A 106,483-nucleotide genomic window follows, 5' to 3' on the forward strand; every position below is an offset into this window, starting at 1 on the left:
CAGCGGACTCCACGCCGGTGCGACATCCGCGCAGCGGGCCACATAGGCGGTAGCCAAATCCCTGGTCAGCGGAGCGAAAGACCAGCCATCGGCGGCGATGTGATGCACGACGAACAGCAGCACGTGCAGCTGCTGACGGGACCCGCCGTCTTCGAGTCGCAGTAGCCGCACACGCAGCGGAACTTCGGTAGTGACATCGAATCCCGTCTGGGCGGCGGTCGCGATGAGTTCGGGTAACTCCGCCGCCGACACCGGACGAGCGACGAGTTCGACCAACCTGGTCCGGGCGGGCAGCACCACCTGCGTCGCGGCCCCATCGTGTTCGGGATAGATGGTGCGCAGTGTCTCGTGCTTGGCGATCACGTCCGCGATCGCACGTTCCAGCGCGGGCACATTCAGCACACCGGTGAGGCGCAGCGCGAACGGAATGTTGTATCCACCACTCGCGGAGTCGAATCGGTTCAGGAACCACATGCGCTGCTGGGCGATCGATAGCGGAATCGGCTCGTTGCGATCCTGAGCCGTCAATGGCGGCAGGGGCGGTGGTGCGGCCTCGACATCGACAGGCTGCTCGACCGTGATCCGACGCGCCAACTCGCGCACGGTCGGGGCGTCGAAGATGGTGCGCACGGGCACGTCCGCGCCGGTCGCCTTGGTGAGCCGGGCCGCGAGTTGGGTGGCGATGAGCGAATTGCCGCCGAGGGCGAAGAAGTCGTCATCCGCACCGACCCGGTCAACGCCGAGCAGCGCGGTGAACGTCTCGGCGACAAGGGATTCCGTGAGATCGCTCGGTGCGCGGTATTCGGTGGCGGCAAAAATTGGTGCGGGCAATGCCTTTCGGTCCAGCTTGCCGGAGGTTGTCACCGGAAAGTCGTCGAGCACCAGATAGGCCGACGGAACCAGATAGGCGGGCAGCCGGCGCGCGAGTTCGGCTCGAACGCGGTCGGTATCGAGTTCACCGTCCGCGACCAGGTAGGCGACCAGTTGGTCGCCGTGGTCGTGTTGAACCAGAACGACGGCCTGCACGATTGCGGCAATCGACAGCAATGCCGACTCGATCTCGCCGAGCTCGATGCGCAGGCCGCGAATCTTCACCTGGAAGTCGGCGCGGCCGAGGAATTCCAGCACACCACGGCCATCCGCCGTCGCTCGCCAGACGACCAGATCGCCGGTGCGATACATCCGATCACCGGCCGGACCGAATGGATCGGCCACGAAGCGCTCACCGGTCAGATCGGCCCGACCGAGGTAGCCGCGGGCCAACTGCGCCCCGGCCAGATACAGCTCGCCCGGCACACCGACCGGAACCTGGCGCAATCGCGCATCGAGCACATACGCACGGGTATTCCAGATCGGCCCGCCCAAGGGCAACGGACCGCCATCGGCATCGGTCACCTCGTATGCGCTGACCTCGACCGCCGTTTCGGTGGGCCCGTACAGGTTGTGCACGCGTGCGCCGGTAATCGCCCGCGCTCGCTGCGCGATCGGCGCGGGCAATGCCTCGCCCGAGCAGAACAGGTGCCGCAGTGTGGGCACATCGAGATCGTCAGCGACGAAGGCAGCGAGCATGGACGGCACGAAGTGTGCGGCCGTTATCGATTCGCGCCGAATCAGATCCGCCAGGTACACCGGATCCTGATGACCATCCGGACGAGCGAGCACGAGCCGGGCACCGACTTGCAGCGGCCAGAAGAGCTCCGGTACTGAAACGTCGAAGGTCACCGGCGTCTTCTGTAGTAGCGTGTCGCTGCTGTCGAGCGCGACATGCGCCGATTGCATCCACAACAGCCGATTCACAATGCCGCGGTGGCTCATCGCGACGCCCTTGGGCCGACCGGTGGAGCCAGAAGTGAAGATGACGTAGGCGGTATTGGCGGCCCGCAGCGGCGCGCGCCGATCCGCATCGGTGACCGGTACGCCCGCGTACCCGGATAGGTCGAGTCGATCGATACGAACCTGCGCAACAGCGATATTCAGATCCAGACCAGCGGTCAGCACGCAGAGCGGAGCAGCGGTTTCGAGGATATGGCCGATGCGTTCGGCCGGATGATCCGGATCCAGCGGGACATAGCCACCGCCCGCCGCGGTGATGGCATACATGCCGACCACCAGATCGATGGAGCGGCGCATGCCCAGTGCGACAAGAGAATCCGGGCCAACACCCTGTGCGATGAGCCAACGTGCCAGCCGGTTCACCCGTCCGGCGAGTTCGGCATAGGACAGCGTTGTGCCCTCGAAGGTGAGCGCGGACGCGTGCGGGCTCCGAGCGACCTGCTCAGCGAATAATGAAGCGAGCGTGTGTGTTTCGTCGATGACGCGCGCCGTGCCGTTCCAGCGGTCCACGATCGACCGTTCGTCGGCGGCCAGCAACTCGATATCGCCGATCCGGGTCTGCGGCGTACCCGCCACGGTGGCGAGCACCCGCCGAAAGCGGGTGACGAAGGCGGCGACGGTCGGCGCGTCGAACAGATCGGTGGCGTAGCGCAGGCTGCCGGTGAGCCCGTGATCGCCGGTGCGTTCGTTCACCACCAGGTGCAGATCGAATTTCGCGGTGGGATCAGGTGATTCGATCGGTTCCACGGTCAGCCACGGCACCTCGAGCGCCCGACTGCCCGCGACAATGCGTGGCGCCGTACCGAAGCTGAACAGCACCTGGAACAGCGGATGCGCGCCGGTGCTCCGGTCTACGGCCATGGCATCGACCAGCTGCTCGAACGGCAGATCGGCATTGGCGAAGGCCGCGAGATCGCCGTCACGCACGCCCGCGAGCAGTTCGGCGAAAGTGGCCGAAGCATCGACCGGGGTGCGCAACACCACGGTGTTGACGAACATGCCGATGAGCGCGTCGAGTCGGCGCTCGCCGCGACCGCCGACGGGCGAGCCGATCACCACGTCATCGGTGCCACTCAGTCTGGCCATTGTCGCCGCGAAGGCCGCATGCACCACCATGAACAGCGTTGCGCCGCTGCGATGTGCGAGTACGCGCAGGGCGGCGGCCAATTCGGGCTCGACCTCGAAATCCACCGCGGCACCGCGATTGGAGGGCTGTGCGGGGCGGGGCCGGTCGGTCGGTAGTGCGAGTTGGGTCGGCATGCCGTCGAGGGCGGCGCGCCAGAATCGCAACTGCTGATAGGCCAGATCGCCCGGCCGGTCCGCGGCGCCGAGCAGTTCGCGATGCCAGAGGCTGTAGTCCGCGTACTGCACCGCAAGCTCATGCCAATCCGGTCTGCGGCTGGTCAATCGGGCCAGGTAAGCGTGCACCAGATCGGTGATCAGCGGTGTCATCGAGAGTGCGTCGGCCGCGATGTGGTGGACAACGAAGACCAGCACGTACTCGTCACCGGTGATGCCGCGCCGGTCGTCGACCCGGTTGACGCTCAATAACGCTACGCGCGACGGCAGTTCGGCCGTCACATCAAATCCGGCGGTCGTGATCGCGGCAATGGCGGCGGTCAGATCCGCAGGTTCGACAGGTGCCGGATTGAGGGTCAGGCCGATATCGGTCGCTGCCAGAATCGACTGGTATGGACCGGATTCACCGTCCGGGTAGATGGTGCGCAGGGATTCGTGCCTGGACAGCACATCGAGCACCGCACGCTCCAGCGCGGTGACATCGAGTCGGCCGGTGAGCCGGAGCACGACCGGGAGGTTGTACGCACTGGCGGCGCCGTCCTGGGTTTCGATCCGGTTGAGAAACCACAGTCGCTGCTGGGCTGGCGAGAGCGGGATGCGGTCCGGACGCTCGCGGCGCACCAGCGGACGTGCCGTCGCACCTGCCCTGCCGAGTTCGTCGACGGCGGCGGCGAATCCCTCGACCGTCGAGGCGTCGAACAGGGCGCGCACCGGGATGCGCGTGTCGATAACCTCCCCCGCCCGCGCGGTGACCTGGGTGGCGTCGAGCGAACTGCCGCCGAGCGCGAAGAAGTCGTCGTCGAGGCCGACTCGTTCCACCCGCAATACCTCGGCGAATACCGCGGCGACCAGACGTTGTGCCGCATTGGTCGGTGCCCGGAAACTCCGCTGCCGCAGCACCGGCCGTGGCAGTGCCTTGCGGTCCAGTTTGCCGCTGGTGTTGCGCGGGAATTCGGACAGCTCGACCAGCGCGGTCGGCACCATATATCCGGGAAGGCGCCGGGCCACCCCCACCTTGACCGCATCCAGATCCAAAGCACTGCCCGGCGTGCGAATCACGTACCCCGCCAGATAGTCGCCGCTATCACCCGCGATCAGCCGTACCGCGGCCTGACTCACCTCCGGGACCGCCAACAGTGCCGTCTCGATCTCGGCGAGCTCGATGCGCTGACCGCGGAACTTCACCTGGAAGTCCATCCGGCCGAGGTAGACGAGCTCCCCATCGGCACTCCAGCGCACCAGATCCCCGGTGCGGTACATGCGCGTACCCGCCGCGCCGAAGGGGTTGGCCACGAAGCGATCCGCGGTCAGATCGACTCGACCGTGATAGCCGCGAGCCAGCTGGTCACCGGCCAAATACAATTCGCCGGGCACCCCGACCGGCACCGGATGCAGTCGCGCATCCAGCACGTACACCTGGGAATTCCACTGTGGCTCGCCGATCGACACCAGCTCGTCGGCGACCGTGACCTCGCGGTAGGTAATGGATACCGCCGCCTCGGTCGGGCCGTACAGATTGTGCAGCGCGGCATCGCTCACCGCGTCGAAGGCCGCGATGGTCTCCGGCGCCAAGGCCTCGCCGATGACGAAAACATCGCGCAGCGAATCGAGTTCGTTCGCCTCGGCATGGGCGGTGAGAACCGCGAGCATCGATGGCACGAAGTCGGTCAGGGTGACGCCGTGGCGGGCAATGGTTTCCGCGAGGTAACGCGGATCGCGGTGGCCATCGGGCGCGGCGAGCAGTAGGGTCGCGCCCGCGCGCAGCGGCAGGAAATAGCCCCATAGCGAAACGTCGAAGGTGGTCGCGGTCTTCTGCATATAGACATCGCCGACGCGCGGCCGATATTCGGCATGCATCCAGGCGAGTTGGTTGGCGATGGCGCGGTGCTCGACCGATACGCCCTTCGGTCGGCCCGTCGAGCCGGAGGTGAAGATTACGTAGGCGGGGTGCTCGGGCCGCAACAGCGCACGACGCTCGCGGTCGGCGATCTTGGCCGCCGAGTATTCCGACAAGTCCAGTTCATCGATATGGTGCAGGCGCACGCTCGGAGGCACGGTCGCGGGCAGGGTGAAACCGGAGCCGCGCATGGTCAGTACCGAATGCGGCCGGGCAGTGTCGAGGATGTGCCAGATGCGCTCGGCCGGATGCTCGGGATCCACCGGCACATAGGCGCCACCAGCCCGCAGCACCGCGTACATCGCGACAACCAACTCGGCAGAGCGCGGCATCGCGAGCACTACCAGCGATTCCGGGCCCACGCCGGTGCCGATCAGTAGGCGCGCCAGGCGATTGGCCCGCTCGGACAGTTCGGCGTAGGTGAATTCGGTGGTATCGGACACCAGGGCAACGGCATTCGGCGTGCGGTGAACCTGGCTGTCGAAGCCTTCGTGCAGAAAGCGATCGGCGACCTTGTGCCCGCTGGCATTCCAGCTGGCGGTGACGTAATCGAGTTCCCCCGCATCGAGCAGTTCGATATCGCCGACCGCGCGATCCGGCTCGGCGGCGACGGTGCGCAGCAGCCGGAGGAATTTGCGGCCGAATTCACGCACGGTCGTGGCATCGAACAAGTCGGTGGCATAGGTGAATTCGGCGCGGTAGCCGGATTCGTCGGCACCTGTATCGGAAAGTGTCAGCTGCAGATCGAATTTGGCGAAGCCGGGATCGAAATCGATCAGCTCCGCGTCCAGGCCGGGCATCGTCAATGCGATCGGCCCGATGTTCTGCATGAACAGCGCGACCTGGAACAGCGGATGCCTGCCTTGGGAACGAGCCGGATTCACCACCTCGACCAGGCGCTCGAACGGAATATCGCTGTGCGCGAAGGCATGCAGATCGCGCTGACGCGCATGGGCGACGAGATCGGCGAAGCTCAGCTCACCGCGGACCTCGGTACGCAGCACGAGGGTGTTGACGAACATGCCGATGAGGTTGTCCAGTGCGCGATCGCCGCGGCCCGCGACCGGGGTGCCGATGGCAATATCGCAGGTGCCGGACAGCCGCGCGAGCAGGACGGCGAGTGCGGCATGGACCACCATGAAGGGCGTGGCCCGGTTGCGGGCGGCAAGCTGGTCGATCGCACGGCGTAGCTCCGCATCGATAGCGAACTGATGGGTCGCCCCGCGATAGGACGCGACGGCGGGGCGCGGCCGATCGGTGGGCAGATCCAGCTGTGCGGGCAGGTCGGCCAGTTCGGTGGCCCAGAATCCGAGCTGGCGCGCGGCAACCGAGTCCGGATCGGCCTCGTCGCCGAGTACCTGTCCCTGCCACAGCGCGTAGTCCGTGTACTGTACGGGCAGCGGCGCCCAGTCCGGCCGGCGTCCGGCGCGGCGGGCCGCATACGCGGTGACCAGATCGCGCATCAGCGGCCCCATCGAGACACCGTCAGCGGCAATGTGATGCACGACGAGGACCACGGTATGGTCCTCGGGTCCGCTGCGCAGCAACCGAACCCGGACCGGGATCTCCTCGGTGACATCGAATCCCTGTACCGCGCTGGCCAATACGGCGGCGGCGAGTTCGGTCTCGGGAATATCGCTCGGCGACAGGTCGAAGGCGGCGTGTACCGGTCGCACCACTTGTGCCGGACCATCGGCGGTCTGCGGGTACACGGTGCGCAGGATCTCGTGCCTGGCGACGAGATCAGTGATCGCCGCGGACAGCGCGGTGACTTCGAGTGCACCGCGTAGCCGCAGCGCGACCGGAATGTTGTCCACGGCGGCGGTATCGAAGACATAGGTGGATTCGATGTGCGTGCCGAATCGGTTGAGAAACCACATGCGCCGCTGCGCCGGGGACAGCGGAATGTGCTGCGGTCGTGTGGCTGCCGTGAGGGCCGGTCGTGCGACTCCGGTCCGTGCCAGCCCGGCCAGCGCCGCTACCGTCGGGCGGTCGAAAAAATCGCGGACATCGACAGCAATGCCGAGTGCGGCCCCGATTCGGGCAATGGCGCGGGTGGCCATGAGCGAATTGCCGCCGAGTGCGAAGAAATCGTCGTCCGCGCCGACCCGGTCCAGCTCCAGCAGTTCGCCGAAGATCTCGGCGACGGCCGCCTCGGCCTCGGTCGATGGTGCCCGGTATGCGGCCGCGTCCGATCCGAATACCGGTTCCGGCAGTGCGCGCCGATCCAGCTTGCCATTGGCATTGATCGGCATTTCGTCGAGAACCTGCACCAGCGACGGCACCATGTAGTCCGGTAGGTCCCGGCGGGTGGATTCCAGCACCGCAGCTGGATCGAGAGTGACGCCACGGTCGGCCACCACATAACCGACCAGATGATCGCCGCCCGCATGCCGATGCAGCAGCACCGCGGCTTGCGCGACCTGCGCATTGCGTAGCAACGCCGCCTCGACCTCGCCGAGTTCGATGCGCAGCCCACGCAGTTTCACCTGGAAGTCGATGCGGCCCAGATATTCCAATTCGTCCGGGCCGCCGTCGCCCGCGGCACGCCAGCGGACCAGGTCGCCGGTGCGGTACATCCGGTCACCCCGCGCACCTTCGGGATTGGCCACGAAGCGGTCGGCCGTCAGTCCGGGACGAGCCACATACCCGCGGGCCAGTTGCGCCCCCGCGAGATACAGCTCACCGACGACGCCACTTGCCACCGGCCGCAGATTGTCATCCAGCACCAGCAATTCGGTGTCGTCCGCGGGTGCACCGATGGGCACGGTCGTGCTATCAGCGGCGGTGACTTCGTGCGCGGTGACATCGACGGCGGCCTCGGTGGGGCCATACAGATTATGCAGTGTCGCACCACTGATATCGCGGAAGGCAGCCGCGGTGGCAGCCGGTAGCGCCTCACCGGAGGCGAAGACCAGCCGCAAGGTTCGTGCCGCGCTGTCGATCTGCGGTTCGGCCACGAATACCGCGAGCATCGAAGGCACGAAATGTGCGATGGTAACCCGACGTTCGGCGATCGTGCGCGCCAGATATGCCGGATCACGATGACCATCCGGTGCCGCGATCACCAGCCGCGCGCCGACCTGCAATGGCCAGAAGAACTCCCACACCGAGACGTCGAAGGTGAACGGCGTCTTCTGTAGCACCACATCGTCGCCGCGTAGTCGATACAGCCGTTGTCGCCACCGCAGGTTGGTCACGATCGAACGGTGCGATACCGCAACGCCTTTCGGGCGTCCGGTCGAGCCGGAGGTGAAGATCACATAGGCGGTATTGTCTGCCGAGAGCCGCGGGCCGTCATGATCCAGCGACGTCATCGCCTCGGCGGTGTCGAATTCATCGATCCGCAGAACCCGGATATCCGGCCCGAGTTCGGGCTGGTCGTGGGTCGTCGTGAGTACCAGGACCGGTGCGGCGACCTCGAGCACGTACCCGATGCGTTCGGCCGGATGCTCGGGATCGATCGGCACATACGCACCACCAGCCTTCAGAATCGCGTACATGCCGACCAGCAGGTCGAATGAGCGTCGCACGGCAAGCCCCACCAGACTGTCCGCGCCGACGCCCAGGTCGATCAACCGCCGCGCGAGGGCGTTCACGCGTCCGTCGAACTCCGCGTAGGTCAGCGTCGCACCCGCGAATTCCAAGGCCACCGCGTCCGGGGTCCGGCGCACCTGCGCGTCGAATTCGCTGACCAGGGTCTCGATCGGCGCGAATACCGACGGCAGCACATGGGCCGCCGTCATCAGGGCGTCATCGAGCAATTGCTCGAGCACGGCGCCGAGTGCGCCGTCTCCCGACTCGAGCAGGGCAGGAAGTTGACCGGAAACCACCACCGATACCAATGCGTCGGCACCGAGACCGCCACCCATGGCCTCGTCCAACACCGTGATCTCGGTGGCCAACGCACCGTAGGTGATCGTGATCCCGTCGTGCCGCAGGGCGACCCGCTCCGGATCCAATTCGGCGACCTTATCGATCAGGATGGGTAAGTCATCGAGTCCATATGCCCGGCGCAGCGCCGAGTGATCGTAGGCGGCACGGCGATTGCCGAGTTTGCTGAATGCGACCGATTCTGCCTTGGACATCAGCGGATTCCTTCCGAATCGAGTGCCAACCCCGAGTTGGCGAGCACGGCCCGCGCCTCGGTGTGCAGGGTCCGCAGCACCGCGGCGAGACCACTGCCGCCGAGGGCGGCCAGGAGGCCGGGCACCAGCCCGGCGAGGGCGATATTGACCAGCGCTTCCGGTTTCGCGGTCGCGCCCATGGCCTTGGCGACCGTCGCGAGCTTGGCGGCCAGCTCGCCGTAGGTCACCGTATGCATGTCATGGGTAAAAGCCACTGCACCGGAATCGATTTCGGCGGCTGCCGCGATCAGCGCGAGCAGACTGTCCGGCTGTTCGACTCCGGTACGTGACCGTTCGTCGGTACCGCGAATGTCGATGGCGCGGATGGCGATGGCCGGGTCGGCCGCGACGACCTCGAATATTCGAAGTAGCCGCTCGGCGAACAGCCGGACCGTCGCGGCATCGAAAATGTCGGTCGCGTAACCGAATCGCATATCCAATCCGGCCGGCGCACCGGCCGCGTCGAACAACTCGATGCCGGTGAGCTGCACATCGTATTTGGCCTCCGCCAGCGCGAGATCGAGCACCTCGACCTCGAGGCCGGGCAGTGCGACGTGGCCGGACGGCATGTTCTGGAAGGTGAACAACACCTGGAACAACGGCGTATACGCACTGGACCTGGTACCCACGGCGTCGACCACCCGGTCGAACGGCACATCGGCATGCGACAGTGCCGCGATATCGCGATCCCTGGCCTGCCGAAGCAGATCCGCGAAGCCGGTGCGTGCGTCGACCTCGGTGCGCAACACAACGGTATTGACGAACATGCCGATCAGATCGTCGAGCGCACGTTCGCCACGCCCCGCCACCGGTGCACCGATCGCGATATCCGCGGTGCCGGAGAGCTTGGCGAGCAGGACCGCGAACGCACTGTGGATCAGGGTGAACAGCGTCGTACCGTGCGCACGGGCGACGGTCTCCAGCCGTCCGGCGAGCTGCGCGTCGACCTCGAAATCGACCGTGGCACCGCGCATATCCCGACGCGCCGGCCGCGGTCGATCGGTCGGCAACGGAAGTACCTCGGGCAGGCTTGCCAATTCCGTTGTCCAATAACGGAGTTGCCGAGACAGCAGACTGTCCGGATCGCGGTCGGAACCGAGCACCGCGCGCTGCCACACGCTGTAATCGGCGTAGTGGATCGGCAATGGATCCCAGTCGGGCGCAGTGCCCGCGATCCGGCTGAGGTAGGCACGCATGAGATCCCGCGTCATCGGTGCGATCGAATAGCCGTCGGCGCTGATGTGGTGCAGCACCACCACCAGCACGTGCTCGTCGACATCGGTGCGAAACAATGCCGCGCGGACCGGTGGTGCGGCGGTGATATCGAAACCGGTGGCAACGAATTCGGCGATGCGCGCGTCGATATCGCCCGGTGCCACGTGGATCGGTGCCAGATCGACTGCGATATCGGCAACTTCCAGCACTTGCTGCACCGGTTCGGGCTCGGCATCCGGGTACCGGGTGCGCAGGGTCTCGTGGCGTTCGATCACATCCAGGATCGCCGCGCGAAGTGCGGCTGTATCCAGTGCGCCGATCAGGCGCAACGCTGCGGGAATGTGGTAGGCCGAAGAGTCGGGGGCGAGCCGATTGACCACCCACATCCGCTGCTGTGCCAGCGATAGCGGGGCGGGTGCGGTGCCGGATCGCCGGGTGAGCGCGGGCCGGGCATCGGCGTCGCCGAGGTCGGCCAGTCGCGCGGCGAGCAGCCCGGCAGTCGGTGCATCGAATACCGCGGCCACCGGCACCCGCACGCCGAGCGCCGAACCCAACTGCGCCGCCAACCGGGTCGCCAGCAGTGAATTGCCGCCGACCGCAAAGAAGTCGGTATCCAGCCCGACCTGCTCCGCTCCGGTTACCGCGACGAAGGCGGCCGCGACCAGGCGCTCGAGCTCGCTGATCGGTGCGCGGAAAGCGGCGGCGGCGAATGTCGGCTCCGGCAATGCGGCCCGATCGACCTTGCCATTGGCATTGAGCGGCAATGACTCCAGCACGACGATCGCGGCGGGCACCATATAGATGGGCAGCTCGGTGGCCACCGCCGCACGCAATGCACCGGCCAGTTCACCAGGTGCCGTCGATTCCGGCACCGCGACGTAGGCGATGAGCCGAGCTCCGGCGGGCTCGTCGTTGCGCGCCACCGCGACCACGGCGCGCACCTCCGGCAGCCGCAGCAGCGCGGCCTCCACCTCACCGAGCTCGATCCGGAAGCCGCCGATCTTGACCTGGAAGTCGGCCCGCTCCAGGTACTCCAGCGTGCCGTCCGAACGCCAGCGGACGATATCGCCGGTCCGGTACATCGTGGTTTCCCCGCGGCTGGCGAAGGGATCCGCCACAAAGCGCTCGGCCGTAAGCGACGGCCTACCTTGATAGCCACGCGCCAATTGCGCACCGGCCAAATACAACTCGCCGGGCACACCCACCGGAACCGGTTGCAGTCGTACGTCGAGCACGTAGACCCGACTGTTCCAGGCGGGCGCGCCGATCGGCACGATATGGGTCGGGTCGGCATCGACTGCGAAAGCCGTGATCGACACCGCCGCCTCGGTCGGGCCGTACAGGTTGAACAGTCGCGCGCCGGAATGTCCGGCCCGACGACGGAATTCGATCGCGGTGGCGGGCGGCAGCGCCTCACCGATGGCGAGCACCTGCCGCAGCACATCCGGTAGCGGGGCATCCGATGCCGCGAGCAGCATGCCGACCAGCGACGGGACGGCGTGCAGTGTCGTCACCGCATGTCGTTCGATCAGCGTCCACAGCCGGTCCGGATCGCGTTCGGTGCCGGGCTCGGTCACCACCAAGCGACCGCCCGTCGTCAGGACCGACCAGAACTCCCATATGGATAGGTCGAAGGTCGCCGGAGTCTTGAGCAACGCACTCGTGTGCGGTCCGAGTGCGAATCGGTCACGCAGCCAGGACAACTGGTTGACGACCGCCGCGTGCGACATAGTGACGCCTTTGGGCAGTCCGGTCGAGCCGGATGTGAAGATCACATATGCCGGGTGCTCCGGCCACAACGGTCGCACCCGTTCGCCATCGGCAATCGGAGTCGCCGCATAGTTGGCCAACTCGAGCCGATCTACTTCCATTGTGGGAAGCGCTGTTTCGATGGGCAAACCGTCGTGTGAGGTGGTGAGCACACACACCGGCCCGGCAGTCTCGATGACGTACGCGATCCGGTCGGCCGGATGATCCGGATCGATGGGCACATACGCGCCACCGGCCCGCACCACCGCGTACATGGCGACAACCAACTCGACCGAACGCCGCATGGCGAGCACAACGGTCGTTTCCGGGCCGACCCCGTCCGCAATCAGCTTGCGCGCCAGCCTGTTGACCGCCGCGTCGAATTCGGCATAGGTGAGCACTGATTCCGTGCTCGCATCGATCAATGCGACCCGCTCCGACGTCAGTGCGGCCTGAGAATCGATGAGATCCGCCAACGTCGCAGCGGCCACCGGATGCGCGGTCCGGTTCCACTGCTCGAGCAACCGCGCACGCTCTGCCGCGCCCAGCAAATCCAGCCGACCCACAGCCGTATCCGACTGGACAACAATCGATTCGAGCACTCGCAACAGCTGATCAGCCATCCGCTGCGCACTGGCGGACTCGAACAGGTCGGTCGCGTACCCGAGCGCGAGATCGATACCCTCGGGCGCACCATCCGCACCGTAGTGATCGACAGCGAACAGATGCAGATCGAATTGGGCTACCCCACTGTCGAATTCGATCTTGCTCACCTCGAGCCCGGGTAGCTTCAGTTCGCCGCGCTCGTGATTCTGGAACGAAAGCCCGACCTGGAACAGCGGATGCCGCGCCGTGGATCGTTCCGGATTCAGCACCTCCACCAGGCGCTCGAACGGCACATCCGCATGCGAGAAGGCGGCGATATCGGCAGCCCTGACCCGCTCGAGCAGTGCATCGAAGTTGGCACCGCCATCGACTCGAGTCCGTAATACCAGGGTATTGACGAACATGCCGATCACATCGTCGAGTTCGGCATCGCCGCGTCCCGCAATCGGGGTGCCGACTGCGATATCCGAACTGCCGGACAGCCGAGCGAGCAATGCCGCGAACGCGGCATGGACCACCATGAACAGTGTTGCACCGCTGCGTCTTCCGAGCATGACAAGCGCGCTGTGCAAGCGCGCGTCGATCGCGAACTCCACCTTCGCGCCGCGCAGACTCTGGCGCACCGGTCGCGGGTGATCGGTGGGCAGGGCCAGCTGATCGACCAAGCCGTCCAATGTCCGGGTCCAGTACGCGATCTGCTGCGCCGACAGCGATTCGGGCTCATCCTCGCCGCCGAGCAGCTCGCGCTGCCACAGTGCGTAATCGGCGTACTGCATGGCGGGGGGCGTCCAGCCGGGCGCGCTGTCATCCAGGCGCGCGCGGTAGGCAAGCATCAGATCGCGGACAAATGGCGCGAGCGAGGATCCGTCCGCGGCAATGTGATGCAACACCGCCGCCAATACGTACTCCGCGCGCCCCGCGATCCGGAACAGCCGCATCCGCACCGGGATATCGACGGTCACGTCGAACGTGGTGGCGGCCAGCTCCCGAATCCGTTCCGGCAGTCCGACTTCGGGGATATCGATCGGATACAACGACGGAATCGCCTGCGCGACCTGCGCAATCAGCTGGGTCGCCGTACCGTCCACCTCCGGATACCGGGTCCGCAGCGACTCGTGTCGGCCGATCAGATCCGCGACCGCGGCTTGTAGCGCCGCGATATCCAATGCGCCGGTGAGCCGCAGCGCCACCGGAATGTTGTAGGCGATGGACTGCTGGTCGAACCGATTGAGAAACCACATCCGCTGCTGGGCCGGGGAGAGCGGAATCCGGTCCGGACGTGCGCCGGCCACCAGCGGGGGCCTGGTCGCGGTGTAGTCGCTCGCGGTGACCGCGGCGGCGAGGTCGGCGACCCGCGGCGATTCGAACAGCGCGCGCACGCCGACGGTGCACCCGAGCGCGGCACCGATGCGGGCCGCGGCCTTCGCGGCCAGCAGGGAGGAACCACCGAGGGCGAAGAAGTCGTCATCCGCACCGACATCGGCCAGCCCGAGTACATCGGCGAAGGCTCCGGCGACAATCTCCTCGACGAACGTGCCGGGCTTGCGGTATGCGGTGCCCTCGAACACCGGAGCGGGCAGCGCCGCCCGATCGAGTTTCCCGTTGACGGTCAAGGGAATTCGATCCACCACCAGGATCGCGGCGGGCACCATGTGCTCGGGCAACCGGCGCGCGAGTTGCTGTCGCAACTCCGCGGTGTCGATCACGTCGGAACCGACCACATAGGCGACAATGCGGAGCTCATCCACCAGATCGCTGCGCACGACCACCGCCACCTCGCGCACCGCCGCGCTCGCCGCCAGCAGCGCCGCCTCGATCTCGCCCAGCTCGATGCGGAACCCGCGCAGGTTCACCTGTTGATCGGCCCGGCCCAGGTACTCCAACTCGCCGTCGGCCGTCCATCGTGCGAGGTCACCGGACCGGTAGGCCAGGGCACCCGCCTCGGCGTACGGATCGGCCACGAACCGGCTGGCGGTGAGCGCGGGCCGCCCGAGATAGCCACGCGCCAACTGACCACCGGAGACATAGATTTCGCCGGGTACACCGACCGGCACCGGCCGCAGGCGCGCATCGAGGACCCGTACGACCAATCCGGGTACGGCGCCACCGATCACACTCGCCGAGCCGATGTCCGCCTCGATCGGCCGATAGGACACATGCACGGTGGTCTCGGTGATGCCGTACATATTCACCAGTCGCGGCGACCGCGGGTGCCGGGCGAACCAGCCGCCGAGTCGCTGCGGTTCCAGCGCCTCGCCACCGAAGATCACATAACGCAAGGCGAGTTCGTCGGGCGGCTCGGCGGCGATCAGTTGATAGAAGGCCGACGGGGTCTGGTTCAGCACCGTCACCCGCTCCGCCGCGAGCAGTTCCGCGAACTGCTGCGGTGAGCGTGAGGTGTAGTAGTCGACCACCACGAGTGTGCCGCCGTGCAGCAGCGCACCCCAGAGCTCCCAGACCGAAAAGTCGAATGCGTAGGAGTGGAACAGCGTCCAGACATCGGCGGGACCGAAATCGAAGCGACACTGGGTGTTGTCCAGCAGTCGCAAAACATTGCGGTGCGGGATGACCACACCCTTCGGTTGCCCGGTGGATCCGGAGGTGTAGATAACGTAAGCCGTATGCGCCGGATTCAGCGGCGCGCGGCGCTGCGCCCCGGTGATGGCGGAGGAATCGATCGAACCCCGATTCGCGGCGGCGATATCGAGCACCGGCCCACCGAACCAACCGGGTGTCAATTCGGTTGCGGTGCTGGTGATCGCGCAGATCGGGCGTGCATCGTCGAGCACATATTCGATCCGATCCGCCGGATAGTTCGGATCGATCGGCAGATAGCCACCCCCCGCCTTGATCACCGCGACCAATGCGACGACCAGTTCCACCGACCGCGGCAGCGCCACCGCCACCAGCGCTTCCGGTCCGACCCCAGCCGCGATCAGCCGCCGGGCCAGACGGTTCGACCAGGCGTCGAGTTCGGCGTAGGTCAACGATCGGGTGCCCGCACGGACCGCGACGGCCGTCGGATCGAGTGCGGCGGCCAGCGCGAATCGCTCGGTCAGCGTGGCCGTCTCGGTAACGTAAGTCCCCGTCGGAGTGGACCATTCGTGCAGCGCCCGATACTGTTCCTCGGCGCTGAGCAATTGGATATCCCCGACCACCACCGTGGCATCGGCCGCAATGGCGGCCAGCACCTGAGTGAGGCGGCGACCCAGCACCGCGATCGTGCCCGCATCGAAAAGGTCGGTCGCATAGGTGATCTCGATATCCATGCCATCCGCACGACCATCGGCGTCATCGGATTCGGCCACCGTGAACTGGAGATCGAATTTGGCCGCCGCCGCATCGAATTCGACCGGACGCAGCACGAGATCGGCGAGTTCGAGCGACGGCAATGTGAAGTTCTGGAAGGTCAACGCCACCTGGAACAGCGGGTTCCGGTTCTGGGCGCGCGTCGGCGCGATGACCTCGACCAGCCGCTCGAACGGCACATCCGCATGCGAAAGCGCGTCGATATCCTGTGCGCGCACAGTATCCAGCACGGTCTCGAAGCGCGCCCTGGTATCGATGTGGGTACGCAATACCAGCGTGTTGACGAACATCCCGACGAGCCCGTCCAACGCGGCATCACCGCGACCCGCGACGGGTGTACCGATCGCGATGTCCTCGCTGACCGACAGCCGGGACAAGAGGACCGCGAGCGCCGCATGCATCGTGCTGAACAGCGTCGTCTCCCGCTTGCGGGCCAGTTCGCGCAGTTCACTGTGCAGATCGGAGTCGATGCGGAGCCGGTGGGTGGCACCGCGATACGACGAGACGGCGGGGCGCGGCCGGTCGGTGGGCAGTTCCAGTTGTTCGGGCAGACCCGTCAACGCACGCCGCCAGAAGGCAAGCTGCCGGTGTGCCCGCGACGCCGGATCCGCGTCGTCACCCAGTATTTCGGCCTGCCATAGCGTGTAGTCGACATACTGTGCGGGCAATGCCGCCCATGTGGGCTCGGTGCCATCTCGACGTGCGGCGTAGGCGGTCATGAGATCGAGCGCGAGCGGTCCGAGCGAGAATCCATCGGCCGAAATATGGTGCAGCACCATGGCAAGCACCGCATCACCAGCGCTGACCGCAAACAGACGGGCTCGCAGTGGTAGCTCGGTGGTCAGATCGAACGGTGTCGCCACGAAGGCGCGAAGGTGCGCCCCGAGTTCGGCTTCCGTGATCAGCTCTGGCTGCAACGCCGGAACAGCCTGCGCCGCAGCGATAATCATTTGCTCCGCACCATCGGGACCGTCGGGATAGACCGTCCGCAACGTCTCGTGCCGCGCGATCACATCCGCCAGCGCGGCAGTCAACGCTTCCATATCGAGATCACCGGTGAGCCGCAACGCGACGGGAATGTTGTCGACGGCACCCGCCGGATCGTCGGCCAGGAACCGGTTGAGAAACCACATGCGCCGCTGCGCCGACGACAGCGGAATCCGCGCTGGTCGCGGGCGCGCGGTCAACGCGATATAGCCGCGGTCCTCATGTACCTCGGTCGCGGCCGCCAATGCCGCAACCGTCGATGCTTCGAACAGCATCCGCACCGGCAGCCGCATATCCAGCGCCGCCCCCAACCGCGCGACGACCTGGGTGGCGTTCAGCGAATTTCCACCGAGGGCGAAGAAGTCATCGTCGAGGCCGACCAGCTCGACATCCAGTACCTCCGCGAAGGTTCGGGCAACGATTTCCTGGGTCGCCGTGACGGGCGCACGGAAAACAGCCGCCTCGAATACCGGGGCTGGCAGGGCCCCGCGATCCAACTTGCCGGAAGCATTGAGCGGAAATTCATCGAGTACGACGAACGCCGACGGCACCATATATGCCGGCAGTTGCCCGCGCAGAGCGGATTCCACGGCATCGGTATCGACCCGCGCTCCGGCCTCCCCGACGAGGTATGCGACCAGTTGCCGCCCATCCCGCAGCACAACCACCGCCTGCGCGATGGTAGCCACGGCGGTGAGCGCGGATTCGATCTCACCGAGTTCGATCCGCAAACCACGCAGCTTGACCTGGAAATCCGTGCGTCCCAGATACTCGAGCACCCCATCCGAACGCCAGGCCGCGAGATCCCCGGTCCGATACATCCGTGCACCATCGCCGAACGGATTCGCGACGAACCGATCACTCGTCAGATCCGGTCGTCCGAAATATCCGAGCGCCAATTGCGCACCGGCCAAATACAATTCGCCCGCGACCCGGGCCGGCACCGGACGCAACCGAGCATCGAGGACATAAACCTGGGTGTTGAATACCGGCGCACCGATCGGCACGGTATCCACATCGGCCGCGGTGACCTCATGGCTGGTGACATCCACCGCCGCCTCGGTCGGGCCATACAGATTGTGCACCGCCGCACCGGTCAGCTCACGCAGCCGATGCGCGGGCTTGGGCGCCAATGCTTCCCCCGATGCGAATACCAGCCGCAGCGAATCACAGTCGGCCGCTGCGGGTTCCGCGACGAACACCACCAACATCGACGGCACGAAATGCGCGACACTGACTCGCTCGCGCCGAATGACCCACGCCAGATACGCCGGATCACGATGCCCATCCGGCTTCGCGACCACCAAACGCGCCCCGACCTGCAAGGGCCAGAAGAACTCCCACACCGACACATCGAAGGTGGCTGGTGTCTTCTGCAGCACGACATCATCGACGGTCAGCGGGTAGGTGTCCTGCATCCACACCAGACGATTGACGATCGCCGCATGCGAAACCGCGACGCCCTTCGGCCGCCCCGTCGAGCCGGAGGTGAATATCACGTACGCGGCATGGCCCGACACCAGGGAGCCGAGCCGATCATCGTCGGTTACCGGCGCATCCGAGTAGTCGGAGGTGTCGAACAGATCCACATCGAGCACCGTCCACGCGCGCGAACGTTCCTCGGCGCCGAGATCCAGCCCATCACCCGTGCGGGTCAGCACACACACCGGACGCGCCGACCGCAGCGTCTCGGTGATTCGCTCGGCCGGATGCTCCGGATCCACCGGAACGTAGGCACCACCCGCGGTGAGCACCGCGTATATGGCCACGACCAGATCCAGCGATCGCCGCATGCCGATGGCCACCGCGGTATCCGGACGAACACCGATCGACACCAGCGGTCGCGCGAGCCGATTCACCCGACCCGCGAATTCCGCATACGTGAGCGACTCATCCTCGAAGGTGACCGCAATGGCATCCGGCGTCCGCGCGACCTGCGCCTCGAACAGCGATACCAGCGTCGCGTCGGAATCCACTGGATGCGTTGTCGCATTCCAGCTGTCGAGGATCAGCGCCCGCTCGCGGGCATCGAGCACATCGATATCGCCGATCAGCACGTGCGGATCCGCGATCGCATCGAGCACGCGACACAGCTGAATCGCGAACGCCGCAACTGTTCGCGCATCGAACAGGTCGGTGGCGTACTCGAAAGTCGCGGCCATCCCCGCCGGAGCACCGGCCGCGTCGATGGTCTCGGTCAGCGTCAGTTGCAGATCGAATTTCGCCGTCCGCGTATCGATATCGAGCACCGAGGCCGCGACCCCGGCCAGCTCCAGGCTGGTCTGGGCGGTGTTCTGAAAGTCGAGCATGACCTGGAACAGCGGATGCCGTGCCGCGGAACGCTCTGGATTGAGTACCTCGACCAGCCGCTCGAACGGCACATCGGCGTGTGCGAGGGCGCGCAGATCACCGTCGCGGACCGCGGTGATCAAGTCAGCGAAGGCAAGTTCCGGTCGCACATCGGTGCGCAGCACCAGGGTGTTGACGAACATGCCGACCAGCCCGTCCAGCGCGGCGGCACCGCGACCCGCGACCGCGGTTCCGATCGCAATATCGCGCTGCCCGGCCAGTTTCGCCAGCAGCGTGGCGAAGGCCGCATGCAGCACCATGAACAGGGAGGCGTTCGCGTCCTCCGCCACATCCCGCAGCCGCCGATGGATCGCGGCATCGATGGTGAAGGCGTGGCGCGCACCACGACCCGACGCGACCGCGGGACGCGGCCGATCCCCCGGCAGGGCCAGCACATCGGGCAGATCGGCCAATTCAGTTGACCAATAACGGATCTGCTCGGCGAGCAGGGAATCAGGATCGTCCTCGGCACCGAGCATTTCCCGCTGCCACAGTGTGTAATCGGCGTACTGCACCGGCAGCGCCACCCAGTTCGGCTCCGCGCCCGCGCGACGCGCGGCGTAGGCGGCCATCAGATCCCGAGTGAGGGGTGCGATGGACCAACCGTCCGCGCTGATGTGATGGATGGCGACAACCAGCACATGCTCGGTCGCGGTGCGCAGCAAGGTGAGTCGAACCGGCGCCGCCCGATCGATCGCGAAAGGCATTGCCGCCACCGCTCGAACCCGGTCGATCAAATCCACCGCATCGACCGGCTCCGGCACCAGCGAAACCGCATTGCGATCCACCGGCAGCACTTCCTGCTGCGCAATGCCGTCGACCGCTGGATATCTGGTGCGCAGCGCCTCATGTCTGGCGATGACATCGCCGACCGCATCGGTCAGCGCGCCGAGATCGAGCGTGCCGACCAGTCGCACCGCGGCCGTCAGATTATTCGCGACCGAGGCGGTATCGAACTGATTCAGGAACCACATCCGCTGCTGTGCATAGGACAGCGGCACCACCTCGGGCCGGGCCTGCGCGACCACCGCCCGTCGGCCGCGCGCGGTCCCCGAATCGGGCAGATGTGCGGCCAAAGCGGCCACCGTCGAATGCTCGAACAACAGCCGCACCGGAATATCGGCAGCGACCACCGCCCCGATCCGCGCGGCAATCTGCGTGGCGACCAGGGAGTTTCCGCCCAGCGCGAAGAAGTCGTCGTCCAATCCGACTCGGTCGAGACCGAGCACCGCCGCGAATACCTCGGCAACCGCATGCTCGGCCGCCGTGCCGGGCGCCCGAAACGTCGTCGCGGCCAGCACCGGATCGGGCAATGCCTTGCGATCCAACTTGCCCGAACTGGTCAGCGGCATTTCCGCAAGTCCGGCATAGGCCGTCGGCACCATGTACGAAGGCAGCACAGCGCGCAGCCGCTGTCCGAGCACCTCGGCCAGCTTCGCCTCTGGAATAGCGGCGACCACATAGGCGACCAGCAGCTCACCCGCGGCATGCGCGAACACCCGAACAGCGGCCGCACGCACATCGTCGGCGGCGACGAGCGCCGCCTCGATCTCACCGAGCTCGATCCGCTGCCCCCGCAGCTTCACCTGAAAGTCACTGCGTCCCAGGAACTCCAGATCCCCGGCACGATTGCGCCGAACCAGATCACCCGTCCGATACATCCGGGCTCCAGCCGGGCCATACGGATTTGCCACGAACCGCTCGGCGGTCAACTCCGCTCGACCGTGGTACCCGCGCGCCAGCTGAACACCGGACAGGTACAGTTCGCCGACGACCAGATCCGGCACCGGCCACAACCGGGCGTCGAGCACCAACACCTGACTCGAATGCACCGGCCGACCGATCGGCACCGCCCCGGGCAGGGCAGTATCGACCGCGGCATAGGTCGCGTGCACGGTGAATTCCGTTGGGCCGTATAGATTGTGCAGCTCGGCCCGGCACACCGCGGCGAAGCGGGCCGCGGCTTCACCGGTCATCGCCTCACCCGCCACGAAAACCACACGCAACGACGCGATCTGGGCGATTCCACTGGCATCGGCGAACATCGTCAGCATCGATGGCACGAACGAGGTCATCGTCACCCGCTGCGCCGCAATGGTCGCGGCCAGATACGCCGTGTCCCGATGCCCGTCATGCTCGGCGACGACCATGCGCCCACCGCGCGCCAATGGCGCGAACAACTCCCACACCGACACATCGAAGGTCGCCGGAGTCTTGAACAGCACCACATCGTCGGCCCCGATGCCGTATTCGTCGGCAATCCAGTCGATCTGATTGACCACCGAGGCATGCTGTACCGCAACACCTTTCGGCTTGCCGGTGGATCCGGAGGTGAAAATGACGTACGCCGTATTGGTCGCCCGCAAGGGACGCACTCGGTCCATATCCCGCACGGGTGCATCCGAATAGCCCGAGCAATCCGAGGCATCGACCACCAGGACCGACTCCGAAGATCCAGTCGCCCACCCGTCATCGGCCCGAGTCAGCACACACACCGGCCGAGCCGCGGCAAGAACGTGCGCACGCCGCGCCGCCGGTTGATCCGGATCCACCGGCACATACCCGCCACCCGCGGTCAGTACGGCATAGGCGGCGACAACGAACTGCACCGAACGCCGCATACTCAGCACGACCAGCGCCTCGGGCCCGACCCCGGCGGCAATCAGCCGACGAGCAAGCCGATTCACCTGCCCCGAGAACTCGGCATACGTCAGCGCACCGTCCCCGTCGACCAGTGCGACCGCCTCGGGCGTCCGCCGCGCCTGTGTCTCGAATGCGGCCAGCAGCGTGGCGGCACTGCTCGACGACTCGGCGATTCCGCAGTGGATCGCGCGCTGCCGACCAGCCACGTCCAGCAGCGGCAGATCCCCCACCACCAGCTCGGCATCGATCACGATCGCGCGCAGCAACCGAACCAACCACTGCGCATAATCCGCGATGGTGGCTTCGTCGAATAGATCGGTGGCGTAGGTGAATTCCGCCCGGATCCCCGCCGGTGCCGGACCTTCCCCGAGTCCGGCACCGGCGAAGCCTTCGGTGACCGTGAGCTGGAGATCGAATTTGGTCACTCCGGTCTCCAGCGTACTGGTGCAGACCGACAAATCGGGGAGTTCGAAGGCGATGTCGGAAGCATTGTCGAAAGCGAGCAATACCTGGAACAGCGGATGCCGCGCTTGCGAGCGCGGCGGGTTGATGGCATCGACCAGCTGCTCGAATGGCAATTCGGCATGGCCGAAGGCCGCGAGATCGGTCTCCCGAACCCGAGCCAGCAGCGCGGAGAAGGGAGCGGCGGCATCGACGACGGTCCGCAGCACCAAGGTGTTGACGAACATGCCGACGAGGTCGTCCAGCGCCCGTTCACCACGTCCGGCCACCGGCGTGCCGATCACGATGTCGTCACCGCCGGACAGCCGCGAAAGCAGCACAGCCAGCGTGGCATGCAGCACCATGAAGTTCGAAACACCCTGGGCACGCGCAAGTTTCACGACTTCGGCATGCACGTCACCCGGAATTTCGAACCCGAAGACCGCACCCCGCCCGGATGCGACGGCGGGCCGGAACCGATCGGCGGGCAGTTCGATCAGATCGGGTGCACCGGCGAGCGTGGCCGTCCAGAACTCCAACTGCCGGGCCGCTGGCGCATCCGAATCCGCCACGGAGCCGAGCAGTTCATGCTGCCAGAGACTGTAATCCGCATACTGCACCGGCAGCGGCAGCCATTCCGGCGCATTGCCAGCATGCCGGGATCGATACGCGGACATGACATCTCGTGCCAAAACCCGCAGCGACAGGCCATCGGCGGCAATGTGATGCAGCACCAGCGCTAGCGCGCAGTCGTCGTCGTCGAGCAGAAAAACCCGTGCGCGCATGGGTATTTCACGTTCCAGATCGAATCCGAGCGCAGCGAACCGGGCCAGCTCGTCATCCAGGTCATCCGCGCCGATCGACTCCGGCTCGCCCACTACGGCAACGTCGTTCGCGGACAATACGACCTGCTGGGCCGCCACCCCCTCCGATACCGCGGGGAAGATCGTGCGCAGCACCTCGTGCCGATCGACCAGATCGGCCAAGGCCAGCCGCAACGCGGAAATATCGACCGCACCGCGCATCCGCACCACGAACGGCATGTTGTAACCGGCGCTCGCGGTCTCGAACCGGTTGAGGAACCAGATCCGCTGCTGCGCCGGAGATAGCGGAACCAGCGGCGGCCGGTGTCGCGCCCGCAGCCGCGCGAGCACCGGTCCGCCACTGGATCCACCCGCCCGCTCGATGAGTTCGGCGAGTGCGGACACCGTGGTAGCGGTGAACAATTCGCGAACCCCGAGCCGACAGCCCAGTTCGGCGCCCAACCGCGCCGCGACCTGGGTGGCTACCAAACTATTGCCGCCGAGCGCGAAGAAATCATCGTCGCGCCCGATCCGATCGTGTCCGAGCACCGCACCGAACACCCGCGCGACCACGGCCTGCACCGGCGTCACGACCTCGGCGTATTCGGTCGAGATTCGCTCGGGCGCGGGCAGCGCGGCCCGATCCAATTTGCCGGAGGCATTGACCGGCAGTGCGTCCAGCACTACGAACGCGGCAGGCACCATGTATGCGGGCAACGCGCGCAATGCCGCGGTGCGCAGATGGGCGACAGACACCGTGCCGGGCTCGGATTCGACCACATAGGCGACCAGCTGCTCGCCCACTCCGGCGTCATCGCGCACCACGACCACCGCGCGCACCACCGAATCGATGGCCCCGAGTACGGCTTCGATCTCGCCGAGCTCGATCCGCAGCCCGCGCAGCTTCACCTGAAAGTCGGTGCGGCCCAGGTACTCCAGTTCACCGCGGGTGGTCCAGCGGACCAGATCACCGGTGCGGTACATCCTGATGGCCGACCCGAACGGGTCCGCGACGAACCGATCGGCGGTGAGCCCGGGGCGGCCGAGATAGCCACGGGCGAGCTGTACCCCCGACAGATACAGCTCGCCCGCAGCTCCGACCGGTGCCGGCCGCAACCGCGAATCGAGCACGTAGAGCCGGGTATTGAAGACCGGCGCGCCGATCGGCACCGAGAGGGTATCGGTATCGGTCACTTCATGGAAGGTGACGTCGACCGCCGCCTCCGTGGGACCGTACAGGTTGTGCAGCCGTACACCGGTCAGCACCCGCAGTCGCTGTGCCAGCGCGGCGGGCAGCGCCTCACCGGACGCGAAGACGGTGCGCAGCGTCGTGCGTCCGGTGAACTCCTGCTGTACCAAAAATACTTCCAGCATCGACGGCACGAAATGCGCTGTTGTGACTCCATATTCATCGATCGTGGCACGGAGATAGTCCGGATCACGGTGGCCGTCGTGCTCGGCGAGCACCAACTGCGCCCCGATCTGCAAGGGCCAGAAGAACTCCCACACCGACACATCGAAGGTGGCCGGCGTCTTCTGTAGTACGACATCATCGGCCGACAACCGATACTGCTGCTGCATCCACACGAGCCGATTCACGATCGCCTCGTGGGTGACGACGACCCCCTTCGGCAGCCCGGTCGACCCCGAGGTGAAGATGACATACGCGGCCTGCCCTGGCCGCAGTGCGGCGGTGCGTTCCCGATCCCAGACCGGACCATCCGCATAGTCGGCGAGATCCAGCCCACCGAGCCGAATCACCGGCACCCCGACCAGCTCGGTGGCATCCGTTGTCAGTACACATGCCGGTTGCGCGGTGGCCAGAATGTGCGCGGTGCGCTCGGCCGGATGATCGGGATCCAGCGGCACATACGCCGCACCCGCGGCAAGGACCGCGTATATCGCGACAACCAGCTCCGGCGACCGACGGATATCAACCGCGATCAGCGTCTCGGGTCCGACGCCGAATCCGATCAGATGCCGTGCCAACCTATTGCTGCGCGCCGCGAGTTCCCGATATGTCAGATCCGGCACACCCGCGAACCGCACCGCAACCGCATCCGGCGTCCGCGCGACCTGCGCCTCGAACAGCGAAACCAGCGTCGGGGCACCGGCAACCACCGCGGGCACATCGAAGTCGGTCGCATTCCACATCCGGGTGCTGACCTCGAGCTCCAATTCGGTCGCTACCGCCACCGCGGCCAGCGGCGTATCGACCTCGGTGGCCACCAACCGCTCCAGATACCGCACGAACCGCCGGTGATGGCGCGCAATGTCGTCGGCGGCATAGAGATTCGGATTCACCTCGAAATCGATGTGCACGCTGTCGCGCTCGCCGTAATAGACATTGAGGCTCAGATCCTCCACCGGCCCGGTGGACAACACGTGGTACCGGCCGACCGCATCGCCCAGCGTCAGCTCGCTGCCGAACAGCATGATGTTGGCCAGCGGACCGAACAGCGCACGGCGCGCGGGCCGCCCGTCGTGCTCGGCATCGCGGCGGATGTCTTCGTGCCGATACCGCTGGTGCCGCAGCGCACCCGCCACCTCGACACGCATCGCCCGCAGCAGCTCACCCCAGGTGCCGTCGACCGGAAGCCGCAGCGGCACGATATTCGACAGCATGCCCGCCGACCGCCGCATCAGCGCGGTGGTGCGCGCCGTCACCGGCAGGCTCAGCACCGCCTCGTCCCGATCGGTGAGCCGCCCGAGATATCCGGCGAAGGCGGCGAGCAGTACCACCGCGAGCGTCGAATCCTGGTTCGCCGCAAGCGTATTCATCCGATCGACGAGCACGTCCGGCAATACCCGGCCGACGACCAGATTGGTCGCCGAGCGCGGCGCCGTCCGCCCTTCCAGGCTGGTCGCGCCATCGAGCCCGGTCACCCGCTCGGCCCAGTGCGCCCGGTCGGTCTCGAAGCGCGAGCTGTCCCGGTAGGCGAGTTCACCATCGACCAGTTCGGTCAGCGCACCTGGCTGGACCGCCGGCGGCTCGGTGCCGAGCACCCTGGCGGTATACAACTGCGCCGCCCGCTGTGTATTGGTCAGCGCGCCGTACCCGTCGAGCACGATGTGATGCGCCCGCAAATACCAGAAGGTCCGCTGGTCCGCGACACGCAGCACGGCACCGGCGAACAGCCGATCGGCCAGCATATCGACCGGCGCGCTCGCATCCGCGCGCATCCATTCGTGCGCCGCGGCCACCGGGTCGGCGTGTTCGCGCAGGTCGATTGCCTGGATATCGACGGAATTCGCCGGATCGACGCGCTGGTGCGGCACACCGCCGGATTCGCCGAGCCGCACCAGCACCGATCCGTATTCCCGCGCCGCGATGACCGTTACCTCTCGCAGGATCGCGGTATCCAGCACGCCGGGCACGTCGACGTATTGGGCCACATTGATCGGCACATCGGGATCGAGCAGTTGCGCGTACCAGACCCCCAGCTGTGCCGGTGCGAGTGGAAACGACTGGTCCCGCGGTGCGTCCGATAAGCAGTCACTCGCCAAGGGCGCGGCCCCGTCCGGTCGGGCCCCATCCAACTCCGTACCGTGCACCAGAGCCTCCTTGTTCGGCGTAAAACAGCAGACCGAACGCTTTCAGGCAGCACGAATAAGCCTCTGCGGCAATGTTGTTCAGCGTTGCCACATGGCTTCGACGCCACCACAAGATGATTCGGCGAATGCGCGGGGCATGACGACACCCACGCGGGATCGGAACAGATTGCGCCCGCTCGCGCCTAGCTCTTGATCGCTCCTCCAACTTCGCTGCCGCGGTGCGGGCGCCGCGGCGGTGTCAGCTACATCACACGGATGTGATCCGCATTGCGAACAGTAGGCGCTTCGTTGATAAAAAGGAACTTTTTGATCTAAAAAAGTTGGTCAGCCGTCCAGTGCGCTCAGCTGAGCCGACGCGGCGGGGCAAAGCTGTGTCCGCGATCACAATTCGATCGCTGGTGTGAGACACAACTCTTTCAGATGTGCACACTATGAGCGCGAACGTTGCATCCGCGTTGCATCGGCGCCGAGCCGCCGATCGAGCACCCGAATCTTGGCCTCGATCTGCGCATACAGCGGCGAATCGCGATCTACCGTCGCCCGGTACGCGCCCCAGGCCGCGGCATCGTCGCGCCCCTCCGCGCATGCAGTCCACCGACGCAGCACCGCGGCATCACCGGAACCGAGTACCGCGGCGCGCAGCCGAACCCGAAGTTCATCGCGGATATCGATAACTCCCGGCGCGGTCGAGCGCGGCAGCACCGGACCCACGTACAGCCGTAATGCAGTATCGACATCACCGGAGTCGAGCGCGGCCCGTAGTGCCTCGATATCGGTTGCGATATGGACCCGCAACCGATATGGGCGCGAACCGAATATGTTCGGGCCGACCACCGCGCGCAACCGCGACATTGCGGCGCGGATGGTGCCGTTATCCAGATCCGTGTCGTCGAGCAGTAATGCCAGATGATCCGCGCCGAGCCCCTCCGGATGTTCGGCGAGCAGCAGCAGAATCTCGGCGTGCCGCTGCGACAACGGAACTCGATCGCCCGCGACGGTCAGCAGCGGCTGTCCGAGTCCGAGCACATCCAAACCCAAGCGCGCCGCCGCGAATTCACCGGTCGAACTCACCGCCCCGCGCTGCCCCGCACGCATCGCGGTCAGCAAGAGATCCATTTCGGCCGCGGTAGAGGTGGCCTTCACCAAGGCCAGAATCTCCGGCTTGGCCACCCGCACACCCCCGGCGATCATCAGCACCCCGACCAGCCTGCCGTCGGGATCATGTACCGGCGCAGCCGCACCGGTGATCTGATGCATCCGGTGCAGAAAGTGTTCGGGCCCATGGATCCACGCGGCCCGCCCGGTGCGCACCACCAGGCCGACGGCATTCGTGCCGATGCGGCGTTCGCTCAGATCATCGCCCGCGCGCAGCCCGATTTCGGCGGCGGCACCGACCTGATCGGGATTGCCGTGCACCCAGAGCACCCGGCCGAACTGATCGGCCACCGCGACGATCAAACCCGTTCTGGCCGTGTCCTGTACGAGCAATTTGTCGATCAGCGGCATCAATGCGGCAATCGGATGCGCGTCGCGGTAGCGCTGCAGATCCGCACCGCGCAGACCGCGTCCATCGAGCGGATCAATCGGGTCGACGCCGCCGCGCACACTGCGCAACCAGGATTCGAGCACGACGGGACGCAGCAGACCGGCAAGCTGTGTTAGCTGCTCACCACCCGCGCTAAGGTACCCGTGTGCTTGTGCGGCATAGGCTTCCAATGCGCCGAGTTGCGTGCCGGGTTCGACGCCGTGCCGTGGGTGCCGCCCACCTGCAAGATTGCTGACCATTAGCCTTTCTTTCCGCCCCGAACTGTACCGGCGCGCATAACTCGGGCAAGGTCGGTTGCCTTCGTTTGTCCGCCAGGTCACACCATGTTCAGACCTCGTACAAATGTGAACTACCCATCTTTCAAACCTCTAGGCGAGGTATTCCGCGACGCGCTCGGCAATCAGTACCGTCGTCGCGTGCGGACCGCGACTCAGCGGCACCGGAACAACGGAAAGATCCACCACGGACAAACCGGTTGTACCGTGCACTTCGCACCGCGCATCGACCACCGCGCGCGCATCGTCCGCACCGCCCATCCGGCAGGTACCCGACAAATGTTGCGAAGTAGCCGGATTCGCGAACAGCCACGCATCATCCGGTATCGAATCCGGCGTGCGCACCATCGGAATCGCGTGCAATATCTCGCGCGCCGAGGTAACCGCCTCCCGTAACCGAATCCGATCGGCGGCCTCCGACAAGTACCGGTAATCGATGTGCGGCGGCACGGTCGGATCGGCGGCGCGGAGCCGGAGCACGCCTTGGGAATGCGGGCGCATGAGCGCCACGCCCAAACGTTGCGTATACGGGGTAAACGTTACGGCGTACGGACGGATTTCCACGTCGTCGAGTTCCAGCACGTATTTCAGCGGGACGCCCTCGGCAGTCGGGTACGGCGGATCGATGCGGTAGTCGATGCCGATCTCGGGGTGATCGCTGACCCACGCGCCGACGGGCGCGGGATGCACTACCGGAATATCCAGCGCCCGAAGCTGTTCCGGATCGCCGATGCCCGAACGCAACAGCAGCGCCGCGGATTCGATTGCGCCCGCGCACAATACGATGCGATTCGCGTCCAGTGCACCCGGCTTGCCCTCGTGCACGTAGTCCACCCCGATGGCGCGCGTGCCGTGGAAACGGATGCGGGTCACCAGCATCGCACCGGTCACCATAAGATTCGGTCGCGCGAGCGCGGGCGCGAGATATGCCGATCCGGTATCCACGCGCCTGCCGTGCTCGATATTGCACGGCACCGGCCCGAACCCGTCTGCCGGACCGACACCGGGCAGTGCGTTCAGGTCGGGTATCAGCGGAAAACCGAGCGCCGCACAGGCCGAGGCGAATTCTGAGCTCAGTGGCCCGGGAGCAGCGGCACGGCGCACCGGTATCGGCCCGGTAGTGCCATGTCCCGGCTGGTCGCCGAAATCATGGTCGTGCTCGAGTCGACGATAGGCGGGCAGGACCGCATCGAAAGACCATCCATCGAGTTCCTTGCTCCATGCGGCGAAATCCGTAGCCGTCGCCCGCACAAAGTAGCCACCGTTGATCGCACTGGATCCACCGATCACCTTGCCGCGCACGATATTCCCGGTGATCGCACCCGACAGTGTGACGGGATACCGCCACACCCAGGGTGATTCGGGTCCGATCGGCATCCGAGCCGCATCGAGCAGTGCCGCCGGGTCGGTCGACACCGGCCCCGCCTCCAACAGCCGCACATGATGCTCCGGATCTGCGCTCAGCCGGGCCGCCAGCACACAACCGGCCGTACCACCACCGATGATCAACGTGTCGATCATCTACATCAGCTCATCGGGTGATATAGCCATTACACGTTCGATTCAACTCCGGGGCGTGCTCGGCTTGAGCGCTTCCAGGCTGCGCGCGCGGAATGCGCCCAACCACAAGCCCGTTCCGTAGGCGATATCGTCCATCCGCTTGTAGGCCACATAGCGGAACGGGTCGAGCCCGCCCGCGTCGCGATGGGTGAACCAGTCGGCCAAGCCGTCCGCGACCGCCATGGTGACCGCGATGCGCCGGATCCGCCGGGACAGAATCATCGCCAACATGGTGACCGGCCAATAGTGCCGGCACATGGCCGAGGCCAGTCGCCAGATACCCGCGAAGTAGCCGCGCGCCAGATAGATCGCCGCGATCCGAGTCGAGTTGTCCAGTCCGGTGAAGACCCGGCGTAGTCGGGCCAGCGCGGTCACCATGGTGATGAGTCCGCCGAGCAGTCCCCACTTCGTCAGCGTGGCGAACAGTATGGTCGCGACCACCGTCCAGAACGGCACCGACAGCGGCGTCACCATGCCCGCATGCCGCTCGCCCAGCGGCGCGGCCCCGGTGCCGTAGAACAGCTTGCGACCGAACCACGCGCGGAACGAGATTCGATGATCGTGCGCGACATGCGCCGCGGGCTCATAGCGCAGCCGCCAGCCCGCCTGCTCCAGCCGCCAGCACAGATCGACATCCTCGGCCACCTGCATCGACTCGTCGAACCCGTCCTGCGCGAGCAGCGCCCTGCGGCGCACAAGCAGGGCCGCGCTCGGCACATACGAGACCAGCCCGCGCGACTGCACGGCCGACTCGCGTCGGCCGAGATCGAGCGAGGAGCGGGTGTGTTCATAGCGCGCGAGCGCGTTCGACTCCGGATCCAGCGCGACGATCCGCGGCGCGACCAGCGCGACCTCCGGATCGCTGAAGTGCCCGAGCATCACCTCGAGCCAGCCGCTGCGCGGAACCACATCGGAGTCCAGGAAGGCGACGAAGTCGGTTGTCGCGGCCCGCAATCCGGCATTGCGCGCGGCCGCAGGGCCCTGTGGCCGGTCGTGGCGCAGCACGGTCACCCGGCAGCGGGTGCCGCGGTTGGGTGGGATCTGGACGGGCTGATCCGAGCCGTCGTCGACGACGATCACGTTGTGTCCGCGCAATGCCGCGAGCAATCGAGCCAGGCCGTCGGCATTGTTGTGTAGTGGCACGATCACGGTCACGTCGTCGAGGGACGGCAGCAACCGGGGGCGCGGATTACCGACACCAGAGTCGAGCAGCCGTCTGGCAACAACGGCGGACTTCGGACCGGTGACCTCGAGGTACCCGTCGCCGATCATCTCGGCGGCCTCCGGGGCAAGTCGCAGCAACCGGGCGGGTGAACCGCCGATCAGGATGCGTCCCCCGGAGTATGCGCGTACCCGTGGATCGATCCGCACCCCGAATCCGTCGGGCAGGCGATCGTGGCGCATTCCTGGCATGTTAGGCGGAGATTCGCGCATTGGCACCATCAGTCCGGAAAAAAGGACGGAATTCCGCACGAATCCGCCCGTGTGGCGCAAGAACTCCCACCGAATCGGGTCTGCGGCAGGTCTCGGACGACTCGCCGGAGACAGCTGGCAACATGAGGGCAATCATCGAATTGCCGCTCGATAGCCATCGTCGATCAGCGAGATAGCGCATGGCTGGCTACCGGCCGGCATCAGTTCAGCGGGCTCTCGTCGCAAGCCCGCCCAGGGCGGCGCTGCGGCGACAGTCGGTCCGCCGCGGGCCGAGATACCGACAGTGTCAGCGGAATCGGGCCTGACTTACGCGATCCGGTCCGGCTCGGCGCGACCCGCCGGGAGTGGTCCACCGATGAGCGCGGGATCATCCGCCCGGCATCGGCCAGCGCCGCCTCGCCGTAGCCCTGGACGCATTCCGGATCCGGTCCGTCGGCAGGCAGGCCGGTGAAGAACTTCGCCGCCATGCAGCCGCCGCGGCAGGAGTCGTAGTGGGCACATCCGGAGCACGCACCACCGCCGCTGGGCTCGCGCAGGTCGGCGAAGAGCTCCGACTCCTGCCACACGGTCTGGAACCCACCGTCCGCTACCACATTTCCGGCGAGGAACTTGTCATGGATGGCGAACGGGCAGGCATAGACATCGCCAACCGGATCCACCAGGCAGACCACCCGGCCCGCACCGCACATATTCAATCCGGGCAGCGCCTGACCGAAGGCGGACAGATGGAAGAACGAATCGCCGGTGAGTACGCCCTCGCCATTGCGCACCAGCCAGTCGTAAAGCACCCGTTGCTGTTCCGGCAGCGGATGCAGTTCGTCCCATACATCGGCGCCGCGCCCCGACGGCCGCAAGCGGGTCAAACGCAGTGTGGCGCCGTACTTGTCGGCGATCGCCTTGAACTCGTCGAGCTGGGCGATATTGTGCCGGGTCGCGACGACGGAGAGTTTCGCGTCCGTGAATCCCGCGGCCGCCAGATTCTCCAGCGCTCGGATCGCCATCGCATAGGAGCCCGGCCCGCGCACCGCATCGTTGACCTCAGCGTCCGCGCCGTCCAACGAAATCTGTACATCCACATAGTCACTGGCAGCCAATCGTGCGGCGACCTCCGGCGTGATGCGAACTCCGTTGGTGGAGAACTTCACTCCGACATGGTGCGCGGTCGCGTAGTCGACGAGCTCCCAGAAGTCCGGGCGCACAGTGGGTTCCCCGCCGCCGATATTCACGTAGAAGATCTGCATGCGCTCGAACTCGTCGATCAGCGCCTTGCACTGCTCGGTGCTCAGCTCGCGCGGATCGCGGCGACCCGAGGAGGACAAACAGTGCACACAGGACAGGTTGCAGGCGTAGGTCAACTCCCACGTCAGACAGATCGGTGCGGCCAAACCGGTTTCGAACTTATCGATCAGTCGCCCACCGGTGGCGGTGGACGGCTGCCCGGCGAGCGGCAGCGGCAGCGGCAGCGGCGCGACAGCGGGTGTCGCAGCGCTGCCCGGCGCGGCCTGCCTGATCATGTCGGAGTCGGCCAGCTGATCCAATGCCCGGACATATTGTCCGGTGCGGTCATCGGTGACGCCCGCCGCATGCAGCGCCGCACGCGCCGAGACGTGCGCGGGCAGCGATCGCACGATCTCGAGTATCCGCGGACTCTTCAGAAACGAGAGCTTGCGGGTACCGAAGTGGTAGAGCAGCGCGCCGAAGGACTCCGGCCGCAGCGCAACCCGCGGATGCAGCTCCCATCGGGTATCGAGATCGAGCATGGTCGCCGCGCCCGTCAGTAGACGCCGCACATACCGTCGATGGAGACCTCTTCGATGAGGGTCTCCTCGACCAGCGGCGCTTCCTCGATCGATCGGGACTCGGCCGCGCCGATCCGTCCGGTGTTGTCGGTATCGGTATGTCCGATGGATCCGTACTCCGGCATGCCTACCTCCGCGATATAACCAGGTTCCACAGCCACTGGTGTAGCCGCCATCACACAATAACGTCACGAGCTGACAAAATGGAACAGCGAATCTACGCGTCCGCCCGTGCGCCCGCACGGACGCACACCGACCGAGTCGGGGCCGCGCGCTCTAGACTGCGGGTGGCAAGCAGCTGAACAGGACGTGACGGGCGATTCAACCCGTAGTGGTAGAGGTGGCATGGGAGTCGGACAATTGCAGACGCACGGGGGCGGAAAAACTCCGAACTCATGGCCCGGAGGCGACAGCATGCGTAACCACGGAAGCCCTGGGAGCATCGCGAATCGAACCCCGCGGTACGAGCTCGAGGGCCGGAGGCGACAGCATGCGTAACCACGGCGGGCCCGGGAGCACCGCGAATCGAACACTCTCGGAGTCCGAGATCGTCGAGGCCGCGTTGCGGGTGGTCCGCGAGGACGGCGTGGAGAAGTTGTCGATGCGACGGCTGTCCCGTGAGCTCGGCGTTTCCCCGATGGCGCCGTACTACTACGTCGCGGATAAGCGCGAGCTGCTCGATCTCGTCGCCACCGCGGCACTGACCGGAGTTCGCAAGCCACCGGCCGATTCCGGACCGTGGCAGCACCGATTACGGGATCTGATCGACCAGATCGATGAGAAACTGCGCAAGCATCCCGGACTCGGCGATGTACTGATCGAACAGATGCTGGGAAAGCAGCTCGACCTGATCGCCGCGATCATGGAGATCCTGTTCGAGGCCGGCTTCAACGACCGCAATGTGCTCGCCGGATACGCGACGATCCACACCTACCTGTTCGGCCGCCGCCGGGTAAACCCCAGGGAACCGCAGCCGCTGGCGGATATCGCACTGCCCGAGTCAGTGGCACGGGCCACCGAATACATGCCCGACCTGCGCGGAAAGTACGGCTACGACTTCGCCATGGAGGTGCTGATCGCGGGCTTGGAAGCCCAGCTTGTCCGTCAGCCCGATCCCGACGTACGATGAAACTGAAACACGTTCTAGTTTTGGTTCGGTTCGAGAGGACACCATGGCCACCGTCGAGGTCCCACACGGTTCGCGTTCGGTCGTGCTGCGGGTAGCCGCGGTTATCGCCGAGACGTCGGACACCTGTTCGCTGGTCTTCGACGTCCCGGACGAGCTGCGCGAACGCTTCCGCTATCAGCCCGGCCAGTTCCTCACCCTGCGCATCCCCAGTGAGCTGACCGGCTCGGTGGCCCGATGCTATTCGCTGGCCAGCTCGCCGTTCACCGACGACAAGCCCAAGGTGACGGTCAAGCGCACCGTCGGCGGCTATGGGTCGAACTGGGTGTGCGACAACATCAAAGTGGGCGACGCGGTCGAAGTGCTGCCGCCCTCAGGCGTTTTCACGCCGAAGGATCTCGACGACGATCTGCTGCTCTTCGGCGCGGGCAGCGGCATCACGCCGGTGATGTCCATTCTGAAGTCGGCGCTGGCACGTGGCTCCGGCCGAATCGTATTGGTGTACGCCAATCGCGATCCCGAGTCGGTGATCTTCGCGGGCGAGCTGCGCGAATTGGCCGAGAAGCATCCGCAGCGGCTCACCGTGATCCACTGGCTCGAGTACCTGCAGGGGCTGCCGACGGTCGACGGTTTGGCCGCCCTGGTTGCGCCGTACACGAGTTACCACGCCTTCATGTGCGGACCCAAGCCGTTCATGGACCGGGTGCACGACGCACTCGCCCAACTTGAGGTGCCGCGCTCACGCACCCATGCCGAGGTGTTCAATTCCCTTGCGGGAGATCCGTTCGCGGATCAGGCGGCGGTCGAGGTGACCGATGAGGAGGCCGCCGATGCGGCCACCGTCGAGGTCGAACTCGACGGCGAGGTGCACGAGCTGAAGTGGCCGCGCAAGCAGACCTTGGTCGACATCATGCTGTCGAAGGGCCTCGATGTGCCGTACTCCTGCCAAGAGGGCGAATGCGGATCCTGTGCGTGCACAGTGCTCGAGGGCAAGGTCGAAATGGACAATGCCGAAATCCTCGACCCCGAGGACATCGAGAACGGCTATATCCTCGGCTGCCAGGCACATCCGGTCACCGATCACCTGCGCATCCAATTCTGAGCCCCTGTGGGGCGCCCCCTACCGGCTTCGCCCCTTGGACCTGCGCCTCGGGCGGGCGCAACCCGTTACAGCTGACGGTAGTGCTGGCGTAAGGCGGGATCGAGGCGCTCGGTCGCGTAACTCAGTGCGGTGCGGCCCATGTCCGCCGCATGCTTGTCGAGGAAGCCGGTGAGCAGTTGCTCGTCGACGCGCTTGCCGGCCTCACGCAGCATCCAGCCGAGCGCCTTCTGGATCAGATCACGGCGATCGGCGAGGAGTCGTTCGCCGAGTTCGAAGGTGGTCGAGGCATCGCCCGCCTTGATGAACGCCAAGGTCGTCAGCAGTGCCACCCGCCGCTCCCAGAGCGAGTCCGCCTGTGCGAGCTCGAAGACCAGATCGCGAGGTCGGTCGAGTAGCCAAGGGCCGATGATGTTTTCGGCGGAGACGTCGACCAGATCCCAGTTGTTCACCCGGCCGCGGCGCACCGCGGCGAGGTAGAGTTCGACCATCGCCGCCTGCGCATCGATATCGAGCGTGCGCGGTTTGGTCGCCTTGGCGAATCTGGCATTGAGGATGATCAGCGCGGCAAACCGGTCCTCGTGCACGGCACTGTCCAATAGTGCGTCGATCTGGTCGAGCGGAAGTGCCGCAAAGCGTTTCGCGATCGATCGCATGACGGGCACGCGCACACCGAGGAAGACATCGCCCGCGCCGTACTCACCGGGCCCGGTCTTGAAGAACCGCTGCAGGTGGATGGCACCGGCCGGATCGGCGACCTCGGCCAGCGCCACATGGACCTCGCCGGCTGTCGGTACGGCTTCAGCCATCAGGAAACCTCCGATCGTCGAGCAGACCAAGGTCGTTCAACACCGTCGAGCAACGGGTCGACCGTCGCGAATCGCCGGTCCTACCCCTGCGCTCCCAGAATCCGCCCCGACTCGAAAGCCGCCGCGCTGGTGGGCAATTCACCCGGCCGACCGCTGTTGCGCACCCACACTTCCCCGGTGCCGGTGGTCGGCCTGCCGAGCGCCTCCATGCGCCGAATCGTCTGCGCCGCAACGGCTTGCGCGCTGTCGAACAGTCGCACACCGTCCGGCAGCGCGGCCACAATGGCATCGATGACCAGCGGATAGTGGGTGCAGCCGAGCACCACACCCTCCACATCATCCGGCGTCTGGTCGGCCGCGCGCGCGATCGAATCATGGGCCGCGACCAGATCACCGCGATCGATCGAATCCGCCAAACCATGGCAGGCGATGCCGACCACCTTCGCATCACCGCCGAAGCGAGTGATCAGATCCGCCTGGTATCGGCTGGCCGTGGTCGCCGCGGTGGCCCACACCGCGACCGATTTGCATACCGCCGCGGCGGGTTTGATCGCGGGGACCGTGCCGATCACCGGAATGCCCGGCCCGACCTCGGCGCGTACCTCGTCCAAGGCGGTGACGCTGGCCGTATTGCACGGCAGCACGAGGACTTCCGCCCCGAGCCGAACCGAACTACGCGCCGCGTCGACCACCCGGTCGGTCACCCACTGTTCGGGCTTGGGCCCCCACGGCGCGCCATCCGGGTCCAACTGGAGTAGCAGGTCGACGTCGGGCCGCAGCTTGCGCAGCCAGGCGGCCGTGGGCAGCAACCCCAGCCCGGAATCGATGAGCGCGACGATCACCCGACCACCGTATTACAACCGATAACCACACCCTATTCGGCCGCCGAGCTGGATGTTCGGCGCGACCTGGGGGTAATCGCTACGGCTGGCTGGCCGCGAGCAGGTCCGCGATCGGCGCACCCGCGGCGATCTTCGCGCGGACCTTCATCACCTGACCGGTCATTCCGGCGCCGACCACCCCGGTCAGATTGCCGTGCTGGGAGTAGTAGGCGAGGAATTTGCGGCCGTCGTCGGAGACGATGTGGATTTCGTCGTCAGCATTCGGGGTGCCGAGCGCCTGGATCTTCACGTCGTACTGATCGCTCCAGAAGTACGGCACCCGGGTCGCGGTCGGCGGCTCGGCGCCGAGCAGCGCGCATGCCAGCAGTCGCGCCTGCTCACCGGCATTGGTCCAGTGCTCGACGCGCTTGCGCTGCCCGGTCTGGTGCAGCCAGGCGGCCACATCACCAACTGCCCACACCCCCTCGACCGAGGTGCGCCCCACCTCGTCCGCGAGTACGCCGCCTCCGGCCGAGGGCTCGGCGAGTGCGATATCGGAATCGGCGAGCCATTCGGTCACCGGCCGGGAACCGACACCGATGACCACCAGATCGGCGGCCACCTCGTTGCCGTCGGAAAGCCGGGCCCCGCATACATGATCGTTATCGGAGAGGAAGGTGTCCAGGCCGGTTTCGCAGCGCAGATCGACGCCCTCGTCCCGATGCATGCGAGCGACCAGCGCGCCGATCTCGGCACCGAGCACCGAGGCCAGCGGCGTCGGCTGCGGTTCGATGAGCACGACCTCGACTCCGCTGGCACGGAAGCTCGCCGCGAGTTCACAGCCGATGAACCCGGCACCGACCACCAGGGCCGTCCCCGCGCCGGACAATTCATCGCGCAGCGCGGCGGCGTCGACGTAGTCGCGCAGTACATGCACGCCGCGCAGATCGGGCAGCCCGGGCAGGCGGCGCGGGCGCAGACCCGTCGCGATGATCAACTGGTCGTAGTCGAGCATGCCGCCGTCGGCCAGGCGCACTCGGCGCGCGGCGGTGTCGACACCGACCGCCTCGGTATTCAGCCGCAGGTCGATCTGCTTCTCGTCGAAGAATTCGGCGGGACGCAGAGTGGTGTCGTCGGTTTCGCCGCGGACGAACTGCTTCGACAGCGGCGGGCGATCGTAGGGCAGCCGCGACTCCGCACCGACGAGGATCAACTCACCCTCGTATCCAGCGCGGCGCAACTCCTCCGCCGTGCGCAAACCGGCCAGACCAGCTCCGATGATCACAATCGGCCCGTTCATTCCGCCACCTCGCTGACGCTCGGCTCCGGCACGACCGGACCACCCGACTGTGTCTTCAGTTCGCTCACTCACGCGCCTCCACCTCGCTGGCGCTCCGCTCCGGCATGACCAGGCCACCCGGCTGTGTCCATGGTTCGCTCGCTGCGCTCGCTCACGCGACCTTCCCTTCGGTAGTGCCTGGCACCCGCCGGGTCGAGTTGATATTCGTCACCGAAGTGACACGAAGCTAACCCTAACGTTTGCTTGGTTGCAGATCGCCGTGAGGACCATCACTTCGCGTTACCCGCACCTATCGGTGCGCAATCGTATCCATATCTATATTGATCGGGCGGTCAATCAGAGTTAGATCTGAGACAGGAGAGAGTTCAGAGCCCGAGGAGGCAAGCCATGTTCACCGAAAGTCGCACACAGGATCTCTTGGCCGTTCTGCTGGGCATCTTCACCGCGCTGTCACCCCTGTGGGTGAACACGAACACCAACGGCACGTGGTCGCTGATCGTCTTGGGCGTGCTCATTGCCCTTACCGGCCTGACACAGATGTACCGGGCGACCCTAGCGGCCGCCGACTTTGCCATGGGACTGTTCGGCGCTTTGCTGTTCGTCTCGCCATGGGCGATGAGCTACGCCGGCTACCATGGCGCATCCTGGACCGCATGGATAGTGGGCGTGGTGACGGTAATGGTCGCAGTAGCGGCGCTGCCGACGGTGTCGAGTCGGTTGCACGACATGGCACTGCCGCACTGATGCACATGCCGAAATCCGAGCGAGCCGGGCGTCGTCGCCGCGCGGAAGTCGACGGCGACGCCCGACAGCTCATTCTCGATGCCGCGGAACGACTCTTTGCGGCGCAGGGATTCGATGCGACCGCGACAGCGGCCATCGCCGAGGGCGCCGGTGTCCCCAAGGGGCTGGTCTTCTACTACTTCCCCACCAAGGATTCGATCCTGTCCGCCCTGATGGCCGAGCGGGTACCCGCCCAACCCATCGCCGATATCGGCACTGTGGTCACACCCGGCGATCCAGCGGCCAGTCTGATCAATCTCGATGCCGCGCTCAACTTGCGCGATCACGATTCGTCGGTGCTGCGCGTGATCATGTGGCGCGAGGCCGATACCCATCCCGACGTCCGCCACCAGTTGCGCCGTCTGCGCGATCAACTGCTCGACATCACCGCCCGAGTGCTGCAGGCCAGCGCGCCCGCTCCGGTCCAGCCCGGCACGCTGCGCGCGTGCGCCGCGGCCTGGGTTTCGGCGATGTTCGCCATTGCCAGCAGCGATCGACTGCATGCGCTCGACGGGCTGCCGCTGCCGACCGCGGACGAAATCTGCAATGTCGCCCAAGTCGTCGCGGCGGGTATGACACAGCTCGGCTGAGCACCGAAATCTGAAAGACTCGCCTTCTCCATGCGGGGCCACAGCGCGTGATACAAGTTCCAGTTGTGGAGATCAATCGAATCCTTCGAGATCTCACCGGTCTCGCGACGCGCGCAGTGATTGCCGGTTTCCTGGTCGGCGCTTCGACGACTGTCCTGTGCGATACCACGGCCCAGGCCGCGCCGATCTATCCCGACCCGGATCCGGACCCCTTCTACGCGGCACCACCTGATCTGGCGGATAAGAAACCAGGTGAGGTGCTCGCGACGCGGCAGCAGCCGCCGATATTGATCTTTCCCGAAACCACCGTCACGCTGATCAAATTCCGTTCCACAAATTCCACCGGCCGACCGATCGCGGCGACCATCACAGTGCTGACACCGCGCTCACATCAACCCGATGGGCCGGTGCTGTCCTATCAACACATCATCAATGGCCTCGGTGCGCAGTGCGCGGTCTCCCGCGTGCTCTACACCTCCGATCCGAATCTGCAGGTCCGCGAGGCGGTGGTGCTCAATGCCCTGCTGCTGAGCGGGTGGAGCATCGCGCTGCCCGACCACCTCGGACCGACCTTCGCCTACGGTGCGGCCCGGCTCGGCGGCCAGATCACCCTGGACGGCATCCGCGCCGTGCGCCGGGTTCCCGAACTCGCCGCCGCAGACAGCCGAATCGCGATGGCCGGATATTCCGGCGGCGGTATGGCCACCGCATTCGCCGCCGCGATGGCGCCGACATACGCACCGGAACTCGAGATCGCGGGCGCGGCGATCGGTGGCGTACCGATGAATTTGGTGAAAATGCTGGAGGGGGTGAATTTCAATCCGCATCCGGCATTCGGACTGCTGATGGCCGCCGCTATCGGAATGGAGCGGGAATATCCGGACCGCTTTCCGATCAGCGATTATCTGAACCCGAGCGGGGTGGCCGCACGCAAAGCCATCGCCAACGGTTGCACCAATGAAATCCTCGTCACCGGCGCGGGACACAGCGTCCGGGATTACGCGAGCAGTATGTCCCTCGCCGGTAATGGCAATGCCAGAGCGGTGGTCGAGGAGAACAGTCTGGAGCTTTACGACGGAATCCCGAAAATTCCGATATTCGAATGGCATTCGCCCACTGATCCGCTCGTCCCGACCGACTCGATCCGCAATGTCGACCGCCGATACTGCGCGGCCGGAGTGCCATTGCAGGCCGAACTCACCTACGCCCCCGAACATTTGAGCGCCGCCATCCTCGGCAGCCCCGCGGTGCTCTACTGGCTCGCCGCCCGCTTCCGCGGCGAACCGGCACCGAGCAACTGCTAGTCGGCGAATCCCCTGGAACGCCAAGCGGCGCCGCCCCTTTCAGAGCGACGCCGTTCGACAGCGATTCAGTGCATCACTTGATGATCTTCGTAACGCGACCGGCGCCGACGGTGCGGCCACCCTCGCGGATCGCGAAGCGCAGACCCTCGTCCATGGCGACCGGCTGGATCAGCTTGACGAGCATCTCGGTGTTGTCACCGGGCATGACCATCTCGGTGCCCTCGGGCAGGGTCACAACGCCCGTCACGTCCGTGGTACGGAAGTAGAACTGCGGACGGTAGTTGTTGAAGAACGGGGTGTGGCGGCCACCCTCGTCCTTGGACAGGATGTAGGCCTGACCCTCGAACTCGGTGTGCGGGGTGGTGGTGCCCGGCTTCACGACGACCTGGCCACGCTCGACATCTTCGCGCTTGATACCACGAACCAGCAGACCGACGTTGTCACCGGCCTGGCCCTGGTCGAGCAGCTTGCGGAACATCTCGATACCGGTGACGGTGGTCTTGGTGCTCTTCTCGCGGATGCCGACGATCTCGACTTCCTCGTTCACGTTGATCACACCGCGCTCGACACGACCGGTGACGACGGTGCCACGACCGGTGATCGTGAAGACGTCCTCGACCGGCATCAGGAACGGCTTGTCGGTCTCACGAACCGGGTCCGGGATGGACTCGTCGACCGCGGCCATGAGCTCCAGCACCGACTCGGTCCATTTCGGGTCGCCCTCGAGCGCCTTCAGACCGGAAACGCGCACGACCGGCGCTTCCTCGTCGAACTCCTGCGAGGCCAGCAGTTCGCGGACCTCCATCTCGACGAGCTCGAGGATCTCGTCGTCGTCGACCATATCGGACTTGTTCAGCGCGACCAGGATGTAGGGTACGCCGACCTGGCGGGCGAGCAGCACGTGCTCACGGGTCTGCGGCATCGGGCCGTCGGTCGCGGCGACCACGAGGATGGCACCGTCCATCTGCGCCGCACCGGTGATCATGTTCTTGATGTAGTCGGCGTGACCCGGCGCGTCGACGTGCGCGTAGTGGCGCTTCTCCGTCTGGTACTCGACGTGGGAGATGTTGATCGTGATACCACGAGCCTTCTCCTCCGGCGCCTTATCGATCTGATCGAACGCGAAGGCCGCGTTCAGATCCGGGTACTTGTCAGCCAGCACCTTGGTGATCGCTGCGGTCAGCGTGGTCTTGCCGTGGTCGACGTGACCGATGGTGCCGATGTTGACGTGCGGCTTCGTCCGCTCGAACTTCGCCTTCGCCACTTGGTGTCCTCCTGGACTTGTTGGTGCGTGCAGTTGCAGCAGTGCGGTTTACATATTTGGGGGTCGTGCATGACTCCCGGCTGATAGGGGCAAGTCTTGCACCTGCCCCGATCGGACTTATTCGCCGGTCGCCTTGGCGATGATCTCCTTCGACACGTTGGCCGGAACCTCCGCGTACGAGTCGAACACCATGGAGTAGTTCGCCCGGCCCTGGGTCTTCGACCGCAGATCGCCGATGTAACCGAACATCTCCGAGAGCGGAACCAGCGCCTTGACGACACGGGCACCACTGCGTTCCTCCATGGCCTGGATCTGGCCACGGCGGGAATTCAGGTCGCCGATCACATCGCCCATGTAATCCTCGGGCGTGATGACCTCGACCGCCATCAGCGGTTCGAGGATCACCGGACCGGCCTTACGGGCCGCTTCCTTCAGGGCCTGCGAGCCGGCGATCTTGAAGGCCATTTCCGACGAGTCGACATCGTGGTACGCGCCGTCGAGCAGCGTGACCTTCAGGTTCACCAGCGGGTAGCCCGCGAGCACACCGTACTGCATGGCATCCTGCGCGCCCGCGTCCACCGAAGGGATGTATTCGCGGGGCACGCGGCCACCGGTGACCTTGTTCTCGAACTCGTAGGTCGCACCGTCCTCGCCGACGAACGGGTCGAGAGCGATGATGACCTTCGCGAACTGGCCGGAGCCACCCGTCTGCTTCTTGTGGGTGAACTCGAGCTTCTCGACCGACTTGGTGATCGTCTCGCGGTAGGCAACCTGCGGCTTGCCGACGTTCGCCTCGACCTTGAACTCGCGCCGCATGCGGTCGACGAGGATGTCCAGGTGCAGCTCGCCCATGCCGCCGATGACGGTCTGGCCGGTCTCCTGATCCAGCTTCACCGAGAAGGTCGGGTCCTCCTCGGCGAGCTTCTGGATCGCGGTGCCCAGCTTCTCCTGGTCGGACTTGGTCTTGGGCTCGATCGAGACCTCGATGACCGGGTCCGGGAAGGTCATGGACTCGAGCACGATCTGGTTGTTCGGATCGCACAGAGTGTCGCCGGTGGTGGTGTCCTTGAGGCCGATCACCGCGTAGATGTGACCCGCACTCACCTGAGGAACCGGGTTCTCCTTGTTGGAGTGCATCTGGAACAGCTTGCCCAGGCGCTCCTTCTTGCCCTTGGTCGCGTTGATGACCTGGGCGCCGGAGTCGACCTTGCCCGAGTAGACGCGAATGTAGGTCAGCTTGCCGAAGAACGGGTGCACGGCGATCTTGAACGCCAGCGCGGCGAACGGCTCGTCGGCACTCGGCTTGCGAGTGATGACCTCGTCTTCCTTGCCGGGGATGTGGCCCTGCACGGACTCGACATCCAGCGGCGAGGGCAGGTAGTCCACGACGGCGTCGAGCATGGGCTGCACGCCCTTGTTCTTGAACGCCGAACCACACAGCACGGGGTACAGCTCCGAGGTCACCGTCAGCTTGCGGATGGCGCCCTTGATCTCGTCGATCGTGAGCTCCTCGCCACCGAAGAACTTCTCCAGCAGCGACTCGTCCGACTCGGCGACGGTCTCGAGCAGCTCCTGGCGATACTGCGCGGCCTTCTCCGCGAGATCCGCCGGGATTTCCTGGACCTCGTACTTCTCACCGAGCTTGGTCTCGCCGGTCCACACCTTCGCGTTCATCTCGACCAGGTCGACGATGCCCTCGAAGGTGTCTTCCGCGCCGATCGGCAGCTGGATGACCAGCGGCTTCGCGCCGAGGCGGTCCTTGATGGTCTGCACGGTGAAGTAGAAGTCCGCACCGAGCTTGTCCATCTTGTTGACGAAGCAGATACGCGGCACGTCGTACTTATCGGCCTGACGCCACACCTGCTCGGACTGCGGCTCGACACCTTCCTTGCCGTCGAAAACCGCGACGGCACCGTCGAGCACGCGCAGCGAACGCTCCACCTCGACGGTGAAGTCCACGTGGCCCGGGGTATCGATGATGTTGATCTGGTTCTGGTTCCAGAAACACGTCACAGCCGCCGAGGTGATGGTGATGCCGCGTTCCTGTTCCTGTTCCATCCAGTCGGTCGTCGACGCACCGTCGTGCGTCTCACCGATCTTGTAGTTCACACCGGTGTAGAACAGGATTCGTTCGGTTGTCGTCGTCTTGCCCGCATCAATGTGGGCCATGATGCCGATGTTGCGGACCTTTTTCAGGTCGGTGAGCACGTCCTGTGCCACGGAAATCTTCCCCGCTCTGCTCTGTTAGCGATCAGCTAGTTGGGATTCTCGGGGACGACCGGCGAGGTCGTCACTATGTCAACGCCGGAAGCGGCACCGAAGTGCCGCCGCGGCCGTATCTGACCCGGCATGTTCGGGACCCGTGTGGTGACGACCGGCTGCCGTCTCCAGGCCTGACCTCACATGCCGCATGCCTGCCGCCCCCACCAACGATGGGCCGGGGCAGACCTCACCAGCGGTAGTGCGCGAACGCCCGGTTGGACTCGGCCATCTTGTGCGTGTCCTCGCGACGCTTCACCGAAGCGCCCAGGCCGTTGCTGGCGTCGAGCAGCTCGTTGGCGAGACGCTCGACCATCGTCTTCTCACGCCGTGCCCGGGAGAAGTTGACCAGCCAGCGCAGCGCCAGGGTATTGGCGCGACCCGGCCGGACCTCGACGGGCACCTGGTAGGTCGCGCCACCGACGCGGCGGGGCTTCACCTCGAGCGACGGCTTGACATTGTCGAGCGCGCGCTTGAGGGTGACGACCGGATCGGTGCCGGTCTTCTCGCGCGCCTGCTCCAGCGCGCCGTAGACGATGCGCTCGGCGGTGGACTTCTTGCCGTCCAGCAGGATCTTGTTGACCAGCTGAGTAACCAGCGGCGAACCGTAGACCGGGTCGTTGATCAGCGGACGCTTGGGTGCGGGGCCCTTGCGTGGCATATCAGCTCTTCTCCTTCTTGGCGCCGTAACGGCTGCGGGCCTGCTTGCGGTTCTTCACACCCTGGGTGTCGAGCGAGCCACGGATGATCTTGTAGCGGACACCCGGCAGGTCCTTTACACGACCGCCGCGGACGAGCACCATCGAGTGCTCCTGCAGGTTGTGGCCCTCACCCGGGATGTAGGCCGTGACCTCGACCGCGCTGGTCAGGCGAACACGCGCGACCTTGCGCAGCGCGGAGTTCGGCTTCTTCGGGGTGGTGGTGTACACACGGGTGCACACGCCACGACGCTGCGGGCTCCCCTTGAGGGCCGCGGTCTTGGTCTTGGCGACCTTGTCGCGACGACCCTTGCGGACCAGCTGGTTGATGGTTGGCATAGACCGGCTTTCCTTAATTAGTTAACGCGGTGTCTGGAACTTCATGTCTGTGTTCAATTGGCGATGCTCATGGGGCCCTTCGTGGTCACGCTCCGCTACCTCCTTCGGGCCCGTCACTCCCATCGCTGTGTTCAATTGGCGATGCTCATGGGGCCCTTCGTGGTCACGCAAGTTACCGCCTCCGGGTCCGTCGTTCACGCTGCGGTCATCGAGCATTCACTCGCACGTCCGGCCACGTTTCTCGCGTCCCGAGGTCGGGCGTGTCGCACGCAAGACATATGCCGAATTCCGGGCACGCCGGAAAGGTCGGCCGCTTTCGCTGGCCTACGTTTGCGCACAAACTTGCCCGCATGCTTCCGGGCACAGCGATCCACGATACCCGTGGGCGCGACACAGGGTCAAAGTGGGGGTCGATCAGACACCCGACGGGCCCACTACCATCTGCCTGGCTACCGCGCGAGATTCAGCGTCAGCTCGACCAATTTCTGGGCACCCACACACGGATCGGGATGCCCGCCGGGATGGTAGTTGATCCACCAGCCGATGATGCCGGTATCTGCCGCACCCGCACTCACGCCGCACGAGTCGGGATCATTCGGACGTGTCGTCTTCAGGCCGCGCCGCCCCTGCACGGTGATGTTCTCGGTGTTGTAGCCGAGCTTGTCGTTAGTGGACTTCTCGTTGTTCAGCGAGCCTTCCTCGTACCAATTGAGCGTCACCATGGCCGTACCACCCGGCGCGTCCCCGACATCCCACATACACACCGCGCCGTTGAACGACGGAGACACGATCGTCGCATTGCCGACCGCCGCGCCGATCTGGTCGAACCCGACCACATCGCATTCGCGCAGCAGCTTGTCGAAATTGGTATTGACCGTGGTGGCACCGCTACCGCCCGCCGGATGCGCCGAACCCTTGACGGTCTTACCGCAGCCACCCGCGGACACTGCGACCGCGAGCACCGCGGCGGCGACGGCCGCGACCCGCACACCAGGACGTGAACTCATCCGCATACCCCTCACTGCAGCCGCTGCACAGTCAACTCGGCCAGCTTGTGCGTCCGCTCGCACGGGTTGCCCTGCTGGGAGAACAGTCCGTAGGACATCGACCATTCGAAGAAATCGTCATCGAGCTGCACCGCGAGATCGCACACCGACCCGGTGGGATCCAGCGCCTGGAAGCCCTTGCGGCCACCGACATCGATGGTCTCCGGATTACGCCCGACATTGGAGACCCAGGCCTTCTCGCGATCGATCGGGCTGCCCCGATAGGACGCGAAAGTGACACTCGGCGAAGCGAGTCCGGCGGATTGGAAGTTGCAGCCGACCGAATTCCGGTACACCCGCGCGAGTTGGGTCAGCCCCGCGATGTCGCGCACCTCTTGGTCGGTGACATGTCCGCACTCACCGACAAACGGGCCGAGCGAGGCAACCTTCGGCGGCGGGCGCAGCGGGGAGTTCGAGGAATCGGAGTCACTGTCCGAGCCGCAGGCCGACAGCGTCAATACCAAGGCCAGACCGGTGATAATCGCCGACAGGATCCGCATGCCGTGAACTCTACTGAGTTTTCGGCCGCGCGGGCGCGGCGTGTTCGCGGGCTCTATTTGATTTGCCGCGCCTTCGGCGCGGCGGGTTCGCGGCCTCCTGCTGTCGCGCGACTGACCCTTTCGAGCGACCTGCAAGCAATCGCTAGCGGCGCCGTCGAGACTCGCGCCTGCGGCGCATGCGCTTCGACGACTCGGCTGTGTTCGGTGGCCGCGCCTACGGCGCGGACGCGAGACGGGCCGCGAACGTCGCTCGTAAGACAGAGGGTATGTGTGGGGGCCCCGCGATAGTCGTCCTGACTCTTCGTAAGACAGAGCTTCGTGGGTTTCAGTGCGGCGGTAACCTCGCGGACCGGTGGCGCGGTCAGAGATTGCCGCGGGCGGCTTGTTCGCGTTCGATCGCCTGGAACAGCGCCTTGAAGTTGCCCTTGCCGAAGCCGAGTGAGCCGTGGCGTTCGATGAGTTCGAAGAAGACGGTCGGGCGGTCGGTCAGCGGTTTGGTGAAAATCTGCAGCAGGTACCCGTCTTCGTCGCGGTCGACCAGGATGCCGCGGCGCTGTAGCTCCTGCACCGGGACGCGGACATGGCCGATACGGGCCCGCAGTTCGGGATCGGAGTAGTAGGTGTCCGGCGTTTCGAGGAATTCGACGCCCTCGCGGCGCAATACGTCGACGCATTCGAGGATGTCGCTGGTGGCCAGCGCGATGTGCTGTACGCCGGGGCCGCGGTAGAACTCGAGGTATTCATCGATCTGGGAGCGCTTCTTACCGATCGCGGGTTCGTTGAGCGGGAACTTCACTCGGTGATTGCCATTGGCCACCACCTTGCTCATCAGCGCCGAGTATTCGGTGGCGATATCGTCACCGACGAATTCGGCCATATTCGTGAATCCCATGACGCGGCGGTAGAACTCGACCCACTCGTCCATCATGCCGAGCTCGACATTGCCGACGACATGGTCGATGGCCTGGAACAGCCTGGTCGGGGTGCCGACGCGCGGCTGATACCCGGAGTGGCGGGCGACATATCCGGGCAGATATGGCCCGTAGTACTCGGAGCGGTCGATCAGCGTATGCCTGGTCTCGCCGTAGGTGGCCAGGGCGGCCGAGCGCACCGTCCCGAATTCGTCTGTGTCGGCGTGTGGTTCGACGAGGATCGTCGCGCCTTGTGTGCGCGCCCAGGCGATGCAGCGGTCCACATCCGGAACCTCGAGTGCGATATCGACAATGCCGTCGCCGTGCCGATCGTGGTGCGCGACCAGCGGGCTGTCCGGGGCGACCGCGCCGGTGATGACGAATCTGGCCGCACCGCTGCGCAACACATACGCCTTGTGATCACGATTGCCGGTCTCCGGACCGGAGTAGGCCTCCAGCCGCATGCCGAACGCGGATTCCAGGAAGTGCGCGGTCTGGGTCGCGTTGCCGACCACCCAGACCAGCGCGTCCCAGCCGATGACCGGGAACGGATCGACGCTGTCGTCGTGATCGACTAGTCCGACCAGGCGGCGCAACTCGCCGTCGGTGGGCTGCGGGACGCTCTGTCGCTGGGCGTTCGGCAGATGCTCGATGGTCATGATCCAAGGAAATCGCCAGCCCCTCGAATAGGCAACATCATCGGTTTCGGTTAGCCACTATGGCGATATCGGCTAGCAAGTCACCCCTGATGCTGGACAATTTGAATAGCACCACAAGTGACCGCACCACGCCGGTCGCGCCCCGAACGGAGGCCGTCATGTCGCGCACGCCCGCGAAACTGGATGAACTCGATCTCGCCATCCTCACCGCGATGCATGAGTATCAGAAGGCGGGCATTCTCGAGCTGTCCCGACGCACCCGGGTTGCCAGGGCCACCGTCCAGTCGCGGATCGGCCGGATGGAGGAGTCGGGCGTCATCTCCTCCTATGATCCGCAGATCGACGTCACCGCAGCGGGTTTCGATGTGCAGGCCTTCGTCACCTTGGAAATCGCACAGGGTGCACTGGATACGGTCGCGGCCGAACTCGACGCGATTCCCGGGGTGCTGGAGGCATATGCGACCACCGGCTCCGGCGATGTGCTGTGCCGGATCGGCGCGGATTCCCATGCTGGACTGCAGGCGGTGCTGTTGAGCATCGACCGGACGAGTTCGGTGGTGCGCTCGCACAGTGTGATCGTGCTTTCGACGGTGGTCGCGCACCGGACGCTGCCGCTATTGCGCACACTGACACCCACCGGGACCACCAAAGCGCCCGCGTATCGGGACAACTCGGAGCGCTGAACCAGCTAGGCTCGCTCTCCTGTGTCACCGAGTACAGGATTTCAATGAGCGAGCCTGCCGAATCCACCGCCGCCACACCGCATGCCCGCGCCACCTGGGCTGAGTTGTTCTTCGATCTGGTGCTGGTCTTCGCGGTCACCCAGACCGCGCATGTAATCGGCCAGCACACCTCGATCGCCGCTCTCGGCCACGCCCTGGTCCTGCTCGCGCCACTGTGGTGGGGCTGGGTCGGCGTCATTATCCTGGTGAACACCGTCGAGGAGACCAATGCCCAACGTCTGGTGCTGTTCTGTAGCGGGTTGTTCATTTTCCTGATGGCGGTGGCCGCACCCGCCGCGCTCGACCAACCACGTGGGGCCGCAATGGTTTTCGCGGGTGCGCATCTGCTGTTGCGAATCTTGCTGTTCATCGCTGTCACGCGCACCAATGGCTTCGCGACCACGATCAACCCGTTCAGCATCGGATTGGTCACCGGCATAGCGATTTTCGCGAGCGCGCCGCTGCCGCAACATTCGCGCATCTGGGTCTGGACCGGGGCGCTCGTCGTGCAGTTGGGCGCACCGATGCTGTACGGCAGGGCCGTGCGCAACCGGACGATCGGGGTCTCGCATCTGGTGGAGCGGTTCGGCCTGTTCATCATTATCGCGCTGGGCGAATCGGTGGTTGACGCGGGCGCGCAGGCCGCCTCGACCGACCTCGATCCGGCGGTGGTAACCACGCTGGCGCTGGCCTTCCTGGTCGGCGCTGGGCTGTGGTGGATCTATTTCCATCGCTCGGCGCGGCTGCTCGAACATGCGCTGGCGACCATGCCCGAGCCCGGCTTGATCGTGCGAGATGTGCTGAGCTATGGGCATTTAGGACTGGTGGCCGGGCTGGTCGCGGTGGCCGTCGGGCTGGGTCATGCGGTCGCCGATCCCGGGCACACCGCGCACGGTGTCGCCGCCGCGCTCGCGCCGGGCGGCGCGGCACTGTTCCTGATCGCCCTGCTGGTGAACCGGTGGCGCTTGCTCGGCAATGTGGCCACGACTCGCGTCGTCGCGGCATTGGGTTTGATTGTGGTCGCGGCGGTGTCATCGGCGCTGCCCGCCATGGCCGTGGTCGGGCTGACCGCGGCTGTGCTCGTCGCGACCGATATCGCCGAGCAGGTGGTAGCTGGACCCGGGCAACCCTTGCCCGCGGTGCGGGTCGGACGTCGATCACGCTCGACGTAGCGCCGGCCGCGCGGCACGGGCCGCTCGACGCGCCCGCTGGTCATGGACGCAAATCGGCGCCCACATCCAATATTTCGACACTCGGCTGCTTGTCGGCCTCCAGGAATGCGACCAGCGCGTTGGCTTCGGCTTCCACCGCGTCGCGCTCCGCGGCTGTCCATTTCCGGGTCGGGGTGATGCGCAAGCGAGCGATGCCCTTCTTCAGGAAGATCTTGTAGAAGCCCGCGAGAAAGCCGTCGACCAGGACCGGGGATACGGCGGTGGCGAATGCCCGCAGCGGTGGGGCCGCACCGTCGGGGACGATTCTGGTGCGGTCTTGGTGCGAGAGGATCGCATTGTCGTACCAGCCGAGCAGGCGGACCGGGGCGGGCAGATCGGGATCGGTGAGTTCGCCATCGGCGATGTCGTAAAGGGTGCGGCCGCGTTCGTCGGTGTAGGTGCGCAGGCGGTCGCCGAGTTGTGCGACGGCGGCCTTCATACCGGTCAGCTTCGACCAGGTCTGTATATCCATGGTGCTGGCCGGGCCGAAGGCGCGCAGGTAGCGAAATACCAACTCCGCCATAGGGTAACCGGGTTCGAGCGGTGCCCCGAGCCAGGGTTCGACGCGGGACCAGACCGGTCTGCTGTTGTCCTTCCACCTGCCACGCGGCGGCGTCTGCAGCACGGGCAATTGACACAGCCAGGTCTGCAGCACCGCACCGGCATCGCGATCCGGGTAGCTCGCCGCAGCCTTGGCGCGCAGGTCCGCCGCCGACATCGGCCCGTCACCGAGTGCGGCCTCGCCGCGCTCGCGCACCTCGTCCGGATCCAACCCGACCATCGCGCCGTAGTTGAAACCCTTTCGGAAGGGTACCTTTTCGAGCTCGGGTTGGATATGCGGTGCGATGCGCAACGCATCCGGCGACGTGACCATATGAATCGTCCCGCGCATCAAGGTGATGCGCACCAGCGAGCGGTCTTCCAGCCCCGCCGAAACCGTCTCGGGATCGAAATCCGCTATGCGGCTCCACAATCCGACGAACGGTGGTGGCGAATCCTGGGCCTGCAACCCCACCAGATGCTCGCACATCTCGAAGGCGCTCAACGTCGAACGCTCCAGCAGATGCTGGCGCGCCAGCAACGTCCGATTCAATACCCGGTTGGCGAGCTCCATGATCAGATCACCGTACCGTCGCGCACGATTTGTCGCGCCCCGCATCGAATAGTCGAAGAATTCGGCTACGCCGGCGCACGGTCAGCGCAGGGTGACGACGACCTTGCCGGTGGCGGTGCGATTGTCGAGGGAGGCCACGGCCTCGGCGGCGCGCTCCAGCGGGTAGCGCACCGGTTCGGGCGGCGCGATCTTGCCGGAGGCGAGCAGGGCCTCGACCTCTTCCCACTGCTCGCTCAGGTAGCCCGGATGGGTCATCACCCATTCGCCCCAGGCCGCGCCGATCACCTCGACATTCTTGAGCAGCAGTCGATTCACCCTGACCGTCGGAATTTCACCCGCGGTGAAGCCGACCACCAGCAGGCGGCCCGCCGGAGCGAGGCTGCGAATGCTGTCGGTGAATCGGTCGCCGCCGACCGGATCGAGCACGATGTCCACACCGCGACCACCGGTCAGCTCCTTGACGGCCGCGAGCCAGCCGTCGGTCAGTACCGCATCGGTGGCGCCGTTGGCGCGCGCGACCGCCGCCTTCTCCTCGGTGCTGACCACCGCGATGACCCGGCCCGCACCCAGCGCCGCCGCCATCCGCAGCGTCGAGGTGCCGATACCGCCCGCGGCACCGTGCACCAGCACGGTCTCCCCCTCGGCCAGCCTGCCGCGGTTGCGCAGGCAGAAATGCACGGTCAGATCGTTGAACAGGATCCCGGCCCCGGCCGCCAACGACACATTGTCCGGCAGTCGGAACACCATCTGCGTTGGCGTGACCGCAACCTCGGCGATGGCATTGCCGAGCATGGTCAGCGCGACCACCCGATCCCCCACCGCGACATGCGCGCCCTCCGGTGCCGAACGCACGATCCCGGCCACCTCGCCGCCGACGACGAACGGCAGCTCGGGCTTCATCTGGTACAGACCCCGCGTCATCAGCACATCGGGAAACGCCACCCCGGCAGCATGCACGTCGATGACCACACCCCCGGGATATGCCGCGGGCTCGGCAATCTCGACGACCTCGATCGCCTCCGGCCCCTCCAGCTTGCTGACCTGGGCTGCGCGCATATGCCGACCTCTCTGTCCATTCGGTGACACTCGCATCGTCACCGATGTCCTGACCAACCTAGCGACCCCGCTCGGTCCCCTGTCCACACCACCTGTTTTTGCTATGCTGACCGCGACCTGAGGTGGGGACGAAGGGGGAGTTTTCCGTGGTGGACCAGATAGACCCGGGAACGTTGCGGGTCGATGCGGGCGCGCTGCAGACATTCGCCAAGAATCTCGGCGATGAGGCGGGCGGCATCAAGAAGCTCAATGCCGGTGACGGCTTCAACGTCGCGGCGAACGCACTGCCCGGCACCCAATTCGGCACCGCGGTGCCACCGGCCACCGATGCCGTCAACCGCAGCCTGACCCGAATCGGCGAGCGCCTCGAGAAAATCGCCTCGATCACCCACAACGCCGCGGGCGCCTTCGAAGTCGCCGAAACCGACTTCACGAACAACCTGAAGACGATCGGCGTGCAACTGCCATGACCCTCTCCCTCGACGATGTCGCGAAGTGGGAGCCGGAACACCTCACCACCGCCGGAAACAACGCGTTTCAGATCTCGACGGATCTGGATGCCGCAGTCCGCAAAGGAACGGAAGACACCGCGAAGCTCGGAACCGACCGGATCTGGTCCGGTGCCGCCGCTGCTGCGGCCAACACGCGGATGGGAACCGAGCAGACCCGCGCCTCCGAAGTCAGTACGCGGTTGCACGAACTTCAGACGGCGTTCCAGGCCGAGGTGGGTCGGCTGCAGTACCTCAAGGACGAGATCGTCAAGCTGCGCAATACGATCCAGACCGCCTCGCCGATTCCGGCGGACGGCCAGGGCCTCATCACCGGCTTCCCGGTGAACCCCGACGGAACCATCGATCCCACAGCCCGGATCGCCGAGTTGCTCGGCCCGTTGTCCGACCAGGACAACCAGAACGCAGACACCCAGAACCTCACGATACGTGCCAAGGCCGACGCGGCGAACTGGTCGAACCAGATCACCCGCAAACTGCAGGAAGCGGAGCAGGCCGCCAACGACGCAAAAGCCAAGGTTGACACCGCCGTACAGAACCTGGAGAAGGCCTTCAACGGCCTCGGTGACCCGAATGCCGTTGTGTCGCAGCCGAAGTACGCCAGCACCACGCCGAGCTCGACCACGACGTCGAAGCCCAGCTACATATCCGGCAACCACAACGGCAGCGGCTCCGGAACCTCCTCCGGCAGTTCGTATTCGGGCAACACGGCCTCCTACAATGTCCCCACCACGATGCCCACCGGCGATCAGAAGAAGTGGATCGAGGAAGCCATCAAGGCACTGCGCGAAAAGGGCTACAACATCAGCGACAGCGACGCCGCGATCATCGCTACCATTATCGAGAAGGAATCCGGCGGCAACCCCAACGCCATCAACCTCTGGGACAGCAATGCCGCGGCGGGCATTCCATCCAAGGGACTGATGCAGACCATCGACCCGACCTTCAACGCCTACAAGCTGGACGGACACGACGACATCTGGAACCCGGTCGACAACATCATCGCGGGCACTCGATATGCGATCGAGCGCTACGGCTCGCTCTCGAATGTCCCGGGTATCGCGGCGATGAGCCAGGGCAACGGCTACGTCGGTTACTGACCCGGCGCGAAGCTCTGGTCACGTTCGGCGCGGTCGGTACGGAGTTCGGCGATGGCGGTGGGACCGACGCCATGCAGTGCGGCAAGATCACGGTCGGTCCCGGCGGCGGCCAGGGCGCGTTCGGCCGGTTTGCCGAGTTCGGCGGGCAGGTCGTGTCGGGCATGGCCCCATACTGCTCCGGGGGACCGACATCGGTGAGTAGAGGCGGCTCGACGCGAGGGTGTGACGTACGCCCCGTAAAGTCGTCTCAGAACAGCAGCGTAAAGAACGCGGCACACCGTGCAGCGCGAGGAGCACCAGTGTCACTCGATCAGCCACTAGCCCCGCTTCCCCAGGAGGGCATGGGGTTTGCGTCGGCGTGGCCCATCCGGGCTGGCGATGTCGATCCGTACAACCGCTTGCGGTTCGACGCCGTCGCACGTTATCTGCAGGACATCGCCTGGGAACAACTGCAGCAGACGACTCTGCATACCACCGATCCGAGCTGGATCGTCCGTCGCACGGTGATCGATGTCATCCGGCCGATCCTGTGGCCCGACGAGGTGCGGCTGCTGCGGTGGTGTTCGAGCATGTCCACCCGGTGGACGAATATGCGGGTGCGCATTACCAGCGCGAACGGCGGATTGATCGAGACCGAGGGCTTCTGGATCAATATCAGCGAGTCCAACAATATGCCCGCAAGGATCAGCGACGAGGGCCTCGCCTACCTGGCACAGACCACCCATGAGCACCGCTTGCGCTGGCGGCCGTATCTCACCGACGCCACCCCACCGGAATCGGATACCGATATGCCGTTCCCGGTGCGCGCTACCGATATCGACCAGTACAACCACGTCAACAATGCGTGTTACTGGCAGGCCGTGGAACAGTTCCTGGTCGAATACCCCAAGTTGGTCGCGGGGCCGCATCGCGCGGTGATCGAGTATGTCGCGCCGGTGCTGGCACGGCAACATGTCACCGTGCGCAGCCGCTACGAACCGGGGGACCACTACGGGCGACCGGTGCTGCGCTTGTGGTTCGTGGTCGGCGGCACCACCACGACCGTCGTGCGCATCATGCCACTGTAAGAAAGACCGGCTCGGTTCACCGGGAACAGAGCCGGTCTCCGGCTCAGCCGCGCGCGGCCTTCAGCAGATCCTCACGCGTGGTGAACTTGACCCGCGGACGGCCCGAGGCCTTACCCGCGGACTTCTCCGCGGTATCGATCGCCTTCCAGCCCGCACGGTCGACCAGATCGGCCTGCCGCTGTCCGAGCAGCGCCTTCAGCGCGGCCCGATCCGCCTGTGGCACACCGAGTTTGCCCGTGGTGAAGTCGGCGATGAGCTGCTCAACGGTCTCCTCGGAGTCGGTGCGGTTGGAACCGATGACACCGCGTGGACCGCGCTTGATCCAGCCGCTCACGTACACACCGGGCAGCGGAACACCGTCCGCGCCGATGACACGACCGTGCTCATTGGGGATGACAGCGCGGCGCTCGTCAAAGGGGAGACCCTTGATCGGTTCGCCCTTGTAGCCGATGGAACGCAAAACCAATCCGGCGTCCAAGGTTTCGGTGCGATCGGTCGTGCGCGCCACCAATTGGCCATTCTCGCTGACCAATTCGTTGTGTGCGAACTCTACCGAGTCGACATGATCGGCACCATGCAGTGCCGCCGGCGAGACCAGATAGCGGAAGACGATGCGCTTATTGGCCGGATCGCGCCGCCCCGCCGCGTATTCCTTGGCGAGGGTGTACTTCAGCTCCAGCGACGGCTCGACCTCGGGATCGTCCAGCAGCGCCTGGCTGCCCGGGTCGAGCGCCAGATCGGCCTCCTCGACGATGATATCGACGCCCTTCAGATGCGTCAGAGCCAGGAACTCCGGCGAGGTGTAGGCCGCCTGCAGCGGACCGCGCCGACCGAGCACGACGACCTCGCGGATATTGCTGCCGCGCAGCGCATCCAGGGCGTGGTCGGCGATATCGGTCTTGGCGAGTTCGTCCGGTTCCACCGTCAGTACGCGGGCGACATCCAGCGCGACATTGCCGTTGCCGACGATGACCGCGCGCTCGCCGGACAGGTCGAACTCGCGATCCGCGTAGTCCGGATGTCCGTTGTACCAGGCGACGAATTCGGTCGCGGAATGGCTGCCGGGCAGATCCTCGCCAGGCACACCGAGGCGCCGGTCCGCGGAAGCGCCAACGGCGTAGATGACCGCGTGGTGGTGGGCGAGCAGTTCCTCGTGGGTGATGTGCGCGCCCACCTCCACATTGAGGTAGTACTGCAGCGTCTCCCGCCGGAAGGCCGATTCGAACAGCCCGGAGACCGTCTTCGTGCCGGGGTGGTCGGGGGCGACACCCGCACGCACCAGACCCCACGGTGTCGGCAGCCGATCGAACATCTCGATCTCGACATCACAGCGGCGCAGCAGTTCGTCGGCCGCATAACAGGCCGCGGGCCCCGCGCCGACGATCGCGACGCGCAGCGTGCCGAGTTCCTTGGGCGGACGCGCGGGCGTGACGATCGGATCGAAGTTCGATTCGAGTGGATGCCGCTGGAAGTAGGCGGCATTGATGTCACGGAACCTGGCCAGCGACGCGGTCAGATCATCCTCGGAGAAGATGGCCTCTACCGGGCACGCGTCAACGCAGGCACCGCAGTCGATACAGGTATCGGGGTCGATGTAGAGCATCTCGGTCGTCGCGAATTCCGGCTGGTCCGGGGTGGGACGGATGCAATCGACCGGGCACTCGGTGACGCAGCTGGCGTCGTTGCAACAACGCTGCGTGATTACGTAGGCCATATTGTGCAGATCCTCGAAATGTACCTGGGCTATAGCCACCCAAGGGGGCGGGAGTGGTCGGGAGCGTCAACGTCGCGGTGCCGGCGGCGGGTGCCCCAGGAGGCGCCGTGATGTGATGCCGGTTTCAGTTTGCCTCGAGTATGTTCGAAGCCTCTCCTCCGGAGGCTTACGGTATGTCCATGGTGCGGACTCTTATCCTCATGCGGCACGGTAAGTCGGCCTATCCCAACGGTATCTCCGATCACGAGCGCCCGCTCGCTCCGCGTGGTCAGCGCGAGGCCGGACTTGCCGGTCAATGGTTACGCGAGACCCAGCCGCCGATCGATGCGGTACGCTGCTCGACCGCCACGCGCACCCGGGAAACGCTGGCCGCCACCGGAGTTACCGCGCCGGTGGTCTACGAGGCCGGCATTTATGAGGCGTCGCCGCGCACGCTCATCGAATTGGTCCAGCTCAGCGCGGACGATGTCGCGACGCTGCTGGTCATCGGGCATGCGCCCGGAATGCCGTGGATGGCATGGGAGTTGGCGAGCAATCGCGATTCCGAACCGGCGATCGAGCTCAGCCGGAAGTTCCCCACGTCGGCGCTCGCGGTACTCGAATTCGACCGGCCGTGGGCGCAGGTGGACGAGGGCACCGGTGATCTGGTGCGCTTCCATATCCCGCGCTGATCGCGGGTGCTGTCAGTGCAGTAGCTTGCCGCCGACGACCACGACGACGCCGAGGACGACGAGCAGCACGAACGCGGCGAATCCGCCGAGCAGCCACCACACGACGCCGAGCGCCAGCACGAATGGCGCCACCGCGACGGCGGTGATCAATGGGCTTTCCTTGACCGTGGCCCAGGCCGAACGGGCCCTGATCCGGTCGATGTCCTTACCTGGCATGTCACCAGGGTAGGTGCGAAAACCAGTTCTCGCCGTCGAGCCGATGCGATGGCTACTTGCAGTGACTGCTTGCAGGTCACTGCAATGATCATCGGATGGATTGGAAAATCGAACTCGTCGCGATTCCAGTGACCGACGTGGACCGTGCCAAGGACTTCTACACCAAGATCGGCTTCAACGCCGACCACGACCACCGCGTCAGCGAGAGCCTGCGCTTCGTCCAGCTGACCCCGCCCGGCTCCGGCTGCTCCATCTGCATCGGCGAGGGCATCACCGAAGCCGTACCGGGCAGCGTCGAAGGCATGCAGATGGTCGTCGCCAGCGCCGAGGACGCCTACCGGCAACTGGTCGCGGCGGGTGTTGAAGCCACCCCGGTGCAGGATATGGGCTGGGGCCTGTTCACCTTCTTCGCTGATCCGGATGGCAATAAATGGGCCGTTCAGGAGCTCCCTGAGCGCGACTGAGGATCTCAGCCCAACTGATCGAGCTGGATCGGGAGTGGACACGGTGACGTGGTCGTGTACAGGCCGGTCACCTCACCGTCGTCGCTGCGCTTGATCTTGTCATCCATCCGCCTGGAACCAGCAGAAACGATCTCGACTACGACTTGGCACATGCCGCTCTCAACGTGCTGCCGTCGTTCTTCCACAACCGGCTGCAGCCGATTCCTTGATTCGGCAGAATTGAGGCTTGCTTGGAGTGCGCTCCAGGTAACTACCGTCGGTTCTATTCATCGAGAAGGGCGAGTGCAGTGGGTCGAGCCGTAGATCAGGTTGTCGGTGATCAGCAGGTTGTCGATGCGGATCAGGAGAAGCCGCAGTATTCGATCGGCGAGGCGGCCGATCGGTCGGGCCTGAGTCGCGACACGCTGCGCTGGTACGAGCGGATCGGGCTGATGAACTACATCGGGCGCGACCACGCCGGGAAGCGGCGGTTCAGTAATCGCGATCTGGAGTGGTTGGCATTGATCGGCAGGTTGCGCACCACCGGGATGTCGGTCGCGGACATGGTCCGCTATGCCGAATTGGTGCGGGAGGGGGAACCCACCGTGCCCGAGCGGTTGCAGATGTTCCGTAATACCCGCGTGGACGTGCTCGCCAAGATCGACGAACTTCGGCAGACCCTGGCCGTACTCGATTACAAGATCGACCTGTACGAGGGCAAGGTCGCCGCCGTCAAACCGGCCGCACTCACCCAACCATGCGAAAGGCTCAAAATATGAGCACGTTGGAGCCGATCGCCGACACGGTGGCCGGAGACCGGTACGCGGATATGTCATTCACCTCCCTCGGTCGGCAATGACCGACCGCGCAGCAGATCAGGAGTCATCGGTGTCCACTCTGACGCTCAATGTCCGGTTCACCGCCAAGCCCGGTCACGAGACCGAACTGCGCGAGGCGCTGGAGGATATGGTCGCGCCGACGCTCGCCGAGGCAGGCTGTGTCGCCTACGAGCCATATCTGCACCCGAGCGATCCGAGCCGCGTGGTGCTGCTCGAAGAGTGGGTCGACGAGGCGGCGCTCGCGGCGCATTTCGAAACCCCGCATCTGAAGGAGTGCGCGGCCATTCTGGAGGAGATCCTGCTCGAGCCGTTCCAAATCCGGCGGTTCCACGAGATCGCCTGAATCCCACAGGGCACCCAACATTCCAGGAACCCAGCACAGCAGGTCATCCGGACCGCAGTCCGATTCCGTGCTGCTCTATTATCCGGATCATGGAGTCCACCGGTAGACGTGTGTTCATCGATAGGCAGACACCCGAAGCGTTTCGAGCATTGAACACCGTGGCCAGCGCAGTCCGCGCCGCCGGTGCCGGGGCCGGACTCGACCGCAAGCTCATCGAACTGATCAACCTACGCGTCTCGGAGATCAACGGCTGCGCCTACTGCCTGGACGTGCACCATCGTGCGGCCATCGCGGCCGGTGCCACCGAGCGCGAACTCGCCGTCCTGTCGGCGTGGCGGCGCACCGAGCTGTTCACGCCGCGGGAGCGGGCCGCGCTCGCGCTGGCCGAACTCACCACGACGCTGCCGGACGAGGTCACGTTGGACCGTGAGTACGCTCTGGCACGAGAGCATCTTTCGGATGAGCAGGTTTCGGCGATCCTCTGGGTCGCCACCACGATCGGCGCGTTCAACCGCGTGTCGATCCTGAGCAAGCACCCGGTACGCCCGACGAAGGAGAAGCCGACCATGACCGAATCGACGCCCGAGAGCAAGGTCGTTCGCAACGACGAGAAGAAGCGCTACGAGGTGTACTACGGCGGCGAACTGGCCGGGTTCAGCGAGTACGAGGAGCGCGACGACGAGACGGTATTCATCCACACCGAGATCGATGGCGCGTTCTCCGGCAAGGGCCTCGGCACCGTCCTGGCCAAGCACGCGGTCGAGGATGTGATCGCCCGCGACCGGGTGATCCGGCCGTTGTGCCCGTTCATCAAGGCCTACCTGGAGAAGCATCCGCAGTACGACGGCCATGTGGTCGGCAAGGGCGTGACCCGATGAGTGATCTCGATCCGCATCCGGAGGAAGCGGTCTGCGAGGCGACTCCGGGTCCCGGTCCGGTCGCGGAGCTCTATCCGGCCCGCGAAGTTCCGCTCGGCGGGGTGCGCGGCGTCTATGTGGAACGCGTACTGCCGCAACGTGATCTGCCGACCGTCGGCGCCTGGTGCTTCCTCGATCATTTCGGCTCGCCCACGGTGACCAAGACGGGTGCGTCACCGGATATCGATCCACATCCGCATATCGGATTGCAGACGGTGACCTGGCCGTTCGACGGACGCATCCGGCACCGCGATTCGGTTGGCTCCGATGTGCAGATCGAGCCGGGACAGCTGAATCTGATGACCTCCGGCCGCGGCATCGCACATTCCGAATACGGCGTCGCGGGGGCACACGCCGGGCACGGCCTGCAACTGTGGATCGCCTTGCCCGGCAACAGCCTCGGCATCGATCCGCATTTCGAACAGCATCGTGAGCTGCCGGTCTACGAGGCACCCGGATTGCGTGCCATCGTGCTGATCGGCACATTCGCCGGACTCACCTCGCCCGCCAAGGCGTATACACCGATCGTCGGCGCGGATGTGCGGCTCGAACCGGGCACCGACACCACCATCGCCCTTGATCCCGATTTCGAGCACGCGCTCATGGTGATCGAGGGCACCGTCACCGCCGATGGCACCGAAATCGCCGCGGGCCCACTGCTCTACCTCGGCACTGGACGCGACGAGTTGCGGCTCAACAGTGCCGAGGGCGCGCATTTCGCGCTCATCGGCGGCGAGCCGTTCGGCGAGGAATTGGTGATGTGGTGGAACTTCGTCGGCCGCAGCCATGAGGACATCGTCGCGGCCCGAAATGATTGGGAGAAGCAGGATGTCGAACGTTTCGCCGATATCGCGGGCCACACACCGGAACAGCGCATCCCGGCCCCGCCGCTGCCCGGTCTGCATCTGAAGCCGCGCAAGCGGCGGATCGGTGCGGCTAGGACCTGAATCCGAAGCACCGCAAAACAATCCGAACCAAGGTATTTTCTTCCGCAGCGAACCGGACATTCCACGCCGGTGCTCGGATGAAAGAGCAGGATGAGGATCTCCAGAATCACCGTGACGGCATTGCTCGCGCTCGCGGCCACCACGATCGGCACCAGCGTCGCACACGCCGAACCCGCACCGCCCGTACCGAATTCGACCGCTGACGTACCGCTCGATCTGCAGGGTTCCTTCCAGCACATCGGCTATCACGTCGCGGCGACGGAGAATCGCCACGCCGTGGTGACGACCATTTCGGAGGGTCACTGGGATCTGGTCCGCGACAATAAGGTCATCTCGCTGACCGATCGCAACGGACAGGTGGTCGCCGCGCTGCCGACCGCGCTGCAGATCGCCGGACATCGGATCGATCTGGTGCCCGCCATCGATGAGGCGGGCACGCGGCTCTCGCTGACCCCGATCAGGACGACCGACGATCCGGTACGGGAGGTGAGCACCCAGGAGCGCTTCTTCGATCAGATCGAGAATTCCATGCCGCAGGTGCTGACCGGAGCCGCGATCGGTGCGGCCATCGGATTCGTCCTCGGGTTCCCGCTCGGCCTCTTCGTCTTCGACGTGGTCACCGTCCCGATCACCACCGTGGTCGGCGGGGCCATCGGCGCGTTCGCGGGCCTTGCGGCCGGTGGTGGCGAACCCGCGATCCAGGCTGCGGTGGATTACTTCGATCTCAATCCCTGAGCGAGCCGCGTGGTAGCAGGCGCTGTGTCCCGATGACGCGCAATAGATCCAGCTTCTCCGCGGCATCGGTGCCCGGACGCGGCATATAGACGAGTAGACGCTGTACCGCGTTCGGGGTCAGCAGGGTCTCGCAGACCGTATCAATCGCACCGACCTCGGGATGCAGGATCCGCTTGATATCCGAAGTCCGCACCGCCACTGCGTGTTCGTGCCACAACTGCTCGAATTCCGTACTCGCGGCACGCAATCGGCTCACGTATTCGGTGACGTCGGCATCGCCGGATCGGCGCGCCGCGGTGGCGCGCAGATCCGCGACGTGGTTGCGCCCCAACCGCTCCCAGTCTTCCTCCGGGAAGATCGAACGCGACTGCGGATCGGTGAACCAGCGCCAGGCATAGAACCGGTCCCAGCCCCGCCGATTCGCGTGGTCGCCGACGAGCAGGGTGTGCATCCGGTTCTGCACCGACACTTCGCCGAGGTCGGTGATGGCCGTGGCCGCGGTGTCGTCCAGTTTCGCGAGTACATGCATGATCCCGGGACCGACATGTTTGTCGGCGGATTCGCGTCCGGGCGGGGCGTGGTCGCACAGATGATACAGATAGTCGCGCTCGTCATTGCTCGAGCGCAGCGCCCGCGCCAGCGACGCCAGCACCTGGGTGGAGGGCCGAGGACCGCGGGACTGCTCGAGGCGGGTGTAGTAGTCGGTGGAGATGCCCGCCAGCATGGCCACCTCGTCGTGGCGCAGGCCCGGCGTGCGGCGGCGTACCCCCCGGCGGCAGCCCGACGTCCGCGGGCGTCAGCTGTTCGCGACGCCTGCGCAGGAAATCTGCCAGTTCGGATCGGTCCATAGCACCACTGTCCCGCATGACGCGCGGTCCAGCCAGGGATCGCCGATCCCCCGATAAGCCATCACTGCCGCGGCCCGTGCTCAGGGGTCAAGCTGGTCTCATGACGACATCGAAGCTCACCACCAAGCTCGGCAAAACCGGCCCGGCGGTCAGTCGCATCGGACTCGGCGCCATGGGCATGTCCGGCGTGTACGGCGCCACCGACGACGCCGAATCGATTGCCACCATCCACGCCGCACTGGACTCCGGCGCCAACCTCATCGATACCGGCGATTTCTACGGCGCAGCCGAAATCCTGCCCGCGGTACGGGAACTCGGCATTGGCATCACCGCCTACGGTGTGCTGTCGCGTGGTCTGCTCAGCGACTCGGTGCGTCCGGGTGCGACCTTCGCACCGACCGACTTCCGCGCACACAGTCCGCGCTTCCAGGGTGAAAATCTCGACCAGAATCTGAAATTGGTCGATGCGCTCACGAAAATCGCTGCGGAGAAGGACGTTTCGGTAGCGCAACTGGCCATTGCCTGGGTGCTGACCCGGGGCGCCGATATCGTGCCGATCCTCGGCGCGCGTACTCGCCAGCGCTGGTCGGAATCCCTCGGGGCCGTGGATATCCAGCTCAGCGCCGAGGAATTGGCGACCATCGAGGCCACCGTGCCCGTGGATCAGATCGCGGGTGACCGTTACGCGGCCGCGCAGATGGAGCTGCTCGATAGCGAGCGCTGAAATCCGGTGCGGGAGGGCGGGTTCGGACCGATCTCCCGAGGTCAGTTCCGGCGCGGCCGAATGACGGCCGTGAATGCTGATGTGGCAACGGACTTTCCGGTGCTGTCTGTGATATCCACCGGCACCGCCAACTCGACATCGACCCGCGCCGCGATATCGGCGCGGGTCTGTGCCACAGTTTCGGCGGTCAACCGGGCGGTCGCGAGGAACGGACCCGCCTCCCCTTTGGCCCGCGCCAGATATTCGATCCGGCCGTCACGGGCGACGATGAACGTCTCACCCATCAGATCGACAATGCCCGAGATCGCCGCGCCCATCGCCGCGGTCTCGGCCAGACCGAACAGCACCGCGGCATGCAGATCACCGTTGTGGTTGAGATGTTCGGGCTTCGGCGCGATCGACACGACATTGCGGCCCGAGCTGAACTCCACACCTTCGATACCGGCGAACTGGACAAACCCCAGCTTCTGAAATCCCGCCATCACCAGATCGCCCATGGTCGCGTCGTCCATCACATCTCCCACCGAACTGAAACATGTTCCAATTTCATACCCCGCGGAGTAGCGGTTGTCCACCGCGGGTCAGTAGGAAGACGATTGGGTGAGCGTGACGACCAGGTAGCCGAGCCCAAGTACCGCGCACAGCACATTCGCGACCATGGCGCCGATCGCCCAGCCCCGCGCCTTTTTCGACGCGTCCACCGCACCGGCGAGATCGCCCGCGATCCACTTCGAATGCACCTGGGTACCGAAGACGATCGCGACCAGCCCGAGCGCCGTCCCCACCAGACAGGTCAGTGTTCCGATCACCGTGGCGACGACCGCGAAGCCCAGATGTGCTTTCGGTTCGAACTGCGGCTGGGGCGGCAGGTAGCCATAGCCGGGGTGTTGTCCATAGGTCATGGGTGTGATCCCGTCTCGAAGTCGGCGGCCGGACCCGGCACTCAGGGCCACACCAGCCTACGAATCCGGCAGCACACCGCGTACGGGGCCGGCGGACGATCGCGCGATCGGCTCGGCTTGGGCACAATTGACAGCGGTGGCGCAGCTATCGCGATGGGATATTGCATGACGGCGTTGGCCAGGAAAGCCGAGGGTAAGCCGATGTGTCCGCAGCCGATCGGACGGTAGGGCCGATGTACGACCCGACCTCCGATATCGATCGGATCATCGCGCAGCAGGTGGGTTGGTCCACGATGGACGACCATCTGCTGTACACCTGCGGCGTCATCGACTTCCTGCTGCATGACCGGCTTGCCGAACTGCCGCCCCGGGCAACCATGGTTCGAACCGACCCCGACGAAATATGCTTGGCCGAGGGACCCGCCGTCTGGTTTCAATGGCGGGCGGTCGGGGACGGAACCTGGAATCGGAACACCGTGACGGCGGTCGGCTCATTGTCCTTCGTGGCGGCGGCCCAGCTCGGCAATGCCATGGCGAACCGTTCGCGACGCCGCCGAGCCCAGGCCGGACTGCACCCGCGCTGGGTGGCCGAACGCCCCGGCTCGGTCATGGTTTCGGACCGACGGATGTACTGCTACAACGCCGATCATTCGTTCTCGGTGCATTGGGCGAGACTGGAAATGGTGGATATGCCCGGTCCCGATCGGCTGATCTGCCGATATCCGGACCGAACCGGCAGTCCACATCTCCTCCAGGTTCACAGCCCATGGGCCGTGCTGATTTTCGCACTCGCGGCGCACACTCAGTTCCCCAGCCATCCGCTCTTGCTGTCCGGCAACTGGGTACCCGCGGGGTTCGAGGAGAAATGCCACATCGCCGGTAAAACCTGCCCGCGAGTGCGGCATCGGGGCCAATAGTGAGCAGTGATACGCCCTGGGCAGCCGGTAGCCGTGTTCGGCGAGGATGGTGCGCAGGTATGAGCAGCTGACGAGGTTCTGCAACGCGAACGGCCCCCGCTCCAAGAGGAGCGGGGGCCGAATGCTGTTACCGGGTCAGCGGTAGTCGCTGAAACCGTAATCGTCGAGCGGGACCGCGGCACCGGTGGTGGCACCGAAGCTTTCCGGGCTGTAGTAGGTGTCGTCGTAGGACGGCACCGCGTACGCCGCGGCACGAGCCTCTTCGGTCGGCTGGACCTGGATATTGCGGTAGCGGTTGATGCCGGTACCGGCCGGGATCAGCTTGCCGATGATCACGTTTTCCTTGAGGCCGATGAGCTTGTCCGAGCGGCAGTTGATGGCCGCGTCGGTCAGGACTCGGGTGGTCTCCTGGAAGGATGCCGCCGACAGCCACGAATCGGTCGCCAGCGACGCCTTCGTGATACCCATCAGCACCGGGCGACCCGCCGCGGGCTCGCCGCCCTCGGCGACGACGCGACGGTTGGAGGCCTCGAACTCGGCGCGCTCGGTGAGCGAGCCGGGCAGGAACTCCGTGGCACCGGAATCGATGATCGTCACGCGACGCAGCATCTGGCGCACGATGACCTCGATGTGCTTGTCGTGGATCGACACACCCTGCGAGCGGTAGACCTCCTGGACCTCGTGGACCAGGTGGATCTGCACCTGACGGGGGCCCATCACGCGTAGCACCTCATGCGGATCCGCCGCGCCTTCCAGCAACTGCTGGCCGACCTCGACGTGGTCACCGTCGGAGAGCAGACGCTCGGTGCCGTCGTCGTGCTTGAACACACGCAGCCGCTGGCGCTTCGAGAGCTTGTCGTAGACAACCTCTTCGCCACCGTCATCCGGGATGATGGTGATCTTGTAGAAGCGATCGTCGTCCTCGAGCCGCACCCGACCCGAGACCTCCGCGATCGGCGCCTTGCCCTTGGGCACACGAGCCTCGAAGAGCTCCTGCACACGCGGCAGACCGCCGGTGATGTCGTCACCCGCGACACCACCCTGGTGGAAGGTACGCATGGTCAGCTGGGTGCCGGGCTCACCGATGGACTGCGCGGCGACGATACCGACGGCCTCACCGATATCCACCAACTTGCCGGTCGCCATCGAGCGGCCGTAGCAGGTGGCGCAGACACCGGTGCCGGTGGTGCAGGTCAGCACGGAGCGGACCTTCACATCGGTGATGCCGGCGTCGAGCAGCGCCTCGATGGCCGGGTCACCGAGGTCGGCGCCCTTCTCCACGATGACATTGCCGTTCGCGTCGATCGCATCGGCCGCGAGCGTCCGCGCGTAGGCGGAGGTCTCCACATGCGCGTCCCGGATCAGCGAGCCGTCGAACTGCTTCTCCGCGATCGGCACCAGGATGCCGCGCTCGGTACCACAGTCGTGCTCGCGCACGATGACGTCCTGCGAGACGTCCACCAGACGACGGGTCAAGTAACCCGAGTCGGCGGTGCGAAGCGCGGTGTCGGCCAGACCCTTACGGGCACCGTGGGTGTTGATGAAGTACTCCAGCACCGTGAGGCCCTCACGGAAGGAGGACTTGATCGGCCGCGGGATGAACTCACCCTTCGGGTTGGTAACCAGGCCCTTCATACCGGCGAGGGTACGAGTCTGGGTGAAGTTACCGGTCGCGCCCGAGTCGACGATCGTGATGATCGGGTTGTCGGCCGGGTAGTGCGAACGGAGCGCCTTACCGACCTCTTCGGTCGCTTCCTGCCAGATCTTGACCAGAGCGTTGTTGCGCTCCTGGTGGTCGAGAGCACCACGCTGGTACTTCTTCTCGATCTGATCGGACTGCGCCTCGTAGCGCTCCATGATCTCGGTCTTCTCCGGCGGAACGAGCACGTCCGACATCGAGACCGTCACGCCGGAACGGGTGGCCCAGTAGAAGCCAGCGTCCTTCAGCTTGTCGACGGTCTGCGCGACCACGATCATCGGGTAACGCTCGGCCAGATCGTTGATGATCGTGGCCTGACGCTTCTTCGGCATCTGCTCGTTGATGAACGAATAGTCCGCCGGGAGCAACTCGTTGAACAGCACGCGACCGAGGGTGGTCTCGGCGATCCACGCATCGCCACGGCTCCAGCCGTCCGGGAACTGCTCCGCCTCGACGGCCTTCGGCGGGCGCTGGTCGGTGAGCCGCACCTTGATCAGCGAACGCACGGTCAGCTCACCACGGTCCACCGCCATCTGCGCCTCGGCGGGCGAGGAGTACGCGCCCTGTTCCGGCGCATCCTTGGTGGCCGGCTGGTACTCGCCCTTCGCGCCATCTTCGAGGCGGGTCAGGTAGTACAGACCGGTCACCATGTCCAGACGCGGCATGGCCAGTGGGCGACCCGAGGCGGGCGACAGGATGTTGTTCGAGGACAGCATCAGGATGCGGGCCTCGGCCTGCGCCTCCGCGGACAGCGGCAGGTGCACGGCCATCTGGTCACCGTCGAAGTCGGCGTTGAACGCCTCACAGACCAGCGGGTGCAGCTGAATGGCCTTACCTTCCACCAGCTGCGGCTCGAAGGCCTGGATGCCGAGGCGGTGCAGGGTGGGCGCACGGTTCAGCAGCACCGGATGTTCGGCGATGACCTCTTCGAGGACATCCCACACCTGGGGACGCTGCCGCTCGACCATCCGCTTCGCGGACTTGATGTTCTGCGCGTGGTTCAGGTCGACCAGACGCTTCATCACGAACGGCTTGAACAGCTCCAGCGCCATCAGCTTGGGCAGACCGCACTGATGCAGCTTCAGCTGCGGACCGACGACGATGACCGAACGGCCCGAGTAGTCGACGCGCTTACCGAGCAGGTTCTGCCGGAAACGACCCTGCTTACCCTTGAGCAGATCGCTCAGCGACTTCAGCGGACGGTTACCCGGTCCGGTGACCGGACGGCCGCGGCGGCCGTTGTCGAACAGCGCGTCCACGGACTCCTGCAGCATCCGCTTCTCGTTGTTGACGATGATCTCGGGCGCGCCGAGATCAATCAGCCGCTTGAGGCGGTTGTTGCGGTTGATCACGCGGCGGTACAGGTCGTTCAAGTCGGAGGTGGCGAAGCGGCCACCGTCGAGCTGAACCATCGGGCGCAGCTCCGGCGGGATCACCGGAACGGCGTCGAGCACCATGCCCATGGGCGAGTTGCCGTTGGCCTGGAAGGCCGCCACAACCTTGAGCCGCTTGAGCGCGCGCAGCTTCTTCTGGCCCTTACCGCTGCGGATGGTCTCGCGCAGCGCTTCGGCCTCGGCGTCGATGTCGAAGTTCTCCATCAGCTTCTGGATGGACTCCGCACCCATGGCGCCGGTGAAGTACTCGCCGTAGCGGTCGATCAGCTCGCGGTAGAGCACCTCATCGACGATGAGCTGCTTGACCGACAGTTTGGTGAAGGTGTTCCAGATCTCGTCGAGCCGGTCCAGCTCGCGCTGGGCGCGGTCGCGCAGCTGACGCATTTCGCGCTCGCCGCCGTCCTTGACCTTGCGGCGGACATCGGACTTCGCCCCTTCGGCCTCGAGCTCGACCAGATCGGCCTCCAGCTTCTGGGCGCGGGCCTCGAGATCGGCGTCGCGCTGATCGGCGACCGCCTTCTTCTCGACCTCCATCTCGGCTTCGAGCGTGGAGAGCTCGTTGTGACGCAACTCCTCGTCGACGCCGACGATGACGTAGGCGGCGAAGTAGATGATCTTTTCCAGATCCTTCGGCGCCAAGTCGAGCAGGTACCCGAGGCGCGAGGGCACGCCCTTGAAGTACCAGATGTGGGTAACCGGAGCGGCCAGCTCGATGTGGCCCATCCGCTCGCGGCGCACCTTGGCACGAGTCACCTCGACGCCACAGCGCTCACAGATGATGCCCTTGAAGCGGACGCGCTTGTACTTACCGCAGTAGCACTCCCAGTCCCGGGTGGGACCGAAGATCTTCTCGCAGAACAGGCCGTCCTTCTCCGGCTTGAGCGTGCGGTAGTTGATGGTCTCCGGCTTCTTCACCTCGCCGTAGGACCACTGGCGGATGTCTTCGGCGGTGGCCAGACCGATCCGGAGTTCATCGAAGAAGTTGACGTCTAGCACGTAACTTCCTTTCCCCTATTCGGGTCGAATTCGAGCAAAAAGTTCACTAGTTGGTCGAGCGCGGAGGCCGGATATCGTCGGCGTGCACAACATCCGGCCCTACCGCCTAGTTCGCCAGATCGTCGACGGTCGCGGCTTCGTTCCTGGACAGGTTGATGCCCAGGTTCGCGGCCGCGCGCTCCAGATCCTCATCATCGCCGTCGCGCATCTCGATCGCCGCACCGTCCGAAGACAGCACCTCGACGTTGAGGCACAGCGACTGGAGTTCCTTCAGGAGCACCTTGAACGACTCCGGAATGCCCGGCTCGGGAATGTTCTCGCCCTTGACGATCGCCTCGTACACCTTCACGCGACCGACCACGTCGTCGGACTTGATGGTGAGCAGTTCCTGCAGCGTGTAGGCGGCGCCGTAGGCCTGCATGGCCCAGCACTCCATCTCACCGAAGCGCTGACCACCGAACTGCGCCTTACCACCGAGCGGCTGCTGGGTGATCATCGAGTACGGACCGGTCGAACGGGCGTGGATCTTGTCGTCGACCAGGTGGTGCAGCTTCAGGATGTACATGTAACCGACCGCGACCGGGTACGGGAACGGCTCACCGGAACGGCCGTCGAACAGCGTCGCCTTGCCGTTGTCGTCGACCATGCGCTCACCGTCGCGGTTCGGCAGGGTCGAGGCGAGCAGGCCGGTCAGCTCCTCTTCGCGAGCGCCGTCGAACACCGGGGTGGCGATGTTGGAATCGGCCGGAGCCGCCAGCATCTCCTCCGGCAGTGCCCTGGCCCAGTCCGGACGGGAACCATCCGAGGCGCCGACATCCCAGCCCGCCTTGCCGATCCACCCGAGGTGGGTCTCCAAGATCTGGCCGATGTTCATACGACGCGGCACACCGTGGGTGTTCAGGATGATGTCCACCGGGGTGCCGTCGGGCATGAACGGCATGTCCTCGGTCGGGAGGATCTTGCCGATAACACCCTTGTTGCCGTGCCGACCGGCCAGCTTGTCGCCGTCCTGGATCTTGCGCTTCTGCGCCACGTACACCCGGACCAGCTCGTTGACACCCGGAGGCAGATCGTCGTCGTCCTCGCGCGAGAACACGCGGATGCCGATCACCTTGCCGGACTCACCGTGCGGCACCTTCAGCGAGGTGTCGCGCACCTCGCGCGCCTTCTCACCGAAGATCGCCCGCAGCAGCCGCTCCTCCGGGGTCAGCTCGGTCTCACCCTTCGGGGTGACCTTGCCGACCAGGATGTCGCCGTCGCGCACCTCGGCGCCGATGCGCACGATGCCACGCTCGTCCAGATCCGCCAGGACCTCGTCGGAGACGTTCGGGATATCCCGGGTGATCTCCTCGGCACCGAGCTTGGTGTCGCGGGCGTCGATTTCGTGCTCCTCGATATGGATCGAGGTGAGCACGTCCTCCTCCACGAGGCGCTGCGACAGGATGATCGCGTCCTCGTAGTTGTGGCCTTCCCACGGCATGATCGCCACGAGCAGGTTCTTACCGAGCGCCATCTCACCGTTCTCGGTGCACGGACCATCGGCGAGCACCTGACCGGACTCGACGCGCTGACCCTCGTCAACGATCGGGCGCTGGTTGGCGCAGGTGCCCTGGTTCGAGCGGGCGAACTTGCGCATTCGGTAGCTCTTGCGGGTACCGTCGTCGGCCATCACGGTGACGTAATCGGCCGAAACCTCTTCCACCACACCCGACTTCTCGTTCACCACGACATCACCGGCGTCGACCGCGGCGCGCAGCTCCATACCGGTACCCACGATCGGGGATTCGGAACGGATCAGCGGCACGGCCTGGCGCTGCATGTTCGCACCCATGAGGGCACGGTTGGCGTCATCGTGCTCGAGGAACGGAATCATCGCGGTCGCGACCGAAACCATCTGGCGCGGCGAAACATCCATGTAGTCGACCTCGTCGGCGGGGACGAGTTCGTTCTCATCATTGCCACGACGGCAGAGCACGCGCTCCTCGATGAAGCGGCCATCGGCGTCGACCGGCGAGTTGGCCTGCGCGCGAACGTGGCGGTCCTCTTCGTCAGCGGTGAGGTACTTCACCTCATCGGTGACCACGCCGTCGACCACCTTGCGGTAGGGCGTCTCGATGAAGCCGAACGGGTTGACCCGCGCGTACACCGACAGTGAACCGATCAGGCCGATGTTCGGGCCTTCCGGGGTCTCGATCGGGCACATGCGGCCGTAGTGCGAGGTGTGCACGTCGCGGACTTCCAGACCGGCGCGCTCACGGGACAGACCACCCGGGCCCAGCGCCGAGAGGCGACGCTTGTGGGTCAGACCCGACAGCGGGTTGTTCTGGTCCATGAACTGCGACAGCTGCGAGGTTCCGAAGAACTCCTTGATCGCGGCAACCACGGGACGGATGTTGATCAGGGTCTGCGGCGTGATGGCCTCGACGTCCTGGGTGGTCATCCGCTCGCGCACCACGCGCTCCATGCGCGACAGGCCGACCCGGATCTGGTTCTGGATCAGCTCGCCGACGGTACGCAGGCGACGGTTGCCGAAGTGGTCGATATCGTCGACCTCGACCGGCACCTCTTCGCCGCCCGGCGCGGTCATCGCCTTATCACCGGCGTGCAGACGCACCAGATACTCGATCGTGGTGACGATGTCTTCCTTGGTGAGCACCGATGCGGTGATCGGCTCGCCGAGGTGGATGCCGAGCTTCTTGTTGATCTTGTAGCGACCGACGCGCGCCAGGTCGTAGCGCTTCTCCTTGAAGAACAGGTTCTCCAGCAGGGTCTGCGCGGACTCCTTGGTCGGCGGCTCGCCTGGACGCAGCTTGCGGTAGATGTCCAGCAGCGCCTCGTCCTGACCGGCGGTGTTGTCCTTTTCGAGGGTCGACATCATGATCTCGGAGAAGCCGAAGCGCTCGACGATCTCCTCGGTGGTCCACCCCAGCGCCTTCAGCAGCACGGTGACCGGCTGCCGACGCTTGCGGTCGATACGCACACCGACGGTGTCGCGCTTGTCGACATCGAATTCCAGCCAAGCACCACGCGACGGAATGACCCGCACACTGTGCAGATCCTTCTCGGTGCCCTTGTCGACCGAGTGATCGAAGTACACACCCGGCGAACGCACCAGCTGGGAAACGACCACGCGCTCGGTGCCGTTGATGATGAACGTGCCCTTATCGGTCATCATCGGGAAATCACCCATGAAGACCGTCTGGCTCTTGATCTCACCGGTGTTGTTGTTGATGAACTCGGCGGTCACGAACAACGGCGCCGCGTAGGTCATGTCCTTGTCTTTGCACTCGTCGATAGAGGCCTTGACCTCCTCGAAACGAGGATCCGAGAAAGACAGGGACATCGATCCGGAGAAGTCCTCGATCGGCGAGAGCTCCTCGAGCACCTCCTCCAGACCGCCCGTTAGTCCGCCGTCGCCGCGAGCCGCGGCTTTTTCACGCCACGAAGGCGAGCCGATCAACCATGCAAATGAGTCGGTCTGTAGATCGAGAAGTCCGGGCACCTCCAAGGGCTCACGAATCTTCGCGAAAGACACCCGCAACGGGGCTCCGGGGATTCCGGCAACTGCCTTGGTCTGGGTGGAGACTGCCAAGATGCGTCCTTCCAGCACCTCACGCGGGTCGCGTGGTGGTCCGCGACCGTCGCTTGTCTGCTACGAATTCCGCTGGTCACAACCCGAACGAAACCCGAACAGGCAACAACAGAAGTAACACCGGAAGGTGGAACTTACGTGTGCAAATTGAGGTATGGACAGGAGGCAGCCAGCGCAACGTCCAACCGTACACCCATACGCAAGGCGGTGTCAAAGTACCACCCGAACCATCCGCCGCGTGGCGGCTCGCCGCGACCGTTATAACCGCGTGTCATGCCCGAATCGCTGGCTGCGTCGGGATAGTCACGGGGCTCATGAAGCCACTGTGACAGCTGCCGCTGTTGTGAATAGCGTGACGTGTCCGGCGAAACTCGTCAAGTGGCGAGACCGATGCGATGATCGTCCAGATCCCCTGCCCCGCTGGGCTTATGCCGCCGAAATCACTGATCGACGATGGCCGCGGCCAGCCACTTGCCGTCCACCTTCTGCATTTTCAGCACGATCGGGCCGGATGCGCTCTGCTGGGCGACTCCGTTCTTGTTCGCGCTGACCACGAAGTTCACCAGCAGCTCGGCCCTATCCTCGGTGAGCAACGTCACACCGATCGGGTCGGCGATGGCATCGGCGCTGGTCTGCGCCTGTTTCAGGGCGGTGAGATTGGTATCGGCGTACTTGTCGAAATCGGCCAGCATCTGCCCGGTGACGACCCCGTGCACCGCACCCTTGTAGCCGTCGAGCTTGTTCACGTCGTAGGCGTAGATGGTCTTCAAGGCGTGTGAGGCGGCCGCGGTCACCTCTTCGGTGGCCTTGCTGTTCACATAGGCCGCATTCGAATCGTCGATGCCAGGACGGAAGGCCGCGACCGTCGCGAATGCGCCAAGTAGCACAGCGACGACGAGCAGGGCCGCGGCCACGCTCCAACCCGTCGTTGGACGCAGCCGCTGCGACCACGGCCGCGACGGCTCGGCGGGATCTGGAGCCGGGCTGGCCGATTCCGCGGTACCGGCGACCCCGGCGACCTTTGCCCGGCGCTTCGTGGTCGCTTCGTCGCTCGCGCGGGTGCTGCGCCGCGTGGCGCCGGACCCGGTGTTCGCCGCAGTGCGGCCGACGGTGGGACGGTTGCGGGGAGTGACCCGATTGACTGGTCGACGAGATGCCATGACGGGTTCTCCTACGATCCGGGCTTGGGTGCGGCGCCCTCGGACGGCGTCGCACCGGGCTGTCCGGCAGTCGGCTGATTCAGCGGGATGGGCTGACTCAATGGACTCGCCTTCTCGGCCTTCCAGACCTCACCTTGCTTGACCAGATCGAGGGCCCAGGTCTGACGGTAGGAATACGGCGTGACATCCGGGACTGTCCTGGTGGTCTGCAGCACGATCAGCGCGGAAGCGTGGTCGCGCTCGGAGTTCAGCGCGGTCAGCGAGGAGCCGATGACCTTGGACTCCAGCCTGGTCTTGGCCTGCCTGGCCTGCTCGCGGAACTGATCCTGGGTCTTGGTGGCATCGTCGAGCAGCGATCCGGTCATCGATGACTGGATCAGCTCGAGCGAACCGTCGACATCATTGGGATCCAGCGACATCAGATTGATCGCGGCCTGCCTGGCATCGGCGAGCGCGGTATCGCGTGCCTCGGCGCGCGGACCGTCGGTGAAGAATGCCGCGCGCACCCAGCCGGTGCCGAACCAGACCGCGGCGATCAATGCGACGACCAGCGCGGTGGCCGCGACCATGGTGACCGCGGGTCGGCCACCTGCGGCATCCGCGGCCGCGACCGTCGGGCGCTCGCGATCCGATGCCGTCGCGTCATGCGCTGCGGCATCAGCTTCCATGGAATCTGAGCCGGTAGCAGCCGGCGTTTCCTTGGACATGTCGATGCTCACGACCGTACCTCGCTAACGCTCGGCACGGTCGTGCCCATCACGGGCGCTGTGCCCTTGGTTCGCTCGCTTCGCTCGCTCACGGCGTCACACCCTAACGTAAGTTACTGCTGAGTAGCCGCATAGGTCCTGCTCACCGCTTGGGCGTGACCCCCAGCAGGGTGGCCATCTGCACGGCGATCGGGTTCAGATTCAGTTTCTCGGGATCGGTCTTGGGGGTGGCATCCCAGGGCTGCGCAATGCTCGGGTCCGCCAGGTCGGCGCGCATTCCGCCGCGCACCGCGGTCGGATTGCCGAACGGCACAGTGCATTTCGCGTCCTTGTTGAACGGGAAGTCGTCGCGGGTGTCGTCGAAGTCCGGATTCTCCCGCTTCATCTGGGCCAGGATGGCCTGGGTGCCCTCGTAACCCTGGGTGCAGGCGGGCGGATTGTTCACCTCGAGCACCAGGCCGAAGTGGCTGGTGCCGTCGCCCGGCGCGGTGGACGACGCGCCGATGGACAGCTGCGGCACCATCTGCAGCAGCGGGCGCAGCGCGTAGAACTTCGGCGAGATGGACAGCAGCAGCTGACGCAAGTTGGTCAGATCCTCGGTGAGCGCACCGCCGCTCTCGTTCAGCAGCGCGGTGATCTGCTGACCGGCATCGGTGCCGGTGCCGATGAGGCGGCGGATATCCGGATCGCTGGAGCGCAGCTGGGCGGTGAGCTCGTCCAAGCCCTGGCTGAACTGCCGGATGTAGCCCGACTGCTCGGCCTGGGTACCCAGGGCGATCCGGCCGTCGCGGATCAGCTGAATCGTCTGTGGCAGTGTGTCGTTGAACGTCGCGGTGAACTTGTTCAGCGAATCGATGAAGACCTGGAGGTCGTCGCCCTTGCCGTCGAAGGCCTTGCCGAGTTCGGTGACGGTGGTCTCGAGCGCGGTGAGATCGACCGAGCGGGTGAAGGTATCCACGCTCTGGACCAGCTGCTCGACCGAAATCGGTGTCGTCGCCGAGGTGATGACCGAACCGTCGCGCAGATACGGGCCCTTGTCGGAATCGGGCTGCAGATCGACGTACTGCTCACCGATGGCCGAGCGGTTGGCAATCACCGCGCGGGCCGACTCCGGCACCTTCGGCGCACTCGAATCGAGAACGAGATTGATCGCTACACCTGTGTCGGTGAGTTCGAGATTGCCGACCCGGCCGACCGGGACACCCCGGTAGGTCACCTCGGCACCCTTGTAGATGCCGCCGGTCTGCTTGGCGTCGACCTTCACGTTGTACTCGCCGATGCCGAGCATGTGATCGAGCCGAACATATTTGGCACCGACGAAAACCACGCCGAGCACCGCGATCACGACGAATGCGACCAGCTGATAGCGCATCAGACGAGTCATCGCTGCCCACCTCCGATCTGGTCGAGAATCGCCCCGAGCGGATCGGTCGGCAGCTGCGGCAGGCCGGCCGGGAAGCGAGGCATATTGGGCGGCAGCGGCAGCAGCGAAACCGTCGGCCAACCCGGTCGCGGACCATTGCCGCCGTAATACGGATTGGTCGGATTCACCGGCACCTCAGGGCCGTAGGGCGGCGGGATGTACACCGGATCGCCCTTACCGACACCTAGATTGCTGAGCGTGACACCGATCTGCTGATCCACCGAGAGCCAGGTGTTCACCTGACCACCGAACGTGCCTTCCAGCGTCGAGTCCGGGAAGGGATAGGTCGGCACCAGCGGTAGCGCGGTGACAAGATCCGGTGCGGCCTTGCCGAGTTCCTGCAGCGTCGGACGCAGCGAGGTCAGATCCTTGATCAGGTCGTCCTTCGAGTGGTTCAGCACGTCGAATCCGGCCTGGCCCACCCGATCCAGCTGTTGCAGCAGCGCGATCAGCTGTGGCCGTTGCTCGTTCAGGATCTTGATGCCATGCGGCAGCTCATCGATGATCCGGCTGATCTGATCGGTCTGGGTGCTCACCCGATTGCTCAGCGTGGCGAGTCCGTCGATGGCCCTGGTGATGTCGTCGACCTGCTCGTTCAGTCCGTAGATCAGGATATTGGCCTGATCCAGCAGCGAGCGCACCCGCTCCTCGCGGCCGCCGAGGGTCTTGTTCAGCTCGGTGACGATCGGCTGCAGCTGTGCGACACCACCGCCGTTGAGCAGCAACGACAGCGCACCGAGCACCTGCTCGATCTCGGTCGCGTGCCGGGTGTGGTCAACCGGGATGACCGAACCATTACCGAGCTTGTTGCTGTCTGGTTCCTCGACGGGCTTGGACAGCTCGATGAACTTCTCGCCGAGCAGATTCGTCTGCCGTACCTCGGCTCGCGCATTGGCGGGCAGATCGACCGAGGAATTCACCAGCGCGCGCACGCTGGCGGTCCAGCCGTCCGGTGCCAGTGCGATCTTCTCGACGCGGCCGACCGCCACTCCCTCGACCTTGATCGCGGACTGCGGCACCAGATCGAGCACATCGTCGAAGCGGATATCAATCGTCATCGGATGGTCGCCGACATCGGCGCCGCCGGGCAGCGGCACCGCGTAGATGCCCTCGGACGAGCACGAGGTCACCAGGACCGCGCTCATGCCGACCACCAGCACAGCGCTGAAAGTGCGTGCCGTGGAACGGATTCGCATGTTCATCGCGGCCCGCCTCCCTGCGAGGGCGGAAGCTGATCGGACGGGGTGCCCGGGACCGTGCCCGGCACCGGGGCGCGCTGCTCGTTCTCATTGCTGAGGATGCCGAACGGCAGGATCAGCGTCGGCGTCTGCACACCGGCGGTGATCTGATCGGTGATCTCCTTGCAGTGCTCCAGGATCGGGCGCATCTGCTTGCCGAGTGCCTCGAACTTCGGATCGCCCGGCATCAACTTGCTCAGATCCAGCATCTTGCACACCACACCGAACGGATCCTGCAGATCGGTGAGATTCGCGCGCATATCGAGGGTGCCGGATTCGGCATTGTGGATATTGATCAGGTTGCTCAGCGCCAGCGGCAGCACCGGCAGCGCAGCAGCCAGATCGTCGCGCTGCTTGGCCAGCGTCGCGGTGAGCGTGGTCAGGCCCTGGGCATTCTGCTGGACCAGATCCCGGTTCTCGTCGATGAACCGGGCGACATCGCCAAGTGCCACCGACAGCAGATTCAGTGCCGCACCGAGATCCTGACGTTCCCCCGCGAGGAAGGTCGACAGATCCGCGAGCTGGGCATTGAATTGCCGCACCTGCTGGTCGTTCTGGGCCAACATGGTGACGAAGGTCTGCAGATTCTTGACGGTGTCGAAGATATCGCCGCGGGCATCACTCAGGAATCGCGCCGCGCGCGAGAGCTGAGTGATGCTGTTGGCCAACGCCTCTCCGTTGCCCGCCAGATTCGCCGCGGAGGTGCGCACCAATTCGTTCACCGCCCCCTCGGCGTTGGCGCCGTTTGGGCCCAATGCATCCGAGAGTTCGGTAATACTCTTGTACAGCTGGTCGACCTCGACCGGGGTGACCGTGCGATCGCGCGGAATGGTCGCCGTGCGGCCCATTTTCGGTCCACCGGTATAGGCCGGGGTCAGCTGGATGTAGCGGTCGGAGACGATCGACGGCGTGATCTGCGCGGCCTTGGCCTCGGCCGGCACATCGTAGCCACGGCCTACGCGCATCACCACCTTGACCTGATCGCCCTGCGGCTCAACGGAATCCACCTTGCCCACCGGCACACCGAGGATGCGCACATCCGAACCCTCGTAGATGCCGACAGAGCGGTCGAAATACGCGGTGATCTTGGTCGTGGTCATCCGGTCGAAGAGCCACCAGAGGGCACCGGCCAGGACCAGCGCCGCGATCACGCCGATCGCGATGCCCACCTTGGTGCCGCGACGCGAGGCCCGCAGCGCGGTGAGCGGCTCCTTACGGGGCCAGTTCACCCCCATGTCAGTTACCTCCCATGGTGCGCACCGGCGGCCGGTCGCCTGGAATCTCCGGCAGACCCGGCGGGACCAGGTTCACGATCACCGCGTCGAACCAGCGACCGGTGCCGAGCACATTGGCATAAAGGCCGTAGAACGGCGCCGCGAGTTCCAGCGTCTTGGAAATGTTCTGCTGGTTCTTGTTCAGCAGGTCGATGGCGGCCTCGAGGTTGGTCAATGCCGTGCCCATCTGCTTCTCGTTATCGGCGACCAGCGCGCTCAGTTCGGCCGACACCGTCTTGGCGCCGGTGAGCAGCTGTGCGATGGACTGCTGGCGAATATTCAACTCGGCCAACAACTGTCCGCCATTGGCCAGCAGGCGCTCGAACTGCTGATTGCGGTCCGCGAGCACGCCGGTGGTCTGCCTGGCCGCCGCGAAGAGCTTCTTCAGCTCCTCATCGCGTTTGCCAATGGTTTCCGAAAGCCGGGCGACACCGTCGATGGAGTTGCGGATCTCCGGCGGTGTGGTCTCGAACGCCTCCGAGAGCACCCGCATGCTGGTGGCCAGCTGCGCGGTGTCGATCTGATCGATGCTCTTGGCCGCATCGCTGAATGCGTCCACCACATCGTACGGAGATACCGTGCGCGACAACGGAATCACCTTGCTCGGATCGGCGGGCCCGGAACCCTTCGGATCCAGCGCAAGATACTTCTGACCGAGCACGGTCTTGATCTGGATGGAGGCAGTGGTCTCGTTGCCGATCCACGCGTCCTGGGTGCGGAAGTCGACGAGCACCTTATTGCCGTCGAGCCGAACATCCGATACCGCACCGACCTTCACACCTGCGATGCGAACCTCATTGCCCTTCTTGAGGCCGGCGGCCTCGGAGAACTGCGCGGTGTATTTGGTTGCCGCGCCGATGATCGGCAATCTGTCCAGGAAGAACGCGGAGATCGTCGCGAGCAGCGCCATGACGATGCCGAGCGCACCCATGAACGCGGGGCTGCGCTTGCCGAGCAGGATCCGGTCGTCCATCAGTGACCACCCTTCCCCTGGCAGCGCGGCGCGGCATTGGTGTAGAGCGGCTGGTTGACCGTCGGCAGCCCGGCCGGGAGGTTGAGCTGCGGCGCGTCCACCGCGCCCGGTCCGACCACGATGTCGATACCGCACAGATAGAACTGGAACCAGGAGCCGTAACTGCCGGCGCGGCCGAGCTTTTCCATCTTGATCGGCAGATTCGTCAGCGCGGTATTCACTTCGTCCTTGCGCTCGTCGATGGTGCCGGTCAGCTGGCTGAGCCCGGCGATCGAACCTTGCAGCGTCGGGCGGGTTGGTACGAGTAGATCCGCGGTGGCCGAGGCCAGATTGCCGAGTGAGGTGACCGAGCTGCCGATGGTATCGCGATCGGCGGCCAGTCCGCTGACCAACGCCTCGGTATTGACGATCAGCTGATCGAACTGCCCCTCGCGCTCATTGACCGCATCGAGTACGGCCGTCAGGTTGCGCACCAGATCACCGATGACGGCGTCCTTGTCGGCGATCTTGTTCGTCAGGTTCGCGGTGGTCGCGACCAGATCGTGGATAGTGCCCTGCTCACCCTGGAAGACCTGGATGATCTCGTAGGACAGCTTGTTCACATCATCGGCGGTCAGCGTCTGGAACAACGGACGGAAGCCGTTGAACAGTGTGGTCAGATTCAGTGCGGGCCTGGTGTGGTCGAGCCCGATGGTCGCGCCCTTGTTGAGTTTGCGGCCCTGCTCGCCCGTGCCCTGTTCGAGCGCGATATAGCGCTGGCCGACCAGGTTGCGGTACTTGATGGTCGCGGTCGTGGAGGCGGGCAGCCAGTTGCGGTCGGTCAGTTCGAATCCGACCTCGGCTTGGCGCTTGTCCACGATCGAGACACTGGTGACCTTGCCGACCCGGACACCGGCGATGCGCACCTCGTCACCGGGATTGAGCGAGGAGACATCGGTGAAGCGCGCCTTGAACGCGGTGCCGCCGCCGGTGTAGTTGGCGATCGACAGTGCCAGGATCGTCGTCGCCAACAGTGTGACGACGACGAAGATGATGAGCTTGGTCAGCGGCCCGCCAAGGCCGCGCATCTGCTGTTTCATCGCACGCTCACCTCGCTGCCACGGAATGCCGGCGCACCGATTCGGGTGACCCAGTTGGGCACCTGGTCAGGCGAAACACCGTTCGCCGCACCGTAGATCGCGCCGAGGGTCTGCTGTTCGGCCGGTGAACCAGCCGTGGTCGGCACATTCGCGGCCGGGTACATGCCGAACTGCGGCACCGGCAACTTGCCGCTGTCCTGGTCACCCGGGTTGCGGCTCGGTACCGCGTAGGAACCGTCATTATTGGGACCACCGGTGTACTGGCCGGGATCGGTGAAGACCGGGTACTCCGGCACGCACCAGGGCCCACGCGTGTCCAGCCAGCGCGGCTCGTCCTGGTTGGGCAGGTACTTGCCGCGGGTATTGGTCAACTCGATGCTGACTCGGGAGCCGGGACGCGAAGTGCCCAAGCCCATGATCTGGTCGATGCGCGGCTTCATCTTGGCGAAGTTGGCCAGTGCGCAGGCGTAGCTCGGCGAGTAGGTCGCCAGCTGCTCCAGCGCGGGCCGCGAATCGGCGGCCACATCGATGATGTTGTCGCGGTTGGCGATCAGGAAGTCCGCGGTGCTGGCGGCGGTCGGATTCAGCGTGGCCAGCAGGGTGTCGATCTGCGGGCGGCGCCCGACGATGGTCGCATTGGTCGTGCGCAGATTGTTGAATGCGTCGACCAGCTGCGGCAGCGCGTCGGAGTAGGTGGCGGCCACATCGGCGAAGCTCACCAGATCCTGCTTCAGATCCGGCATGACCCCATTGACCTCGCGGAAGATGTGATCCAACTTCTCCACCGACGCACCGAGCGCCACGCCCTGCCCCGAAAGCGCTTGGGACAGTGCGCCGAGCGTCGAGGCGAGATCCTGCGGCGGAATCGCCTGCAGCAGCGGCAGCACATCGTCGAGCAGCTTGCTGATCTCGATGGCATTGCCGCTGGTGTCCTGATGCAGGGTCACGCCTTCGGTCAGATGCTGCTTACTCGGCTCGTCCGGGATGACCAGATCCACATACCGCTCGCCGAACAGCGTCTTCGGCAGCAGCCGGGCCGTCGCATTGACCGGAATCTGCTGTGCCTTACCGGGATCGATCGCGAGGTCGAGGGTCACCTTGCCGCCCTCGGACCGGCTGGATCTGACCTCGCCGACATTGACGCCGCGCACCTTCACATCGGCATTGCGGGTCAACGCATTTCCTACGCTGTCGGTGATCAGTTGGACCCGAACGGTCTCGACGAACGCCTTGTTATAGATCGCGACCGTCGTGGCCAGGAATAGTGCGCACACCACGAAGAATGCGATACCGAGCAGCCGGACGCGCAATTTCTCCGTCGCGCGCCACATCTGCAGGCTTTTGCTCATGACGGCACCTCACTGCCGCTTCTCATTTCGATGATGTGGGCGGTCATCCGGCAACCCGCACCGTCGTGGTCGTGCCCCAGATGGCGAGGCTCAGGAAGAAGTCGAGCACATTCACGAGCACGATCGCCGCACGCACCGCGCGACCCACCGCGACGCCGACACCGGCCGGTCCGCCTGTGGCATGGAAGCCGTAATAGCAATGCACCATGATTATTACGAATGCGAAGACCAGCACTTTGACGAAGGAATAGAGGACGTCTTCTGGTGGCAGGAACAGACTGAAATAGTGGTCATAGGAACCACTGGATTGTCCGTTGAACCAAATGCTGATCATTCGCGACGCCAGGAACGTGCCGAGCAGGCCAACGATATAGAGCGGGATGACCGCGAGGAAGCCCGCGATCACCCGGGTGGTGACCAGGAACGGCACACCCGGAACCGCCATCACCTCGAGCGCGTCGATCTCCTCGGAAATCCGCATCGCGCCGAGCTGGGCGGTGAAACCACAACCGACCGTTGCCGACAGCGCGAGCGCGGCGACCAGCGGCGCGATCTCACGGGTATTGATGTACGCGGTGAGGAAACCGGTGAGCACCGAGCTGCCGAGCGCGTCCAATGCCTTGAAGCCCTGCAGGCCGACAACAACACCGACCGAGCCGGACATGAAAACGATGACACCGATGGTGCCGCCGATGACGGCCAGCGCACCACTGCCGAAGGTCACCTCGGCGAGCAGCCGCATGACCTCCTTGCGGTAATGCAAGGCGGTGCGCGGAATCCAAGCAATGGTCTTGGAGTAGAACGACATCTGATCGCCGGCGCGATCGATGACATTCACCGGCACGCGCGCGATCGCACGGGCCCGGCGGGCGGTTTTCGCCAGGGCCGGGGGGCGGTACGAGGTGGCCACGGGTCAGGCGCCCTTGGCGGGGACGACTTGCAAATACACCAGGGTCAGAATCAAGTTCACGAAGAACAGAACCATGAAGGTGATAACCACGGATTGGTTCACCGCGTCTCCGACTCCTTTCGGGCCGCCTTTGGGATGCAACCCCTTGTACGCGGCGATCACGCCTGCGAGCAGACCGAATACCAAGGCCTTGATTTCGCCGATCCACAGGTCCGGCAGTTGGGCCAGTGCGGAGAACGAAGCGAGGTAGGCGCCGGGCGTACCGCCCTGCAGCCCGACATTGAAGAAATAGCCACCCGCTATGCCGACCACCGACACCAGACCGTTGAGTAGCAGCGCGACCAGCATCATGCCGAGTACACGTGGTACCACGAGCTTCTGCACCGGATCGACGCCGAGCACTTCGAGTGCGTCGATCTCCTCACGGATCGTGCGCGAGCCGAGGTCGGCGGCGACTGCCGATCCGGCCGCGCCCGCGATGATCAATGCCGTGACAACGGGAGCGGCCTGCTGGACGGTGGCCAGCACGCTGGTTGCGCCGGTAAAGGATTCGGCACCTAGTTGTTTGATCAAGGAGCCGGTCTGCAGCGCGACAACCGCACCGAACGGGATGGCAACCAATGCGCTGGGCAAGATCGAGACACTCGCGATGAACCACGACTGCTCGATGAATTCGCGCAACTGGAAAGGCCGTTTGAACGTCTTGCGCATAACGTCGATGAGCAGCGCAAAGATATTGCCGGCCTGGCCAAACCCCGACTCTATTGGAGTCCGCAATCGCGCCAGGGTGGAATTCACGATCGCAGATGTTACCCGTTAGTTGCGTTATGGCGCACGGTTGTGTCGAATGCCCCGCCCTGGTATCCGCCCAGGTCGCCATTCTGATACGCCATTACCTGTGTGTCATCGTTCTCCGCAAGTGACTCACGAATCGCCACCTGGGCCGCGTGCGGCAGGGTGTGCATGATTTCGCGGACACGTTCCTTACGGCGAAGTACGGCCTGGCGCACCGGCATACCCGGCGTGGCCCGCATCTGCGGGATGATGCCCTCGACCTCCTCGGCGCCGCCGTGGTGGTGTCCGGCATCGACGAGGGCCTGCTCGCGCGCCATCTGCGCCTCGTCCTTCTCCTCCGACATACCGATCGGACCGATCATGCGACCGTTGAGGAACTGCTTGACCACCGGCTCCTCCGAGGTCAGCAGCACCTCACGTGGACCGAACATCACCAGCGACCGCCGGAACAGCATCCCGATGTTGTCGGGCACCGTCCGCGCCAGATTGATGTTGTGGGTCACGATCAGGATCGTCGCGTCGATCTGAGCGTTGATATCGATCAACAACTGCGACAGATAAGAGGTACGCACCGGATCCAGACCCGAGTCCGGCTCGTCGACCAAGATGATCTGTGGATCCAACACCAACGCGCGAGCCAGACCCGCACGCTTGCGCATACCACCGGAGATCTCACCGGGCAGCTTGCCCTCCGCACCGAGCAGACCGGTCAGCTCGAGCTTCTCCATCACGATCTTCTTGATGTCGGACTCGGACTTCTTCGTATGCTCACGCAACGGGAACGCCACATTATCGAACAGGTTCATCGACCCGAACAACGCACCGTCCTGGAATAGCACGCCGAAGAGCTTGCGAATTTCGTAGAGCTCCTTATTGGAGCAGGTCGTGATATCGGTCCCGTCGATGAAGATCGAACCACGCTCCGGACGCAGCAGACCGATCAGCGACTTCAGAAAGACGGACTTGCCGGTACCCGAGGGGCCGAGCAGCGCGCTGACCTCACCGGAGGGCAGCGTCAGCGTGACGTCCTGCCAAATACGCTGTGAACCAAAGGATTTGGTAACACCCTCGGTCCTGACCTCGACGCCCACGCCAACCTCCAGAAATTCTCAGCGAGCCACCCACCGGCGAAACGCGCTATTCGGTATCACGGTGTGTCGCATCACAGTGGGTGCGGTCACTGTATCCCATGAGCATGAAGCGGCACACCCTTACCTGACCGAAGAGTAACCCCGAAACACTCGCAATATTCGCATTACGCGGCGCACGCTTCATGACAAAGCAAACGGGCGGCCTCCCCATGGGAGGCCGCCCGTTCGGCGAGTTACTCGCGAATTACTTGACGGAGACCTTGGCGCCGGCCTCTTCCAGCTTCGCCTTGGCAGCCTCGGCGGCCTCCTTGGCGACCTTCTCCAGGATCGGCTTCGGCGCGCTCTCGACCAGGTCCTTGGCTTCCTTCAGGCCCAGACCCGAGACGATCTCGCGGACCACCTTGATGACCTGGATCTTCTTGTCGCCGGCACCCTCGAGGATGACATCGAACTCGTCCTGCTCCTCGGCGGCCTCGGCCGGAGCGGCACCACCGGCGACGGCGGCGACGGCGACCGGAGCAGCCGCGGTGACCTCGAACTTCTCCTCGAACTTCTTGACGAAGTCCGACAGCTCGAGCAGGGTCATATTGCCGAAGGTCTCGAGCAGTTCGTCAACGTTGGCCATTGATATTTCCTTTCGGTAGTTGATTGTCTATGTGGGCGAGCCGCACGCGATCCACCCGCTGTGTTGAATTTGCGGCGCTCACGGGGCCCTGTGTGGGCGCGTACGCCTTGCAGAGAGCTCATCGACACCCGCCGATGCGCCTCCGGGCCCGTCGCTCCCGCCGCGGGCGGGTATTACTCGGCGGCTCCGCCTTCGGCCTGCTTCTTCTCCTGCAGCGCTGCGGCCAGGCGGGCCACCTGCGAAGCAGGAGCGTTGAACAGACCGGCAGCCTTCGCCAGGTTGCCCTTCATCGCGCCGGCCAGCTTGGCCAGCAGCACCTCGCGGGAGTCCAGATCGGCGATCTTCTCGACCTCGGCAACGGACAGCGCGGCGCCGTCCATGTACCCGCCCTTGATGATGAGCGCCTTGTTCTCCTTGGCGAAGGTCTTGATGGCCTTCGCCGCGTCGACCGGCTCGCCCTTGATGAAGGCGATGGCGGTCGGTCCGACGAACAAGTCGTCCAGGCCAACGACGCCCGCTTCCGCGGCCGCCCGCTTGACCAGGGTGTTCTTGGCGACGGAGTAGGTAGCGCCTTCGCCGAGCGCGCGACGCAGATCGGTGATCTTACCGACCGACAGACCACGGTATTCCGTGATGACGGTGGCCGACGAGCTCCTGAACTGCTCCGTGATCTCCTCGACCGCGGTGACCTTCTCGGGTTTTGCCATACTTCGCCTCCTCTCTGGATGTCGGTTCGTATTCGAACTGCCGAGTACCAGGGGCCGGCGATAAAGCAAACGCCCCGAACGCAGAGCGTTCCGGGGCGCAGTAGGTGATCGACCGAGGCATAGCCCGGATCGAATCCCAGCCTCGGTCCTCCCTGCGTGGGCCGCCGGCTCGATGCCGGACCTTCGACCACACCCGAATGGGCGCAGCAACCAACGGTCTTCGGTAGAACGGATTGGGTAGTCATCGAACTCGTCGATTACTTCGGTCCAGAGTAGCCGAACCCGCCCCATCTGCCAAAACGGCACTCCCCGGCTCCCCGGAACTTTTACCGCTCGTGAGTACCACCAAACCGACGTCGCGGACCAACGGCGATGCGGGAGTTGAGTTTTGGGCATACCCGGTGAGTTACCCAGGTGCGGCGCTTCATTGCCCTGGCCGTCATCTGCCTTGTGGAACTGGTGGTCGTCCTCGACAACACCATCATGTATGTGGCCCTGCCTGCCCTCAATCGGAGTGGAACTGGCCATCGGCCTCACCGGCCAATGGGCCGTCGATGCGTACACCCTGACCTTCGCCGGCTTGTTCGGCGGCGACCGCTACGGACGCCGCCGTGTCCTGATGATCGGCCTGGTCGGCATGGCCGTCATGTCGATTCGCCTTCGGCAAGGTCGACCGCCTGACGGACCAGCAGGTCGAGAGCCGCCAGTGCGCGGGTGCGGAATTCTGAAGTAGTGACAAGGCCGTTCGCGTCGACCGCATCGCGTGCCACGGGCAGGCGGGCGCAGATTGCCGGGTCGACGATCGCGCCGATATACCCCAGCACCGTTGTCAGGGTCGCGGCCGCACCCTCGCCACGCCCCTGGGCGGCGACATTGAGGAAAGCGGTTGGCTTTTCATAGAGGTCGGCGGTCCCGACGGTCCAATCGAGCAGGTTCTTGAAGCTGCCGGGGAGCGTGCCCGCGTACTCCGGGGTACAGAGCAGGACCGCGTCGGCGCGGGACATGTGTTCGCGCAATGCGACAACCGAGGGATGTCCGGTCCCATCGTCATCCGGGCTGAAAGCGGGTAGTTCGGATAGCCCGTCGTACCAGAAGGTTTCGATACCCTCCGGCGCGATCGCCGCAATGGTGCGGAGTGCGGCGGTATTCGTCGAAGCACTGCGCGTACTTCCGGAGATGAGCAGAACAGTGGTCACCTCAGCGGCAACCATCGCCGCGCGCGAATTAATCCGGCAACCACTCGAAAAAGCAAAGGGCGGGAACGCGATTCGCGTTCCCGCCCTGGTGCTGGTGTGCTGCTACTTACGCATCCTCGTCGAGGAGGTTGCGGGTGCGGTTCGGGTCCACCGGGATGCCCGGTCCGGTGTTCGTCGAGACCGTCACCTTCTTGACGTAGCGGCCCTTGGCGGTCGACGGCTTGGCACGCAGGATCTCGTCCAGCGCGGCGCCGTAGTTCTCCACCAGCTTGGCATCATCGAAGGACGCCTTGCCGATGACGAAGTGCAGATTGGCCTGCTTGTCGACGCGGAAGTTGATCTTGCCGCCCTTGATGTCGTTGACGGCCTTGGTCACATCGTTGGTGACCGTGCCCGTCTTCGGGTTCGGCATCAGGCCGCGCGGGCCGAGGACACGTGCGATCCGGCCGACCTTGGCCATCTGGTCCGGGGTGGCGATCGCGGCGTCGAATTCCAGCCAGCCGCCCTGGATCCGCTCGATCAGATCCTCGGCACCGACAGCATCCGCACCGGCGGCCTCGGCCTCGGCGGCCTTCTCGCCGGCCGCGAACACAATGACGCGGGCGGTCTTACCGGTGCCGTGTGGCAGGTTGACCGTGCCGCGGACCATCTGGTCGGCCTTACGGGGATCCACACCGAGACGAACGGCGACCTCGACGGTCGCGTCGGTCTTGGTGGTTGCGGTCTCCTTCGCCAGGCGCGCGGCGGCCAGCGGGGAGTAGAGCTGCGTGCGATCGACCTTCTCGGCCGCGGCGCGATACGCCTTGCTTCGTTTTGCCATGATTGTCTGTCCTTAGTGTGGTTCAGAAGTGGTTATCGGGTCTGGCCGACCCTCCCACCGGGATTGCGAGTGCGAAACTCAGGCCTCGACGGTGATACCCATCGAACGAGCGGTACCCGCGATGATCTTGGCCGCCTGGTCGATGTCCTTGGCGTTCAGATCTTCCTGCTTGGTCTTGGCGATCTCCCGGACCTGGTCCATGGTGATCTTCGCGACCTTGGTCTTGTGCGGCTCGGCCGAGCCCTTCTGCACACCGGCGGCCTTGAGCAGCAGCTTGGCGGCGGGCGGGGTCTTCAGCTTGAAGTCGAAGGTCCGGTCCTCGTACACCGAGATCTCGACCGGAATGACGTTGCCGCGCTGCGACTCGGTCGCGGCGTTGTACGCCTTGCAGAACTCCATGATGTTGACGCCGTGCTGACCGAGCGCGGGGCCGACCGGAGGAGCCGGGTTCGCCTGGCCGGCCTGGATCTGAAGCTTGATGATCCCGGCGAGCTTCTTCTTCTTGGGGGGCATCTTTCTTTCCTAGGGTTTTGGTGTCCTTGCTCTTTGCAAGCCTGGTGAATCGACCCGCCGGGCCGATTCATCCCGCAGTACCGGCCGGAGCCGAAAAGCGGAACTAGATCTTCGCGACCTGGGTGAACGCCAGCTCGACCGGAGTCTCGCGACCGAAGATCGACACGAGCACCTTGAGCTTCTGCTGCTCGGCATTGACCTCGGAGATGCTGGCGGGCAGCGTCGCGAACGGCCCGTCCATCACGGTCACCGACTCGCCGACCTCGAAGTCGACCTCGATGACCGGCTTGGGCGCGATATCGGCGGCGGCAGCCGCGGCGACGGCCTCGGCGGCCGGCTTCTTCTGCTGCTGTGCGGCCGGGACCAAGAACTTCACCACATCGTCGATGGAAAGCGGCGACGGCCGCGAGGTGGCGCCGACGAAACCGGTGACACCGGGGGTGTTGCGCACCGCGCCCCACGATTCATCGTTGAGTTCCATCCGGACCAGGATGTAGCCGGGCAGCACCTTGCGGTTGACGTGCTTGCGTTGGCCGTTCTTGATCTCGGTGACCTCTTCGGTCGGCACCTCGACCTGGAAGATGTAATCCTCGAGGTCCAGGTTCTGCACGCGGGTCTCGAGGTTGGCCTTCACCTTGTTCTCGTAACCGGCGTACGAGTGGATCACATACCAATCACCGGGGGCGCGCCGCAGCGCGGCCTTCATCTCGGCGACCGGATCGGCGGGTTCGGCATCGACAGGAGCGGCCTCGACAACTTCGGCGTCAGCGGCGTCGGATTCGTCGACCACAGCATCCTCGACGGCCACGGACTCCTCGACGGTCTGCACCGCGTCGTCGACCGGGAACTCGTCGGTTGTGTCGTTCTCCGGGGTGCTCACTGGGGCACTCGCTTCCTGTGTCGTCACGTACATCCTTTGCGTACCGGGCCGGGCGCGCTGTGTAACGCGCCGCCCCGGGGTCGGCTACCGGCGTCGGCGGCGATCAGCTAGCCGAACAGCCAGTTGACACCCTTGATGAACGCCAGATCCAACCCGCTGATGAACGCGACCATGAAGACCACGAACACCAGAACAACGCTCGTATAGGTGACCATCTGCTTCCGGTTGGGCCAGATCACCTTGCGCAGTTCCGCGACTACTTGGCGCAGGAACTTGATCAAACGCTTGAACGGGTTACCCGTCTTCTTGCGTTCGGCCCGATCGGTCTTCTTGGCTGCCTTGGTCGACGTCGGCCGATCGATCGTGGCGACCGAGCCCGAATCGGCATTGCGACTGCGCCGCGCGGACCTCTTACCGCTCGGCCGAGCCACCGCGGCGGTGTAGTCGTCCTCGGCCGCATGCGCGCCGTGGCGAGTATCCCGCTCGTCGACCACGTCGATCCTTTCGTCGCTGGCATCCAGGGCAGGGGCGACAGGACTTGAACCTGCAACCTGCGGTTTTGGAGACCGCTGCTCTGCCAGTTGAGCTACGCCCCTTCGGTTGGACACTCGAGCCGTCCAACCACTGTTCATTATTCAGTTGTCGGTCTAACTATCCGGTGCCACACAACACGCGCGCCACCCCGGCAGATGCCGGCCCCGTCGGCGAATCCTTGCGGACTCACCTGGAACCAGCCCTTGCAGAGCAGCGCGCAGCGGCTGGTGACCCCAGAAATCTGAGTGTACGTTACCGCCCGCGGCATATGCCAATCAGGGTCAATCGACCAGGTCAGGCCAGTTGGACCGTCGCGGTGGCGCGTCCGAAGATCTTCTTGCCCGCCGACTTCGCCACAATGGCGACGACCGCGGTCCGGGTCTCCGGATCCACCGACTTCACCTTACCTGTGAACTCGACCTCGGCAGGCTCCTCGGAGCCGACGTAGACCGGACTGGTGAAGCGGACGTTGTACTCCTTGACCGCGCCCGGATCGCCGAGCCAGGAGGTGAGGAAACCGCCGCCGAGCCCCATGGTGAGCATGCCGTGCGCGACCACGTTGTCCAGACCGACCAGCTTGACGACCTCGTCACTCCAGTGGATCGGATTCGCGTCGCCGGAGACACCCGCATAGTTCACCAGATCGCCGCGGGTCAGCCGGACGGTGCGCGGGGGCAGCTCGTCGCCGACGGTGACGTCGGCGAAGTTGATCGCGTGCTTGTTCGCCACGATCGCGGGCGCCGGCGCCGCGCGCACGTCGGTGCCGGCCCCGGTGCGCGGATGGTGGTTGGGGGCGTCCTCACCGATGCCATGCATGAGCACATTGCGGACCGCGTCCTGCAGGTTCGGATCGATATCGCCGCCGCTGCGCCCGATCAGCGTGGTGTAGGTGGTGAGCACCACCTCATCGTTCTGCGCGGTGACGATGTTCTTGGTGACGATGATGTCGCCGCCGAAGGCCTGCCGGAACGAGTGCAGGTAGACATCGCAGACCAGCCGGTCGCCGACCTTGATGGGCCGGTGGAATTCCAGAATCTGATCGGTCTGCATGATCTGGCTCAGGTCGTAGCCCGTGACGATCTGCTCGAAGAGTTTGCGCTGGGCCAGAATTCCGACCAGGGAGATGAAGGTGAGCGGGGCGAGCAGGCCGTCGTAGCCGTATTCCTGCGCGGCGTCCTCATCCCAGTGCAGCGGGTGGTAATCCTGCACGGCGCGGGCGTACTCACGCACCTTCTCGCGGCCGACCTCGTAGTAGTCGTCGACGCGGTAGTGATGACCGACCATCGCCGCGGCATGCGCCGCGGGGTCGAGTTCTTCGTCCGTTGCGACCGCTTCGTCTATACCGGTGTTGATTGTCACGGGAGGACTGTACCTATCTGACCCCGAGCCCCGGAGTCGACGGAGCGTTCACGACCGCGCCTCGCTAGCGCTCGGCTCCGTCATGCCCGCTTGGCGGCTGTGTCGATCGGTTACTCGCTTCGCGCGCAACGTCCACCGCACTCGAGTCGTAAAACACGTCAGGGCCGGACATATGTCCGGCCCTCGCAAGTGTCACGACCCGATAGTCCGGGATGAACCCGGAATTCAATCAACGCGGCAGCGGCACGCGTGGTGGACTAGCGGGATTCGCGGTGCGCCCGGTGGGTACCGCAGTTCGAGCAGAACTTCTTCAGCTCCAGCCGATCCGGGTCGTTACGCCGGTTCTTCTTGGTGATGTAGTTGCGGTGCTTGCACTGCTCGCAGGCCAAGGTGATCTTTGGCCGGACATCGGTGGACTTCGCGGCCACGATATTCCTTCTTTCGGGTCAACCAGATGGTCTGATCGGTCTCTGGTAGCGATGGCCGGACTTGAACCGGCGACACAACGATTATGAGTCGTTTGCTCTACCGACTGAGCTACACCGCCATGGGGTCGCATTGCTTGATGATGCCGCGCCCGGCCCCACAGAGTGGAGGTTGTAGCGATGCCGAGTCGGTCACCACCGGCAATCCGGCGAGCCCCCTAACGGAATCGAACCGTTGACCTTTTCCTTACCATGGAAACGCTCTGCCGACTGAGCTAAGGGGGCATGACTAGCCCCGCACCGTAACCTACATTCCGGACTCCGGCGCGGCGAAGTCTTGAACGAGGTTACACACTCACCGGTCACACCTCCAAACCGTGTGGTCAGAGCGGTTTTTGCGGCCACACACGCGGCGGCCGCCACAACACCTACCGGTAATTGACGAACTGCAGCGCGATACCGAAGTCCTCCCCCTTCAGCAGTGCGATCACGGCCTGCAAATCGTCGCGCTTCTTACTGGAGACGCGTAGTTCGTCGCCCTGGATCTGCGCCTTGACGCCCTTCGGCCCCTCATCGCGGATCTTCTTGGAAATTTTCTTCGCATGCTCGGTGTCGATGCCCTGCACCAGCGTGCCGGTGATTTTGTAGGTCTTGCCGGAGGCCGCGGGCTCGCCGGCATCGAAGGCCTTGAGCGAGATATCGCGACGAATCAGCTTTTCCTTGAACACCTCGAGTGCCGCCTTGACCCGCTCCTCCGCCTCGGCACTGAGCACGATCTTGTCCTCACCGGACCATTCGATACTCGCGCCGGTGCCACGGAAGTCGTAGCGGGTGTTCAGCTCCTTCTCCGCCTGATGCAGCGCATTGTCGACCTCCTGCCGGTCGACCTTGCTGACAACGTCGAAAGACGAATCGGCCACACTTCGCTCCTGTCCTGGCGGTCCAACGGGTCTGGACAGACCCTTCCAGCGATCTGCAAACAGTCGCTACGGGCCGGTTTTTCCGGTCACCGTCAGTTCTACCCCGGAGGGCGACCGTAGTCCTGTCGCATGGCCATGGCCAGCCGGTTTGCATTCTGGGTGCGGGTTCGTTGTAAGCTGCTCTGCGCGCCGAGAAGCGCGACGGCAGGTTGCCCGAGCGGCCAATGGGAGCAGACTGTAAATCTGTCGGTGAAAGCCTACGTAGGTTCGAATCCTACACCTGCCACCGAAAGCCCCCGTCGATCATGATCGACGGGGGTTTCTCATTTCTCCTGGGATTCACCGCTGTCGAAGCGTTGCCGGGTCGGTCGCATTCAAGGTGGCCACGAGTTCGTCCTCCTCGTAGCTGAAATGGGTTTCCAATTCCTTGGCGAGACGATCGAATTCGGTTCGTAAACGGACCGGTTCGGGAGTGCTCAACATTTGCTGCAGATCAGCGAGGGCAGCGGCGACCACGCCGTGCTCACGTTGGAGCCGCTCGACCACCGGAGCCAATTCCGGATGCTGGCGGGCCAACGCCGGGAATACGCCGTCCTCATTGCTGTGATGCTCATGCAGCGCGCCACAGAACGCGACACAGTGACTACGCAGATCCATTGGCAGGCTTGGGATTTCACCGCCCTCCCCGAACTGGTCGAGTTGCGCGCGAACCGTCGCGAGATCGCGACGCAATTGCGCGTGCACGGTCCGCAGATGGTCGCCGATGGCAGCGGCGCGCGGCGGCGCACGGAACTCCTCGATGATCGCCGCATTGAAATCTGCCGCCGAAGTCGGGTGTGCATCCGTCATGTCCTGCGTCCTTCCGGATCGCCGGGCGGACCGGCGACCGCTGGTACTAGCCTCGCTAGAGAGATCAGTTTTTGCTTTGCAAGCAAAAATACTTTGTGAGCAAAGGCTATTGGGAGGTGCAGGGAGATGTCAACGGCTGCGCGTGGCATCGGGGTGGATGCGGGCATTCGGAGTTTGCTGCTGCTCATGCCGCGAGTGGTGGGGCGAGCCAAGAAAATGCGCGTTCCCGACGAGCTGCAATCGTTTTCGCTTGCGCCGCGACATCTGTCACTGCTCGCGAATCTGGTGTTCGAAGGACCGATGACGGTGAACGAGCTGGCCGCGCGGCTGGAGGTGGCGCCGACGACCGTCAGCCTGATGGTGGGTGATCTGAGCCGTCAAGGCGTGCTGGAGCGGCGCTCGGACGAGACGGACCGCCGTCGCACGATTGTCGCGATCGCGGCGGCGCACGAGAAGTCGGTCAACGCCTGGCTCGGTGGCAGTGCGCGGGCATGGCGGAAGGTGCTCGAGCCGTTGAGTGCCGCGCAGCGGCAGATGTTCGTGGAGACGCTACGGGCCTACGAGCGGGAACTCGCGGCCGAGCACGATTGAACGCCGGTGGGATCGGTGACGAGCGTCCGGTCTCCGATCAGTAGTTGCGGTGCCCGCCCGCCATCTCCTCGAGACGGGCGATGCGATCGGCCATCGGGGGGTGGGTGGAGAACAAGCGCGCCGCACGCTCACCGGCCCGGAACGGGTTGGCGATCATCAGATGCGACTGGGCCGTCAGCTGCGGCTCCGGGGGCAGTGGGGCGGCCTGTACCCCGCGCTCCAGCTTGCGCAGCGCCGAGGCCAAGGCGAGCGGGTCGCCGGTCAGTTCGGCGCCGGACTGGTCGGCTTGATATTCGCGGGATCGGGAGACGGCCAATTTGACCAGGGTCGCGGCGATCGGGCCGAGCAGCGTCACCAGGATCACGCCGAGGATATTGGGGCCCTCACCATTGCGGTTACCGCCGAACATCGAGGCGAAAAAAGCCAGGTTGGCCAGTCCGGAGATGACCGCGGCCAGTGCGCCGGCGATCGAAGAGATCAGAATGTCGCGGTTGTAGACATGCGATAGCTCATGGCCGAGTACGGCGCGCAGTTCGCGCTCGTCGAGGATCTGCAGGATGCCGCTGGTGCAACAGACCGCGGCATGGCGCGGATTGCGCCCGGTCGCGAAGGCATTGGGGGCATTGGTCGGGCTGATATAGAGCCGCGGCATCGGCTGACGCGCGGCAGTCGCGAGCTCGCGCACGATGCGGTAGATGACCGGGGCCTCCAACTCGCTGACCGGTTGCGCGTGCATGGCTTTGAGCGCGATCTTGTCGCTGTAGAAATAGGCGTAGGCATTCATGCCGATTGCCAGCAGGATCGCCAGGAAGAGAATCATCGGGCTGCGGAACATCGCCCCGGCGAACACGATCAAGGCCGAGAGGCCGACCATGAGCCCGAACGTCTTCAGCCCATTCGCATAACCGTGCATATCCGCCTCTCCGCGTATTCAGGCCAGACAAGTCAGTGCCGCGAGACTTGATCACAGGTCCTGCGTCGAGTGCCTACTCAGGCCTTGGGTGCACCCGGCGAGTTACCCATGTGCTCACGAAATCAGCTGTCGCGTTGCCACGATCTCACCGAATGCATTACACCTGGTCAACGCCAAGGTCTGCGCGAAGGTTCCTGATCGAAATGTGAGCTTGCCAGCTCGGTGCTGCCTAGCCGACGCGTTCGATGGTGTAGCGGACCAGGCGCTCCAGGGCATCGTTGGCCGGGCCCGACGGCAGCGCGGACAGTTCCGCGTGCGCGATATCCGCGTAGCCCTGCAACTTCTCCTTGGCCAGCACCATGCCGCGGGAGTGGGCGAGCAGCGACAGCGCCTCCGCTACCTCGTCGTCGGTCTGCAGCGGGTAGGCGAGCAGTTTACGCAGGCGGTCGCCCTCGGCGCCCTCATCGCGCAGCGCGTACAACACCGGCAGGGTGTGCACGCCCTCGCGCAGGTCGGTGCCCGGCGTTTTGCCGGACTGTTCGGCCGCCGAGGAGATGTCGATGATGTCGTCGGAGATCTGGAAGGCGGTACCGACCGCATCGCCGAGCCGGGCCAGCCGCTCGACATGTTCGGCATCGGCGCCGGAGAAAGAGCCGCCGAAACGTCCGGCGGCGGCGATCAGCGAGCCGGTCTTTTCCCAGACCACGCGCAGGTAATGCTCGACCGGATCCTGGGATTCGCGCGCACCCATGGTTTCCCGCATCTGACCGGTGACCAGTTCGGCGAAGGTTTCGGCGATGATCCGCACCGCGTCGGGACCCAGGGTCGAGGTGAGTCGGGACGCGTGCGCGAACAGATAGTCGCCGGCGAGGATGGCAATGCTGTTGCCCCAGCGCGAATTCACGCTCGGGGCGCCGCGGCGCATGGGGGCCTCGTCCATGACGTCGTCGTGGTAGAGGGTCGCCAGGTGCACCAGCTCGATCACGGTGCCCGCGGTGATCAGCGCCGGATCGGTGGGGCGCGGACCGAGCTGGCCGGTGAGGATGGTGAACAGCGGGCGGAATCGCTTACCCCCGGCCTTGGCCAGATGTAGCGCCGCCTCCTGTAGGAACAGCTCGCCATCGGACAGCTCATCGATCAGGAGTTTTTCGACATCGATCAGGCCATTGCGCACGGTCTCCGCGAGCTCGGTGTCACCGAGATCGACTCCGGCCACCACCGTGCTTTCCTCACTCACAGCCGATGTACTCATCTCTTCTCCCAGCGGTGCGTCCGACCCCACGGTAGAGAACCTAGCCTGTCCCCGCCGCGCGGCCCATGAACAACGTCACTATGCGGTGTATCAGACACTGTCGCATATCGTTTTTCGACGGCATCGATCGCATGGTCTGCGACGCGGGCAGGCTCCATCGACACGAACCGAATGCTCCTGCAAGTATTGAGCGCATGGGTTCACCGGATGTCACCCCCGCGGGCGGGGACGGGGAGACGCAGCGCGCGATTCCCACACAGACCGAAGTACTCGTGGTCGGCGCCGGGCCGGCCGGTTCGGCCTCCGCCGCTTGGGCCGCGCGGGCCGGTCGCGATGTCCTACTCATCGATTCCGCCGTCTTCCCACGCGACAAGACCTGCGGCGATGGACTCACCCCGCGCGCGACCGCCGAGTTGGAGCACCTCGGGCTCGGCGATTGGCTGCGCGCGCACACCGTGAACCGCGGCCTGCGGCTGACGGGTTTCGGTCGAGAGGCCATGCTGCCGTGGCCGGGCGGTTCGTTCCCAAGGTATGGAAGTGCCGTTCCCCGGGCCGAACTCGACGACAAGCTGCGTGAGACAGCGGTGACGTCCGGGGCCCGGATGCTGGATGGCACGAAAGTGATCGATATCATCCGCGAGGATGATCGCGTCACCGGTGTGACGGTGCAGACGGCAAACGGCACCCGTTCGATCGGATGCAAGACACTCGTCGTCGCCGACGGTGTCCGTTCCCCGATCGGCAAACTGCTCGGACGCACCTGGCATCGGCGCTACGCCTATGGCACCGCGGCCCGCGCCTACATCAAATCCGCGCGCAGCGACGACCAGTGGATCACTTCGCATCTGGAGCTGCGCAATGCCGACGGCGAGTTGGTGCCCGGCTACGGCTGGGTGTTCCCGCTGGGCAATGGCGAGGTGAATATCGGTGTCGGCTCGCTGGCCACCGAGCGGCGGCCGTCACATATCGCACTGAAACCGCTGCTCGAGCACTACACCTCGTTGCGCCGGGACGAGTGGCAGTTCGAGGGTTCGCCGCGGGCGGTCGCCTCCGCGCTGCTGCCGATGGGTGGGGCGGTATCGAATATCGCGGGGCGCAATTGGGTGCTGATCGGCGACGCCGCGGGCTGTGTGAATCCGCTCAACGGCGAGGGCATCGATTACGGACTGGAAGGCGGGCACATGCTCGCCGGGCTGCTGGACGAACCGGATCTCACGACGGTGTGGCCGGAGCTCTTGCGTGCCCGCTACGGGCGGACGTTCTCGGTGGCGCGGCGAATCGCCGGACTGGCGACCCACCCGCGGACAGTGCCGATGGGCGGGCCGCCGGTGATGCGGTCGAAGTATCTGCAGCGCACCGCGGTTCGGGTAATGGGCAATCTGGTCACCGACGAGGATCTGGATCTGACGGCCAGGGCCTGGCGGGCCGCGGGCCGGGCGTCCTATCGCTTCGACGAACTCGCACCCTTCACCTGAGATGACCGGATTGCCCGCGCTCGATCTGCTTCCGCATCTGCGGCGAGCCCGCGATCTCGCGGACCGAAACTATGCCGAGCCGTTGAATCTGGACGAATTATCCGCTGCCGCAGGGGTTTCGAAGTATCACTTCTTGCGCGCATTCGCGGCCGTATACGGCGTGACGCCCGCGGCTTACCTGGCCGAGCGGCGGATCGAGCGGGCACAGGATTATCTGCGGGCGACCAATCTCACCGTGACCGAGGTCTGCATGCTGGTCGGGTACAGCAGTCTCGGGTCGTTCAGCAGTAAGTTCCGGCAGTTGGTCGGGGTGACGCCATCGGAGTATCAGGCCAAATTCGCCGATGGCGCGCCGCGCATCCCGGGCTGTTATGTGTTCATGCACGGGCTCTCGGATCGCAAGCCGCGTAGTTGAGTCGCTCGGCTCAGCGGTTCGCACAGCTCAGCAATTTCGGAGAAGCGTCCAGGTCGACACGTTTCCTAGCCTTTGGGCATGACTATTACGAATGTCTCGCTGGTCACCGTGCACGTCACCGACCAGGACGCGGCCAAGCAGTGGTACACAGAAAAGCTGGGGTTCGTGGAGCGCAGCGATGTGATGATGGGCGACAACGGATTCCGCTGGGTCAGCATCGCACATCCCGATCACCCCGAACTCGAAGTCACCCTGATGATTCCGGGACCGCCGCTGGATGAGAATCTCGCCGACGCCATCCGCCGGGCCCTGGCCAATGGCACCAACGGCGCGCTCGGCCTGAAAACCGACAACTGCCAGAAGACTTTCGAGGAATTGACCGCCAAGGGCGTGGAGTTCATTCAGCCACCCGCCGAACGCCCCTATGGCACCGAGGCGATCATCCGGGACAACTCCGGCAACTGGCTGGTGCTGGTGGAGCCGAAGGAATTCACTCCGGAGGATTTCGCCGGGTAGTCGACGAGCCGATACGCCCCGGCTTTCGCCGGGGCGTTGGGGACACCTCAGGCGCGCGCCTGTGCGGCGACCCACTCCTCGATATGTTTGCGCTCGCTCTTGAGCACCCGCTGGTGCAGCTGCTCGGCGAGCGGTTCGATCGCACCGCCGACCAGCGGAACTTTGACCTGTATGGTGCCGGCGACCTCGATCTCCGAACCCTCGACAGTCGGACGCAGCTCATAGGTGCCCGACATTTCGCTGCTGATGCCGCAGGTGGCACCCTCGAATGTGCCCTTGGCGATCTCGCCGTCCAATGCCTGCCAATTATCGGTGCGCGAGAGCACCAATTCGCTCTCGAGTACCTTGCTCACGATGCCGGGAACCTTGTCATCGCTTGCCTTTTCGGTCATATGGATGCGGATGGTGTCCGCGCCCTGCGGATGCGAAAGGTCGAGCTCGGCGGTCTCCGCACCCGCGAACCGGGACAGCCAGACGTCATCGTTGGTGAGTGCCCGGTGAAGATCTTCGACCGGGACGGTGTAGGGCACGGTGAAGCTGAATTTTCGGGACATGCGCGCACACGGTATCGGAGGTGGCAAGTAGCCTGTTGTGGTGTCGGAAACCAGCCAGTCTGAAAGGCGTTCGAACCGCCTGCGGCGGGCCAGGATCGGGGTACTGACGGCGGCCGTCTTCCTCAACGCCCTCGTCGTGCTGCTGGTGCTCGCCGCCTGGCGCAACGACTATGTGATCAGCTCCGACAAGGGTGTGACCTCCGCCGAGGTGCTTTCGGCCGGGCGGATGCGCTCGGCGGTCATCTATGTCACACCAGACGGGAAGACACATAATCCGAAGGTCGGAGTGCTGTATCCGACCAACCTCACCGCGGGTGAGCGGATCAATGTGGAGTACAGCCGCAAGGATCCGGATCTGGTCCGGGTGGCCGGGCGGGATGTGCGGGTCGCGATTCAGCCCGCGCTGTCGGTGATTCTGGTGGTGTGGGCGGTCGCGCTGCCCACGATGTGGCTGCTGCTGCGGGCCCAGCGCCGCACGCCGGGACCCGTGGACGAACCCCGCGCGGCGGCCGGCTCCGCCTGAGTCGAGCAGCCCCGACAGTTCGCCGGATCTTTGCGTATCGGTCATTTCGACGTGACGGCGTGGCGCGTTGCGCGGGCCAACCTGGGATGGTGCGAGTAGCCATCGTTTCGGAGTCGTTCCTGCCGAATATGAACGGCGTCGTCAATTCCGTCCTCCGGGTGTTGGACCACCTGGACCAGCACGGGCACGAGGCGCTGGTGATCGCGCCGGATACACCGCACGGGCTGCCCGCCGCCGCGCGGTCCTATCGCCGGTTCCCAGTGCATCGGGTACCAGCGATCATGGTGCCGAAGGTCAGCTCACTGCCGGTGGGCCTGCCGCAGCCCGGAATCACCGCCGCGATCGACGAATTCGATGCCGATGTGGTGCATCTGGCCTCACCTTTCCTGCTCGGCGCGGGTGGTCTCGGCGCGGCGATGCGGTTGGATCTGCCAACGGTCGCGATCTATCAGACCGATGTGGCCGGATTCGCGAAGAGCTATGGGCTCGGTTTGGCCAGTCGGGCGGCCTGGGCTTGGACGCGACGGATTCACGAGGGCGCGACACGGACGCTGGCACCGTCGCGCGCGGCTGCCGAGGATCTGGCACGGCACGGCATTGCGCGGGTGCACCGCTGGGGTCGCGGAGTCGATATCGGCCGGTTCACGCCGTCGGCGAAGCAGCCGCAGCTACGGGCCTCCTGGTTGCGCGGGCAGGACAAACTGCTGGTGGGGTTTGTCGGGCGGCTGGCCCCGGAGAAGCATGTGGAGCGGCTCGCGGTGCTGGCGAATGATCCGGCGATCCAGCTGGTGATCGTCGGGGATGGGCCGATCCGGGCCCGGTTGGCGCGGATGATGCCGACCGCGATCTTCACCGGTGAGCTCGGCGGTGCCGAACTGGCGCAGGCGTACGCGAGTCTGGATGTAATGGTGCACGCGGGCGAGCATGAGACGTTCTGTCAGGGTGTGCAGGAGGCGCTGGCCGCCGGGGTCCCGGTGATCGGGCCGGATGCCGGCGGACCGCGCGATCTGATCGCGCACTGCCGTAACGGTTATCTACTGCCGGTGGATCGCTTCGCCGAGCTGCTGCCCAGTGCGGTTGCGGCGCTTTGTGATCCGGTCTTGCGGGCACGTTTCGCCGCGGCCGCCCGCAAGTCCGTGCTGCACCGGACCTGGCCCGCCATCTGCACCGAATTGCTCGGCCACTACGCCGACGTCACGGGGATTCGGACCCAGTTGCCGCACACCGCGTGATCCGCTGTCGCGTGTGAGTTTCGCGACCTGGCGAAAGCCTCTTCCGGCCAGGTGACACGGTATGACCACGGAGAATTCAGACACGCTCGATGGTGGGGCGGATCGTCTGGGCCAGTCCGGCGCGGGAGCCTCGCCCGGCATATGTTGCACGCGGTAGGTTCGGGGCGTGGCGAAAACAGAGCAGCGGGAACCGGTTCGGGCTTCGCTGGACAAGCAGCCGCACGAGGTCGCGTCGATGTTCGACGGGGTCGCGAAGCGGTACGACCTGACCAACACCGTCATCTCCTTGGGACAAGACCGATATTGGCGCTGGGCGGTGCGCAAGGCTGTGGCGCCGCGGCCGGGTGAGCGGGTGCTCGACCTCGCCGCGGGCACCGGGATTTCGACGCTGGACCTGGCGAAATCCGGTGCCTGGTGCCTGGCGGCCGACTTCTCCCAGGGCATGCTCGCCGCGGGCAAATCCCGCAATGTGCCGAAGGTGGCCGCCGATGCGACCGCACTGCCCTTCGCCGACGATTCGTTCGACGCGGTGACCATCTCCTACGGCCTGCGCAATATCTCCGAAACCGATGCCGCACTGCGCGAAATGCTGCGAGTCACCAAGCCGGGCGGGCGAATGGTGGTCTGCGAGTTCTCCACGCCGATTGTGCCGATCTTCGGCACCATCTATCTGGAGTACCTGATGAAGGCGCTGCCGAAGGTCGCGGTGGCGGTAAGCAGTAATCCGGATGCCTACGTCTACCTGGCGGAATCCATCCGGGCCTGGCCGAATCAGCGGCAGTTGGCGCTGCGGATCGCCGACGCGGGCTGGTCGTCGGTGAAATGGCGCAACCTGACCGGCGGCATCGTCGCACTGCACCGCGCTTACAAATTGGGCTGAGGCGCCGAATCGGGCTGAGCACCTGGAAATCGGCATATTTTCGTGGCGCACGGGAAACCTCACCGGGAGATTTGGCCGCGGTGCGGTCAATTGTCATCTGTCGATAACGTCGAATAAATCGGCCGCAATCGGCGGTGCGCATGATCGGTGGCATGACCGATGCTGGCACCCATCGCGCGAGCGCCGTAAGAACGGCGTGCTCATACTGCGGCGTCGGCTGCGGCATCGTCGTCGAGACCAGCGCGGGTGCCGACGGCGCGCCGGTCATCACCAAGGTGCGCGGTGACACACTACATCCGGCGAATGCGGGCCGGCTGTGCACCAAGGGCGGCTGCGGACCCGCTACGACATCACCAAGATCAGCCATGATCTGCTCACCTTCATCGCCGAACGCAATCCCGACAACCGGCTCGCGAAACTGCTGCGCCGCGATAATCGCAATGAACTCGACAACTACCTGTGGGACCGGCAGGCCGTCGATGTGCTACGCGATTTCCCGTCGGAAATGCGGTGCGCGCTGCAGAAATATCGGTACCGCGGATTCGGTGGCGTCGGCGAGGAAGGTCGAGCACACCCCGCCGCGCCGTCCTCGGAGGCGCCATCGGAATAGACATCGGCCGTATCGAACATGGTGACGCCCGCTTCCATGCTGATATCGACCAATCGGCGCGCCTGCTCCGCATCGGTATCCGAAGATACCCCGGCCGCCTTCGGGCGGTGTCCCTGAGGAATTCGAGCAGGATGGTCAGGTGGGCGGGGTCGACGGTCGGTTGCTGATTGGTAGCGCGGGCGAGATCCTAAGTGCGGACAACGATTTCGTCCAAGGCGACGGAGGCCATGACGACCGCCGGGACGCGCACGCCACCCGCTTCGGTCTCGCCGTCCCAGGCCGCCGGATCGAGCCAGGCCGAAATGACACGAACGGGTGTCGCGGTGCGGTCGGCGCGGTTCATGGCGGGGCGCACAGTGGCGCTGGTCGAATTCCGGCGAATGGTTCGGGTCCGATCGATGGCGAGTAGCAGGTGGGTTGCCGCGCGGCCCGACTAGGAGCATTCTCGTCAGTGTTGGACTGTTGTCCGCCTGTGCTGTGTGATTCCACAACAACGGGTATTCACTCGATGGAGCACCGGATGCCAGCCGGAAAGCCTGCGCGGAGAGGAGTGAACGATGACTGAACCCAGCACGTCCCGCACTCTGGACGAGGTCCCGGAAGGCGACTTCGTCGAACAGTCCGTCGCCGCCTATCCGGATCCGGCGTACCCCGATGACACCGCCGATCGCGATCTCGCGGAGACAGTCGATCGAGACGCCTTCCGCGCCAATCCGGCCGATATCGTGGAACAGTCGATCCCGGTGCCGCTCGATGACGATCGCGATGCCGAGCCTGGGTACTGATCCGCCTCGGCCGCGGCAAGGGCTCGCAAGCACCTGAAAGCACGGCAGCGGCGATCACCCGCTGGCCGGGAGCCGGCGCCGGCCAGCGGCGTCCGAGTCGTGCGATCTGGGCGATTCCGCCGCAGCGACCGAAAGGGGGCGCGCAGAGCCGATCTCAGCTCACGCCTGCGCCTCGACCGAGCGATGCTCAGCTGTGCCTATGGTTCACTCGCTGACGCTCGCTCACGGAGCGATCCTGGCCCGCACCCTCGCGTGCAACTCGCGCAGACTGGAGCGCTCGGTCGCCACCTCCAGCACCCGCAACCCGTGCGCATGTCCGGCCAACTCGGCCGCCAACTGCACGGTATCGACCTGCTTGTGCGGAATCCGATAGGCGGCACACAGCGCGGCCAGATCCATCCCGTGCGGCGTACCGAAGACCCGCTCGAAAACACCGGCGTACTGCGGATCACCCTGTTCCAGGAGTTCGAAGATGCCGCCGCCGTCGTCATTGGCCACCACGATGGTCAGATCGGCGGGGCGGGGTTCACCGCGGCCGATGAGCAGGCCGGAGGCGTCGTGCAGGAAGGTGAGGTCACCGATCAGCGCGATGGTGCGGCCGGTGTGGTGCAGTGCCGCGCCGACGGCTGTGGAAACGGTGCCGTCGATACCGGCCACACCGCGATTGGACAGCACCCGGACACCGGGCCGCGGATGCGAGACCAGGGCCGCGTCGCGCACCGGATTGGATGCGCCGAGCAGCAGCTGATCGCCCTCGCGCAGCGCGTCCATCACCACCGCGGCGACATGCAGCCCCGTCGGCTTCGGATGGTTGGCCAGTTCCGCGCGGACGACCTGATCGGCCTTCGTATCGAGTTCGCGACAGTACGCGAGCCACTCCGCACTCGGCGCCCCCGTGGTCACCGCCCTGGTTCCGGTACCGACCACATTGCCGGAGACATCGGGCCAACGTGGACCGGTGGTGAGCGCGTAGACGGTGACGGCTGGATCGGCCAGCACCTTCGCGACCTGACGATGCAGCGTCGGCCGCCCGGTAATGATCGCCTGCCGCGGCTTCAGCAGCGGCAAGGCCAGTGGATGCAGGTGCGGACCGTGCATGGGCGCCGTGGGTTCGGCCACCGTCGGCAGCGTGGCCAATTCCGGCCGCAATCCGGCGCCGTGGCCGGAGATGACGACCGTATCGGGCGTCAGGTCGAGGTCGAGCGGCACATCGAGCGTCGCGTACTGGGTGCTCGTCCACGCCTCGCCACCGGGACGGCCCTGGGGCGCCCACTCATCCGGCGTGTGATCCGGCACCAGCGGCTCGCGCAGCGGAATATCGAAATGCACCGGCCCGGCATTGCCGGAACGAGTACCACGGGCCGCGGCGAGTACCCGGCAGACGGCCGAACGCCACTGGCTGTTCTGGTGTCCGTAGGGCAGGTTGTCATCGGTACCCGACTCCTCCTCGGCGAGTCCGAGGCTGATCGAAGCCCGGACCTGGCTACCAAACAGCCCGAACTGTTCGACAGTCTGATTGGCGCCGGAACCGAGCATCTCGTAGGGCCGGTTGGCGCTCAGTACCACCAGCGGCATCCGAGCGTAGTTCGCCTCCAGCACCGCGGGGCCGAGATTCGCGACGGCGGTCCCCGAGGTCATCACCACCGGTACCGGCTGTCCACTGGCAATGGCGAGTCCGATGGCCAGGAAGCCCGCGGTGCGCTCGTCGATGCGCATATGCAGGCGCAGTCGGCCCACCGTATCGGCCTCTTGCAGTGCGAATGCCAGGGGCGCGTTTCTCGACCCTGGACAGAGAACGACATCCCGCACACCCCCGCGCGCAAGCTCGTCAACGACCACGTGCGCCTGTGCTGTAGACGGATTCACGTCTCCAGCCTCTCAGACAGTTGCTTCGCCGTCTTCGTCACCCCGCTCACAACACACGTGTTCGATGGGGATTTCGCCGCCCGCGTCCACCACCGGACGCGGGCAGCTGGCATGCGCCGCAGATCGATAAATCCGCATCAGCACAGCGAATCGATTTGCGGTGCAACGTTACCGCCCGAGTCACCCACCACAGAGCGAGTCTAACGAGCGACGTTCGCCGCCGTCTCGCGTCCGAGTCATCGAAGCGCACACCACACGCGCGAGCGTCAGGTGTCGAACGCCCCACCCTCACCGACCACCACGGAGCGAGTCTTACAAGCGACGTTCGCGGCCGTCTCGCGTCCGAGTCGTCGAAGCGCATGCGACGAAGTCGCGAGTCTCGACGGCGCCGCTGGCGACTGCTTGCAGGTGGCTCGAAAGGGGCAGTCGCGAG

The 106,483-nt window shown here is 65.2% G+C and carries 80 protein-coding genes, 4 tRNA genes and 3 pseudogenes (1 of these 87 cut by a window edge); 30 read left to right on the plus strand and 57 right to left on the minus strand.

Going from position 1 to position 106,483, the window contains the following annotated elements; translation table 11 throughout:
* From AB0L63_RS03205 to mftA, 7 genes are all read right to left on the minus strand, one after another.
* Positions 1 to 9,117: the 5' portion of a non-ribosomal peptide synthase/polyketide synthase gene (locus tag AB0L63_RS03205; protein ID WP_364493691.1), read on the minus strand. 16,158 nt of this gene lie to the left of the window's left edge; 9,117 of the gene's 25,275 nt are visible here — the first part of the coding sequence; the start codon lies at positions 9,115 to 9,117; its stop codon lies off the left edge, out of view.
* The gene (locus AB0L63_RS03210) at positions 9,117 to 26,813 is read right to left on the minus strand and encodes a non-ribosomal peptide synthase/polyketide synthase (protein ID WP_364493693.1); all 17,697 of its coding nucleotides are present in this window, start codon (positions 26,811 to 26,813) and stop codon (positions 9,117 to 9,119) included. The genes AB0L63_RS03205 and AB0L63_RS03210 overlap by 1 nt, the downstream gene beginning before the upstream one ends.
* A 429-nt stretch (positions 26,814 to 27,242) precedes the next feature.
* Positions 27,243 to 28,598, minus strand: coding sequence for a GAF domain-containing protein (locus tag AB0L63_RS03215; RefSeq protein WP_364493695.1), 1,356 nt, complete (start codon positions 28,596 to 28,598; stop codon positions 27,243 to 27,245).
* 129 nt (positions 28,599 to 28,727) lie between these two features.
* Positions 28,728 to 30,155: a mycofactocin system GMC family oxidoreductase MftG gene (gene mftG, locus AB0L63_RS03220; RefSeq protein ID WP_364493697.1), complete on the minus strand. Its 1,428-nt coding sequence runs from the start codon at positions 30,153 to 30,155 to the stop codon at positions 28,728 to 28,730.
* Between the two features lie 42 nt (positions 30,156 to 30,197).
* On the minus strand, positions 30,198 to 31,598 hold the full coding sequence (gene mftF, locus AB0L63_RS03225) for a mycofactocin biosynthesis glycosyltransferase MftF (protein WP_364493699.1): 1,401 nt from the start codon (positions 31,596 to 31,598) through the stop codon (positions 30,198 to 30,200).
* 230 nt (positions 31,599 to 31,828) lie between these two features.
* On the minus strand, positions 31,829 to 33,388 hold the full coding sequence (mftC, locus tag AB0L63_RS03230; protein ID WP_364494021.1) for a mycofactocin radical SAM maturase: 1,560 nt from the start codon (positions 33,386 to 33,388) through the stop codon (positions 31,829 to 31,831).
* Positions 33,389 to 33,402: 14 nt separating this feature from the next.
* Positions 33,403 to 33,477 (minus strand): mycofactocin precursor MftA, encoded by a 75-nt coding sequence (mftA, locus tag AB0L63_RS03235; RefSeq protein ID WP_245720762.1) that lies wholly within the window; start codon positions 33,475 to 33,477, stop codon positions 33,403 to 33,405.
* Positions 33,478 to 33,917: 440 nt separating this feature from the next.
* On the opposite strand from mftA, the gene mftR2 reads away from it, so the two are divergent.
* Together mftR2 and AB0L63_RS03245 are read left to right on the plus strand one after the other, a co-directional pair.
* Positions 33,918 to 34,556, plus strand: coding sequence for a mycofactocin system transcriptional regulator MftR2 (gene mftR2, locus AB0L63_RS03240; RefSeq protein WP_364493701.1), 639 nt, complete (start codon positions 33,918 to 33,920; stop codon positions 34,554 to 34,556).
* A 43-nt stretch (positions 34,557 to 34,599) separates the two neighbouring features.
* The gene (locus AB0L63_RS03245; protein WP_364493703.1) at positions 34,600 to 35,655 is read left to right on the plus strand and encodes a ferredoxin--NADP reductase; all 1,056 of its coding nucleotides are present in this window, start codon (positions 34,600 to 34,602) and stop codon (positions 35,653 to 35,655) included.
* Between the two features lie 65 nt (positions 35,656 to 35,720).
* Here AB0L63_RS03245 and AB0L63_RS03250 read toward each other — a convergent pair whose 3' ends face one another.
* The 3 genes from AB0L63_RS03250 to AB0L63_RS03260 all read right to left on the minus strand — a co-directional run bounded on the left by AB0L63_RS03250 (position 35,721) and on the right by AB0L63_RS03260 (position 38,582).
* Entirely contained in the window at positions 35,721 to 36,461 is a 741-nt protein-coding gene (locus AB0L63_RS03250) for a DNA alkylation repair protein (protein WP_364493705.1), read from the minus strand.
* An 80-nt stretch (positions 36,462 to 36,541) separates the two neighbouring features.
* Positions 36,542 to 37,303, minus strand: coding sequence for an aspartate/glutamate racemase family protein (locus AB0L63_RS03255; RefSeq protein ID WP_364493708.1), 762 nt, complete (start codon positions 37,301 to 37,303; stop codon positions 36,542 to 36,544).
* 79 nt (positions 37,304 to 37,382) lie between these two features.
* Positions 37,383 to 38,582, minus strand: coding sequence for an FAD/NAD(P)-binding oxidoreductase (locus AB0L63_RS03260; RefSeq protein WP_364493711.1), 1,200 nt, complete (start codon positions 38,580 to 38,582; stop codon positions 37,383 to 37,385).
* Between the two features lie 387 nt (positions 38,583 to 38,969).
* Between AB0L63_RS03260 and AB0L63_RS03265 the strand changes: the two genes are divergently transcribed.
* From AB0L63_RS03265 to AB0L63_RS03275, 3 genes are all read left to right on the plus strand, one after another.
* On the plus strand, positions 38,970 to 39,326 hold the full coding sequence (locus tag AB0L63_RS03265; RefSeq protein WP_364493714.1) for an SPW repeat protein: 357 nt from the start codon (positions 38,970 to 38,972) through the stop codon (positions 39,324 to 39,326).
* Between the two features lie 5 nt (positions 39,327 to 39,331).
* The gene (locus AB0L63_RS03270; protein ID WP_364493717.1) at positions 39,332 to 39,955 is read left to right on the plus strand and encodes a helix-turn-helix domain-containing protein; all 624 of its coding nucleotides are present in this window, start codon (positions 39,332 to 39,334) and stop codon (positions 39,953 to 39,955) included.
* 119 nt (positions 39,956 to 40,074) lie between these two features.
* A complete protein-coding gene (locus AB0L63_RS03275) occupies positions 40,075 to 41,259 on the plus strand; it encodes a lipase family protein (RefSeq protein ID WP_364494023.1) in 1,185 nt (394 codons plus the stop codon).
* 73 nt (positions 41,260 to 41,332) lie between these two features.
* Here the strand turns inward: AB0L63_RS03275 and tuf are convergent, their stop codons facing one another.
* From tuf to hppD, 7 genes are all read right to left on the minus strand, one after another.
* A complete protein-coding gene (tuf, locus tag AB0L63_RS03280; RefSeq protein WP_364493719.1) occupies positions 41,333 to 42,523 on the minus strand; it encodes an elongation factor Tu in 1,191 nt (396 codons plus the stop codon).
* A gap of 117 nt (positions 42,524 to 42,640) precedes the next feature.
* Entirely contained in the window at positions 42,641 to 44,743 is a 2,103-nt protein-coding gene (fusA, locus tag AB0L63_RS03285) for an elongation factor G (RefSeq protein WP_364493722.1), read from the minus strand.
* Between the two features lie 229 nt (positions 44,744 to 44,972).
* Positions 44,973 to 45,443 carry a 30S ribosomal protein S7 gene (gene rpsG / locus AB0L63_RS03290; RefSeq protein ID WP_014353063.1) on the minus strand — a complete coding sequence of 157 codons (471 nt, stop codon included), beginning with the start codon at positions 45,441 to 45,443 and terminating at the stop codon, positions 44,973 to 44,975.
* Between the two features lies 1 nt (position 45,444).
* Positions 45,445 to 45,819 (minus strand): 30S ribosomal protein S12, encoded by a 375-nt coding sequence (gene rpsL, locus AB0L63_RS03295; RefSeq protein ID WP_014353064.1) that lies wholly within the window; start codon positions 45,817 to 45,819, stop codon positions 45,445 to 45,447.
* A 449-nt stretch (positions 45,820 to 46,268) separates the two neighbouring features.
* On the minus strand, positions 46,269 to 46,826 hold the full coding sequence (locus tag AB0L63_RS03300) for a DUF3558 domain-containing protein (protein WP_364493725.1): 558 nt from the start codon (positions 46,824 to 46,826) through the stop codon (positions 46,269 to 46,271).
* Between the two features lie 11 nt (positions 46,827 to 46,837).
* Complete coding sequence (locus tag AB0L63_RS03305) at positions 46,838 to 47,365, minus strand: DUF3558 domain-containing protein (RefSeq protein WP_364493728.1); 528 nt, start codon at positions 47,363 to 47,365, stop codon at positions 46,838 to 46,840.
* 361 nt (positions 47,366 to 47,726) lie between these two features.
* Complete coding sequence (hppD, locus tag AB0L63_RS03310; protein WP_364493731.1) at positions 47,727 to 48,935, minus strand: 4-hydroxyphenylpyruvate dioxygenase; 1,209 nt, start codon at positions 48,933 to 48,935, stop codon at positions 47,727 to 47,729.
* A gap of 158 nt (positions 48,936 to 49,093) precedes the next feature.
* Here hppD and AB0L63_RS03315 point away from each other — a divergent pair, with 158 nt between their 5' ends.
* Positions 49,094 to 49,618 carry an Lrp/AsnC ligand binding domain-containing protein gene (locus tag AB0L63_RS03315; RefSeq protein ID WP_364494026.1) on the plus strand — a complete coding sequence of 175 codons (525 nt, stop codon included), beginning with the start codon at positions 49,094 to 49,096 and terminating at the stop codon, positions 49,616 to 49,618.
* 44 nt (positions 49,619 to 49,662) lie between these two features.
* Positions 49,663 to 50,829: a low temperature requirement protein A gene (locus AB0L63_RS03320; RefSeq protein ID WP_364493734.1), complete on the plus strand. Its 1,167-nt coding sequence runs from the start codon at positions 49,663 to 49,665 to the stop codon at positions 50,827 to 50,829.
* Positions 50,830 to 50,869: 40 nt separating this feature from the next.
* On the opposite strand, the gene AB0L63_RS03325 is transcribed toward AB0L63_RS03320, so the two are convergent.
* Both AB0L63_RS03325 and AB0L63_RS03330 read right to left on the minus strand, forming a co-directional pair.
* Entirely contained in the window at positions 50,870 to 51,982 is a 1,113-nt protein-coding gene (locus AB0L63_RS03325) for a winged helix DNA-binding domain-containing protein (RefSeq protein WP_364493737.1), read from the minus strand.
* Positions 51,983 to 52,063: 81 nt separating this feature from the next.
* On the minus strand, positions 52,064 to 53,038 hold the full coding sequence (locus AB0L63_RS03330; protein WP_364493740.1) for an NADPH:quinone oxidoreductase family protein: 975 nt from the start codon (positions 53,036 to 53,038) through the stop codon (positions 52,064 to 52,066).
* Positions 53,039 to 53,184: 146 nt separating this feature from the next.
* Between AB0L63_RS03330 and AB0L63_RS03335 the strand changes: the two genes are divergently transcribed.
* From AB0L63_RS03335 to AB0L63_RS03345, 3 genes are all read left to right on the plus strand, one after another.
* Positions 53,185 to 53,508, plus strand: a complete 324-nt coding sequence (locus AB0L63_RS03335) for an ESX-1 secretion-associated protein (protein ID WP_364493743.1) — start codon at positions 53,185 to 53,187, stop codon at positions 53,506 to 53,508.
* Positions 53,505 to 54,647, plus strand: coding sequence for a transglycosylase SLT domain-containing protein (locus tag AB0L63_RS03340; RefSeq protein ID WP_364493745.1), 1,143 nt, complete (start codon positions 53,505 to 53,507; stop codon positions 54,645 to 54,647). The genes AB0L63_RS03335 and AB0L63_RS03340 overlap by 4 nt, the downstream gene beginning before the upstream one ends.
* A 299-nt stretch (positions 54,648 to 54,946) precedes the next feature.
* A complete protein-coding gene (locus AB0L63_RS03345; RefSeq protein WP_364493748.1) occupies positions 54,947 to 55,714 on the plus strand; it encodes an acyl-ACP thioesterase domain-containing protein in 768 nt (255 codons plus the stop codon).
* 43 nt (positions 55,715 to 55,757) lie between these two features.
* On the opposite strand, the gene AB0L63_RS03350 is transcribed toward AB0L63_RS03345, so the two are convergent.
* A complete protein-coding gene (locus AB0L63_RS03350) occupies positions 55,758 to 57,428 on the minus strand; it encodes an FAD-dependent oxidoreductase (protein WP_364493751.1) in 1,671 nt (556 codons plus the stop codon).
* A gap of 179 nt (positions 57,429 to 57,607) precedes the next feature.
* Here AB0L63_RS03350 and AB0L63_RS03355 point away from each other — a divergent pair, with 179 nt between their 5' ends.
* Positions 57,608 to 58,099, plus strand: a complete 492-nt coding sequence (locus tag AB0L63_RS03355) for a histidine phosphatase family protein (protein WP_364493753.1) — start codon at positions 57,608 to 57,610, stop codon at positions 58,097 to 58,099.
* A 12-nt stretch (positions 58,100 to 58,111) separates the two neighbouring features.
* Here the strand turns inward: AB0L63_RS03355 and AB0L63_RS03360 are convergent, their stop codons facing one another.
* A complete protein-coding gene (locus tag AB0L63_RS03360; RefSeq protein ID WP_364493755.1) occupies positions 58,112 to 58,315 on the minus strand; it encodes a hypothetical protein in 204 nt (67 codons plus the stop codon).
* 95 nt (positions 58,316 to 58,410) lie between these two features.
* Between AB0L63_RS03360 and AB0L63_RS03365 the strand changes: the two genes are divergently transcribed.
* The 6 genes from AB0L63_RS03365 to AB0L63_RS03390 all read left to right on the plus strand — a co-directional run bounded on the left by AB0L63_RS03365 (position 58,411) and on the right by AB0L63_RS03390 (position 62,539).
* Entirely contained in the window at positions 58,411 to 58,779 is a 369-nt protein-coding gene (locus AB0L63_RS03365) for a VOC family protein (RefSeq protein ID WP_364493758.1), read from the plus strand.
* 287 nt (positions 58,780 to 59,066) lie between these two features.
* Positions 59,067 to 59,537, plus strand: coding sequence for a MerR family transcriptional regulator (locus AB0L63_RS03370; protein WP_364493761.1), 471 nt, complete (start codon positions 59,067 to 59,069; stop codon positions 59,535 to 59,537).
* A gap of 109 nt (positions 59,538 to 59,646) precedes the next feature.
* Complete coding sequence (locus AB0L63_RS03375) at positions 59,647 to 59,940, plus strand: putative quinol monooxygenase (RefSeq protein ID WP_364493764.1); 294 nt, start codon at positions 59,647 to 59,649, stop codon at positions 59,938 to 59,940.
* Between the two features lie 89 nt (positions 59,941 to 60,029).
* Entirely contained in the window at positions 60,030 to 60,818 is a 789-nt protein-coding gene (locus AB0L63_RS03380) for a GNAT family N-acetyltransferase (protein ID WP_364493767.1), read from the plus strand.
* A complete protein-coding gene (locus AB0L63_RS03385) occupies positions 60,815 to 61,804 on the plus strand; it encodes a pirin family protein (RefSeq protein WP_364493770.1) in 990 nt (329 codons plus the stop codon). Before AB0L63_RS03380 ends, AB0L63_RS03385 begins: the two co-directional genes overlap by 4 nt.
* Positions 61,805 to 61,894: 90 nt before the next feature.
* Positions 61,895 to 62,539 (plus strand): hypothetical protein, encoded by a 645-nt coding sequence (locus AB0L63_RS03390; protein WP_364493773.1) that lies wholly within the window; start codon positions 61,895 to 61,897, stop codon positions 62,537 to 62,539.
* Here AB0L63_RS03390 and AB0L63_RS03395 read toward each other — a convergent pair.
* Positions 62,529 to 63,263 (minus strand): helix-turn-helix transcriptional regulator, encoded by a 735-nt coding sequence (locus AB0L63_RS03395; RefSeq protein ID WP_364493776.1) that lies wholly within the window; start codon positions 63,261 to 63,263, stop codon positions 62,529 to 62,531. The two genes, AB0L63_RS03390 and AB0L63_RS03395, sit on opposite strands and share 11 nt — an antisense overlap.
* Positions 63,264 to 63,487: 224 nt before the next feature.
* On the opposite strand from AB0L63_RS03395, the gene AB0L63_RS03400 reads away from it, so the two are divergent.
* Positions 63,488 to 64,111 (plus strand): aldo/keto reductase, encoded by a 624-nt coding sequence (locus tag AB0L63_RS03400; protein ID WP_364493779.1) that lies wholly within the window; start codon positions 63,488 to 63,490, stop codon positions 64,109 to 64,111.
* Between the two features lie 41 nt (positions 64,112 to 64,152).
* On the opposite strand, the gene AB0L63_RS03405 is transcribed toward AB0L63_RS03400, so the two are convergent.
* The gene (locus tag AB0L63_RS03405) at positions 64,153 to 64,623 is read right to left on the minus strand and encodes a PaaI family thioesterase (RefSeq protein WP_364493782.1); all 471 of its coding nucleotides are present in this window, start codon (positions 64,621 to 64,623) and stop codon (positions 64,153 to 64,155) included.
* A 69-nt stretch (positions 64,624 to 64,692) separates the two neighbouring features.
* Positions 64,693 to 65,013, minus strand: coding sequence for a CD225/dispanin family protein (locus AB0L63_RS03410; protein WP_364493785.1), 321 nt, complete (start codon positions 65,011 to 65,013; stop codon positions 64,693 to 64,695).
* 233 nt (positions 65,014 to 65,246) lie between these two features.
* On the opposite strand from AB0L63_RS03410, the gene AB0L63_RS03415 reads away from it, so the two are divergent.
* Positions 65,247 to 65,930 (plus strand): hypothetical protein, encoded by a 684-nt coding sequence (locus AB0L63_RS03415; protein WP_364493788.1) that lies wholly within the window; start codon positions 65,247 to 65,249, stop codon positions 65,928 to 65,930.
* Positions 65,931 to 66,065: 135 nt separating this feature from the next.
* On the opposite strand, the gene AB0L63_RS03420 is transcribed toward AB0L63_RS03415, so the two are convergent.
* From AB0L63_RS03420 to rplJ, 15 genes are all read right to left on the minus strand, one after another.
* Entirely contained in the window at positions 66,066 to 70,019 is a 3,954-nt protein-coding gene (locus tag AB0L63_RS03420; protein WP_364493791.1) for a DNA-directed RNA polymerase subunit beta', read from the minus strand.
* Between the two features lie 106 nt (positions 70,020 to 70,125).
* Complete coding sequence (gene rpoB / locus AB0L63_RS03425; RefSeq protein WP_364493794.1) at positions 70,126 to 73,629, minus strand: DNA-directed RNA polymerase subunit beta; 3,504 nt, start codon at positions 73,627 to 73,629, stop codon at positions 70,126 to 70,128.
* Positions 73,630 to 74,051: 422 nt separating this feature from the next.
* Complete coding sequence (locus AB0L63_RS03430) at positions 74,052 to 74,771, minus strand: hypothetical protein (RefSeq protein WP_364493797.1); 720 nt, start codon at positions 74,769 to 74,771, stop codon at positions 74,052 to 74,054.
* 11 nt (positions 74,772 to 74,782) lie between these two features.
* Positions 74,783 to 75,490 (minus strand): hypothetical protein, encoded by a 708-nt coding sequence (locus AB0L63_RS03435; protein WP_364493800.1) that lies wholly within the window; start codon positions 75,488 to 75,490, stop codon positions 74,783 to 74,785.
* 130 nt (positions 75,491 to 75,620) lie between these two features.
* On the minus strand, positions 75,621 to 76,862 hold the full coding sequence (locus tag AB0L63_RS03440) for an MCE family protein (protein WP_364493803.1): 1,242 nt from the start codon (positions 76,860 to 76,862) through the stop codon (positions 75,621 to 75,623).
* Complete coding sequence (locus AB0L63_RS03445; protein WP_364494028.1) at positions 76,859 to 78,046, minus strand: MCE family protein; 1,188 nt, start codon at positions 78,044 to 78,046, stop codon at positions 76,859 to 76,861. Before AB0L63_RS03445 ends, AB0L63_RS03440 begins: the two co-directional genes overlap by 4 nt.
* Before the next feature lie 53 nt (positions 78,047 to 78,099).
* Entirely contained in the window at positions 78,100 to 79,374 is a 1,275-nt protein-coding gene (locus AB0L63_RS03450) for an MCE family protein (protein ID WP_364493806.1), read from the minus strand.
* A gap of 1 nt (position 79,375) precedes the next feature.
* A complete protein-coding gene (locus tag AB0L63_RS03455; RefSeq protein ID WP_364493809.1) occupies positions 79,376 to 80,386 on the minus strand; it encodes an MCE family protein in 1,011 nt (336 codons plus the stop codon).
* Entirely contained in the window at positions 80,386 to 81,453 is a 1,068-nt protein-coding gene (locus AB0L63_RS03460; RefSeq protein WP_364494031.1) for an MCE family protein, read from the minus strand. Before AB0L63_RS03460 ends, AB0L63_RS03455 begins: the two co-directional genes overlap by 1 nt.
* A gap of 8 nt (positions 81,454 to 81,461) precedes the next feature.
* Positions 81,462 to 82,814, minus strand: coding sequence for an MCE family protein (locus AB0L63_RS03465; RefSeq protein ID WP_364493812.1), 1,353 nt, complete (start codon positions 82,812 to 82,814; stop codon positions 81,462 to 81,464).
* A 43-nt stretch (positions 82,815 to 82,857) separates the two neighbouring features.
* Positions 82,858 to 83,622: an ABC transporter permease gene (locus tag AB0L63_RS03470; protein WP_364494034.1), complete on the minus strand. Its 765-nt coding sequence runs from the start codon at positions 83,620 to 83,622 to the stop codon at positions 82,858 to 82,860.
* A gap of 105 nt (positions 83,623 to 83,727) precedes the next feature.
* On the minus strand, positions 83,728 to 84,435 hold the full coding sequence (locus tag AB0L63_RS03475) for an ABC transporter permease (RefSeq protein ID WP_245567391.1): 708 nt from the start codon (positions 84,433 to 84,435) through the stop codon (positions 83,728 to 83,730).
* A gap of 98 nt (positions 84,436 to 84,533) precedes the next feature.
* Positions 84,534 to 85,610: an ATP-binding cassette domain-containing protein gene (locus AB0L63_RS03480; RefSeq protein WP_364493815.1), complete on the minus strand. Its 1,077-nt coding sequence runs from the start codon at positions 85,608 to 85,610 to the stop codon at positions 84,534 to 84,536.
* Positions 85,611 to 85,854: 244 nt separating this feature from the next.
* On the minus strand, positions 85,855 to 86,235 hold the full coding sequence (gene rplL / locus AB0L63_RS03485; protein ID WP_364389602.1) for a 50S ribosomal protein L7/L12: 381 nt from the start codon (positions 86,233 to 86,235) through the stop codon (positions 85,855 to 85,857).
* Between the two features lie 173 nt (positions 86,236 to 86,408).
* Positions 86,409 to 86,942, minus strand: coding sequence for a 50S ribosomal protein L10 (gene rplJ, locus AB0L63_RS03490; protein ID WP_364493818.1), 534 nt, complete (start codon positions 86,940 to 86,942; stop codon positions 86,409 to 86,411).
* Between the two features lie 414 nt (positions 86,943 to 87,356).
* Here rplJ and AB0L63_RS03495 point away from each other — a divergent pair.
* Positions 87,357 to 87,597 (plus strand): annotated as a pseudogene (locus AB0L63_RS03495) (MFS transporter); the annotation flags it as partial.
* On the opposite strand, the gene AB0L63_RS03500 reads toward AB0L63_RS03495, so the two are convergent.
* From AB0L63_RS03500 to AB0L63_RS03550, 11 genes are all read right to left on the minus strand, one after another.
* The gene (locus AB0L63_RS03500) at positions 87,587 to 88,138 is read right to left on the minus strand and encodes an NADPH-dependent FMN reductase (RefSeq protein ID WP_364493821.1); all 552 of its coding nucleotides are present in this window, start codon (positions 88,136 to 88,138) and stop codon (positions 87,587 to 87,589) included. The pseudogene AB0L63_RS03495 and the gene AB0L63_RS03500 overlap by 11 nt on opposite strands.
* Positions 88,139 to 88,244: 106 nt before the next feature.
* Complete coding sequence (rplA, locus tag AB0L63_RS03505) at positions 88,245 to 88,958, minus strand: 50S ribosomal protein L1 (RefSeq protein WP_364493823.1); 714 nt, start codon at positions 88,956 to 88,958, stop codon at positions 88,245 to 88,247.
* 78 nt (positions 88,959 to 89,036) lie between these two features.
* Positions 89,037 to 89,471: a 50S ribosomal protein L11 gene (rplK, locus tag AB0L63_RS03510; protein WP_364493826.1), complete on the minus strand. Its 435-nt coding sequence runs from the start codon at positions 89,469 to 89,471 to the stop codon at positions 89,037 to 89,039.
* A 103-nt stretch (positions 89,472 to 89,574) separates the two neighbouring features.
* Entirely contained in the window at positions 89,575 to 90,351 is a 777-nt protein-coding gene (nusG, locus tag AB0L63_RS03515; protein ID WP_364494037.1) for a transcription termination/antitermination protein NusG, read from the minus strand.
* Between the two features lie 107 nt (positions 90,352 to 90,458).
* A complete protein-coding gene (gene secE, locus AB0L63_RS03520; RefSeq protein ID WP_364493830.1) occupies positions 90,459 to 90,845 on the minus strand; it encodes a preprotein translocase subunit SecE in 387 nt (128 codons plus the stop codon).
* Positions 90,846 to 90,874: 29 nt separating this feature from the next.
* Positions 90,875 to 90,947: transfer RNA gene (locus AB0L63_RS03525), tRNA-Trp, on the minus strand.
* A 232-nt stretch (positions 90,948 to 91,179) separates the two neighbouring features.
* Complete coding sequence (locus AB0L63_RS03530) at positions 91,180 to 92,238, minus strand: fused (3R)-hydroxyacyl-ACP dehydratase subunits HadA/HadB (RefSeq protein WP_364494039.1); 1,059 nt, start codon at positions 92,236 to 92,238, stop codon at positions 91,180 to 91,182.
* Between the two features lie 263 nt (positions 92,239 to 92,501).
* On the minus strand, positions 92,502 to 92,672 hold the full coding sequence (gene rpmG, locus AB0L63_RS03535; protein ID WP_357429959.1) for a 50S ribosomal protein L33: 171 nt from the start codon (positions 92,670 to 92,672) through the stop codon (positions 92,502 to 92,504).
* Positions 92,673 to 92,715: 43 nt separating this feature from the next.
* Positions 92,716 to 92,791: transfer RNA gene (locus AB0L63_RS03540), tRNA-Met, on the minus strand.
* Positions 92,792 to 92,881: 90 nt separating this feature from the next.
* A tRNA-Thr gene (locus tag AB0L63_RS03545) sits at positions 92,882 to 92,954 on the minus strand.
* Between the two features lie 143 nt (positions 92,955 to 93,097).
* Positions 93,098 to 93,589 (minus strand): YajQ family cyclic di-GMP-binding protein, encoded by a 492-nt coding sequence (locus tag AB0L63_RS03550; RefSeq protein ID WP_062983802.1) that lies wholly within the window; start codon positions 93,587 to 93,589, stop codon positions 93,098 to 93,100.
* Positions 93,590 to 93,792: 203 nt separating this feature from the next.
* On the opposite strand from AB0L63_RS03550, the gene AB0L63_RS03555 reads away from it, so the two are divergent.
* Positions 93,793 to 93,875, plus strand: a tRNA-Tyr gene (locus AB0L63_RS03555).
* Positions 93,876 to 93,928: 53 nt separating this feature from the next.
* Here the strand turns inward: AB0L63_RS03555 and AB0L63_RS03560 are convergent.
* A complete protein-coding gene (locus AB0L63_RS03560; RefSeq protein ID WP_364493833.1) occupies positions 93,929 to 94,438 on the minus strand; it encodes a hemerythrin domain-containing protein in 510 nt (169 codons plus the stop codon).
* A gap of 126 nt (positions 94,439 to 94,564) precedes the next feature.
* On the opposite strand from AB0L63_RS03560, the gene AB0L63_RS03565 reads away from it, so the two are divergent.
* Entirely contained in the window at positions 94,565 to 95,029 is a 465-nt protein-coding gene (locus tag AB0L63_RS03565; RefSeq protein ID WP_364493836.1) for a helix-turn-helix domain-containing protein, read from the plus strand.
* A gap of 37 nt (positions 95,030 to 95,066) precedes the next feature.
* Here AB0L63_RS03565 and htpX read toward each other — a convergent pair whose 3' ends face one another.
* Complete coding sequence (gene htpX, locus AB0L63_RS03570; RefSeq protein ID WP_364493839.1) at positions 95,067 to 95,942, minus strand: zinc metalloprotease HtpX; 876 nt, start codon at positions 95,940 to 95,942, stop codon at positions 95,067 to 95,069.
* Positions 95,943 to 96,171: 229 nt separating this feature from the next.
* Positions 96,172 to 97,194 (minus strand): polyprenyl synthetase family protein, encoded by a 1,023-nt coding sequence (locus AB0L63_RS03575; RefSeq protein WP_364493842.1) that lies wholly within the window; start codon positions 97,192 to 97,194, stop codon positions 96,172 to 96,174.
* A 194-nt stretch (positions 97,195 to 97,388) separates the two neighbouring features.
* Here AB0L63_RS03575 and AB0L63_RS03580 point away from each other — a divergent pair, with 194 nt between their 5' ends.
* The 3 genes from AB0L63_RS03580 (at position 97,389) to AB0L63_RS03590 (ending at position 99,600) form a co-directional block, all read left to right on the plus strand.
* Complete coding sequence (locus tag AB0L63_RS03580) at positions 97,389 to 98,669, plus strand: geranylgeranyl reductase family protein (RefSeq protein WP_364493844.1); 1,281 nt, start codon at positions 97,389 to 97,391, stop codon at positions 98,667 to 98,669.
* A 1-nt stretch (position 98,670) separates the two neighbouring features.
* Positions 98,671 to 99,084, plus strand: a complete 414-nt coding sequence (locus tag AB0L63_RS03585; RefSeq protein ID WP_364493847.1) for an AraC family transcriptional regulator — start codon at positions 98,671 to 98,673, stop codon at positions 99,082 to 99,084.
* Positions 99,085 to 99,162: 78 nt separating this feature from the next.
* A complete protein-coding gene (locus AB0L63_RS03590; RefSeq protein WP_364493849.1) occupies positions 99,163 to 99,600 on the plus strand; it encodes a VOC family protein in 438 nt (145 codons plus the stop codon).
* A gap of 47 nt (positions 99,601 to 99,647) precedes the next feature.
* Here AB0L63_RS03590 and AB0L63_RS03595 read toward each other — a convergent pair whose 3' ends face one another.
* Positions 99,648 to 100,154, minus strand: a complete 507-nt coding sequence (locus AB0L63_RS03595) for a DUF2505 domain-containing protein (RefSeq protein WP_364493852.1) — start codon at positions 100,152 to 100,154, stop codon at positions 99,648 to 99,650.
* Between the two features lie 40 nt (positions 100,155 to 100,194).
* On the opposite strand from AB0L63_RS03595, the gene AB0L63_RS03600 reads away from it, so the two are divergent.
* The 4 genes and pseudogenes from AB0L63_RS03600 to AB0L63_RS03615 form a co-directional block, all read left to right on the plus strand.
* On the plus strand, positions 100,195 to 100,677 hold the full coding sequence (locus AB0L63_RS03600; protein WP_364493855.1) for a DUF3592 domain-containing protein: 483 nt from the start codon (positions 100,195 to 100,197) through the stop codon (positions 100,675 to 100,677).
* Positions 100,678 to 100,766: 89 nt separating this feature from the next.
* Positions 100,767 to 101,909: a glycosyltransferase family 1 protein gene (locus AB0L63_RS03605; RefSeq protein ID WP_364493858.1), complete on the plus strand. Its 1,143-nt coding sequence runs from the start codon at positions 100,767 to 100,769 to the stop codon at positions 101,907 to 101,909.
* A gap of 166 nt (positions 101,910 to 102,075) precedes the next feature.
* On the plus strand, positions 102,076 to 102,789 hold the full coding sequence (locus AB0L63_RS03610; protein ID WP_364493861.1) for a demethylmenaquinone methyltransferase: 714 nt from the start codon (positions 102,076 to 102,078) through the stop codon (positions 102,787 to 102,789).
* A gap of 127 nt (positions 102,790 to 102,916) precedes the next feature.
* Positions 102,917 to 103,288: pseudogene (locus AB0L63_RS03615) on the plus strand (hypothetical protein); the annotation flags it as partial.
* A gap of 77 nt (positions 103,289 to 103,365) precedes the next feature.
* Here AB0L63_RS03615 and AB0L63_RS03620 read toward each other — a convergent pair.
* Both AB0L63_RS03620 and AB0L63_RS03625 read right to left on the minus strand, forming a co-directional pair.
* Positions 103,366 to 103,479: pseudogene (locus AB0L63_RS03620) on the minus strand (aldo/keto reductase); the annotation flags it as partial.
* A 107-nt stretch (positions 103,480 to 103,586) separates the two neighbouring features.
* Positions 103,587 to 103,742, minus strand: coding sequence for a hypothetical protein (locus tag AB0L63_RS03625; RefSeq protein ID WP_364494053.1), 156 nt, complete (start codon positions 103,740 to 103,742; stop codon positions 103,587 to 103,589).
* A 214-nt stretch (positions 103,743 to 103,956) separates the two neighbouring features.
* On the opposite strand from AB0L63_RS03625, the gene AB0L63_RS03630 reads away from it, so the two are divergent.
* Positions 103,957 to 104,184, plus strand: coding sequence for a hypothetical protein (locus tag AB0L63_RS03630; protein WP_364493864.1), 228 nt, complete (start codon positions 103,957 to 103,959; stop codon positions 104,182 to 104,184).
* Between the two features lie 222 nt (positions 104,185 to 104,406).
* On the opposite strand, the gene menD is transcribed toward AB0L63_RS03630, so the two are convergent.
* The gene (menD, locus tag AB0L63_RS03635) at positions 104,407 to 106,050 is read right to left on the minus strand and encodes a 2-succinyl-5-enolpyruvyl-6-hydroxy-3-cyclohexene-1-carboxylic-acid synthase (RefSeq protein ID WP_364493867.1); all 1,644 of its coding nucleotides are present in this window, start codon (positions 106,048 to 106,050) and stop codon (positions 104,407 to 104,409) included.
* Between the last annotated feature and the right edge of the window lie 433 nt (positions 106,051 to 106,483).

The sequence above is a fragment of the Nocardia sp. NPDC051990 genome (genome assembly GCF_040680755.1).
Lineage (GTDB): Bacteria > Actinomycetota > Actinomycetes > Mycobacteriales > Mycobacteriaceae > Nocardia.

What these genes read in the sequence shown, in the direction of transcription:
- AB0L63_RS03325 (WP_364493737.1), bottom strand. Translation starts at nt 51,982, where the DNA reads ATGGAGCTCGCCAACCGGGTATTGAATCGGACGTTGCTGGCGCGCCAG.
- AB0L63_RS03470 (WP_364494034.1), bottom strand. Translation starts at nt 83,622, where the DNA reads ATGTCGTTCTACTCCAAGACCATTGCTTGGATTCCGCGCACCGCCTTG.
- AB0L63_RS03580 (WP_364493844.1), top strand. Translation starts at nt 97,389, where the DNA reads ATGGGTTCACCGGATGTCACCCCCGCGGGCGGGGACGGGGAGACGCAG.
- AB0L63_RS03320 (WP_364493734.1), top strand. Translation starts at nt 49,663, where the DNA reads ATGAGCGAGCCTGCCGAATCCACCGCCGCCACACCGCATGCCCGCGCC.
- AB0L63_RS03445 (WP_364494028.1), bottom strand. Translation starts at nt 78,046, where the DNA reads ATGAGCGCGGTCCTGGTGACCTCGTGCTCGTCCGAGGGCATCTACGCG.
- mftF (WP_364493699.1), bottom strand. Translation starts at nt 31,598, where the DNA reads ATGCGCCACGATCGCCTGCCCGACGGATTCGGGGTGCGGATCGATCCA.
- AB0L63_RS03625 (WP_364494053.1), bottom strand. Translation starts at nt 103,742, where the DNA reads ATGAACCGCGCCGACCGCACCGCGACACCCGTTCGTGTCATTTCGGCC.
- mftG (WP_364493697.1), bottom strand. Translation starts at nt 30,155, where the DNA reads ATGATCGACACGTTGATCATCGGTGGTGGTACGGCCGGTTGTGTGCTG.
- AB0L63_RS03305 (WP_364493728.1), bottom strand. Translation starts at nt 47,365, where the DNA reads ATGCGGATCCTGTCGGCGATTATCACCGGTCTGGCCTTGGTATTGACG.
- AB0L63_RS03400 (WP_364493779.1), top strand. Translation starts at nt 63,488, where the DNA reads ATGACGACATCGAAGCTCACCACCAAGCTCGGCAAAACCGGCCCGGCG.
- AB0L63_RS03410 (WP_364493785.1), bottom strand. Translation starts at nt 65,013, where the DNA reads ATGACCTATGGACAACACCCCGGCTATGGCTACCTGCCGCCCCAGCCG.
- AB0L63_RS03245 (WP_364493703.1), top strand. Translation starts at nt 34,600, where the DNA reads ATGGCCACCGTCGAGGTCCCACACGGTTCGCGTTCGGTCGTGCTGCGG.
- AB0L63_RS03440 (WP_364493803.1), bottom strand. Translation starts at nt 76,862, where the DNA reads ATGACTCGTCTGATGCGCTATCAGCTGGTCGCATTCGTCGTGATCGCG.
- AB0L63_RS03460 (WP_364494031.1), bottom strand. Translation starts at nt 81,453, where the DNA reads ATGCGCGGCCTTGGCGGGCCGCTGACCAAGCTCATCATCTTCGTCGTC.
- rplL (WP_364389602.1), bottom strand. Translation starts at nt 86,235, where the DNA reads ATGGCCAACGTTGACGAACTGCTCGAGACCTTCGGCAATATGACCCTG.
- AB0L63_RS03265 (WP_364493714.1), top strand. Translation starts at nt 38,970, where the DNA reads ATGTTCACCGAAAGTCGCACACAGGATCTCTTGGCCGTTCTGCTGGGC.
- AB0L63_RS03360 (WP_364493755.1), bottom strand. Translation starts at nt 58,315, where the DNA reads ATGCCAGGTAAGGACATCGACCGGATCAGGGCCCGTTCGGCCTGGGCC.
- AB0L63_RS03455 (WP_364493809.1), bottom strand. Translation starts at nt 80,386, where the DNA reads ATGGACGACCGGATCCTGCTCGGCAAGCGCAGCCCCGCGTTCATGGGT.
- AB0L63_RS03215 (WP_364493695.1), bottom strand. Translation starts at nt 28,598, where the DNA reads ATGGTCAGCAATCTTGCAGGTGGGCGGCACCCACGGCACGGCGTCGAA.
- rplK (WP_364493826.1), bottom strand. Translation starts at nt 89,471, where the DNA reads ATGCCCCCCAAGAAGAAGAAGCTCGCCGGGATCATCAAGCTTCAGATC.
- AB0L63_RS03575 (WP_364493842.1), bottom strand. Translation starts at nt 97,194, where the DNA reads ATGAGTACATCGGCTGTGAGTGAGGAAAGCACGGTGGTGGCCGGAGTC.
- AB0L63_RS03270 (WP_364493717.1), top strand. Translation starts at nt 39,332, where the DNA reads ATGCCGAAATCCGAGCGAGCCGGGCGTCGTCGCCGCGCGGAAGTCGAC.
- AB0L63_RS03475 (WP_245567391.1), bottom strand. Translation starts at nt 84,435, where the DNA reads ATGCGCAAGACGTTCAAACGGCCTTTCCAGTTGCGCGAATTCATCGAG.
- AB0L63_RS03355 (WP_364493753.1), top strand. Translation starts at nt 57,608, where the DNA reads ATGGTGCGGACTCTTATCCTCATGCGGCACGGTAAGTCGGCCTATCCC.
- AB0L63_RS03585 (WP_364493847.1), top strand. Translation starts at nt 98,671, where the DNA reads ATGACCGGATTGCCCGCGCTCGATCTGCTTCCGCATCTGCGGCGAGCC.
- AB0L63_RS03395 (WP_364493776.1), bottom strand. Translation starts at nt 63,263, where the DNA reads ATGCTGGCGGGCATCTCCACCGACTACTACACCCGCCTCGAGCAGTCC.
- rplA (WP_364493823.1), bottom strand. Translation starts at nt 88,958, where the DNA reads ATGGCAAAACGAAGCAAGGCGTATCGCGCCGCGGCCGAGAAGGTCGAT.
- AB0L63_RS03630 (WP_364493864.1), top strand. Translation starts at nt 103,957, where the DNA reads ATGACTGAACCCAGCACGTCCCGCACTCTGGACGAGGTCCCGGAAGGC.
- AB0L63_RS03560 (WP_364493833.1), bottom strand. Translation starts at nt 94,438, where the DNA reads ATGACGGATGCACACCCGACTTCGGCGGCAGATTTCAATGCGGCGATC.
- AB0L63_RS03365 (WP_364493758.1), top strand. Translation starts at nt 58,411, where the DNA reads ATGGATTGGAAAATCGAACTCGTCGCGATTCCAGTGACCGACGTGGAC.
- hppD (WP_364493731.1), bottom strand. Translation starts at nt 48,935, where the DNA reads ATGACCATCGAGCATCTGCCGAACGCCCAGCGACAGAGCGTCCCGCAG.
- mftR2 (WP_364493701.1), top strand. Translation starts at nt 33,918, where the DNA reads ATGCGTAACCACGGCGGGCCCGGGAGCACCGCGAATCGAACACTCTCG.
- AB0L63_RS03260 (WP_364493711.1), bottom strand. Translation starts at nt 38,582, where the DNA reads ATGAACGGGCCGATTGTGATCATCGGAGCTGGTCTGGCCGGTTTGCGC.
- AB0L63_RS03405 (WP_364493782.1), bottom strand. Translation starts at nt 64,623, where the DNA reads ATGGACGACGCGACCATGGGCGATCTGGTGATGGCGGGATTTCAGAAG.
- AB0L63_RS03350 (WP_364493751.1), bottom strand. Translation starts at nt 57,428, where the DNA reads ATGGCCTACGTAATCACGCAGCGTTGTTGCAACGACGCCAGCTGCGTC.
- AB0L63_RS03465 (WP_364493812.1), bottom strand. Translation starts at nt 82,814, where the DNA reads ATGAGCAAAAGCCTGCAGATGTGGCGCGCGACGGAGAAATTGCGCGTC.
- AB0L63_RS03330 (WP_364493740.1), bottom strand. Translation starts at nt 53,038, where the DNA reads ATGCGCGCAGCCCAGGTCAGCAAGCTGGAGGGGCCGGAGGCGATCGAG.
- mftC (WP_364494021.1), bottom strand. Translation starts at nt 33,388, where the DNA reads ATGCTCGATCTCGATACCCGATGGGAGCTGCATCCGCGGGTTGCGCTG.
- rpsG (WP_014353063.1), bottom strand. Translation starts at nt 45,443, where the DNA reads ATGCCACGCAAGGGCCCCGCACCCAAGCGTCCGCTGATCAACGACCCG.
- AB0L63_RS03380 (WP_364493767.1), top strand. Translation starts at nt 60,030, where the DNA reads ATGGAGTCCACCGGTAGACGTGTGTTCATCGATAGGCAGACACCCGAA.
- AB0L63_RS03565 (WP_364493836.1), top strand. Translation starts at nt 94,565, where the DNA reads ATGTCAACGGCTGCGCGTGGCATCGGGGTGGATGCGGGCATTCGGAGT.
- AB0L63_RS03595 (WP_364493852.1), bottom strand. Translation starts at nt 100,154, where the DNA reads ATGTCCCGAAAATTCAGCTTCACCGTGCCCTACACCGTCCCGGTCGAA.
- AB0L63_RS03385 (WP_364493770.1), top strand. Translation starts at nt 60,815, where the DNA reads ATGAGTGATCTCGATCCGCATCCGGAGGAAGCGGTCTGCGAGGCGACT.
- AB0L63_RS03315 (WP_364494026.1), top strand. Translation starts at nt 49,094, where the DNA reads ATGTCGCGCACGCCCGCGAAACTGGATGAACTCGATCTCGCCATCCTC.
- AB0L63_RS03250 (WP_364493705.1), bottom strand. Translation starts at nt 36,461, where the DNA reads ATGGCTGAAGCCGTACCGACAGCCGGCGAGGTCCATGTGGCGCTGGCC.
- AB0L63_RS03300 (WP_364493725.1), bottom strand. Translation starts at nt 46,826, where the DNA reads ATGAGTTCACGTCCTGGTGTGCGGGTCGCGGCCGTCGCCGCCGCGGTG.
- rplJ (WP_364493818.1), bottom strand. Translation starts at nt 86,942, where the DNA reads ATGGCAAAACCCGAGAAGGTCACCGCGGTCGAGGAGATCACGGAGCAG.
- htpX (WP_364493839.1), bottom strand. Translation starts at nt 95,942, where the DNA reads ATGCACGGTTATGCGAATGGGCTGAAGACGTTCGGGCTCATGGTCGGC.
- AB0L63_RS03590 (WP_364493849.1), top strand. Translation starts at nt 99,163, where the DNA reads ATGACTATTACGAATGTCTCGCTGGTCACCGTGCACGTCACCGACCAG.
- AB0L63_RS03340 (WP_364493745.1), top strand. Translation starts at nt 53,505, where the DNA reads ATGACCCTCTCCCTCGACGATGTCGCGAAGTGGGAGCCGGAACACCTC.
- AB0L63_RS03390 (WP_364493773.1), top strand. Translation starts at nt 61,895, where the DNA reads ATGAGGATCTCCAGAATCACCGTGACGGCATTGCTCGCGCTCGCGGCC.
- AB0L63_RS03450 (WP_364493806.1), bottom strand. Translation starts at nt 79,374, where the DNA reads ATGGGGGTGAACTGGCCCCGTAAGGAGCCGCTCACCGCGCTGCGGGCC.
- AB0L63_RS03415 (WP_364493788.1), top strand. Translation starts at nt 65,247, where the DNA reads ATGTACGACCCGACCTCCGATATCGATCGGATCATCGCGCAGCAGGTG.
- rpsL (WP_014353064.1), bottom strand. Translation starts at nt 45,819, where the DNA reads ATGCCAACCATCAACCAGCTGGTCCGCAAGGGTCGTCGCGACAAGGTC.
- AB0L63_RS03430 (WP_364493797.1), bottom strand. Translation starts at nt 74,771, where the DNA reads ATGGCATCTCGTCGACCAGTCAATCGGGTCACTCCCCGCAACCGTCCC.